The 112,749-nt window shown below is 68.5% G+C and carries 106 protein-coding genes and 2 tRNA genes (1 of these 108 running past the window's edge); 52 read left to right on the top strand and 56 right to left on the bottom strand.

From position 1 onward, the window contains the following. The first annotated feature begins 241 nt into the window (after positions 1-241). Together OG300_RS31070 and OG300_RS31065 are read left to right on the top strand one after the other, a co-directional pair. On the top strand, positions 242-1,087 hold the full coding sequence (locus OG300_RS31070; protein ID WP_405487093.1) for a DUF2786 domain-containing protein: 846 nt from the start codon (positions 242-244) through the stop codon (positions 1,085-1,087). Positions 1,088-1,097: 10 nt separating this feature from the next. Then, positions 1,098-1,610: a TIGR04338 family metallohydrolase gene (locus tag OG300_RS31065; protein ID WP_405487091.1), complete on the top strand. Its 513-nt coding sequence runs from the start codon at positions 1,098-1,100 to the stop codon at positions 1,608-1,610. Here the strand turns inward: OG300_RS31065 and OG300_RS31060 are convergent, their stop codons facing one another. From OG300_RS31060 to OG300_RS31050, 3 genes are read right to left on the bottom strand one after another with little or no spacing between them, the layout of a single operon-like run. Beyond that, positions 1,611-2,594 carry an o-succinylbenzoate synthase gene (locus tag OG300_RS31060; protein WP_405487089.1) on the bottom strand — a complete coding sequence of 328 codons (984 nt, stop codon included), beginning with the start codon at positions 2,592-2,594 and terminating at the stop codon, positions 1,611-1,613. A 14-nt stretch (positions 2,595-2,608) separates the two neighbouring features. Then, positions 2,609-3,280: a TetR/AcrR family transcriptional regulator gene (locus OG300_RS31055; RefSeq protein ID WP_405487087.1), complete on the bottom strand. Its 672-nt coding sequence runs from the start codon at positions 3,278-3,280 to the stop codon at positions 2,609-2,611. A 10-nt stretch (positions 3,281-3,290) separates the two neighbouring features. Then, the gene (locus OG300_RS31050; RefSeq protein WP_405487085.1) at positions 3,291-3,689 is read right to left on the bottom strand and encodes a hypothetical protein; all 399 of its coding nucleotides are present in this window, start codon (positions 3,687-3,689) and stop codon (positions 3,291-3,293) included. A gap of 191 nt (positions 3,690-3,880) precedes the next feature. Between OG300_RS31050 and OG300_RS31045 the strand changes: the two genes are divergently transcribed. Then, positions 3,881-4,807: a hypothetical protein gene (locus tag OG300_RS31045; protein WP_405487083.1), complete on the top strand. Its 927-nt coding sequence runs from the start codon at positions 3,881-3,883 to the stop codon at positions 4,805-4,807. A 1-nt stretch (position 4,808) separates the two neighbouring features. Here the strand turns inward: OG300_RS31045 and OG300_RS31040 are convergent, their stop codons facing one another. Then, on the bottom strand, positions 4,809-5,609 hold the full coding sequence (locus tag OG300_RS31040) for an alpha/beta fold hydrolase (RefSeq protein ID WP_405487081.1): 801 nt from the start codon (positions 5,607-5,609) through the stop codon (positions 4,809-4,811). Between the two features lie 76 nt (positions 5,610-5,685). On the opposite strand from OG300_RS31040, the gene OG300_RS31035 reads away from it, so the two are divergent. Beyond that, positions 5,686-6,270 (top strand): TetR/AcrR family transcriptional regulator, encoded by a 585-nt coding sequence (locus OG300_RS31035; protein WP_405487079.1) that lies wholly within the window; start codon positions 5,686-5,688, stop codon positions 6,268-6,270. Between the two features lie 74 nt (positions 6,271-6,344). Further along, positions 6,345-6,680 carry a hypothetical protein gene (locus OG300_RS31030; protein WP_405487077.1) on the top strand — a complete coding sequence of 112 codons (336 nt, stop codon included), beginning with the start codon at positions 6,345-6,347 and terminating at the stop codon, positions 6,678-6,680. A 20-nt stretch (positions 6,681-6,700) separates the two neighbouring features. Here OG300_RS31030 and OG300_RS31025 read toward each other — a convergent pair whose 3' ends face one another. Beyond that, complete coding sequence (locus OG300_RS31025) at positions 6,701-7,336, bottom strand: Uma2 family endonuclease (protein ID WP_405487074.1); 636 nt, start codon at positions 7,334-7,336, stop codon at positions 6,701-6,703. 123 nt (positions 7,337-7,459) lie between these two features. Next, the gene (locus OG300_RS31020) at positions 7,460-8,629 is read right to left on the bottom strand and encodes a thiolase family protein (protein WP_405487072.1); all 1,170 of its coding nucleotides are present in this window, start codon (positions 8,627-8,629) and stop codon (positions 7,460-7,462) included. A gap of 106 nt (positions 8,630-8,735) precedes the next feature. Here OG300_RS31020 and OG300_RS31015 point away from each other — a divergent pair, with 106 nt between their 5' ends. Further along, complete coding sequence (locus OG300_RS31015; RefSeq protein WP_405487070.1) at positions 8,736-9,248, top strand: winged helix-turn-helix transcriptional regulator; 513 nt, start codon at positions 8,736-8,738, stop codon at positions 9,246-9,248. Positions 9,249-9,281: 33 nt separating this feature from the next. Here OG300_RS31015 and OG300_RS31010 read toward each other — a convergent pair whose 3' ends face one another. Further along, a complete protein-coding gene (locus tag OG300_RS31010; RefSeq protein ID WP_405487068.1) occupies positions 9,282-10,352 on the bottom strand; it encodes an ABC transporter ATP-binding protein in 1,071 nt (356 codons plus the stop codon). Positions 10,353-10,501: 149 nt separating this feature from the next. Here OG300_RS31010 and OG300_RS31005 point away from each other — a divergent pair, with 149 nt between their 5' ends. From OG300_RS31005 to OG300_RS30995, 3 genes are all read left to right on the top strand, one after another. Then, positions 10,502-11,296, top strand: a complete 795-nt coding sequence (locus tag OG300_RS31005; RefSeq protein ID WP_405487066.1) for an LLM class F420-dependent oxidoreductase — start codon at positions 10,502-10,504, stop codon at positions 11,294-11,296. A gap of 171 nt (positions 11,297-11,467) precedes the next feature. Further along, the gene (locus OG300_RS31000; RefSeq protein WP_405498746.1) at positions 11,468-13,198 is read left to right on the top strand and encodes an ABC transporter substrate-binding protein/permease; all 1,731 of its coding nucleotides are present in this window, start codon (positions 11,468-11,470) and stop codon (positions 13,196-13,198) included. Then, entirely contained in the window at positions 13,195-13,920 is a 726-nt protein-coding gene (locus OG300_RS30995) for an amino acid ABC transporter ATP-binding protein (RefSeq protein WP_405487064.1), read from the top strand. The genes OG300_RS31000 and OG300_RS30995 overlap by 4 nt, the downstream gene beginning before the upstream one ends. 19 nt (positions 13,921-13,939) lie before the next feature. On the opposite strand, the gene OG300_RS30990 is transcribed toward OG300_RS30995, so the two are convergent. Both OG300_RS30990 and OG300_RS30985 read right to left on the bottom strand, forming a co-directional pair. Continuing rightward, positions 13,940-14,626 carry a glycoside hydrolase family 25 protein gene (locus OG300_RS30990; RefSeq protein WP_405487062.1) on the bottom strand — a complete coding sequence of 229 codons (687 nt, stop codon included), beginning with the start codon at positions 14,624-14,626 and terminating at the stop codon, positions 13,940-13,942. Positions 14,627-14,794: 168 nt separating this feature from the next. Further along, complete coding sequence (locus tag OG300_RS30985; protein WP_405487060.1) at positions 14,795-16,135, bottom strand: MGH1-like glycoside hydrolase domain-containing protein; 1,341 nt, start codon at positions 16,133-16,135, stop codon at positions 14,795-14,797. A 197-nt stretch (positions 16,136-16,332) separates the two neighbouring features. Here OG300_RS30985 and OG300_RS30980 point away from each other — a divergent pair, with 197 nt between their 5' ends. The 5 genes from OG300_RS30980 (at position 16,333) to OG300_RS30960 (ending at position 20,690) form a co-directional block, all read left to right on the top strand. After that, complete coding sequence (locus OG300_RS30980; protein ID WP_405487058.1) at positions 16,333-17,037, top strand: SDR family oxidoreductase; 705 nt, start codon at positions 16,333-16,335, stop codon at positions 17,035-17,037. 158 nt (positions 17,038-17,195) lie between these two features. Then, a complete protein-coding gene (locus OG300_RS30975) occupies positions 17,196-17,993 on the top strand; it encodes a polysaccharide deacetylase family protein (RefSeq protein ID WP_405487056.1) in 798 nt (265 codons plus the stop codon). A 67-nt stretch (positions 17,994-18,060) separates the two neighbouring features. Continuing rightward, complete coding sequence (locus OG300_RS30970) at positions 18,061-18,849, top strand: polysaccharide deacetylase family protein (RefSeq protein ID WP_405487054.1); 789 nt, start codon at positions 18,061-18,063, stop codon at positions 18,847-18,849. Positions 18,850-18,893: 44 nt separating this feature from the next. Then, a complete protein-coding gene (locus OG300_RS30965; protein WP_405487052.1) occupies positions 18,894-19,601 on the top strand; it encodes a hypothetical protein in 708 nt (235 codons plus the stop codon). Positions 19,602-19,721: 120 nt separating this feature from the next. Next, positions 19,722-20,690 carry a diiron oxygenase gene (locus OG300_RS30960; RefSeq protein ID WP_405487050.1) on the top strand — a complete coding sequence of 323 codons (969 nt, stop codon included), beginning with the start codon at positions 19,722-19,724 and terminating at the stop codon, positions 20,688-20,690. Positions 20,691-20,763: 73 nt separating this feature from the next. Here the strand turns inward: OG300_RS30960 and leuS are convergent, their stop codons facing one another. Continuing rightward, the gene (gene leuS, locus OG300_RS30955; RefSeq protein ID WP_405487048.1) at positions 20,764-23,637 is read right to left on the bottom strand and encodes a leucine--tRNA ligase; all 2,874 of its coding nucleotides are present in this window, start codon (positions 23,635-23,637) and stop codon (positions 20,764-20,766) included. A gap of 262 nt (positions 23,638-23,899) precedes the next feature. On the opposite strand from leuS, the gene OG300_RS30950 reads away from it, so the two are divergent. Beyond that, the gene (locus OG300_RS30950) at positions 23,900-24,304 is read left to right on the top strand and encodes an SdpI family protein (protein WP_405487046.1); all 405 of its coding nucleotides are present in this window, start codon (positions 23,900-23,902) and stop codon (positions 24,302-24,304) included. A gap of 30 nt (positions 24,305-24,334) precedes the next feature. On the opposite strand, the gene OG300_RS30945 is transcribed toward OG300_RS30950, so the two are convergent. The 4 genes from OG300_RS30945 to OG300_RS30930 are packed head-to-tail and all read right to left on the bottom strand — an operon-like array spanning position 24,335 to position 26,960. Continuing rightward, entirely contained in the window at positions 24,335-24,766 is a 432-nt protein-coding gene (locus tag OG300_RS30945) for a GNAT family N-acetyltransferase (RefSeq protein ID WP_405487044.1), read from the bottom strand. Between the two features lie 30 nt (positions 24,767-24,796). Next, a complete protein-coding gene (locus tag OG300_RS30940; RefSeq protein WP_405487042.1) occupies positions 24,797-25,126 on the bottom strand; it encodes a hypothetical protein in 330 nt (109 codons plus the stop codon). After that, positions 25,123-26,001: a DUF692 domain-containing protein gene (locus OG300_RS30935; RefSeq protein WP_405487040.1), complete on the bottom strand. Its 879-nt coding sequence runs from the start codon at positions 25,999-26,001 to the stop codon at positions 25,123-25,125. Before OG300_RS30935 ends, OG300_RS30940 begins: the two co-directional genes overlap by 4 nt. Beyond that, positions 25,998-26,960, bottom strand: a complete 963-nt coding sequence (locus tag OG300_RS30930) for a TIGR04222 domain-containing membrane protein (RefSeq protein ID WP_405487038.1) — start codon at positions 26,958-26,960, stop codon at positions 25,998-26,000. Before OG300_RS30930 ends, OG300_RS30935 begins: the two co-directional genes overlap by 4 nt. A 104-nt stretch (positions 26,961-27,064) precedes the next feature. On the opposite strand from OG300_RS30930, the gene OG300_RS30925 reads away from it, so the two are divergent. Then, complete coding sequence (locus tag OG300_RS30925; RefSeq protein WP_405487036.1) at positions 27,065-28,033, top strand: bile acid:sodium symporter family protein; 969 nt, start codon at positions 27,065-27,067, stop codon at positions 28,031-28,033. Here OG300_RS30925 and OG300_RS30920 read toward each other — a convergent pair. From OG300_RS30920 to OG300_RS30905, 4 genes are read right to left on the bottom strand one after another with little or no spacing between them, the layout of a single operon-like run. Beyond that, a complete protein-coding gene (locus tag OG300_RS30920) occupies positions 27,987-29,192 on the bottom strand; it encodes an aminotransferase class I/II-fold pyridoxal phosphate-dependent enzyme (RefSeq protein ID WP_405487034.1) in 1,206 nt (401 codons plus the stop codon). The two genes, OG300_RS30925 and OG300_RS30920, sit on opposite strands and share 47 nt — an antisense overlap. Then, positions 29,189-30,229, bottom strand: a complete 1,041-nt coding sequence (locus OG300_RS30915) for a 3-oxoacyl-ACP synthase III family protein (RefSeq protein WP_405487032.1) — start codon at positions 30,227-30,229, stop codon at positions 29,189-29,191. The genes OG300_RS30920 and OG300_RS30915 overlap by 4 nt, the downstream gene beginning before the upstream one ends. An 11-nt stretch (positions 30,230-30,240) precedes the next feature. Next, complete coding sequence (locus OG300_RS30910) at positions 30,241-30,915, bottom strand: SRPBCC family protein (RefSeq protein ID WP_405487030.1); 675 nt, start codon at positions 30,913-30,915, stop codon at positions 30,241-30,243. Further along, on the bottom strand, positions 30,912-32,612 hold the full coding sequence (locus OG300_RS30905; RefSeq protein ID WP_405487028.1) for a thiamine pyrophosphate-binding protein: 1,701 nt from the start codon (positions 32,610-32,612) through the stop codon (positions 30,912-30,914). Before OG300_RS30905 ends, OG300_RS30910 begins: the two co-directional genes overlap by 4 nt. 140 nt (positions 32,613-32,752) lie before the next feature. Here OG300_RS30905 and OG300_RS30900 point away from each other — a divergent pair, with 140 nt between their 5' ends. The 3 genes from OG300_RS30900 to OG300_RS30890 all read left to right on the top strand — a co-directional run bounded on the left by OG300_RS30900 (position 32,753) and on the right by OG300_RS30890 (position 35,124). Further along, the gene (locus tag OG300_RS30900; protein WP_405487026.1) at positions 32,753-33,268 is read left to right on the top strand and encodes an EXLDI protein; all 516 of its coding nucleotides are present in this window, start codon (positions 32,753-32,755) and stop codon (positions 33,266-33,268) included. A gap of 129 nt (positions 33,269-33,397) precedes the next feature. After that, positions 33,398-34,357, top strand: a complete 960-nt coding sequence (locus OG300_RS30895; RefSeq protein ID WP_405487025.1) for an ATP-binding cassette domain-containing protein — start codon at positions 33,398-33,400, stop codon at positions 34,355-34,357. After that, complete coding sequence (locus OG300_RS30890) at positions 34,354-35,124, top strand: ABC transporter permease (protein WP_405487023.1); 771 nt, start codon at positions 34,354-34,356, stop codon at positions 35,122-35,124. Before OG300_RS30895 ends, OG300_RS30890 begins: the two co-directional genes overlap by 4 nt. Before the next feature lie 63 nt (positions 35,125-35,187). Here the strand turns inward: OG300_RS30890 and OG300_RS30885 are convergent, their stop codons facing one another. The 3 genes from OG300_RS30885 to OG300_RS30875 are packed head-to-tail and all read right to left on the bottom strand — an operon-like array spanning position 35,188 to position 37,066. Beyond that, on the bottom strand, positions 35,188-35,904 hold the full coding sequence (locus OG300_RS30885; protein WP_405487021.1) for a zf-HC2 domain-containing protein: 717 nt from the start codon (positions 35,902-35,904) through the stop codon (positions 35,188-35,190). Continuing rightward, complete coding sequence (locus OG300_RS30880) at positions 35,901-36,407, bottom strand: sigma-70 family RNA polymerase sigma factor (protein WP_405487019.1); 507 nt, start codon at positions 36,405-36,407, stop codon at positions 35,901-35,903. Before OG300_RS30880 ends, OG300_RS30885 begins: the two co-directional genes overlap by 4 nt. A 44-nt stretch (positions 36,408-36,451) precedes the next feature. Further along, entirely contained in the window at positions 36,452-37,066 is a 615-nt protein-coding gene (locus OG300_RS30875) for a YqgE/AlgH family protein (RefSeq protein ID WP_405487017.1), read from the bottom strand. A 124-nt stretch (positions 37,067-37,190) separates the two neighbouring features. On the opposite strand from OG300_RS30875, the gene OG300_RS30870 reads away from it, so the two are divergent. Next, positions 37,191-37,952 (top strand): lysophospholipid acyltransferase family protein, encoded by a 762-nt coding sequence (locus OG300_RS30870; protein ID WP_405487015.1) that lies wholly within the window; start codon positions 37,191-37,193, stop codon positions 37,950-37,952. 25 nt (positions 37,953-37,977) lie between these two features. Here OG300_RS30870 and OG300_RS30865 read toward each other — a convergent pair whose 3' ends face one another. Then, positions 37,978-38,301, bottom strand: coding sequence for a GNAT family N-acetyltransferase (locus tag OG300_RS30865; protein WP_405487013.1), 324 nt, complete (start codon positions 38,299-38,301; stop codon positions 37,978-37,980). A 98-nt stretch (positions 38,302-38,399) separates the two neighbouring features. On the opposite strand from OG300_RS30865, the gene OG300_RS30860 reads away from it, so the two are divergent. Beyond that, the gene (locus tag OG300_RS30860) at positions 38,400-39,515 is read left to right on the top strand and encodes a glycerate kinase (protein WP_405487011.1); all 1,116 of its coding nucleotides are present in this window, start codon (positions 38,400-38,402) and stop codon (positions 39,513-39,515) included. A 38-nt stretch (positions 39,516-39,553) separates the two neighbouring features. On the opposite strand, the gene OG300_RS30855 is transcribed toward OG300_RS30860, so the two are convergent. Further along, on the bottom strand, positions 39,554-39,910 hold the full coding sequence (locus tag OG300_RS30855) for a winged helix-turn-helix transcriptional regulator (protein ID WP_405487009.1): 357 nt from the start codon (positions 39,908-39,910) through the stop codon (positions 39,554-39,556). A gap of 138 nt (positions 39,911-40,048) precedes the next feature. Between OG300_RS30855 and OG300_RS30850 the strand changes: the two genes are divergently transcribed. Then, positions 40,049-40,930 carry an NAD(P)-dependent oxidoreductase gene (locus OG300_RS30850; protein WP_405487007.1) on the top strand — a complete coding sequence of 294 codons (882 nt, stop codon included), beginning with the start codon at positions 40,049-40,051 and terminating at the stop codon, positions 40,928-40,930. A gap of 1 nt (position 40,931) precedes the next feature. Here the strand turns inward: OG300_RS30850 and aroQ are convergent, their stop codons facing one another. Both aroQ and OG300_RS30840 read right to left on the bottom strand, forming a co-directional pair. Further along, positions 40,932-41,366 carry a type II 3-dehydroquinate dehydratase gene (gene aroQ / locus OG300_RS30845; RefSeq protein WP_405487005.1) on the bottom strand — a complete coding sequence of 145 codons (435 nt, stop codon included), beginning with the start codon at positions 41,364-41,366 and terminating at the stop codon, positions 40,932-40,934. 71 nt (positions 41,367-41,437) lie between these two features. Beyond that, positions 41,438-42,046, bottom strand: coding sequence for a hypothetical protein (locus OG300_RS30840; protein ID WP_405487003.1), 609 nt, complete (start codon positions 42,044-42,046; stop codon positions 41,438-41,440). A 339-nt stretch (positions 42,047-42,385) separates the two neighbouring features. On the opposite strand from OG300_RS30840, the gene OG300_RS30835 reads away from it, so the two are divergent. After that, on the top strand, positions 42,386-44,068 hold the full coding sequence (locus OG300_RS30835; RefSeq protein ID WP_405487001.1) for an NTF2-like N-terminal transpeptidase domain-containing protein: 1,683 nt from the start codon (positions 42,386-42,388) through the stop codon (positions 44,066-44,068). A gap of 24 nt (positions 44,069-44,092) precedes the next feature. On the opposite strand, the gene OG300_RS30830 is transcribed toward OG300_RS30835, so the two are convergent. Genes OG300_RS30830 through OG300_RS30820 form a run of 3 tightly spaced genes read right to left on the bottom strand, consistent with a single transcriptional unit; the run spans position 44,093 to position 47,184 of the window. Next, the gene (locus OG300_RS30830) at positions 44,093-44,461 is read right to left on the bottom strand and encodes a DUF3054 domain-containing protein (RefSeq protein WP_405498745.1); all 369 of its coding nucleotides are present in this window, start codon (positions 44,459-44,461) and stop codon (positions 44,093-44,095) included. A gap of 54 nt (positions 44,462-44,515) precedes the next feature. Next, complete coding sequence (locus OG300_RS30825; RefSeq protein ID WP_405486999.1) at positions 44,516-45,661, bottom strand: YbhN family protein; 1,146 nt, start codon at positions 45,659-45,661, stop codon at positions 44,516-44,518. Between the two features lie 5 nt (positions 45,662-45,666). Further along, positions 45,667-47,184, bottom strand: coding sequence for an adenylate/guanylate cyclase domain-containing protein (locus tag OG300_RS30820; protein WP_405498744.1), 1,518 nt, complete (start codon positions 47,182-47,184; stop codon positions 45,667-45,669). Between the two features lie 241 nt (positions 47,185-47,425). Here OG300_RS30820 and OG300_RS30815 point away from each other — a divergent pair, with 241 nt between their 5' ends. From OG300_RS30815 to OG300_RS30795, 5 genes are all read left to right on the top strand, one after another. Next, positions 47,426-48,577: an AI-2E family transporter gene (locus OG300_RS30815; RefSeq protein WP_405498743.1), complete on the top strand. Its 1,152-nt coding sequence runs from the start codon at positions 47,426-47,428 to the stop codon at positions 48,575-48,577. After that, on the top strand, positions 48,574-49,776 hold the full coding sequence (macS, locus tag OG300_RS30810; RefSeq protein WP_405486997.1) for a MacS family sensor histidine kinase: 1,203 nt from the start codon (positions 48,574-48,576) through the stop codon (positions 49,774-49,776). The genes OG300_RS30815 and macS overlap by 4 nt, the downstream gene beginning before the upstream one ends. Before the next feature lie 25 nt (positions 49,777-49,801). Then, complete coding sequence (locus OG300_RS30805; RefSeq protein ID WP_405486995.1) at positions 49,802-50,467, top strand: response regulator; 666 nt, start codon at positions 49,802-49,804, stop codon at positions 50,465-50,467. Between the two features lie 123 nt (positions 50,468-50,590). Beyond that, positions 50,591-51,235 (top strand): DUF1707 domain-containing protein, encoded by a 645-nt coding sequence (locus OG300_RS30800; protein WP_405498742.1) that lies wholly within the window; start codon positions 50,591-50,593, stop codon positions 51,233-51,235. Between the two features lie 67 nt (positions 51,236-51,302). Continuing rightward, the gene (locus OG300_RS30795; protein WP_405486993.1) at positions 51,303-52,127 is read left to right on the top strand and encodes an alpha/beta fold hydrolase; all 825 of its coding nucleotides are present in this window, start codon (positions 51,303-51,305) and stop codon (positions 52,125-52,127) included. 81 nt (positions 52,128-52,208) lie between these two features. On the opposite strand, the gene OG300_RS30790 is transcribed toward OG300_RS30795, so the two are convergent. After that, a complete protein-coding gene (locus OG300_RS30790; protein WP_405486991.1) occupies positions 52,209-52,370 on the bottom strand; it encodes a hypothetical protein in 162 nt (53 codons plus the stop codon). 483 nt (positions 52,371-52,853) lie between these two features. Between OG300_RS30790 and OG300_RS30785 the strand changes: the two genes are divergently transcribed. Then, a complete protein-coding gene (locus OG300_RS30785) occupies positions 52,854-54,551 on the top strand; it encodes a DUF2339 domain-containing protein (protein WP_405486989.1) in 1,698 nt (565 codons plus the stop codon). A 75-nt stretch (positions 54,552-54,626) separates the two neighbouring features. Here OG300_RS30785 and OG300_RS30780 read toward each other — a convergent pair whose 3' ends face one another. The 4 genes from OG300_RS30780 to OG300_RS30765 are packed head-to-tail and all read right to left on the bottom strand — an operon-like array spanning position 54,627 to position 60,968. Further along, positions 54,627-57,926, bottom strand: a complete 3,300-nt coding sequence (locus OG300_RS30780; protein WP_405486987.1) for an MMPL family transporter — start codon at positions 57,924-57,926, stop codon at positions 54,627-54,629. Then, entirely contained in the window at positions 57,926-58,696 is a 771-nt protein-coding gene (locus OG300_RS30775) for an NYN domain-containing protein (RefSeq protein ID WP_405486985.1), read from the bottom strand. The genes OG300_RS30780 and OG300_RS30775 overlap by 1 nt, the downstream gene beginning before the upstream one ends. Continuing rightward, complete coding sequence (gene trmB, locus OG300_RS30770) at positions 58,693-59,526, bottom strand: tRNA (guanosine(46)-N7)-methyltransferase TrmB (protein ID WP_405498741.1); 834 nt, start codon at positions 59,524-59,526, stop codon at positions 58,693-58,695. The genes OG300_RS30775 and trmB overlap by 4 nt, the downstream gene beginning before the upstream one ends. A 59-nt stretch (positions 59,527-59,585) precedes the next feature. Further along, complete coding sequence (locus OG300_RS30765; RefSeq protein ID WP_405486983.1) at positions 59,586-60,968, bottom strand: lipase family protein; 1,383 nt, start codon at positions 60,966-60,968, stop codon at positions 59,586-59,588. Between the two features lie 249 nt (positions 60,969-61,217). Here OG300_RS30765 and OG300_RS30760 point away from each other — a divergent pair, with 249 nt between their 5' ends. The 3 genes from OG300_RS30760 (at position 61,218) to OG300_RS30750 (ending at position 65,806) form a co-directional block, all read left to right on the top strand. After that, complete coding sequence (locus OG300_RS30760; protein WP_405486981.1) at positions 61,218-61,886, top strand: hypothetical protein; 669 nt, start codon at positions 61,218-61,220, stop codon at positions 61,884-61,886. Positions 61,887-62,316: 430 nt separating this feature from the next. Then, positions 62,317-63,738, top strand: a complete 1,422-nt coding sequence (locus OG300_RS30755; protein WP_405486979.1) for a hypothetical protein — start codon at positions 62,317-62,319, stop codon at positions 63,736-63,738. A gap of 241 nt (positions 63,739-63,979) precedes the next feature. Beyond that, complete coding sequence (locus tag OG300_RS30750; RefSeq protein WP_405486977.1) at positions 63,980-65,806, top strand: phosphoenolpyruvate carboxykinase (GTP); 1,827 nt, start codon at positions 63,980-63,982, stop codon at positions 65,804-65,806. Positions 65,807-65,871: 65 nt separating this feature from the next. Here OG300_RS30750 and OG300_RS30745 read toward each other — a convergent pair whose 3' ends face one another. Further along, positions 65,872-67,305: an aldehyde dehydrogenase gene (locus tag OG300_RS30745; RefSeq protein WP_405486975.1), complete on the bottom strand. Its 1,434-nt coding sequence runs from the start codon at positions 67,303-67,305 to the stop codon at positions 65,872-65,874. A 321-nt stretch (positions 67,306-67,626) separates the two neighbouring features. Here OG300_RS30745 and OG300_RS30740 point away from each other — a divergent pair, with 321 nt between their 5' ends. Continuing rightward, complete coding sequence (locus OG300_RS30740) at positions 67,627-67,830, top strand: hypothetical protein (RefSeq protein ID WP_405486973.1); 204 nt, start codon at positions 67,627-67,629, stop codon at positions 67,828-67,830. A gap of 219 nt (positions 67,831-68,049) precedes the next feature. Continuing rightward, entirely contained in the window at positions 68,050-68,355 is a 306-nt protein-coding gene (locus tag OG300_RS30735; RefSeq protein ID WP_405486971.1) for a hypothetical protein, read from the top strand. Here the strand turns inward: OG300_RS30735 and OG300_RS30730 are convergent. Then, positions 68,317-69,150 carry a methyltransferase domain-containing protein gene (locus OG300_RS30730; RefSeq protein WP_405498740.1) on the bottom strand — a complete coding sequence of 278 codons (834 nt, stop codon included), beginning with the start codon at positions 69,148-69,150 and terminating at the stop codon, positions 68,317-68,319. The two genes, OG300_RS30735 and OG300_RS30730, sit on opposite strands and share 39 nt — an antisense overlap. A gap of 271 nt (positions 69,151-69,421) precedes the next feature. On the opposite strand from OG300_RS30730, the gene OG300_RS30725 reads away from it, so the two are divergent. Then, positions 69,422-70,591, top strand: coding sequence for a glycosyltransferase family 4 protein (locus tag OG300_RS30725; protein WP_405486969.1), 1,170 nt, complete (start codon positions 69,422-69,424; stop codon positions 70,589-70,591). A gap of 110 nt (positions 70,592-70,701) precedes the next feature. Here OG300_RS30725 and OG300_RS30720 read toward each other — a convergent pair whose 3' ends face one another. The 3 genes from OG300_RS30720 to OG300_RS30710 form a co-directional block, all read right to left on the bottom strand. Beyond that, the gene (locus OG300_RS30720) at positions 70,702-72,885 is read right to left on the bottom strand and encodes a hypothetical protein (RefSeq protein ID WP_405498739.1); all 2,184 of its coding nucleotides are present in this window, start codon (positions 72,883-72,885) and stop codon (positions 70,702-70,704) included. Between the two features lie 78 nt (positions 72,886-72,963). Continuing rightward, positions 72,964-74,193 (bottom strand): polysaccharide biosynthesis protein, encoded by a 1,230-nt coding sequence (locus OG300_RS30715; protein WP_405498738.1) that lies wholly within the window; start codon positions 74,191-74,193, stop codon positions 72,964-72,966. A 218-nt stretch (positions 74,194-74,411) separates the two neighbouring features. Beyond that, positions 74,412-75,578, bottom strand: coding sequence for a DUF3068 domain-containing protein (locus OG300_RS30710; protein ID WP_405486967.1), 1,167 nt, complete (start codon positions 75,576-75,578; stop codon positions 74,412-74,414). Between the two features lie 187 nt (positions 75,579-75,765). On the opposite strand from OG300_RS30710, the gene OG300_RS30705 reads away from it, so the two are divergent. Continuing rightward, positions 75,766-76,962, top strand: a complete 1,197-nt coding sequence (locus OG300_RS30705; protein WP_405486965.1) for an acyltransferase family protein — start codon at positions 75,766-75,768, stop codon at positions 76,960-76,962. A gap of 46 nt (positions 76,963-77,008) precedes the next feature. On the opposite strand, the gene OG300_RS30700 is transcribed toward OG300_RS30705, so the two are convergent. The 4 genes from OG300_RS30700 to OG300_RS30685 all read right to left on the bottom strand — a co-directional run bounded on the left by OG300_RS30700 (position 77,009) and on the right by OG300_RS30685 (position 83,198). After that, positions 77,009-81,262 (bottom strand): alpha-(1->3)-arabinofuranosyltransferase, encoded by a 4,254-nt coding sequence (locus OG300_RS30700; RefSeq protein ID WP_405486963.1) that lies wholly within the window; start codon positions 81,260-81,262, stop codon positions 77,009-77,011. Further along, entirely contained in the window at positions 81,243-81,413 is a 171-nt protein-coding gene (locus OG300_RS30695; protein ID WP_405486961.1) for a DUF2613 domain-containing protein, read from the bottom strand. The genes OG300_RS30700 and OG300_RS30695 overlap by 20 nt, the downstream gene beginning before the upstream one ends. A 115-nt stretch (positions 81,414-81,528) precedes the next feature. Further along, positions 81,529-82,620 (bottom strand): isochorismate synthase MenF, encoded by a 1,092-nt coding sequence (locus tag OG300_RS30690; RefSeq protein WP_405486959.1) that lies wholly within the window; start codon positions 82,618-82,620, stop codon positions 81,529-81,531. An 89-nt stretch (positions 82,621-82,709) separates the two neighbouring features. Then, positions 82,710-83,198, bottom strand: a complete 489-nt coding sequence (locus OG300_RS30685) for a universal stress protein (protein ID WP_405486957.1) — start codon at positions 83,196-83,198, stop codon at positions 82,710-82,712. Between the two features lie 264 nt (positions 83,199-83,462). Here OG300_RS30685 and OG300_RS30680 point away from each other — a divergent pair, with 264 nt between their 5' ends. Both OG300_RS30680 and OG300_RS30675 read left to right on the top strand, forming a co-directional pair. Further along, the gene (locus tag OG300_RS30680; RefSeq protein WP_405486955.1) at positions 83,463-83,909 is read left to right on the top strand and encodes a hypothetical protein; all 447 of its coding nucleotides are present in this window, start codon (positions 83,463-83,465) and stop codon (positions 83,907-83,909) included. Positions 83,910-83,926: 17 nt separating this feature from the next. After that, positions 83,927-85,261 carry an ADP-ribosylglycohydrolase family protein gene (locus OG300_RS30675; RefSeq protein WP_405486953.1) on the top strand — a complete coding sequence of 445 codons (1,335 nt, stop codon included), beginning with the start codon at positions 83,927-83,929 and terminating at the stop codon, positions 85,259-85,261. A gap of 37 nt (positions 85,262-85,298) precedes the next feature. On the opposite strand, the gene OG300_RS30670 is transcribed toward OG300_RS30675, so the two are convergent. Continuing rightward, positions 85,299-85,371: transfer RNA gene (locus tag OG300_RS30670), tRNA-Val, on the bottom strand. Between the two features lie 103 nt (positions 85,372-85,474). After that, the gene (locus OG300_RS30665; protein ID WP_405486951.1) at positions 85,475-86,797 is read right to left on the bottom strand and encodes an acetyl-CoA C-acetyltransferase; all 1,323 of its coding nucleotides are present in this window, start codon (positions 86,795-86,797) and stop codon (positions 85,475-85,477) included. Between the two features lie 185 nt (positions 86,798-86,982). Between OG300_RS30665 and OG300_RS30660 the strand changes: the two genes are divergently transcribed. Next, positions 86,983-88,341: a 3-oxoacyl-ACP reductase gene (locus OG300_RS30660; RefSeq protein WP_405486949.1), complete on the top strand. Its 1,359-nt coding sequence runs from the start codon at positions 86,983-86,985 to the stop codon at positions 88,339-88,341. Further along, on the top strand, positions 88,338-89,207 hold the full coding sequence (locus OG300_RS30655; RefSeq protein ID WP_405486947.1) for a MaoC family dehydratase: 870 nt from the start codon (positions 88,338-88,340) through the stop codon (positions 89,205-89,207). Before OG300_RS30660 ends, OG300_RS30655 begins: the two co-directional genes overlap by 4 nt. Positions 89,208-89,433: 226 nt before the next feature. Here the strand turns inward: OG300_RS30655 and OG300_RS30650 are convergent, their stop codons facing one another. Next, complete coding sequence (locus tag OG300_RS30650) at positions 89,434-91,050, bottom strand: FAD-dependent monooxygenase (RefSeq protein ID WP_405486945.1); 1,617 nt, start codon at positions 91,048-91,050, stop codon at positions 89,434-89,436. A 476-nt stretch (positions 91,051-91,526) separates the two neighbouring features. On the opposite strand from OG300_RS30650, the gene OG300_RS30645 reads away from it, so the two are divergent. Then, on the top strand, positions 91,527-91,784 hold the full coding sequence (locus OG300_RS30645) for a hypothetical protein (protein WP_405486943.1): 258 nt from the start codon (positions 91,527-91,529) through the stop codon (positions 91,782-91,784). A gap of 12 nt (positions 91,785-91,796) precedes the next feature. Here the strand turns inward: OG300_RS30645 and OG300_RS30640 are convergent, their stop codons facing one another. The 3 genes from OG300_RS30640 to OG300_RS30630 form a co-directional block, all read right to left on the bottom strand. Continuing rightward, on the bottom strand, positions 91,797-93,032 hold the full coding sequence (locus OG300_RS30640; protein ID WP_405486941.1) for a DUF5685 family protein: 1,236 nt from the start codon (positions 93,030-93,032) through the stop codon (positions 91,797-91,799). Between the two features lie 130 nt (positions 93,033-93,162). Continuing rightward, positions 93,163-93,771, bottom strand: coding sequence for a TetR/AcrR family transcriptional regulator (locus OG300_RS30635; protein ID WP_405486939.1), 609 nt, complete (start codon positions 93,769-93,771; stop codon positions 93,163-93,165). 109 nt (positions 93,772-93,880) lie between these two features. Further along, entirely contained in the window at positions 93,881-95,044 is a 1,164-nt protein-coding gene (locus OG300_RS30630; protein WP_405486937.1) for a glycoside hydrolase family 3 N-terminal domain-containing protein, read from the bottom strand. A 330-nt stretch (positions 95,045-95,374) separates the two neighbouring features. On the opposite strand from OG300_RS30630, the gene OG300_RS30625 reads away from it, so the two are divergent. Then, positions 95,375-96,649, top strand: coding sequence for a hypothetical protein (locus OG300_RS30625; protein ID WP_405486935.1), 1,275 nt, complete (start codon positions 95,375-95,377; stop codon positions 96,647-96,649). Next, positions 96,639-97,964: a lipase family protein gene (locus tag OG300_RS30620; protein WP_405486933.1), complete on the top strand. Its 1,326-nt coding sequence runs from the start codon at positions 96,639-96,641 to the stop codon at positions 97,962-97,964. The genes OG300_RS30625 and OG300_RS30620 overlap by 11 nt, the downstream gene beginning before the upstream one ends. Before the next feature lie 126 nt (positions 97,965-98,090). On the opposite strand, the gene gnd is transcribed toward OG300_RS30620, so the two are convergent. Beyond that, positions 98,091-99,119 carry a phosphogluconate dehydrogenase (NAD(+)-dependent, decarboxylating) gene (gnd, locus tag OG300_RS30615; protein WP_405486931.1) on the bottom strand — a complete coding sequence of 343 codons (1,029 nt, stop codon included), beginning with the start codon at positions 99,117-99,119 and terminating at the stop codon, positions 98,091-98,093. 286 nt (positions 99,120-99,405) lie between these two features. Here gnd and OG300_RS30610 point away from each other — a divergent pair, with 286 nt between their 5' ends. Beyond that, a complete protein-coding gene (locus OG300_RS30610) occupies positions 99,406-101,100 on the top strand; it encodes a VanW family protein (protein WP_405486929.1) in 1,695 nt (564 codons plus the stop codon). Here the strand turns inward: OG300_RS30610 and OG300_RS30605 are convergent. Further along, positions 101,087-101,680 (bottom strand): TetR/AcrR family transcriptional regulator, encoded by a 594-nt coding sequence (locus OG300_RS30605; RefSeq protein ID WP_405486927.1) that lies wholly within the window; start codon positions 101,678-101,680, stop codon positions 101,087-101,089. The two genes, OG300_RS30610 and OG300_RS30605, sit on opposite strands and share 14 nt — an antisense overlap. A 91-nt stretch (positions 101,681-101,771) precedes the next feature. On the opposite strand from OG300_RS30605, the gene OG300_RS30600 reads away from it, so the two are divergent. After that, a complete protein-coding gene (locus OG300_RS30600) occupies positions 101,772-102,347 on the top strand; it encodes an RBBP9/YdeN family alpha/beta hydrolase (protein ID WP_405486925.1) in 576 nt (191 codons plus the stop codon). Between the two features lie 104 nt (positions 102,348-102,451). On the opposite strand, the gene OG300_RS30595 is transcribed toward OG300_RS30600, so the two are convergent. Next, entirely contained in the window at positions 102,452-104,278 is a 1,827-nt protein-coding gene (locus OG300_RS30595) for an acyl-CoA dehydrogenase (RefSeq protein ID WP_405498737.1), read from the bottom strand. Positions 104,279-104,648: 370 nt separating this feature from the next. Here OG300_RS30595 and OG300_RS30590 point away from each other — a divergent pair, with 370 nt between their 5' ends. Then, on the top strand, positions 104,649-105,254 hold the full coding sequence (locus tag OG300_RS30590) for an alpha/beta family hydrolase (protein ID WP_405486923.1): 606 nt from the start codon (positions 104,649-104,651) through the stop codon (positions 105,252-105,254). A 4-nt stretch (positions 105,255-105,258) separates the two neighbouring features. Here OG300_RS30590 and OG300_RS30585 read toward each other — a convergent pair whose 3' ends face one another. From OG300_RS30585 to OG300_RS30570, 4 genes are all read right to left on the bottom strand, one after another. After that, a complete protein-coding gene (locus OG300_RS30585; RefSeq protein ID WP_405486921.1) occupies positions 105,259-105,981 on the bottom strand; it encodes a class I SAM-dependent methyltransferase in 723 nt (240 codons plus the stop codon). Positions 105,982-106,086: 105 nt separating this feature from the next. Further along, positions 106,087-107,193, bottom strand: a complete 1,107-nt coding sequence (locus tag OG300_RS30580; RefSeq protein ID WP_405486919.1) for a DUF4185 domain-containing protein — start codon at positions 107,191-107,193, stop codon at positions 106,087-106,089. A gap of 156 nt (positions 107,194-107,349) precedes the next feature. Next, positions 107,350-108,111 carry a crotonase/enoyl-CoA hydratase family protein gene (locus OG300_RS30575; protein ID WP_405486917.1) on the bottom strand — a complete coding sequence of 254 codons (762 nt, stop codon included), beginning with the start codon at positions 108,109-108,111 and terminating at the stop codon, positions 107,350-107,352. Positions 108,112-108,120: 9 nt separating this feature from the next. Then, positions 108,121-108,900: an alpha/beta fold hydrolase gene (locus tag OG300_RS30570; protein WP_405486915.1), complete on the bottom strand. Its 780-nt coding sequence runs from the start codon at positions 108,898-108,900 to the stop codon at positions 108,121-108,123. 99 nt (positions 108,901-108,999) lie between these two features. Between OG300_RS30570 and OG300_RS30565 the strand changes: the two genes are divergently transcribed. The 4 genes from OG300_RS30565 (at position 109,000) to OG300_RS30550 (ending at position 110,504) form a co-directional block, all read left to right on the top strand. Next, positions 109,000-109,224 (top strand): hypothetical protein, encoded by a 225-nt coding sequence (locus OG300_RS30565; protein ID WP_405486913.1) that lies wholly within the window; start codon positions 109,000-109,002, stop codon positions 109,222-109,224. Further along, positions 109,211-109,507, top strand: a complete 297-nt coding sequence (locus OG300_RS30560; protein WP_405486911.1) for a hypothetical protein — start codon at positions 109,211-109,213, stop codon at positions 109,505-109,507. Before OG300_RS30565 ends, OG300_RS30560 begins: the two co-directional genes overlap by 14 nt. Before the next feature lie 47 nt (positions 109,508-109,554). After that, complete coding sequence (locus tag OG300_RS30555) at positions 109,555-109,920, top strand: hypothetical protein (protein ID WP_405486909.1); 366 nt, start codon at positions 109,555-109,557, stop codon at positions 109,918-109,920. Between the two features lie 134 nt (positions 109,921-110,054). After that, positions 110,055-110,504: a hypothetical protein gene (locus OG300_RS30550; RefSeq protein WP_405486907.1), complete on the top strand. Its 450-nt coding sequence runs from the start codon at positions 110,055-110,057 to the stop codon at positions 110,502-110,504. Between the two features lie 57 nt (positions 110,505-110,561). Here the strand turns inward: OG300_RS30550 and OG300_RS30545 are convergent. Then, positions 110,562-110,635 (bottom strand) — tRNA-Gly (locus tag OG300_RS30545). Between the two features lie 306 nt (positions 110,636-110,941). Here OG300_RS30545 and ctaD point away from each other — a divergent pair. Both ctaD and dcd read left to right on the top strand, forming a co-directional pair. Continuing rightward, entirely contained in the window at positions 110,942-112,705 is a 1,764-nt protein-coding gene (ctaD, locus tag OG300_RS30540; RefSeq protein WP_405486905.1) for a cytochrome c oxidase subunit I, read from the top strand. A 15-nt stretch (positions 112,706-112,720) separates the two neighbouring features. Beyond that, positions 112,721-112,749 carry the beginning of a dCTP deaminase gene (gene dcd / locus OG300_RS30535; RefSeq protein ID WP_405486903.1) on the top strand. It continues 550 nt past the right edge of the window, so only the first 29 of its 579 coding nucleotides appear in the window; its start codon is at positions 112,721-112,723; the stop codon falls past the right edge of the window.

The following is a 112,749-nucleotide window of genomic DNA, read 5'->3' as shown; positions in this document are numbered from 1 at the left end:
CTTCAAAGCCATCGCGAATACTCCAGGGGTCGAGACGTGAGCGGCGGCACACCCAGCCGGTTGCACAAGGGAAGATACATGGTCGAGCTATCAGTTGCCCGCGCTGCCTAGTTGATCACTGAATGGTTCGCGGCCGTCTCGATTCTGGACTGACGGAGCGGGGGAGCGAAGCGGAGGAGCGGAGGAGGGAAGAATCGAGACCTCGGGGCCGCGAACCCGCCCGGAGCGAAGCGGAGGGCAAATGAACTCAGACAAGATGTTGACGCGTATCGGCGGGCTGCTGCGGCAGGCCGAATCCACCGACAACGAACATGAGGCCGAGGCGTTCCTGGCGGCCGCGCAGAAGCTGGCGACGCGCTCGTCGGTTGATCTGGCGGTGGCGCGGGCGCATATCGCCACGCGGGAGCGCAGGCCGACGCCGCTACAGCGGGTGGTGCCGATCGGCGAGCCCGGTAAACGCGGATTGCGCACCTACGTGCAGTTGTTCGTGGCGATCGCCGCGGCCAACGATGTGCGTTGCGATGTGGCGCGCACCTCGACGACCGTCTACGCCTACGGTTTCGACACCGATCTCGACACCTGCGAGGCGCTCTACGCCAGCCTGCTGGTGCAGATGGTGCGGGCCTCCGACCAATACATCAAGTCGGGCTCCTACAAGTCCGCGACGGTCGAGAAGATCGTGGTGGAGCGCGCCTGGGGCGGTCGGCGCGAGGTGCAGCGCCGGGTGCAGGCCCCCGTCGCGGCGGTGACCGCGCGCCTGAACTTCCAGATGGCCTTCGCCGCCCGCATCGGCCGCCGCCTGGCGGAGGTCAAGCAGGATGTGGAGACCGAGGCGGTGCGCGCCGACGCGGCCGAATCCGTGCCCACCGGAACGGCGCTGGCGCTGCGCAACAAGGAACTCGAACTCACCGACTTCTACCGTGGCACCTCCGAGGCGCGCGGCACCTGGCGTGGACCGCAGGCGTCGGCCGGATATTCGGCGGCCGCCCGCCGCGCGGGTGATCGGGCCGGGAAGGCCGCGCGCCTCGGCGGCGCACCGGAACTGGGTGCGGCCCGCGGTCAGCTGGGTTCCGGCCGCGGCGAATGACGGCCGGGGCATGACGGTCCGGGATACGCAGCGCGCCAAGGTGTATGACGCCGAGGGGCTGGTGCGCGGCATGTTCGAGCGTGCCGACGAGTTCGGCGCGCGCACGGTCGAGGTGCACGGGTCGCAGCTGACGCTGCCGGTCGAGCGGAAGTTCGCCTCGGTGGAATCGGTGCAGGCGTACGTGGATCGGGTGCTGGCGTTGAATTGGGTTCGTGCCCAATGGGATCGGGCGAGCGTGCCGGTGACGGTGCGGGCGCGGGCCGGGGCGAAGGCCGCCCACTACGAGACGGGTGTCGCGGTGCTGGCCGTGCCGCTGCACGCCCACGGAACCTCCTGGGCGCTGCGGGAATTGGTGATCCTGCACGAGCTGGCGCATCATCTGGACGCGGACGCCGCCGAGACCGCCGCGCACGGGCCGGAGTTCTGCGCGCGCTACGTCGAACTGGTCGACGGTGTCATCGGCGCGGAGGCCGCGCTGCTGCTGCGCACCACGCTGTATTCGTGTGGCGCGCGCATCGCCTGATCAGGTCAGCAGCTTTCGGACGCGGTCCGCGCGCTGCCGCCACCAGTCGGTGCGCTCCGGGTCGGGGTGGCGGAAGCGTTCGAGGAGTTCCGGATCGGGAATCGGGGCGGTGCGGGGAACCGTCAGGTAGCCGTCGACCGGGCGCAGCGGCGCGGTGACGACATCGCCGGTGAGCAGCGACAGGGTGTCGAGACCGCAGGCGAAGTCCAACTCGGGAAGTGCTGCGGCCAAGGCGATCTGGGCACTGAGCCCGACGCTGGTCTCGAGCGCGGAGGACACCAGGCAGGGCAGTCCCGCGGCCTCGGCCACCGCCAAGGCTCGCCGAACCCCGCCCAGCGGAGTGCATTTCAGCACCGCGACATCGGCCGCGCCCGCGACCGCGACCCGCAGCGGATCCTCCGCCCGTCGAATGGATTCGTCGGCGGCGATCCGCACATCCACCCGCCGTCGCACCTCGGCCAATTCCTCGACGGTCCGGCACGGCTGCTCGACATACTCCAAACCCCCTGCGGCCCTGTCGATCTGCTTGATCCGATCGACCGCGGTCTCCACATCCCACACCGCATTGGCATCGATCCGAACCGCCCCACCCGGCCCGAGCGCCTCCCGCGCGGCCGCGACCCTGACCAGATCCTCCGCCAGCGAATCCGGATGATCGGCTACCTTCACCTTGGCGGTCCGGCACCCCGACGCCACCACGATCTCCCGCGCCCGCTCCGGCCCGACCGCCGGCACAATGCAATTGACCGGTACCCGCTCTCGCACCGGCTCCGGCCATCCCACGCTGGCCTGCTCCACGGCCGTGGCCAGCCAGGCGGCCGCCTCCCGATCGTCGTACTCGGGAAACGCGCAGAACTCACCCCACCCCAACGGTCCGGGAATCAACATCCCCTCCCGCACCGTGATCCCCCGAAACCGGGTCCGCATGGGAATCGCGTAAACCACCGCGGAATCGAAGTCCAGCCCAGCACCGCTGTCACTCACCCTCCGCACCCTACTCACTTGCCGAGGTCGTCGATGAGATCCAAGGCCGGGTACAGGACAGCGCGCAGTGGACGGAGTCTCGACAGCGCCACCACGCGTTCGACGAGTGGGGCGATTCGACGGATCAGCAGCCGGGTGCGTTCCTGGTCGGGGCTGCGGTCGTGAACCCAGAACAGGACGATGCCCATGTGGGCCAGCCACAGCAGATTCGGCAGTTCGGCCAGCAGCCGCTTGTCACCCTTGATGTCGTCGCCGATGACCAGGTTGCGCATGATCGCGGTGGATGACTCTCGGGCAGGGCGGCTTTCGTCGCTGAACGGGCTCAGCGGACTGGTCGGCTCGGCGGCGCTGGCGAAGAATTTGCCGCCGAACTCGTGGTACGGGGCGGCCACGTCGACGAAGGCCAGTTCCATCGTCTGCCAGCGGGCGGCGAGCGAGTCGCCGCGGACGGTCTGCTCGACCCGCTGTTCGTGGAGGGTCTGGATCTGTTGGTAGAAGCCCTGAACCAGGTTTTCCTTGGAACCGAAGTAGTAGTAGGCGTTGCCGACGCTGACACCGGCTTCGCCCGCGATCGCGCGCATGGTGGTCTTCGTGAAGCCGTTCTGCTCGAACAGGCGCAGGGCGGCATCGATGATCTGCTGGCGAGTTTCCTCGCCGCGCGCGGTCGCGGGCTCGGGGCGGGGCATACGGCTCACGCTAGTGGGCCGCGGCGACCGGAATCTGGATGGGCGGGACGGCGTCCTGCTTCTCCCGGTGCCGGCTGCGCCGAATCTTGTTCAGGGCGATCAGGTTCGCGAAGTGCATGCCGCCGAGCACCAGCAGCACCATGCCGAGTTTCACGGCGAGTTCCTCGATGGCGGCGCGGGCATCGACGACCGGGCCGCTGATGCGCAGGGCCAGCGCCACGAAGCCGGCATTGACGAGCCAGAATCCGACGACCAGCAGATGATTCACGGTTTCGGCGAGATCGCTGTCGCCGTTCATGACATCCACCAGGAACCGGGCGCCGGTGCGGTGCAGGGTGCGCGCCACCCAGAAGGTGACCGCCAAGCTGATGGCCGCGTAGGCGGCGTAGGTGGCGACGATGAGGTTCATCTTCCCAGCTCCTTACATATTTGAACGTGTTCAACTATGAAGCTAAGGCTTTTGTTGAACATGTTCAAGTGTGAGGGCGGCGACAGCATCGGATGCGTCGCCGCACCGCCCGCGCCGGTAACGGGTGGCGGCGTCGCTCGACCGGGGCGACAATGCCGAAAGAGACGATTCACAGGGGGAGATCGAACATCATGCAGCCACCCAGCGAGCCACGCCGCACGCCGCTACCGCCCGCCGGTCCGGGGCAACCGCCTCCGCAGCGGAATCCGGGCTCGGGGCCGCGGAATCCGGTGGGGCCGGGGCAGCGGCCGCCGGTGCAGGGTCGTCCGGCGGCGGATGATCCGGCCGGGCCGACCCTGCCCGCCGGTGGGCGGCAGGCTCCGCCGCCGCCCGCGCCTCCGGCGCCGCCCGGTGGGCCGTATCGGCCGCCGCAGCGGGGAGCCGGGCCGCAGCGGGGTCCTGGGCCGGGGTCGGAAGGGCCGCCGCCCGTCGGTAATTCGGGCGGACGGCAGCGCGGGGAGGTTCAGCAGCGACCGGTTGGTACGCCTGGGCGACCGGCCGAGACCGGGGTGCCGGGGTATCAGCAGGGTCCGCAGCCTGCCTATCCGGGTGGACCGGATTCGTTGCCGCACAATGTGATTCAAGGGGAACCGCAGGCGTTCGGGGAGAACGATCTGACCTGGCCGGGGCAGCCGCCGCCCGCGTCGGCCGCGGGGGAGATCGAGAAGCAGGCCGCGGTGCAGGCTGCGGTGGTGGCGAAACCGTTGCGGCGCAATGATGTGCTGGTTTCGGTACTGCTGTATCTGGTCGGCGTCGCGGTGGCCTTCGCGTGGGCCTACGACCTGTTCTCGAAGCTGTTCGACCTGGTGCACAACCGCTGTTCGGCGAAGAAGGATTTCACGGTCGAGTGTGTGGTGATCCGGCCGCCCTCGTCGGCGCTGTGGGGCTTGTTGATCGGTGGTGGCGGCATGTTTCTGGCGCTGGTCACCGCGCTGGTGCTGGCGGCGGTGGCGGGAATGACGGGGCGGCGGGCCTGGCTCTGGCCCGCCGTCGCATTGCCGGTGATCGTGCTCGCCGGTGGCGCTGGGCATGTGCTGGTGGCGACCGCGATCAAATGATTCAGGGGGTTCGGACCGGGATCGAGTCGACGAACGGGAGCGCGAGGGCGAGGAATTCGTCAGGGGCGCTGGCGAATACGACGTGCCCGGTGGGCAGGGTGTGGAATTCGGCGTGCGGGAGCTGCTGGTGGACCCGCCGGCCGTAGGACAGCGGCGAGACGATGTCCTGTGTGCCCCAGACGATCAGGGTCGGCACCGTCAATTCGGCGGCTCGGGAGCCGAGGGCGGCGGCGGGGCGGGCGAAGCTGCGCCACAGGGAAGCGCCCACGGCGGTGCCCTCCGGGGTGCGGGCCCGGGCGGCGGTGCGGTCGGCGATGGCGCGGTCGTCGGCGTTCTTCGGTTTCATGTAGCCGTTGACCAGGCGGGGTAGTGCGCGCCGTGCCACCGCGGGGGTGCCCATGATTCGGAAGTACGTGCGCGTGAACGGGTTGAGTGGCGCGAATCCGCCGGTGTTGATCAGGATCAGTCCGGCGACGCGTTCCGGCCGGGTGATGGCGAGCCGGGCGGCCGCGAATCCGCCGACCGAATTGCCGATCAGCACAGCCGGTTCCAGGTCGAGCCCGTCGACGATGTCGTCGAGGGTGTCGGCCAGCAGCGGTGCGGTGACCTCGGCGGGAGTGTCGGAGCCGCCGTGTCCGGGCCAGTCGACGGCGATGACGCGATGCCGTTCGGCCAGCGGTCCGATGACGGTGTCGAAGTCGTGGCTATCGTGCAGGTTGGCGTGGAGCAGCAGAATCGGTCGTCCGCTTCCCGTGTCCCGGTAGGAGACACGGCCGGCGCGGGTGCTGATCGAGCGGTCCATGACGGTCCCTTCGTAATTTCGTTGACCATCCGGTCGGTCAATGAAAACGATACGCTCGATCGGTGAAGGAGTCTCGATGACAGCGCACCCCGAACCCGGCACCCGCCGCGCGGCAGCGGCCGCCAAGACCAGGGACGCGCTGATCGACGCCGGTTTCCGCCTGGCCGAGGACACCCCGCTGAAGAAACTCAGCGCCAATGTCGTGGTGGCCGCCGCCGAGGTCTCGAAGGGCACCTTCTTCCACCATTTCCCCACCCGCGCCGACTATCTCGTGGCCCTGCACGACAGCTTCCACGACCGCCTGGAAGCCGAGATCCTCGAAACCATCGGCGCGATGGAGCCGGGCGCCGACCGCCTGATCGCCGGTTCGATCACGTATCTGGATGTGTGCGTGCGGGATCGGAGCGTGCGCGCCCTGCTGGCCGAGGCCCGCGCCGAGCCGGATGTGACGGCGTCGGTGCAGCGTCGCTCCGAACGCAGCGCCGAACTCTGCGTGGTGGACTTCGAACGGCTGGCGGTCACCCATCCGGTCGAGAGCGCCCGCCTGTGGGTGCGCCTGGTCTCGGAGACCGCGCTGCTGGAAGCCGCTGCGGGCGGCCCGGTTCCGACCTTGCGCGCGGCACTCGCCGAGTTCGTCCCCCGACCGGATCGCACCGCCTGACTCACCGGCAATTCACCAGGAACCTTGTCCCTCCTGTGCTCGTCGCCGTGCGTCGCGCCCGGCATCCTGGAGACATGGCCGGGTGGAGGCGGCCGCCTGTCGCGGCATCCGATTTCGTCGTCACCGTGCTGATCTACCTCGTCGCATGTGGAACAGCCTGGGTGGCAGCGAGTTTCGTGCCGGACTACCGCCTGCTGGCCCCGGACGCCGCGGCGCTGCGCTGGATTCCGCTGGCGGAGGCGGTGGCCTGGTTGGGCATGATCGCGACGCTGCTGCTGGTTCCGCTGTGGACGCTGCGCGCGATCGCGCTGCGCGGAAAGGCCTGGCCGACCGCGCTCACCGCGTTCCCACTGCTGATCGAATCCTGGGCGGTCGGCCTGCTCGTCACCATCGTCGTCAGCTCGATCTGAAGTGTGTTCCCCTCGCGTCGCTAGTCCAGACCTTCGTCGAGCTGGTCCCAAGTCAGGCGGATCTCGAACGGCGTGAGGGTGTCGATGGCCAGGTCGTCGAGGCCCCGATTGTGATGTCCGCCGACGACATAGCTGCCCGCCGAGTTGAGGGTCAGCATCTCGATGGAGATCACGGGGCCATCGTCGTTGGCCATCCGAACGATCCAATAGTGCTGAATGCCGAACCGGGCGTACTCGGCGCGCTTGTCGATGGTGTCTGCGGTGATAGTGGTAGGCGATACGACCTCTACGACCAGGATGGTGTCGGCGACGGTCGGCTTGGTCGTCCATCGCGGCCGGGGCCGATCGATGCAGCGGTAGACGATGGCGTCGGGGCGCTTGTAGTGAAACGGCACTTCGGACACCAGCATGTCGATGTCGCGGTTGACCCGCAGGCAGGGCCGCCGATCGGGACGCTCGGCCTCACCCTGGGAAAGGGCACGCTCGATATTGCGGGAGACGGCATTGTGGTTCGGGGATGGCGATTCGCAGAAGACGATCATGCCGTCCTTGATCTCGACGGTTCGAGAGATCTCCTCGGGCATCGCCAGGTAATCGTCCAGGTCGACGGGTTGACTGTAGGTCTTGGGCGCGGACCAGTCGAACGCTTCCGACACGGTGGCCATCCTTCGTGGTGGGAGTCCCAGCCATCCTACGACGGTAAGCGCCCAGGTCACCGCCGGTGCGCAACCAGTGGTGCCCCAGCGGCGCGCGGCCACCGGGGCACCGGTTCCACGGTGTCAGAGCAGTTCGTAGAGGGTGGCGTTGGCGAGACCGCCTGCCTCGCACATGGTTTGCAGGCCCCAGTGCGCGCCGCGCTCGTGCATGGCGTGCACGAGGGTGGTGGCGATGCGCGCGCCGGACGCACCGAGCGGATGCCCCAGGGCGATGGCTCCGCCGTTGACATTCACCTTCGACAGGTCGGCGCCGGTGTCGTGGGCCCAGGCCAGCACCACCGAGGAGAACGCCTCGTTCACCTCGAACAGGTCGATGTCGGAGAGCTGGAGTCCGGAGCGCTGCAACAGTTTCCGGGTCGCGGGGATGACGGCGGTGAGCATGTAGAGCGGGTCGTCACCGGCCACGGCGAAGCTGTGCACCCGGGCCAGCGGGCGCAGGCCGAGCTGGGCGGCGCGTTCACTGGTCATGATGAGGGTGGCGGCGCTGCCGTCGTTGATCTGGCTGGCGTTGGCGGCGGTGATGTTCCAGCCGATCTGCGGGAAGCGGGCGGCCATCTCCTCGCTGTAGAACGCGGGGCGCAGTGCGCCAAGGGTTTCCACGGTGCTGCCGAGGCGGATGCCCTCGTCGGTGTCCAGGCCGTCGACCGGCGAGATCTGGGCTTCGAAGGACCCGTTCTTGGTTGCGGCGGCGGCCTTTTCATGGCTGGCCAGTGCGAACTCGTCGAGCTGGGTGCGTGAGAGCCCCCACTTGGCGGCGATGAGTTCGGCGCTGATGCCCTGCGGCACCAGGCCTTCGGGATAGCGCTCGGCGAACCCGACACCAGCGATGTCCTGCGCGCCGATCAGGTTGGCGCCCATGGGTACCCGGCTCATGGACTCGACGCCCGCGGCGACCACGATGTCGTAGGCCCCGGCGATGACGCCCTGCGCGGCGAAGTGGATGGCCTGCTGGCTGCTGCCGCACTGCCGGTCCACGGTGGTGGCGGGCACGGATTCGGGATATCCGGCGGCGAGGGCGGCGCGGCGGGTGAGGTTGGAGCCCTGTTCGCCGACCGCGGTGACCACACCGCCGATCACGTCGTCGATGAGCGCGGGATCGATCTCGCTGCGGCGCACCACTTCCCGCAGGCTGTGGGCGAGCAGGTCGGCGGGGTGCACGCCGTGCAGTGCGCCGGTGGCCTTGCCCTTGCCGATGGGAGTGCGGACCGCTTCGACGATGACTGCGTCTCTCATGGCCGTTCCTTCTTCTTGTCCGACTTCGGCGTCTGACTAGATCGCTCTATAGTCAGATTAGAAGCTGGCCATAGTGAAGGCAAGCCAGCGAGGTATGATGTACGCCATGTCCGCAGTACTGGAAGGCAGGCTCAGCGACCTGAGCTCGTGGAAACCCGAGGAATGCTCGATCGCCAAGGCGATGGACATCGTCGGGACGCGCTCGGCGATCCTCATCCTGCGGGAGTGCTACTACGGCACCACCCGCTTCGACGGCTTCGCCGCCCGCATCGGCATCACCGATGCCGCGGCGTCGAGCGCGCTGCGCAAACTCGTCGACGCCGGACTGCTCGAGAAGCGTCCCTACCAGGAGGAGGGCAAGCGCACCCGGCACGAATACGTGCTCACCGCAATGGGTTCGGATCTGCTGCCCGCGGTGATCGCGCTGTGGCAGTGGGGCGACGCGTACCTACAGGGCGGTCCCGCGCCACTGGAACGGGTGGAGGATTCCACCGGTGAGCCGGTGCACGTCGAACTGCGCAGCGCCTCGGGAAACCAAGTGCCACTGGAGAATGTGCGGGTCCGGTTGAACGACGACTGGCGGCGGGCACGCCGCGAACGTGCCCGCACCGAGGGCTAGGGAGTCCGGCGCACCACCGGACTCCCGTCCGTCTCAGTTGAGGCGGCTGCCGTCCTCCGGATGGAAGAAGTAGGTGTGCTCCGCGTCCGCGACCAGCGTGATGCGGGTGCCCTTGGTCGGCGGGTTGCGCCAATCCGCCCGCGCCACAATGGTTTCCCCGTCGCCGAGGGTGCGGCCGTAGATGTAGGCGTCGGAGCCGAGCTCCTCGACCACGTCCACCTCCATCGCGATGCCCGCGCCGTCACCCACCGACTCCAGGTGCTCGGGCCGGATGCCGATGACGACCTTGTCGCCGGTGGCGGCGGCCACCGAACGCGGCAGCGGCAGCGGGCAGCCGCCCAGCGCGACCGAGCCGGAGGTCACCGGCAGCGTGAACAGATTCATCGCGGGCGAGCCCATGAACCCGGCCACGAACAGGTTGGCCGGATCGCGGTACAGGTCGCGCGGGGCCGCGCACTGCTGCAGGAGGCCGTCCTTGAGCACGGCCACCCGGTCACCCATGGTCATGGCCTCGACCTGGTCGTGGGTGACGTAGACGGTGGTGGTGCCCAGGCGGCGCTGCAACTGCGCGATCTGGGTGCGGGTCTGCACCCGCAGTTTCGCGTCCAGGTTGGACAGCGGCTCGTCCATCAGGAATACGTGCGGCTGCCGCACGATGGCGCGACCCATGGCGACCCGCTGCCGCTGACCGCCGGAGAGCGCCTTGGGCTTGCGGTCCAGGTACGGCTCCAGGTCGAGCAGCTTCGCGGCTTCGAGGACCCGCTGTTCGCGTTCGGCCTTGGCGACCTTGGCCATCTTCAGCGCGAAGCCCATGTTCTCGGCGACGCTCATGTGCGGGTAGAGCGCGTAGTTCTGGAACACCATCGCGATATCGCGTTCCTTGGGCTCCGCGTCGGTGACGTCCTTGTCGCCGATCAGGATTCGGCCGGAACTCACCTCCTCTAGTCCCGCGAGCATGCGCAGCGAGGTGGACTTGCCGCAGCCGGACGGGCCCACCAGGACCAGGAATTCGCCGTCGGCGATCTCCAGGTCGAGGGCGTCGACGGCGGGGGTGGCCGAGCCGGGATACAGCCGGGTGGCCTTGTCGAAAGTCACCGTTCCCACGGTGCACCGATCCCTTCACCGGCAGGAACGTGCCGGACGATCCGTAGTAAGGGGTGGAACGGCACGATCGTAATCGGTGCCCGGCGGGGTGGGTCGGGTCCCGGTAGCCTCGGGACGGAATCCGCATCACGCGACGAGGAGTGCCTGTCATGAGCCGACCGGTTCGTATCGGAGTTCAGCTTCAGCCCCAGCACGCGCCGGCCTACGGGTTGATCCGTGACGCGGTGCGGCGGTCCGAGGACATCGGGGTGGACATCGTCTTCAACTGGGATCACTTCTACCCGCTCTACGGCGATCCCGACGGCGCGCACTTCGAGTGCTGGACCATGCTGGGCGCGATCGCCGAGCAGACCGAACGGGTGGAGCTGGGCGCGCTGGTGACCGGCGGCGGGTACCGCAACCCGGATCTGCTCGCCGATATGGCCCGGACGGTGGACCACATCAGCAACGGGCGCTTGGTGCTCGGCATCGGCGCGGGCTGGTTCCAGAAGGACTACGACCAGTACGGGTACGAATTCGATTCCGCGGGAAGCCGTCTCGCGCTGCTGAAGGACTCGATGGCCCGCATCACCGACCGGCTGGCCAAGCTGAACCCGCAGCCGGTGCGCGACATCCCGATCCTGATCGGCGGTGGCGGCGAGCGCAAGACGCTGCGGCTGGTCGCCCAGTACGCCGACATCTGGCACAGCTTCGCCGATCTGGAGGTGCTGAAGCGCAAATCCGGCATCCTGGCCGAGCACTGCGCGGAGGTCGGGACGGACGCGGCGGTCATCGAGAAGTCGGTGTCGTGGCCGGGCGCGGATCAGGCGGCCACCTTCGTGGCGGCCGGGGCGACGCTGTTCACGGTCGGCGTGGGCGGCCCGGACTACGACCTGAGCGTGGTCGCCGACGCGGTGCGCTGGCGCGACGAATTCAACCCGGAATCGGTGGCCGGAATCGCCTGAAGTGTGATTTCCGCCGAATCGAGCCGAGGGTAACCCCGGACTTGCAGGTCACCCCTACTAGGGTGGTTTGCCATGGTTCCCTTGCGCCCGGTCGTGGCACGACGACAAGGTCGATCGGCCCGCATCCTGGCAATCGCGGGAGTGTTGCTGGTCGGCCTGTTCGGGACGGTGATGGTCGGTGCGGGCGGTGCCGCCGCCGACGACAACGATCAGTGTTCGCCGCCGGGTGTGGCCGCGGCCAGCGCCGCGCCCACCAATCTGGCCACCGGCCAGCGGGACCCGGCGTCCGATCGGTTCACCACCGCGACCACCGTGCCGCTCGACTCGATCGACATCCACAAGCTGGGCCTGCTCACCCCGGGCAAGCTCAGCGTCGGCACCCTTTCGGACGCGCCACCGAGCATCTGCGTCAACTCCAAGGGCGTGTTCACCGGTTTCGACAACGAGTTGCTGAAGGCGGTCGGCGCGAAGCTCGGGTTGCAGGTCGAGTTCAGCGGCACCGAGTTCGCGGGCCTGCTGGCCCAGGTAGCCAACGGCCGCTTCGACATCGGCTCCTCCAGCATCACCACCACCGATGCCCGGCGGCAGCTGGTCGACTTCACCAACGGCTACGACTTCGGTTACTTCTCGCTGGTGGTGCCGAACGGCAGTGGCATCAAAGGCTTCTCGGATCTGACCGGCGGCAAGCGCATCGGCGTCGTGCAGGGCACGGTGCAGGACGAGTACGTGGTCAACGAACTGCACCTGGATCCGGTGAAGTTCCCCGACTACAACACCGCCTACGCGAACCTCAAGACCGGGCAGATCGATGCCTGGGTCGCGCCCTCGCAGCAGGCGATCGGCGCGATCAAGGCGGGCGATCCGACCTCGATCGTGCAGAACACCTTCAGCGTCAACAACTTCACGGCCTGGGCACTGCGCAAGGGCAATCAGCCACTCGCCGCCGCGCTCAACGCCGGGCTGGACGCGGTCATCGCGGACGGCACCTACGCCAAGCTCTACACCGACTGGGTGCCGCGCGAACTGCCGCCGGGCTGGAAGCCGGGCTCGAAAGCCGCTGTCACACCGCAGCTGCCGGACTTCGCGAAGATCGCCGCCGAACACGCGGGCGATCATCAGAACACCGGAGCGACCGCGCCGAAATCGACGCTCGCGCAGTTGAAGGACACGTTCTTCGATTGGTCGCTGTACCGCAAGGCATTCCCGGACCTGATCAAGACCGGTCTGCCCAATACCCTGATCCTGGCGGTGGTCTCGGGCATCCTCGGCACCCTGATCGGCATGCTGCTCGCCGTCGCCGGTATCTCGCGCACCCGCTGGTTACGCTGGCCCGCAAGGATTTACACCGACATCTTCCGCGGCCTGCCCGCCGTGGTGATCATCCTGATCATCGGCCTGGGCGTGGGTCCGGTGGTCAAGAGCGTCACCGGGAACAACCCGTACTGGCTGGGCGCGATCGCGCTGGGACTGCTGGCATCCGCGTATATCGGTGAGATCTTCCGCTCCGGCATCCAGTCGGTGGAGCCCGGGCAGTTGGAAGCGGCGCGCGCCATCGGATTCGGCTACCAGCAGGCCATGACCCTGGTGGTGATCCCGCAGGGCGTGCGCCGGGTGCTGCCGGCGCTGATGAACCAGTTCATCGCGCTCATCAAGGATTCCTCGCTGATCTACTTCCTGGGCCTGCTGGCCAGTCAGCGCGAACTGTTCGCTGTCGGACGGGATCTCAACGCGCAGACCGGAAACCTCTCGCCGCTGGTGGCGGCGGGTCTGGTGTACCTGCTGCTGACGGTGCCGCTCACCCACCTGGTCAACTACATCGACAACCGCATGCGCACCGGCCGTCCCCAGGCGGCCGCGGAGCCGGTCGAGGCGGCCGCCATCACGGAAGGGCGTGGAGCATGAGTGCCTCCCTCACCGGCACCGGCCTGCGATTGACACTGGGCCACAACGAGATTCTGCGCGGCGTGGACGTGCACGTGGACGCGGGCAAGACCACCACGGTGATCGGGCCCTCGGGATCGGGCAAGTCGACGCTGCTGCGGGTGCTCAACCGGCTGCACGAACCGGATCAGGGCGACATCCTGCTGGACGGGAAATCGGTGCTCGCGGACAAGCCGGACCGGCTGCGCCAGCGCATCGGCATGGTGTTCCAGCACTTCAACCTGTTCCCGCACATGACCGTCGCCGACAATGTGGCGCTCGGCCCGCGCAAACTGCACGGGCTGTCGAAGGAGCAGGCGCGCACCCTGGCCGTGCAGCAGCTCGAGACCGTCGGGCTGGCGGGCAAAGCCGATGTGCGCCCGGCCAATCTGTCCGGCGGGCAGCAGCAGCGGGTGGCCATCGCGCGGGCGCTGGCCATGAAGCCGGAGATCATGTTCTTCGACGAGGCCACCTCGGCGCTGGATCCCGAGCTGGTGAAGGGCGTGCTGGCGCTGATGTCGGAGCTGGCGGGCGGCGGCATGTCGATGATCGTGGTGACGCACGAAATGGGTTTCGCCCGTTCGGTATCCGACCGGGTGGTGTTCATGGATCACGGGCAGGTGGTCGAGACCGGCACTCCCGACCAGCTTTTCGAGAACGCGGAAACCCCGCGCCTGCGCCAGTTCCTCTCGCAGGTGTTGTGACGATCTCGCGGCGCGGCGACTAGCTGCTGCCGCGCGAGCTGCCCGCGAACGGGAAGTTCGCGTACTGCGCGAAGTCGCCGCGCGCGCCGCTGTAGATGTTCAGGTCGACCGCGCCGCCGATGCCGGGGATATTGCCTGAGCTGGTGGTCTGCCAGAACGTCCAATTCGGCCAGCCGCCCGGCACTTCCGGCTGATCGTTGCCGCGGTAGTCGGCGATCCACAGCGGGTAGGCGGTGAACTGGTTGGTGTCGGCCATCGCCGTCTGCCAGAAGCGCGGGTAGGTGTAGATGATCGGCTGGCGGCCGGTCAGCGCCTGCACCGTGTTGAGGTAGCGGTGGGTCCAGTCGATGAGGGCGTCCGGGGGCAGGCCGCCGGAGTCCTCCAGGTCGAGGACGGCGGGGAGGTCCAGGGGCCCGTTCTGGCCGAGGACGGTCGCCGCGTAGAGCGCGGCCTGCAGTTCGGGCGAGGCGTCGGGGCGCGCGAAATGGTATGTGCCCCGGGCGACTCCGGCCACTCGCATGGCCAGGCTGTCCTGGATGAAGAACGGGTTGACGTAGTTGAGGCCCTCGGTCGCCTTGAGCATGGCGAAGGAGTATCCCGCGCCGCGGACCGCGAACCAGTTGATGCCGCCCCCGCCGGGGTGCTGCCAGGAGGCGACATCGGGACCCTGGACGTCGGCGTGCGCCAGCCCGGCCGGGGTTGCCATGAGGATGCCAGTTGATGCGACAGTTATCACCTTCATCAGGCTTCTTCTGTTCATGCACAAAAAGGCTAGGCAGGGTGAGCGCTATACCCCGTCAGGCGCGGCTGTGATATTCGCCAACTGTTAGCTCATTGAGGTTTAAGGCGTTCTGTGCCGGTCTACCCGTGCGCCTCAACCCAGCCAGTCGAGCACCGATGCCGCCGTCCACGACTGCTGCATGCTGCCCAGTGGCGACCCGGTGAACGGCTCGTAGTACTCCGCGAAGCTGCCGTCACTGGCCTGGCGCAGACCCTCCGCGCGCAGCATGAACGAGCGTTCCGCCCAGCCGCGCCGCGCGAACACCCAGGAGAACAGCCAGCTCATCACCGGCCAGACCGGGCCGCGCCAGTACTCGCGCGAGCGGAAGTCCTTGGACACCGGCGAGGTCGAGGGTGGCAGCGCGTAGCGCAGATCCGGATGTCCGCACCAGCGCGGCCCTTCGAACAGGCGCAGCAGTCGCCGTTCCGCGTCCCGGGGCAGCCCGCCACACAGCAGTGGCGCGAACACCGCGAGGGTCTCGGTGTCGATCCAGCTGTCGGCGCGAATGTCGAAGTCCCGCGCCGCGCCGGTGCGCGCGTCGGTGGTGGCGACCACCCCGGCCCGGAAGTAGTCGGCCCACTCGTAGAGTTCGCGCACGTCCGCGAGCGGCTGCTTGTAGTCCTCGCCGATATTGGCCAGCACATCGCAGGCCAGCGCGAAGATCGCGGTGACGAAGACGTCCTCGACGGCGAAGCTCATGGTGGAGGCGAGCTGGTAGTCGTCGTAACCGGCGCGGCGCATCTGCTCGAGCAGCCACAGGTAGCGGTCGTATTCGCGATCGGAGGGCCGCTGCGTGGGGTCGCCCACCACGTGCAGGTCGGCGCGCTCGTAGGGCGGCAGGTCCGGACCGGGAATCACGTTCTCGTAGGCGCGATCCCAGCGCGGCGAGTTGTCCATCCCGGATTCCCAGCCGTGGTACAGCGTGATGCGGCCGTGCTGCTTGGGGTCGCGGGCGTAGGCCAGCCAGCGATGCCAGCGCATGAGATCGGGCCAGCGGCGGTTGAGGAAGTCCTCGGCGACCGCGCGGGTGGAGCGGCCGTGGCGGCGCGAGTGGTCCAGAATGCGTTGCACCGCAATGGCATGCACGGGCGGCTGGGTGATGCCGGAGGTGTCGGGGCCGTCCGGGGCGTCGGCGGCCAGGCGGCGGCACTCCCAGCGCGCGGGTCCCGGGAAGTAGCCGTCCACGCCGTTGGCGAAGACGATGTGCGGGATCATGCCGTTGCGCCATTGCGCGGATAACAGGGTGTCGAGTTCGAGTGCGGCGCGCTCCACACTCAGCGGTGCCAAACCGACCGCTACGAATGCCGCATCCCAACTCCACATGTGGGGATAGAGTCTGGGGGCCGCGCTCGTCATGGTTCCCAGGTCGTTGCCGCGCAGCAGATAGGCGGCGCGGGCCGCGAGCTGGGTTGGCGTGAAGCCCGGGTGAGTCATCGCCCTATTCTGCGCCGGAACCCGCAGGTATGCGCGGTGGGTGGGCTGTGACGAGGGATCGATGGACTGCGCGTTGTGCCAGGAGGCCGACTCCTGATCGCCAGATTGCACTTCGTTCGCCTTCTCGTGAATCAGCTGAGCGTTGGTGTGCCTGACCGAAGCATCGCAGGCGGGCAGCACCCGGTTACCGTGAACGCATGGCGAATTCCGCGAAGACCAGCACCGACCGTCCGACCGCGTTGATCACCGGCGGCGCGCGGGGTCTCGGCGCCGCCATCGCGCGGGAACTCGCGCCCACCCATGGGCTGCTGCTGGGGGCGCGCACGCCGCAGGCGCTGACACCGATCCTGGACGAGCTGCCCGGCGCCACCGGCTGGCCGGTGGACCTCACCGACTACGACGCGGTGGCCCGCGCGGTGGAACCGATCGAACGGTTGGAGGTACTGGTGCACAACGCCGGAATCGCCGACCTGGGAACGATAGCCGATTCCTCGGTCGCGCAGTGGCGGAACACGTTGGAAGCCAACCTGATCGCGGTGGTGGAGTTGACCCGGCTGCTGCTGCCCGCGCTGCGCGCCGCCGAAGGCCATGTGGTGCTGATCAATTCGGGCGCGGGCCTGCGCGCCAACGCGGGGTGGAGCGCCTACGCGGCCAGCAAGTTCGGGCTGCGCGCCTTCGGAGACGCACTGCGGCTGGAGGAACCGGCGCTGCGGGTGACCTCGGTGCATCCGGGACGCATCGACACCGACATGCAGCGCGAGATCATCGCGGGCGAGGGACGCGAGTACCGGCCCGAGGAGTTCCTGACCGCGCAGACCGTGGCGCGGACTGTGCGCAATGCGGTCGAGACACCGCGTGACGCACATCCCACCGAAATCGTGTTGCGGCCCATCGCGCGCTGACGATCACCGATCCGACACTGAGAGCAGCCTTAACTTTTGCGATGAATTCAGATCATTTCGCACACAATTAGTGTCGGGTTCACGGTGCGCCGATATAACTGATGGGCCTGCGGGGAGGTAAACGGCCCAAAAGATATATTTCGGAGTGATCGGTACAGATGGACAGACGAACGCTGCTCGCGGTGCTCGCCGCGGGCGCGGCGACGGCCCTGACCGGGTGCTCTCAGGACACTCCCGCCATCCCCGGCGCCCGGATCGGCTCGAAAACCACTGTGCCGCCGACCACCTCGGCCGCCCCGATCATTCCCGCGCCGACCAGTGGACCGAAATCCGCTATTCCGGCCGGGACCATTACCGCATTGCCGGGTTCGGGCAACAACTTGGCACTCACCGTCGACGACGGCGCGAGTCCGGAAGTCGTGGGCGCGTATATAAAATTCGCGCGTGACACCGGCGCGCGGTTCACCTTCTTCGTCACCGCCTATTACGACTCCTGGACCGTGCACCGCGACGAGCTGCGGCCGCTGGTCGAGTCCGGTCAGATCCAGCTGGGCAACCACACCTGGGACCACGCCGACCTCACCACGTTGTCGGGCACCGCGATCGCCTCGCAACTCTCGCGGGCGAAGACCTTCCTGCACAACACCTTCGGCGTCGACGGGACCCCCTACTTCCGGCCGCCCTACGGCCGCCACAATGCCACGGTCGACAAGGTGGCCGCCGATCTCGGCTACACCGTCCCGGTCATGTGGTACGGCTCGCTGTCGGACTCCGGTGTCATCACCGAGGACTACCTGATGCAGTGCGCGCGTCAGTATTTCAACGCCCAGGCGATCGTGATCGGGCACGCCAATCATCCGGCTGTCACGCACTGCTACGGCCAGCTCATCGACATCATCCGCGAGCGCAAGCTGTCGATGGTCACGCTGAACGACGTGCTGGTGTCGCCGACGTAGCGGAATGCGCCGGGGGAGAGAAAGTTCCGGTTCCATCGGGACCGGCAGCGAGTGAATGAGGGTCGAGATGGACAGACGACGGCTGCTGACGATGCTGGCGGCGGGCACGGCCGCCACCCTGCTGGGAAGCGGCGAAGCCCGCGCGGACTTCCCCTTCGACACCGGATCCTCCGGCGGCACCCTCCCCGGCATTCCCGGGGTCACCACACCGGATTTCGGACCCAAGACCCCGATCGGCCGGGGCGCCATCAGCGCGCTGCCCGGCGACGGAAACCGGATGGCGCTCACCATCGATGACGGCGCGAGCTCCGAAACCGTCGGCGCCTTCATCGATTTCGCCCGCAATACCGGGTCGCGCTTCACCTTCTTCGTGACCGCCTACTATCCCGGCTGGCTCGATCACCGGGATGCGTTGCGGCCCCTGGTCGATTCCGGTCAGATCCAGCTGGGCAACCACACCTGGGATCACCCGGACCTGACCCGGCTGTCGGGCGGCGCGGTCGCCGACCAGCTCAACCGGTGCAAGGACTTCCTCTGGAATCAGTTCGGCACCGACGGAACCCCTTACTACCGGCCGCCTTTCGGCTACCACAACGGGTCCGTGGACGCGATCGCCGCCGACTGCGGCTACACCGTGCCCACCATGTGGTACGGCAATCTGAACGACACCAACACCATCATCAACGAGGACATGGTGCTCACCGCGGCGCGGCAGTGGTTCCGGGCGCAGGCCATCGTGATCGGACACGCCAACCGGCCCACCGTCACCCACCTCTACGACCAGCTCACCGACATCATCCGCGAGCGCAATCTGCAATTGGTGACGCTCAACGATGTGCTGCTCGCGCCCAGCTAGGGCGGTCGCCCGGTCCGGTGGCCCGCAATGGGATGCTTGACCGCATGGTGGCGGACGGTGCGGAGGCGACGGGTGGTCGCTGGGGCGATCACAACGTGGAGCGCCGCCGCGCCATCATCGCGGCCACCATCGAGCTGATCGAGGAGGCCGAGACGGCGGGCGAGATCCCGTTGCAGCTCATCGCCGATCGGGCCGGGGTCAAGCGCTCGGTGGTCTACCGGCATTTCGGTGACCGCGGTGACCTCGACGCCAAGACCCGGGAGTTCGCGGTCGAGCAGGTGGTCGAGCTGGTGATGCCCAGCTTCGATCCGGCGGAGAGCCTGCGCGACACCGTCTTCCGCATCATCGGCACCTATGTGGGCTGGGTGTCGGTGCACGCCCGCCTGCACGCCTGGATCGAACGCGGCCCGGGCAGTGGGGATCCCGCGGGCAAGGCGGTGGTGGTGGGGACCAAGGCCGCCATCGCCGAGCAGATCGCGGCGTTGTTCACCTTCGCGGGCAGTGTGGTGGAGCTGACGCACCCGGCCGTCGATGTGGCCGCGTTCAGCGTGGTGTCCGCGGTGGACGGTGCGGTCACGCGGTGGCTGGATACGACACCGAGCGAGCTGGATGCCGACGAGCTGACCCGGCTGCTGACCGATTCGATCTGGTTCGTCTTCGACGGGCACGCGCGGGCCATGGGTTTCGTCGTGGACCCGGATGTGCCGATCGCGGAGCTGGTGGCGAATCCGCCGCCGCGTGCGCAGGCCTGATCCCCTCCTTTTTTCGTGCGTGACATCGTGTCGCGATCACCCTTGTTTCGTGCTGTCCGGAGCGGTACCGTCGAGTTACCGCGACATCATGTCGCGATCACTGGAGACAGGGAGAATGCGGTGACCGCACACCTCGGCCACGACGCCTACCGCGAATCACTGGCCACGCTCTCGGACGGATCGGTCCACCGCCGCTTCGACCCCTACCTCGACATCGATTGGGACAGCCCCGATTTCGCCGTCAGCCGCGACGACGACCGCTGGATCCTGCCGCCCACCGACCCGTTCGGCGCGCACCCCTGGTATCAGGCGCTGCCCCGGCAGCGGCAGATCCACATCGGCATGTGGCGGCAGGCGAATGTCGCCAAGGTCGGCCTGCAGTTCGAGAACCTGCTCATCCGCGGCCTCATGCAGTACGTGTTCTCGATCCCCAACGGGTCACCCGAATACCGTTACTGCACACACGAAGCCATCGAGGAGTGCAACCACACCATGATGTTCCAGGAGGTGGTCAACCGCGTCGGCATGGACGTGGCGGGCATGCGCTCCTGGGTCCGGGTGGTCGGCCCGCTGGTCCCGTTCCTGGCCTCGCTGTTCCCCGAGTGGTTCTTCGTCATGGTGCTGGCCGGTGAGGAACCCATCGACCACGCCCAGAAGACCGTGCTGCGCGGCGGCGACCGCACCCACCCCATGCTCGAACGCGTCATGACCATCCACGTGGCGGAGGAGGCGCGGCACATCAGCTTCGCCCACCAGTACCTGGAACACCATGTGCCGCAACTGGGTCCGGTGCGCAAGTTCATCCTCTCGCTGGTCTTCGCGCCGACCATGCGCATCATCTGCGACCTGATCGCCGTCCCCACCCGCAAGTTCCGCGAAGACTGCGACGTCCCGCGCTCGGTGGTCCGCGACGTCTTCTGGCGCAACCCCGAAGCCCGGAAGATGCTGCGCGACTTCTTCGCCGACGTCCGCATGCTCGCCCACGAACTCGACCTGATGAATCCCGTCGCCCGCCTGCTGTGGCGCATCTGCCGCATCGACGGCAGTGTCTCGCGCTACCGCAGCGAGCCCGCCCGCAAGGTCGCCTGACCCGAGGCGACCGCGAAAAAGCCCGCCCCGCTTCCGAATTCGGAAGCAGGGCGGGCCTTTTCGTACTACGGCGTCAGGCGACGATGTTCACCAGGCGGCCGGGGACCACGATGATCTTGCGGGGGTCCTTGCCGCCGAGCAGTTCCGCGATCTTCTCGTCGGCCAGGGCGGCGGCCTGGACCGCGGCCTGGTCGGCGTCGGCGGGGACGCTGATGCGGGAGCGGACCTTGCCGTTGACCTGGATCGGGTACTCGACCGAATCCGCCACCAGCAGGGCGGGATCCGCGGCCGGGAAGGGGCCGTGGGCCAGGGCGGTGGTGTGGCCCAGGCGTTCCCACAGTTCCTCGGCGACGTGCGGGGACATCGGGGCCAGCATCAGGACCAGGGGTTCCACCACCGAACGCGGCGCGCCCTGAGGGTAGTTCTTGGTCAGGAAGTTGGTCAGTTCGATCAGTTTCGCGCCCGCGGTGTTGTCGCGCAGGTTGGCGTAGTCGTCGTCGACGCCCGCGATCGTCTTGTGCAGCAGGCGTGCGGTTTCGGAGTTCGGCTCCTCGTCGGTGACGCGGACCTCGCCGGACTCTTCGTCGACCACCAGACGCCAGACCCGCTGCAGGAAGCGGTGCGCGCCCACGACATCCTTGGTCGCCCACGGGCGCGAGGTGTCCAGCGGGCCCATCGACATCTCGTAGAAGCGGAAGGTGTCGGCGCCGTACAGGTCGCACATCTCGTCGGGGGAGATGGCGTTCTTCAGCGACTTGCCGATCTTGCCGTACTCCTGGAACACCTCCTCCTCGACGCCGGAAGCGTTGGTCCAGAAGAACTTTCCGTCCCGCTCCACGATCTCGGCGGCGGGCACGTACGCGCCGCGGGCGTCGGTGTAGGCGAAGCCCTGGATGTAGCCCTGGTTGAACAGGCGGCGGTACGGCTCGAAACCGGAGACGTCACCCAGATCGAAGAGCACCTTCTGCCAGAAGCGCGCGTACAGCAGGTGCAGCACCGCGTGCTCCACACCGCCCACGTACAGGTCGACGCCGCCGGGATCGTTCGGACCGTGCTCGGCGGTGCGCGGGCCCAGCCAGTACTGCTCGTTCTCGGGGGCGCAGAAGGTTTCGGTGTTGGTGGGGTCCGCGTAGCGCAGCTGATACCAGGAGCTGCCCGCCCAGTTGGGCATGACATTGGTGTCGCGGCGGTACTTCTTGGGCCCGTCGCCCAGATCCAGTTCGACGTGCACCCATTCGGTGGCCTTGGCCAGCGGCGGGGACGGCTCGGAGGCGGCGTCGTCGGCGTCGAAGGTGACCGGCGCGAAGTCCTCCATCTCCGGAAGTGTCACCGGCAGCATGGATTCCGGCAGTGCGTGCGGTGCGCCGTCCTCGTCGTAGACGATCGGGAACGGCTCGCCCCAGTAGCGCTGGCGCGCGAACAGCCAGTCGCGCAGCTTGTACTGGACCTTGCCGGTGCCGTGCCCGCTGGTCTCCAGCTCGGTGATCACCCGGGCCTTGGCGGCGTCGATGTCCAGGCCGTCCAGGTAGCCGGAGTTCACCAGCGCACCGTCACCGGTGTAGGCGGCCGCCGAGACGTCGCCGCCCGCAACGACTTCCACGATCGGCAGGCCGAAGGCGGTGGCGAACTCCCAGTCGCGCGGATCGTGGCCGGGGACGGCCATGATCGCGCCGGTGCCGTAGCCGCTCAGCACGTAGTCGGCGATGAACACCGGCACGCGCGCGCCATTGACCGGGTTGGTGGCGTAGGTGCCCAGGAAGACGCCGGTCTTCTCCTTGTTCTCCTGACGCTCCAGATCCGACTTGGCGGCGATCGACTTGCGGTACGCCGCAACGGCTTCGGCCGGAGTGTCCGCGCCGCCGAAGGTCCAGCGGGCGTCGGTGCCCGACGGCCAGGACGTACCGGTCAGGGTGTCGACCAGCTCGTGCTCGGGGGCCACCACCACGTAGGTCGCGCCGAACAGGGTGTCGGGCCGGGTGGTGAACACCTCGACGATGTCGGAGCCGGCCTCGAACTTGACCTGCGCGCCACGCGAGCGGCCGATCCAGTTGCGCTGCATGGACTTCACATTGTCCGGCCAGTCCAGCTCGTCCAGGTCGTCGACCAGACGATCGGAGTAGGCGGTGATGCGCATCATCCACTGCCACAGCCGCTTACGGAACACCGGGAAGTTGCCGCGCTCCGAGCGGCCGTCCGCGGTGACCTCCTCGTTGGACAGCACGGTACCCAGACCGGGGCACCAGTTGACCATCGAATCCGTCTGGTAGACCAGACGATGGGAGTCGATCACCGAATTGCGTTCGGCGGGTGAGAGATCCGCCCAGCCACGACCCTCGACGGTGGCGCGCTTACCCTGCTCGAATTCCGCGATCAGCTCGGCGATCGGCCGGGCCTTGCCCTGGCCCTCGTCGAACCAGGCGTTGTAGATGCGCAGGAAGATCCACTGCGTCCACCTGTAGTACTCGGGATCGGTCGTCGCGAAGGAACGTCGCCGGTCGTGGCCCAGCCCCAGCCGGTCCAGCTGCCGCTGCATGGTCGCGATATTCGACTCGGTGGTCACCCGGGGGTGCGCGCCGGTCTGCACCGCGTACTGCTCGGCGGGCAGGCCGAAGGCGTCATAACCCAGGGCGTGCAGCACATTCCGGCCGCGCATGCGGTGGTAGCGGGCGAACACGTCGGTGGCGATATAGCCCAGCGGGTGCCCGACGTGCAGGCCCGCGCCCGACGGATACGGGAACATGTCCTGAATGAACAGCTTGTCGGCGGGCGTCTCGCCCTGCAGCGGCCCGACCGGATTGGGCGCGTAGAACGTGCCGCGCTCCTGCCAGTTCGCCTGCCACTTCTGCTCGACGCGCCCGGCGAGGTCGGCGTTGTAGCGGTGTGCGGGAACGTCGCCGCCCCCCGCCGCGGTCGCGGTGGGTGTTTCGGTTGCACGGGTGTCCTGCACGGCCCTGCCTTCTGTCCAGCCAATCCCCGATAAGGTCGCTCACCAGGGTAAAACGCCCATACCTCAGGCCCCAAAAGGGGTCCGCCCCCCGCACCCCCACTGTCAGCGAGATAGAGCTGGGTGGTTCGCGGCCGTCTTGATTCTGGACTGACGGAGCGGGGGAGCGAAGCGGAGGAGCGGAGGAGGGAAGAATCGAGACTTTGGGCCGCGAACCCGCCCGGAGCGAAGCGGAGGGCAAATAGGCACCGTGTACCGTGACGGGGTGTTCTTCGTGGCGCTGATCCTCTTTGTCTTCGCGGCTGTGGCCGTGGTCACGGGCGTGCTCGGGTTCACCGGCACCTTGCCCGGTAACCGGTATTTCGGGGTGCACTCCGAGGCCGCCTTGAAGACCGAGGAGGGTTTCAAGCTGGCCAACAAGGTGGCTGCGCCGACCTCCATCGTGGCAGGTCTGCTGCTGGCGGCCGCGGGCGCGGTGGCTTTGGTGGCGGGCGGCATTCCGGCCCTGGTGATCGCGGTGCTCGCCGTGCTCATCTCGCTGTTCACGCTGGGTGCGGGTGCGGCGGCGGCCGAGAAGGCTCTCACCACCGCGTTCCCCGAGGACAAGGTCGGCGGCTGCGGTAGCTCCTGCGGCTCGTGCTCGCTGCGCGACGCCTGCGAACCCGCCTGATTCCGAATCGGTTCCACTGAGCTCGCGGAGTCAGTTCACGAGTTCGCGGCGCATCCAGATGTGCGGGATGCCCGCGTCCATGCCGATCTCCCCGTACGCCTCGTACCCGAGCTTCTCGTAGAAGCCGCGCGCCTGCGTCTGCGAATGCAGTTCCACCGCGCGCAGTCCGCGCGCGCGGCTGCGCTCCTCGATCGCCCGGACCAGGGCCGCGCCGAGTCCGGTGCCGCGGGTCTGCTCCAGCACCGCCAATCGGCCGAGCACCCCGACCTCGTCGCGGACGAGCAGCCGGCCCGCGCCGACCGGTGCACCGTCGAGCCGGGCCAGGAAGTGGTCGGCGATCTCGTCCAGTTCGTCGATCTCGATCTCCGCGGGCACGCCCTGCTCGTCCACGAACACCCGCATCCGCACGGCGTACGCGTCGGCCAGCTCCTGCTCGGTGGTGACGGTGACTACCTCGATCATGTGCCCAGCATGCCCGAGCCGGGTGAACCCTCAGCGCAGCCGGGCCCGCAGTCGCGTCCAGCGCCCGGGCGCGGGCAGCGGCTCGGGGAGTCCGAGGTCGTGGGCGAACGCCGCGGCATCCGAGGCGGTGGTCGACTTCGGCCGTCGCGCCGCCCATTCCACATAGCGGGCACGGAACTCCGGTCCGGCCGCGTGCACCAGTCGCGGAAACCGGTGTGCCACCTCCTCGGCCCGCTTGTGCAGCAGGCCGTGCGCGGCGGCGGTGACGTCGGCGCGGTCGAAGCCGGGCGGCACCTCGGCGCCGGTCACCAGCGCCCGCACCAGTTCGGCCTGCTGCTCCTCGAGGGTCCGGCGCGTCATCGGTAGGCCGGGTCGGTGCGCAGGGTGATCGGGGTGCGCTGGGCCGCGGCGGCGATGGCCGCCAGTTCGGCGGCGAGTTCGCTTGCGGGCGGGTAGTTTCCGTCGCGCTCCAGCATCAGCGGCGTGCTGCGGCCGGGTGCGAATTCGGCGACCAGGGCCAGCACCTCGGCGGGGACGGCGTGGGTGTGCGAATCGATATAGCGGCCACCGGATTCGGAGCCGCCCGCGATATGGCAGTAGGCGACGCGCTCGGTGGGCAGGCGCAGCAGTTCGGTGAGCGGGTCGAGGCCGCGGTTGCGGGCATTGGCGTAGACGTTGGCGATGTCCAGCAGCAGGTAGACGCCGGTGCGTTCGACCAGCTCGGTGAGGAATTCGGCCTCGGTGTACTCGGCGTCTGGCCATTCGAACAGAGTCGCGATGTTCTCCACGGCCAGCGGCACGTCCAGGTGCACGGCGGTGTGGAAGATATTGCGCTGCAACGCGTCCAGGGCCTCGCGGGTGCGGGGGACCGGCAGCAGGTGGCCGGCCTCCAGCCCGGCCGCGCGGACGAAGGCGATGTGCTCGCTCACCAGCGGCGCGCCCAGGGCTCGCGCGCAGTCACCGAGATGCAGGGCGCGCTGCTCGTCCACCGGTTCCGCACCGCCGAGCGACAGTGAAATGCCGTGCGGCACAGCGGGTATGCCACCAGCGAGGAGTTCGGCGAGTTCCTCGGGCACCGCCACCCGCCGGCTCGCGGCGCCGCGGCGACCCTGCCGGGGCAGCGTCTCGGCGATCACCTCGCAGAACCCGATGCCGTCGAGTTCGGCGATGATGCCGCAGATCTCGCGCCGCCAGCCGATGCCGACCGCGCCCGCGGGCAGCGGTGACGTGCTCATCCGCCGCACCCACCGCCGCAACTGCTGCCACAGCTGCTCCCGCAACTGCTGCCCCCGCCGCTGTCGCTGGATCCGCAACTGGAGCTGGTGCTGCAACTCGAACCGGAGCTGCAACTGTCGCCGCCCCCACCCCCGCCGCCGATGCCGCCGGCCGCGACGCTGGCCGCGCCCGCGAGCGCCGGGTCCAGCGTCCACAGCACCATGCCGCCGAACAGGGCCGCGGCCAGGGCGGCGCTGTCGGGTCCGTAGGAGCTGTAGGAGGGCGAATTGCCCGGGCGCAGATGGCTGTTGCGGGTGGCCGCGCCGAGCAGCGCCTCCTTGCCGCGCTTGGTCAGTCGCGGGGTGCGCCGCAGCAGCAACCACAGCGGGACGGTGGCGATCAGGGCGAGGATGAGCAGCCCGACCGGATGGCGTCCGGCGATGCCCGCGAACAGCCGCACCACACCGAGCGCCATCAGCAGCAGCAACGGCAGGGTGACCAGCCGCAGCGAGTTTCGCTGCTGTTCGCCGACCATGTAGCCGCGATCGGAGAGATCCTCGCGCATCCGCGCCACCGAAGGCGCCGCTGCCGCAGTGAGATCGGCGACGTGGCGCTTGTCGGAGGACAGCAGATGCGAGTAGAGCGCACCCGAGATGGGGTCGAGCCGCTGCTGCTCGTCGGGCTGCGGGGTGCGCACGGGCCGACCGGTGGAGTCGATGATCTGGTGTCCGCGCAGCTGGGCCAGCCCGGCCAGCACCGGCCGCCGGTCGTCGACCAGCAGGGCGGTCTCGCTGGGGCGCAGCACTCCGGCGGCGGCGCGGCCGGGATCGGCGGCGCGAAAGATCCTGGAGCGCCAGACGAGTCCGGCAACGAAGGCCGCGACCACCGCGATCACATAGAGCAGGAGGAAGGCCGGACCGGAGATTCCCCAGGTCTGGGTCGCGGCCGGGGCGGCCGAGATGGTGGTCCACGGGACCATGGCGATTCCCCTCGGGAGTCGTCGAGACAGTCGATCACCATCAGTATCGCCGCTGCACGGGTGCTGTGTTAATCGGGACAATCCGGGCCGATTAGCCTGCTCTGGTGCGATTTCTCAGCAAGTTCTACATAGACGGGTTCATCCTGTCGATCCTCGCTGTCGTCGTCGTGGCCAGTATCTTCCCGGCCCGTGGCGATGCCGCCGAGATCGTGAACTGGCTGACGAAGATCGCCATCGGATTGCTGTTCTTGCTCTACGGCGCGCGCCTGGCCCCGCAGGAGGCGATCGCGGGCCTCAAGCACTGGCGACTGCACACCACCGTGCTGGCCTGCACCTTCATCCTGTTCCCGCTGATCGGCCTGGGCGCGCGGGTGCTGGTCCCGCATGTGCTCACCAGCGACCTCTACACCGGTGTGCTGTTCCTGTGCCTGGTGCCGTCCACCGTGCAGTCCTCGATCGCCTTCACCTCGATCGCCAAAGGCAATGTGGCGGGCGCGATCGTGAGCGCCACGGTGTCGAACCTGCTGGGCGTCTTCCTGACTCCCGCCCTGGTGATCCTGCTGATGAACACCACCGGCCAGGCCAAGGTCGATCCGTCCGCCGTGATCGACATCGTGCTGCAGCTACTGGTCCCGTTCTTCCTGGGTCAGCTCATCCGCCCGAAGGTGAAGGGTTTCCTGTCCCGCTACGCCGAGCCGACCAAGCTGGTGGATCGCGGTTCCATCCTGCTGGTGGTCTACAGCGCGTTCAGCGCGGGCATGGTGGAGGGCATCTGGCATGCCATGTCGCCGTGGCGGATTCTGCTGCTGGCCGTGGTGTGCGGCGTGATCCTGGCGATCGTGATCGCCGCGACCGGATTCCTGGGCGAGTCCCTGAAATTCGATCGCGCCGACCGGATCGTGGTGGTGTTCTGCGGTTCCAAGAAGAGCCTGGCCACCGGACTACCGATGGCCACCGTGCTGTTCTCGGGTCACCCGGTGGGCCTGATCGTGTTGCCGCTCATGATGTTCCACCAGATTCAGCTGATCACCTGCGCGGCCCTCGCACAACGCTTTGCTCGTAGCGCGCCGTGACCGACAGCAGGCGGCTGTCGTCGCGGCGCAGGGTGCGTTTGCCCGCCGACGGCCGGGTCGCCAGGGCGTGCAGGACGGCGCGGTCCGCGCCCGGATCGCCGACCGCGATGCGGGCGCTGCCGTCGGGATAGCGTTTGGCCACGATCCCGGCCCGGGCCAGGGTGGGGGCGATATCGCGGCCGGGCAGGAACAGGAAGTTGGCGCTGCTGCGGGGTACTCGGATGCCGCCGCGGCGGAGTTCGGTGCGCAGCAGTTCGCGTTCGGTGGTGATGCGCAGGATGCGCGCGCCCAATTCGGCCGCGGCGGCGTAGGAGGCGCGCACCGCCGCCACCGCCGTAGCGGGGACGCCGAACGGCAGTTGCAGCCGGTGTACGCGCCGTACCAGGTCGGGGGCGCCGAAGGCGTAGCCGATGCGCAGTCCGGCCAGCCCGTACGCCTTGGAGAAGGTGCGCAGCACCAGCACGTTGGGATGTCGCCGGATCAGCTCGTGGACGTCGAGAGTGTCTGCCACGCCGAGGAATTCGACATAGGCCTCGTCCAGCAGGACCGGGATGTGGGCGGGCACGGAGCAGAGGAACGCCTTGAGCTCGCTGGCCGAGACCACGGTGCCGGTCGGGTTGTGCGGGCGGCACACCGCGATCAGTCCGGTGTCCGCGTCGATGGCCCGTGCCATGCCCCAGAGGTCCTGGCGGCCACCGGTATCCAGCGGGATCGCCACCGGTCGCAGCCCGATCATCTCCGCCATGATCGGATAACCGTCGAATGTCGGTGTGGCATAGATGAATCCGTCGCCGGGTGCGGCGAGGGTCTGCATGATCTGCATGGCGACCCCGGTCGCGCCGGAGCCGACCACCACCTGCTCCGGATCCACCCCGAGGTGATCGGCGATCAGCGTGGGCAGCAGGGTCGGCAGGAATTCCGGATACCGGTTGGCCGCGCCGAGACAGTCGTCGAGCGCCGCCACGACGGACGGCAGCGGCGGGAACGGATTCTCGCTCAGGCTCAGATCGAAGCGGATGGTGTCGCGCCGCGACTGCGACAGTGCCGAATCAGCTGGTCCGGCAGGCAGTTCCGCGCCACGAAACCCGGTCGGCCAATGCACCGGGGCGGCCATTCGGGGCGCGGGGCGCTCGCGGTCTCCCGCATCGTTGCCGGTCATCGCGCCGCCCCCCAGCGCACGGCCGCCGCACCCGCGAAGTCTCCGGCGTGTGCGAAGGCGGCCATCATGACGACCGAACCGTTGCGCAGCCGCCCCGCCTGGTTCTCGGCGTCGAGAGTGACGGGAATGCCTGCGGCGAACAGGTTTCCGCAGGAGTCGAAGGTGTCGGGATGTCGTTCCGCCGGCAGTTCGAGGGCGTCGTTCCAGTTGCGCAGGAACAGCCGGTTGGGCTGATTGGTGATCAGCGTGTCGAGGTCGCGGCTCTTCACCCCGATCCGCTTGCACACCGCCTGCGCCACCTCGGGCACCAGCCGGTTGCCACGCGAGAACACCTTGGCCACCTTGGATTCCGAGAACGTCACGCAGCCCTGGCCTTCACCTGGCTCCCAGTACTTGCGTTCGCTGTTGGTGCTGAACTCCATGTCCCCGGCGAATTCGGGATAGGTCCGGCATTCGATGTCGAGGATCGGCGCGGAATTGTTCTTCACGATCAGCCCGACCCCGCAGCCGTCACCGGGCACGGGAGCCTGTGCCAGCCCGCGAATGTCGGACTGGGTGAACACCGGTCCCGCGCAGTTCTGTGAGCAGGCGATCAGCGCGGAGCGCGCGTCGGTGGTCTGCAGGATCATCCGGGCCAGCCACATCATGTGCACGAAGGCCGCGCAGCCGCCGTTGTGCACGTCGAAGACGTAGCGCGGCTTCATGTCCAGGCGTCGCGCCACCTCCGGCCCGGCGCCCAGCACCGGATTGTCGGGCAGCTGGGTGTGGGTGAGCAGCACGTCGATATTCGAGATCTCCTGGCTGCCATGGCGTTCCACGAGCGGCGCGACCGCGCGCTCGACCATGTCCACCGCCGTCTCGCCGCGGGCGACGTGATGTCGGCCCTTGGGCGCGCGGAACATGACGTTCTTGGCCATCCGATCCGAGCGGGAGAACTGGGTGAAGTACTCGGTCCCGACCGGTTCGCCGGGCAGGTACCCGGCCACGTCGACCAGGCTGACAGGCGGCGTCCGCAGGGACGGTTCGGTGAAATCCATGGCGCCACAGCTCATTTCTGATCCGACGAGGCCCGCATCCAGGCGGGGGTGAGGGGCAGGCCGTGCGACGCGCGATATTCGGCGATGACCTTGAGGTTGTCGAGCTCGAGCTGATGCCCGGCGGCGAACATCTCCCAGAAGTCGCCGACCCACACCTTGCGGCCCTCCGGCGCGACGTCCTTGTAGGGGTTCTTGTCGTAGTACGGGTGACGGCAATTCGTCCACAGCACAACGGATCCCGGCTTGTCGAAAACCACCTGGGCGTCGACGACCCGCATCAGGTAGATCATCCACAGGTGCTCGCTCTGGTCCCAGGCGCAGTGGTAGTCGACGGTCATGGCGTCCGGGTTGGCGACGGTGCGGGTGTAGATGCGGGTGCTGTCGCCGAGCCGGTCGTAGGACTCCCACAGTCCGGGCTCGCCGGTCTCGGTGAAGCCGCGCAGGCTGTAGGTCCACTCCTCGAGCGAGCGGGTGTCGGAGAGATATTCGTAGAGCTCCCGCGGCGGCGCGTCGATATAGCCCTGGACCGGGCAATAGTCACCGAAGATCTGGTCGTGCGGGTACACCGATCGGAGCATGTCCAGGATGATCGGGGTGGTCTGTTCGCGATCGGAGTTCTCGATGCGCAGCACACCCGGCACGACGCCGGGAATATCGCTGAGTGCGGGCAGGGCGCTGGTGGTCACGGTTGCCTCCTGGGGGCCGTCAGAAACGGTGTGAAGGGCGGGATTTCGTCCGGATCGCAGTCGATGGCGATCAGTGACGGTCCCGGGTCGCCGACGCAGTGCCGCAGTGCCGCGGCGAGTTCGGCCGTGCTGCACGGGGTGTGGACGCACAGTTCCGGAAACATGACCGCCATTCCGGCGCCCGGATACGCCGGCCGGAATCTGTTGAAGCTGTACCGATTTCCGTAGTACTGCTGTTCGCGGGTGACGCACATGGCGTGCGCGTTGTTGTTGAGGACGATGAAGGTGATGGGCAGCTCGTGTTCGACGGCGGTGTGTATCTCCATGCCGTGCATGAAGAAAGCGCCGTCACCCGCGATCACGAAGGTGTGGCGGGTGCTGCCGTCCGGGCGGCGGTGCCGGGCGAACGCGGAGCCGATACCGGCCCCGAACGCGTAGCCCATGCCGCCCATACCGAGGGCGACCGTGAAGCGTCCGGCGCGTGGCAACCGCAGGTGATGTACCGCGGCCGCGCCGGTGTTGCCCGCATCGGCGAAAACATCCGCGCCGTCGGGCAAGCCGTTGTTGATGGTCTCGACCACCTCCCGGTAGCGCAGCCCGGGACCGTCGGCCGGTGGCACCGGCAGCGCGGTCGGGGCGGCGCGATGGGGTCGCAGCGGGATCACCGCGGCGGTGCTCTCCCCGGTGGTGGTGTGCCATTCGCTCGACAGTTCGTCGAGGGTCCTGGCCAGGTCGTTGGTGTGCGCGTGCACGGCCGATGGGAACGGCGGCGCGTCGCCGATGCTCACCAGTGGCAGTTCGCGCAGCGCGTCGTCGAGTCCGGCGCTCGCGGTGACCGGCAATCGGGTCCCGACCAGCACGCACAGCGCCGCGCCACGCAGCGCGTCGATCAGCTCGGGGTGGCCCATGCTCCCGGATACCCCGCAGAATCCCGGATCCGCGTGGTGATACACATCTTTCGCATCGGGGGCCACCCCGACCGCCGCGTCCAGCAGGGCGGCGAAGCGGGCCAGTTCGGCCCGGGCATCATCGCGGGCCACCTGATCGCCCGCGATCAGCACCACCTTCCCGGTGGCGCGCGCCGCGCGCACCAGGTGCAGCACCCGCCACAGGTTCTCGATCTCGCGGCGGTAGGCGCGGGTGGGCGGCACGAAGTCGGAGGCGACCAGGTCGGCCTGCTGAATGTCCTTGGGCAGCAGCAGCACCGCGGGCCCGCCGCGATACGCCGCGGTGACGGCGCGGGTGAGATGGGCGGGCAGGTCGGCGGGGGCTTCGACGCGGGCGCAGTACCGCGATATCGGCGTGAACAGCGCGACCGCGTCGAAGGAGCCGGCCTGCCCGCTGGTGTCCTGGAAGGCGCCCTTGCCTTCCAGGACCGTCGGTGGCTGACCGATCAGGGCCAGCACCGGGACCCGGGAGGCGAAGGATTCGGCGAGCCCGGCGACCAGGTTCATGGCCCCGCCGCCGGAGGTGGCGCAGACGACGCCGAGCCCGGACGTGGAGCGGGCGTACCCGTCGGCCATGGTGGCCGCCGCGAACTCGTGCTTGGCGACCACCGCGGTGATCAGGTGGCGATGGTCGAAGGCCGCGTCGTAGAGGTCTTCGATATTGGCTCCGCCGACCCCGAACAGGTGTCGGACGCCCAGGGTCGAAACAGCTCTGACCAGGTGGTCAGCGACCCGTGTACCGCTGTGCATGGGCGTCTTCCTTTCGGTGGGTTCCACCGGGTGCCCGCGTGCCTTCAATCCGGGATACGAATGCGAGTCGTCAGCGGTTCAATCACCGCGCTTCGCGACAGGTCTTGTATGTATGTATACGTCTACGTATAGTTGGAAACATGCCGAACAAGACGATCTACGTATCCGATGATGACCTGAAGCTGTTCTCGCGCGCGCAGGAATTGGTGGGCGGAAATCTCTCGGGCGCGATCGTGACGGCACTGCGACGCTTCATCGAGCTCGAGGAAGGACGCAGGGAGGGCTACGAAGAGGTGGTCCTCAAGGTGGGCAAGGACGGCGTGCGGCAGGTCCGCTTCTCCGGCTCGCTGCTCGCCGACTGGCACCAGGTGACCAACGAGCGCATCGAGGACATCCGGGTGTACCGCACACGCAAGGGCGCGTATGCCGTGCACAGCCACTACTCCAACTGGTCGGAGTTCCCGACCGACACCAACATCCTCAAGGACTGGCGGCAGTGGCGGCGCTTCCTCGGTGTGGGTGAACAGAATTGGGGCGATTTCGACCTGGAAGTCGCCGAGACCCTCGCCGAGCTGAAGGGCAAGGTGCCCGACCGGCTCTACGCCCGCGTCGTCGACGCCACCGAACACCCGCAGGTCGAGGACCTCGATATCTGATTCCTTCGTAGTCCCGAAGGCCCTGTAGCACAACACAATCGCGTAACCACCCACCTTGATCGCACGCCTCGGCGGTCACGGCTCAGCTGACGCATGCATTCATGCGTATCTATTGATCAGAGGGGAACCATGACCATCGACCCACGACCGGCGGCGATATCCGTCACCGGCCTGCGCAAATCCTTCGGCGAGCACCTGGTGCTCGACGGCATCGACTTCGACGTGCCCGAGGGCAGCGTGTTCTCGCTGCTCGGGCCGAACGGCGCGGGCAAGACCACCGCGGTGCAGATCATGTCCACGCTGAAACATCCCGACAGCGGCGAGGTCGTCATCGGCGGACACGATCTCGCCACCGATCCGGACGGCGTGCGCTCGGTCATCGGGGTCACCGGCCAGTTCTCGGCCGTCGACGAACTGCTCACCGGGCGTGAGAACCTGCTGCTCATGGGCGATCTCCAGCACCTGCCGCGCGGTGAAAACCGCAGGCGCGCCGCCGATCTGCTCGAGAAGTTCGATCTGGAGGAGGCCGCCGACAAGGTGGCCTCCAGCTACTCCGGCGGCATGACCCGCCGTCTGGACCTGGCCATGACATTGGTCGGCCGACCCCGGATCATCTTCCTCGATGAACCCACCGTCGGCCTGGATCCGCGCAGCCGCCGCGGCATGTGGGACATCATCCGCGAACTGGTCGGCGGCGGCGTCACCATCTTCCTGACCACCCAGTACCTGGAGGAGGCCGACCAGCTGGCCGACCGCATCGCGGTACTGCACGGCGGGCGGCTGGTGGCCGAGGGCGCCGCCGATCAGCTCAAGCGCCTGGTGCCCGGCGGCTACATCCGCCTCGACTTCGCCGAGCGCGCCGAATTCGATTCCGCCGCAAGGGCTTTCGAGACCGCCTCGCAGGTCAACGGCGATCTCACCCTCGCCATCCCCAGTGACGGCGCGGTCCGCTCGGTGCGCGAGGTGATCGACCGCCTCGACGCCGAGCGCATCGAACCCGAGGGCCTGTCCGTGCACACCCCCAACCTCGACGACGTCTTCCTGGCCCTCACCGGCGGCCACGCTCCCGAGAAAGAGGCCATCCGATGACCACCGTGACCACCGCCCTCACCGACTCGCGCACCATGGTGCGCCGGAACCTGGTGCACGCCAAGCGATATCCGGGCATGACCGTCAGCATGATCGTGATGCCGGTGGTGCTGCTGCTGGTGTTCAACTACGTGTTCGGCGGCGCGCTGAAGTCGTCCACCGGCGGCAGCTACATCGACTACCTGACCCCCGGCATGATGCTGATCATTCCGGCCTACATGGTCGCGGGCATCGCGGTGTCGGTCGCCAGCGACATGACCAAGGGCATCATCGATCGCTTTCGCACCATGCACTTCTCGCAGCCCTCGGTGCTGACCGGGCATGTGGTCGGCACCTGGATCCAGGGCCTGCTCGGGGTGAGCGCCATGACCCTGGTGGCGCTGGCGGTCGGCTTCCGCCCGCACGCCGACGCGGTGGGCTGGATCGCGGCCCTGGGCCTGATCGCGCTGACCCTGTTCGCGCTCAACTGGCTGGGCGTCGGGTTCGGCCTGATCGCCTCGACGCCGGAGAGCGCCAGCAATATGCCGATGCCGATCCTGCTGCTGCCCTTCCTCGGCAGCGGCCTGGTGCCCACCGACACCATGCCCGCCGGGGTCAAGCAGTTCGCCGAATACCAGCCGTTCACCCCGATCACCGAGACCCTGCGCGGGCTGCTGATGGGCGGCGCGATCGGGCACAACGGCATCCTGGCCGTCGGCTGGTGCGTGGCACTGGGCGCGTTCGGCTACCTCTGGTCGACGAGCGTGTTCCGACGCCGCATCAAGTAGCCGAATTCGACTGTGGCGCAACGACGGTGGCGCATCCCGGGTCGGGATGCGCCACCGTTGTGTTCAGAGTCCCGCTGCGAGCAGGACCTTCCCGGATCCGTTGCGGATCTCGACCGTCTTCAACTGCTCCGGCGACACCGATGTGGTGCCGTCCGGGGTCAGCACCTGTCCCGGCTTCGCGGTCCACTCGGCCAGCTTGGACTGCACGCCGTCGGCCCGGGTCACCCACATCGACAGCGTCCACACGTACTCCTCGTCGGAGGGCGGGTAGTTGCACCACATGTCGACCCGGGTCTGGCCCGCGATCGAGATCACCTTGAAGGTGGCCACGATCGGAGTGTCGGTCTGCGCCTGCAACGGACCCTGCGCCACCACCTGCTGGATGGCGGGTGCGGTGTCGTGATCGGCGAGCGAGGTGGTCACCGGGACGGCGATGGCCACCGCCGCGGCGGCCGCCGCGATCACCCCGGCCGCGTTGCGCCAGCGGACACGCCGCTGCCGCTTGGCGGTCTGCGCCGCCAGCGTGGGCAGCAGCCGTTCCGGCGGCGGCGGTACCGTCGAGGGCGGATCCTCCTGTGCCGCAATCGAAAACGCGGTCTCGGTGTCCACCAGCGCCAGCAGTCCGGGCAGCCCGGCCAGCTTCGACACGGCCAGTCGGCAGGAGTCGCACCCGGTCAGATGCTCCTCGTACTCGCGGCGGTCGTCGCGGGCGAGAGCTCCGAGAACATATGCGCCGTCCCAGGTCGTGTAGCCGTCACAAAGTTCGTGGCCCTCGGTCATCTCGTCACCCCCATCTCCTGTAGCACCAAACGCAGCGCCCGCATGCCGTAGTGCATACGGGATTTGACCGTCCCCTCCGGAATCTCCAACTCCTCGGAGATCTGGTGGGTGGACAGCCCGCGGTAGTAGGCCCGCACGATGACATCGCGGTGGTCGATGCTCAGCCGGGCCAGCGCGTCCGCGACCATCCAGCCGTCCAGCGCCCGATCGGTCTTGTCGGGTACGGGCACCTCGGGCGGGTTGTCGGTGCGGAACTCGCGCCGGCTGCGTGCGCTGCGGTGCTCGTCCACTGCCAGGTTACGTGCCACCGTGAACAGCCAGGCCCGGGCCGACGACGTGGACTGGTCCAGCACATTCGGCCGCTGCCAGGCCCGCAGCAGGGTTTCCTGCACGATGTCTTCGGCCCGGCCGGGGTCGCCGACCAGACCGTAGGTGTAGCGCCACAGCGCCGCGGCGTGCTCTTCGTAGAGCGCGCGCAGCAGGGCCGCTTGATCGTCCGGCACTAGCGCCCCACCTCCCGCGGAGTACTCATACCGGATCCACGTTTCTAGTTGCGTTCCAGTTCGATCGGATGTGTCGCCAGCAGCGAGAGCGGCAACGGCTGGCGGCGCAGCACCTGCGCCCAGAGGTCGATCCGGCCCGCCACCGGGTCGGTGGGCAGCGCCGAGAGCACGATCCAATCGCCGCGATCGAGTTCGCCTTCCAATTGCCCGAAGGTCCAGCCCGCGTATCCGGCGAACACCCGCAGGCCCTCGATGAGCGGGGCGACCCGATCCGGATCGGAATCCAGATCCACCAGCGCCACCCGGCCGTCGACCCGGCGCAGACCGGGAATTCCGGCGAAGGAGGTGCCGACCTTGACGGTCGCCAAACACAGGGCGGCATCGCGTTTCACCGGACCGCCGATGAACAGCGAGCGGGGTCCGGCGGCCAGCTCGGCCCAGTTCGGTAGGACGTCCGCGACGGCGGTATCGCTGGGCCGGTTCAGCACCACGCCCAGGCTGCCCGCGTCATTGTGCTCGATGATGTACACGACGGTCCGCCGGAAGGACGGCTCGACCAGATCGGTCGCCGACACCAGCAGGGTGCCGGGCCTTACGACCTGGTCCTCGTGCCGGGATTCGCGTCGAGAACGATCACCGTGTTCCTCTGCACGTGCCACCAAGCCATCATCGCACTGAGACAAGGTAATTGCTGTGCATAATTTGCTGAGTGCGAATTTGTGCCGTCGCCCGCCCGGAAAAACTTGTCCCGCATACCTTGCGGTTGGTAGCTAGGGTGGCCGTATGGAACGTCCCGAGGTGATCCTCGAGAACAGCGACACCGTCTACGACTTCTATCGTGACGATCGGCAGAATCTCGTGAAGGCACGGGCGGCCTACTGGCTGCTCGGCCGCCGCTACCAGCCGCGCGTCTCCTACGCGCCCGGTGCGCGGGAGCGCCTGCGCGAGTTCATCTCCCAGGGGCGGCCGCTGCTCATCTCGGTCAATCACCTCTCCCAGCTGGACCCGTACACGGTGGCCGCGACCGCCTGGCGCAGCGTGCTGCGACCGGTGATCGGCCGCACCCGGGTGCTCGCCAAGGATGAACTGTTCGTCGAACCCAAGCTGCGCTCGCGCATCGACATGATGGGCGGCATCCCGGTTTTCCGCGGTAAGGACCACGGCATCCGGGCGGTCAACGCGGCGGGTCAGCGCATGATCGACATCTGCGCCGAACGCATGGCGCGCGGTGACGGGATCGCGGTGTTCCCCGAGGGCACCTGCAACGACGTCGACCCGGATCAGGTGCAGACGGTGGGAACGGGCATCGGGCACATCGCCTTCCGAGCCAAGAAGCTCGGCGCGAACCCGGTGCTGGTGAGCCTGGGACTGAGCTACGGACCGCGCCCGGACCCGAAGGTGGAGCCCACCAAGGAGCAGGTGAAATCGGCCAGCTTCTATTTCGGGGTGCCGGTGCCGGAACTGCCGACCAAGCCCGCGGAGATCACCCGGGTGGTGCGCGACGAACTTCAGGTGGCGTTGGACGGCGCGGTCGCGGCGTACTAGCGGGACGTCGGTCCGGGCGCGTCGGCTAGCTCTGCGGCAGGTTCAGCCGCTGCCGTGACCACTGCGGCACCAAAGCCAGGTACTCCGGCCGGGATTCGACGAAGTGGTGCACCATCGGGCACAGCGGCAGGATGCCGAGGTGCTCGTCACGGGTCTGATCCAGTGCGCCCTGAACGAGTTTGCGGCCGTAGCCCAGGCCCTCGAACTGGGGATAGATCTCGGTGTGCACGAACGCGCGCTCGTTGGCGGTGTCCTGATACGAGGTGACACCGGCGAGGTACTCATCGACGAACAACTCGAATCGATCCAGTGCGGCGTTCTTGCGGACCTCGATCGACTTACTCGACATGGCATCGACGCTAGTCGGCCGTCCACACCTATTTGTCCGTTTGCCGGAAGGGTGGCTCCGGGCGTGTCGCTCGCACCGGGAAAGGCCACACTGTAGCGATGACCAACGCACGGCCGCGCCGGGTGATTCTGGCCCCGGACAAGTTCAAGGGTTCGCTCACCGCCGCGCAGGTGGCCGACGCACTGGCCGCGGGCCTCACCCGCGCCGCGCCCGGCACCGAGGTGCGGCGGACACCGGTCGCCGACGGCGGGGACGGGACCGTCGACGCCTTCGTTGCCGCGGGCTGGGAGCGGGTCGAGGTGGACAGCTACGGGCCGACCCTGCAACCCGTCACCACCTCCTACGCCGTCCGCGGGAACACCGCGGTCGTCGAACTCGCCGCCGTCAGTGGGTACGTGAAACTGCCCGGCGGACAAGAGGATCCGTTGCATTCGAGTACCTACGGCGTCGGCGACCTGATCGGTGACGCGCTCGACCGCGGCCTGCGCGATATCGTGCTGGGCCTCGGCGGCAGCGCCTCCACCGACGGCGGCGCGGGCCTGCTGCAAGCGCTCGGGCTGCGCATCCTCGACGTCGACGGCCGCGAATTACCTTGCGGCGGTGCGGCACTCGCGCGTGCCATCCGGATCGACCGCAGCGATCTGCACCCCGGTCTCGCCGACGCGCGGATCACCCTCGCCAGCGATGTGGACAATCCGTTGCTCGGACCCGACGGCGCGGCCGCGATCTATGCGCCCCAGAAGGGCGCGGATCCCGAACAGGTCACGACACTCGAAGCGGCACTGAAGAATTGGGCCGCCGTGCTGGGCCCGGAATGGGCCGACAAGGCGGGCGCGGGCGCGGCGGGCGGCACCGGATTCGGAGCCCTGGCCGTGCTCGACGCCCGCATGCGCTCGGGCATCGACCTGGTGCTGGACCTGATCGGCTTCCGTGACCAACTCGCCGACGCCGACCTGGTGGTGACCGGTGAGGGCTCCCTGGATGCCCAAAGCCTTTCCGGCAAGGCCCCGATCGGCGTCTGCCAGGCCGCCCGGGCGGCCGGAGTCCCGGTCGTCGCGGTGGCGGGCCGGGTGGCGCTCACCCCGGACCAGCTGCACGCGGCCGGGTTCACCGCCGCGTACGCACTGTCCGAGCTGGAACCGGACCCGGTGCGCAGCATGGTGAACGCGGCCGCGCTGGTCGAGCGGATCGGCGAGCGGATCGCCGTCGGGTAGCGCCCACTGTCCGCACGGGGGCTGTTCGCGGAGGTCGGTCAGCTCGCGGGTGTGAGCGTCCCCGCGAGCAGTCGGACCTGGTGCCGGTCGCCCCACTGCTCCAGCGGGCGCAGCGCCGTCGCGAGCTCCTCACCCAGCGCGGTGAGTGAATACTCCACGCGCGGCGGCACTTCCGCGTAGATCTCGCGGTGCACGATGCCGCTCGCCGTCATTTGCCGCAGGTTCTCGGCGAGCACCTTCTCGCTCACCCCGGTCAGCAGGCGGCGGATCTCGCCGAAGCGCACCGGGCCCTCGCCCAGCACCCACATCAGGTGCAGCTTCCATTTGCCGCCGACCGCGTCGATGGCCACCGACATGCCGCACACCTGGTGATCCGCGTCACCGTCGTCCCGCATCGCATCCTCCTGACCAGATTCCGAACCTGTGGGTAAGCAACCCCACTCGCAGGTGCGGTCTTCCCGGGCCGCGCCGCGCGGGTCACCATCGATTTCGGCGCCGACCCATTCACGCGAGCAAATCGAAGGGCACACACCATGTCTGAGCAGCAGCGATCCGTGACCGTCGTCGGGCTGGGCCCGATGGGCCGGGCCATGGTCACGGCCTTCCTGAAAGCCGGTGTCGAGGTGACCGTCTGGAACCGCAGCCCCGAGAAGGCCGCGGCGCTGACCGAACTCGGCGCGAAGCACGCGGCCACGCTGGCCGAGGCGCTCGACGCCAACCGGGTGATCGTGCTGAGCCTCACCCACTACGCGGCCATGTACGACGTGCTCGGTCCGGTGGCGGATCGGCTGCCCGGCAAGGTGATCGCCAACCTGTCCTCGGATTCCCCCGAACACGCCCGGGCGGGCGCGGCCTGGGTGCGCGGGCACGGCGCGGAATTCCTTTCCGGCGGAGTCATGTCCGCGGGCGCGGACATCGAGCACCCGGCCTCGTACATCTTCTACAGCGGTCCGCGCCCGGTCTTCGACACGCACGCCGAACTGCTGCGGCCGCTGAGCCCGCAGGAGTACCTGGGCGTGGATGACGGTCTGGCGCAGGTCTTCTACCAGGGCCTGCTCACCATCTTCCATCCCTGGCTGCTGGCCTTCGACCAGGCCACCGCCATGATCGCCCGCTCCGGCCACGACATTGCCCGGTTCGTGCCGTTCGCGGTGCGCTCGAGTGCCGCGTTCCCGGTCTTCATGGAGCAGTTCTCGGTCGCCAACCAGCAGGGCGGCTGGGCCGACCTGGCCTCGCTGAAGATGATGGACGCGGGCGCGCAGCACATCATCGAGGCCAGTGAGGAGGTCGGCGTGGACGCCACGTTCTCGCATACCGCGCAGGCCTTCTGGCGGCGAGCGGTCACGGCCAGCGCGGCGGCGGGGTCGGCGGTGTCGACCTACGAGTTGATGAGCGCGGTCCCCGGCAACGCCTGAATCAGGCGCAGAGGAATTCGATGGCCGCGGCGTAGCCCCGGATACCCATGCCCGCCACCACCGCGGTGGCGATGGGGGAGACGAAGGAGTGGTGCCGGAACTCCTCGCGGGCATGCACATTGCTGATGTGCACCTCCACGATCGGGACCTCCGGGATCACCAGGGCGTCGCGCAGCGCGACCGAGGTGTGGGTGAGGCCGCCGGGATTGATGACGATCGCGGACTCCATGCCGCGGGCGGCGTGGATCCGGTCGATCAGCGCGCCTTCGTGATTGGACTGGAAGGCGACGATCTCGCGGTCGAAGCGGGCCGCGGTCTTGCGGCACAGCTCGACCACATCGTCGAGGGTGTCGGAGCCGTAGACCTCGGGCTGGCGGGTGCCGAGCATGTTCAGGTTCGGGCCGTTGAGCACCAGGATGGGACCGGTCGCTGCCATGCGACCACTGTATGGGGCCGGGGTGGCCCGGGTCCGTTGCCCCTCGCGGCGGGCCCGGGCGCGGCGCGAACCTAGAGTCCGCGCGGTCCTTCCGAGCGCAGGTCGTCGACTTTGCTCATGGCCGAGCGCAATTCCTCGAGCCATTCCTCGGCGTGCTTGCCCGCCAACCGGACCGTCCAGGCCAGGGCATCGGAGCGGGAGCGCGCCACGCCCGAGTCGACCAGGGTGTCGAGCACCTTGCGTTCCGGCTGCCGCAGCCGGGTCATCACCGGAACGGCCAGGTGGGTGAACATGATTCGCTCGCCGCCCACGGTGACGCCCCAGGCCACGTTGCGGCCGTAGCGCGCCTGCGCCTCCTGGGCGATCCGCATGCGGGCCGGGCGGGTGGACTCGCGGAAGCGAGCGAGCGCGCCCTCGCGGGTCGCGGTCGGAACCTCGGCGGGGGCGTCGGCGGGGGCGTCGGAGCCCGGGGCGGCGTCGGCGGGTTCGGGTGTGGGGAGGGGTAGTTCGCCGATCACGACGATCTCGTCGCGGTCGATCTCGAGGGTTGCGGGGCCGGTGAACCAGTCCGCTGGCAATCGTCCAGCGAACCAGTCGGCGGCGTCGGTGACGGCGGGGAGGTCGGCCTGCTGCCAACCGCCGGTGCGCCCGAAACCGGGTCCGCGATGTCCGTGTCTCATATTGGTCACTCTCACTTCGTGTATGGAGTTGTAATGCTGATTACAACGTTACGTCGATTCGGCCCGATCGGATTCCGCTCTGGGAGAACGGGGTTCGGGAGGTCGGCGGCGATGGCCCGGAATCGGTGTCCCGAGTGAGAACCGGCCGGTCGCTCGCGTCTCGAATACGTCAGGCTCTGTAACCGACCGGTGATCATGTAAGTGGTCACTGCTGACCGTTTTCGGCACTATGGTGGTGCTCAGAACAAGGACGCCTGGTGGGAAAGGTGGAACCGCGGGGGTTCGGCACGCGGTACCGTGGACCTGTTGCTGTTGTTGCCAGAGTGAAGAGTGGGCGATATGGATGTGTGGGGATCCCGCCGCTTCCGGGTACGGGGTGCGATCGCACTCGCGGGCGTGGCTGCCGTCGCGATTGCGATGGGGTCATGTGGTTTTCGGGAGCGCGCGACCGGTGCGGAGGCCGTGGTCGATCGATTCACGACGCTGCTCGACAAGAAGGACTACGACGGAGCCGCGGAGCTCACCTCGTACCCGAGTGGCGCCTCGGCAACGTTGAAGCAAGTTTTCGCGGGCCTCGATCCGGGCAAGCCGGACTACAAGATCACCCAGTACATCGGACTGGACAGCAATACCGGTCTGTTCTCCATGACCGGCGCCTGGAACTTCGGCGACAAACGGGACTGGAAGTACGACCTCAACGGCACCGTCCGCAAACTCAGTGTCGGCTGGCGCATCTCGTGGGATCCGGCGGTGGTGATGCCGCAGCTGGACGCCAAGCGCAGCGCCAAACTGGTGCGCACCAGCGCCCAGCCCTCACCGAAGGTCAACGACATCGTCGGGCAGCCGCTGATGACCGAGCAGACCATCAACGTCATCTCCGTGGACCCGGCCAAGGTCACCGACCCGGTCGCCTCCACCAACGCGCTCGCCGACGCCATCGCACCGGTCGCCCCGCTCATCGACGGACCCGCGCTGATGCAACAGCTTTCGGCCGCGCAGGGCAAACCCTTCGTCGCGGTCAATCTGCGCGACGGCGACTTCAACATCCTCGAACCGCGGATGGCCAACATCCCCGGTGTCGTGATGACCAAGCAGCCCAAGCTGGTCGCGGCCGACCGGCGGGTGTGGTCGCCCATGCTCGACGCCCTGTCCAAGGTCTGGGACGACAATCGGGATCAGCACTCCGGCTGGGGTGTTCAGCTCTTCGAACCCGACGGCTCCTTCGTCACCCAGCTCGCCGGTGAACAGGGCCCGCCCGGACCGGATATCGCCGCCACCATGGACCAGCGGTTGCAGCGCGCCGCCGAGGACGCCGTGGTCAGCACCGGCTCGCCGACCTCTGTGGTCGCCATCCAGCCCTCCAGCGGGGCCGTGGTCGCGGTCGCCCAGAACAGTCAGGCCAGTGCCCGCGGTTCGGTCGCCTTCACCGGTCTCTATCCGGTCGGCGGCATGATCGAACTGTTCAAGAACGTTGCCGCGGTCACCAAGAACAAAGCGCCGCAGGATGTTTCGGTCGGCGACGCGGCCGACGCGGCCGGGCTGCTCGGGGTCGGCATCGACTTCAAGATCCCCGGCCTGGACGAGACCACCGGTCGCCTGCCCACCGCCAAGAACGCCGCCGAGAACGTGGGCCGCGGCAATGCCGCCGACTCGCTGCTGGCCAGCCCGTGGGGCATGGCCATCGCCGCGGCCGCCATCGCCAACGGTCAGGTGCCCAAGCCGATGATCGCCATCGGCCAGCCCGCCACCACCGAGGCCGACCTGGCCGCGCTGCCCGGCGGCGCCACCGACCGGCTGCGCGCCATGCTGCACGACGGCGCGGGCGCGCCGGACATGGTGAGCCTCAACCGGTATCGCGACGTCCAGGCCTTCGGCGCGACCACCGGCAACAACGGCTGGCTCATCGCCACCATGGGCGACCTGGCCTTCGCCGTGCACGTCGACGATCCCGACAGCGGCGACCTCACCGCCCGGGTCGCGGCCCGCATGCTCCAGTCACTGGCCTCCCCGGACCAGGGCTGATCAACGCGGGAACCGCAGTGTTGTTCAGCGCAGGAACTGCAGTGCCGCTCGCCACCCGAGCACGAACAGACCCAGGAAACTCGCGGCCACGATCACGAAGCTGACCGCGACGCCCTGACCCGACACCACCCGCAGCAGCATGCCGCCGATCAGGATGCTCAGCCAGACGATGACGCCGGTCGGCCACACCGCCCGGCCGTCGAAACGCCTTGCCGCGCTGGCCCCCTCCCGGCCCGCCGCCACCGCGATGGCGATCACCCAACCCAGCAGCAGGCCGGTGCCGAACGGCCAGAAGGTGTGCAGCAGACCCGTGCCGATGGTCTCGTCGTGGCTGCGGCGCCCGATCGCGCAGAACACGACGACGAGCACGACATCGACGACGAACGGCACCATTTTCTTCACGGGCCACAGGCTATCGGGCGGCCGCGGGACCTTCGTGCCGGGACATCAGGTTGCGCCGCCCTCGTCCTCGGCCGCGGGATTGGGGCGACGGCGCTCGGTGACCAGCGGCGCCCCGCGCTCCTCGAATTCCTTCTCGTACTCGGCATCGTCGGCCTGCGGCGTCCGGAACAGGAACAGGAACACGATCCAGCCGACGATCGCCACCAGGATGAAGCTGATCAGCCGGTAGATGAACGCCGCCGCGACCGCCTGCGCCGCGGGCAATCCGGCCGCCACCGTGAGTGACAGGGTGAGCGTCGCGTCCACGTAGACGATGCCGCCGGGCGCCAAAGGGATGGTGCCGACGGCCTTTCCGGCCGCGAACGCCAGCATCAGCCCGGCGATCTTCGGGTCCGCGCCCACCGCGTAGCAGGCGAAACCCAGGCAGGCGACATCGGCGAGCCGATGCACCAGCGCCCACGCGATCACCCACGCGCCGTCGCGCTTGTTGAGATCCACCGACTCCAGCTGGCCCAGGATCTCGGCTACCTTGTCCATCTCGGCGTCCTCGGGCTGGTGCCGAATCCGATTGACCAGGTGCAGGATTCGCCGCAGCACCGCCTCGATGCCGCCCGGGTGCCGGGCGATGTAGTTGACCGCGAAGATCAGCAGCGCGAGGGTGCCCAGCGTCAGGGTCACCTTCAGCGGGCCCACCTTGTCGCCCGCCAGCACCGTCCCGAACAGGCCCAGCAGCGCCAGCCCGGCCGCCGCCACCACACCCGACATCACCAGCTGCCAGGACGCCACGATGGCGCTCGCGCCCCAGCGCCGGGTCTGGCGGTAGGTGAAGGCGGTCGAGAACACCTGTCCGGCAGGCAGCGTCACCGACATGGCGGTCGCGCCGTACACCACCGACACCGATTTGCGCTGGCTGACCTCCACCCCGCCCGCCCGCATCAGCTGTTTCTGGATCCGACCGAACCCGGACATGGAAAACGCCTGCATACAGATGCAGGCGGCGACCCATCCCCAATGGATTTCGGTGAGGTTCTTCCAGGATTCGTGCAGGCGCGGATATAGATAAACGCCTTCGGAAATCAGCAGACACAGCAGCGCGGCGCCGAGAACCCATTTGGCCCACCAGAACCTGCCGCGGTGTGAGTGTTCTGCGGGCGGCGCAGGTTCGCCGGCCAGCTCACCATGGGCCGTCACGGTCGTCAGCCTAACGAACGAGCTGCCGCCTCGTCTGCATCAGCCGGGTCGGGACTTTCCGCGGGCCAGGCCAAGCGGGTTTTCCGACGCCGTCCCCGCAGTTGTACCTCTTCACCGGTCTGCCAATGGCGCTGTTCGTCCTCTTCGGCGAAAAACAGTGCGCTACTGGAGGTCAGCACGCGTTCCGGGCGATCTTTCGCGAGTTCGGTCAGCCGGGACGCCTCGTTCACCGGATCACCGATCACGGTGTATTCGAAACGATTCGCGCCACCGATATTTCCCGCCACCGCCAGGCCCGCCGAAACCCCGATGCCGATATCCAGACCCGACACCTCGCGCAGGGCTTCGCGCAGCTCACGGGCGGCGGCGAGGGCGGCGGTCGGGGCGTCCGGACGGTCCAGCGGCGCACCGAAGATGGCGAGCGCGGCATCACCCATGAATTTGTTGATGAGTCCGTGATGGCGATCGATCACATCCACCACGACGCGGAAGAACTCATTGAGCAGGCTGACCACTTCGGTCGGCGGGCGTTCCGCGGCGGTCGCGGTGGAACCGACCATATCCACGAACAAGACCGCCACGAACCGGGTTTCACCACCGAGTTCGGTGCCGTACTCCAGGGCCCGCAGCGCCACATCCTCACCGACGTGCCGACCGAACAATTCCTGGAGGTCCCGGCGTTTGGCCGCCTCACCCATCATTCGGTTGAAGCCAACCTGCAGCAGACCGATTTCCGAACCGTCGAAAACTTCCACCTGCACATCCCGCGCACCCTCCTGCACGCTGTTGATGGCCTGGCTGAGCTGGCGAATCGGATCGGAAATGGAAGAACCGGTGAGCATGGAAAGCGCCAGCGCCTGCATGATCACCACACCGCACAGCAGCAGAATTGATACCGCCAGCGACTGGGCGGAAAACTGTACGCGAGAAGAAATCTGGGTGACGCACAACAGCACGATGGCGATCGTCGGCGCGAAGGTGCCCATGCCCCACGTCATCGCCATCCGGGTGCCGACACCCGGCGTCAGGGTGTGATCGAACGCGCCGACCGTCAGCGCCTCGGCCGCGACCGGCCGCAGAATCCGCTCACCCAGCATGTAGGTGAAGCCGAAAACGATGGTGGCGGCCATACATTCGGTGACGATCACCGCCGCCGCCAGCTCCGGGGTGCGCACGATGATCAGCGAGGCCAGCACGCCACCGCCGACCAGCCACAGGATCAGGTGCACGATGGCCTGCCGCAGCGGCGCGTGCAATGCCGCCATCTGCTCCTGCCGCGACGGCGGCCCGCCGCGCAACTGCCAGCGCATCACCGGCCGCAGCATCAGCGCCGAGGCGGTCATGCTCAGCAGTCCCCCGACCAGGAACACCAGTGCGGGGATCAACAGCCCGGTCTGCCGGGTCGCACTGGTATCGCCCTGGGGGACGGGCAGTCCGTACTGAATGAACGCCCACACCAGGACAGCACCGAACGCATTGGCCGCGAGCATCGATCCGAGGTACAGCGGCCAACGCGTTCCCATGGTCTGTTTGACCGCTTCCAGAGGCGCCGACACGATCACCAATCTAGCGGGAGCCCCGGGCTGGATGAACCTCCAGCGGGCGGATGGGGTGGCCACGCGGGTTCTCAGGGCAGGCGAATGTCCGTTTCCACCCAGTAGGCTCACAGGCGTGAGCGAGGCCGAGGCAACGTCCAGCAGATCCGGGAGATCCGGCGCCGGGCGCCGTGAGGACGCGGCAGCCGTGCATCCGCTGGTGCGGCAGATGGCGGAATGGTGCTGGCGGCTGCTCATCGTGTTCGCGGCGGTGCTGGCGCTGGCCTATCTGGCGCGCAAGCTGTCGACCGTCACCATCCCGATCTCGATCGCGCTGCTCGGCGCGGCGTTGATGGCGCCACTGGTGAATTGGATGCAGCGGCTGGGCGTGCCGCGCGCCATCGGAGTGTTCGTGGCGCTGATCGGCGCGCTCGGATTGCTGGCGGGGATCATGACCTTCGTCGTCGAGCAGTTCGTCACCGGTGTGCCGCAGCTGTCGGACGAGTTCAAGACCTCCGTGCATCAGATCCAGGACTGGCTGATCAACGGGCCGATGCATCTGAGCAACGAGCAGATCCGCAATGCGGGCGACACCATCGTCAAGACCATCGAATCCAACAAGGACGCGCTCACCAACGGGGCGCTGACCACCGCCACCGTCATCGGCGAATTCTTCACCGGGGCGTTCCTGACCCTGTTCATCCTGATCTTCTTCCTCTACGGCGGAGATCAGATCTGGGAGTTCATCACCCGCATCATTCCCACCGTGCACCGGGCCAAGGTGCGGGAGGCGGGGCGGTTGGGCTTCGGCACGCTCACCGGGTTCGTGCGCGCCACCGTCATGGTGGCGGCGGTCGACGCGGTCGGCATCGGGTCGGGGCTGGCGATTCTCAGTGTGCCGCTTGCGCTTCCGCTGGCTTCGCTGGTGTTCATCGGCGCGTTCATCCCGATCATCGGCTCCTTCATCGCCGGTTCGGTGGCGGTGTTCATCGCGCTGATGACCAAGGGCGTCGTCACCGCGCTCATCGTGCTGGGCATCACGATCGCGGTCATGCAGCTGGAAGGCCATGTGCTGCAACCACTGCTGATGGGTCGGGCGGTGCGCATCCACCCGCTGGCCGTGGTGCTCGCCATCGCCGCGGGCGTGGTGCTGGCCGGGCTGGCGGGCGGTCTGCTGGCGGTGCCGTTCGTCGCGGTGCTCAATACCGCGATCCGTTCCCTGCTCGCGGATTCCCCGCAGGAGCTGTATCAGGAACTGCACACCGGTGACCCGGATTCGCCCATGTTCCACGCGGATCCGGACGACCCGGACGAGAGCCGATATCGGGTCGCCGCGCCGGTCGACGGCTCCGACGACCACCAGACGGAATCCCGCGAGTGACAGCCGGCGGTACGCCGCTGGACGCCGAACCGGATCCGGTCTTCGCCGCGACCGCGCCACTGTGGCGCGCCGTGCAGGCCTTCCGGCTGGTCACCCTGCTGTACGCGGTCGGCCAGCAGGTGGCCTCGGTCCCGCACTACACCAACCAGCGGTTGAGCTGGGCGCTGATCGCGATCATGGCGGTCTGGTCCGGGGTCTCCGCACTGCTGTTGACGCAGTGGCGGATTCGGCATCTGCCGCGCGTGCGCACCGCCGTCGTGCTCGGCGATCACCTGGTGGTCATCGCGCTGATCTTCGCGACCCGCCTGGTCGCGCCCTACGACTGGTATCACGGGCATCAGACGGTGCCGACCACGCTGTGGGCGGCCAATGCCGTTGTCTCAGCGGCGATCCTGTGGGGTCCGTTCGGCGGCATCTGCTCCGGGCTGCTGGTGTCGGCGGCCGTCATCACCGCTCGCGCCCAGTGGGAGTTCGACATCTGGCGCGACGCCACCGCGCCGGTGCTCATCTCGGTGGGGCTGGCGCTGGGCCTGGCGTCCAACACCGCGCGCCGAGCCCACGATCAACTACAGCGGGCGATCCGTTTGACCGCGTCGGCCCAGGAGCGGGAACGACTCGCCCGCGAGGTGCACGACGGCGTCTTGCAAGTGCTCAGCTACATCAAGCGGCGCGGTAACGAGATCGGCGGTCCCACCGCGGAATTGGCGGATCGGGCCGGGGAGCAGGAGGTGGCGCTGCGGGTGCTGATCTCCGAACAGGGCGAGCACGCGGACACCGGCGGAGCCGAACAGGATCTGCGACCCCTGCTGACCGCCCAGGTCACGCCCACCGTCCTCGTCTCCACCCCCGGTGATCCGGTACCGCTGGGCCGCTGGGCGGCGCGCGAGGTCGCCGCGGCCGTGGCCGCCGCCCTCGCCAATGTCGCCCAGCATGCCGGATCCGGTGCGAAAGCCTATGTGCTGCTGGAGGATACCGGCGAGGAGATCATCGTCAGCGTCCGCGACGACGGCCCCGGCATCCCGCCCGGCCGCCTCGCGGAGGCCGAAGATCAAGGGCGCCTGGGTGTTTCGCGTTCCATCGTCGGCCGCATCGAGGCCCTCGGCGGTACCGCGCAGCTGCTGTTCGAAGCGCCACCGGCCGACGGCGAGGACGACGCCGGGGCCGAATGGGAATTCCGGCTGCCCCGCGGCCGACAATGAACAGCACCGAGTGAGGGAGGCGGACATGAGCGAATCGGCACCGATCACCGTGATGGTGGTCGACGATCACCCCATCTGGCGTGAGGGCGTCGCCCGCGACCTGGCCGAAGCCGGATTCGACGTGCTCGCCACCGCCGACGGCGTGCGCTCGGCCGGGGCCCGCGCCGCCGCCGTGCAACCCGCCGTCGTACTGATGGACATGCAGCTGCCGGACGGCAACGGCGCGGACGCCACCGCCGAGGTGCTGCGCGTCTCGCCGCGCACCCGGGTGCTGGTGCTGTCCGCCTCCGCCGAACGCGACGACGTGCTCGACGCCATCAAGGCCGGGGCGACCGGCTACCTGGTCAAGAGCGCCTCGGCGACCGAGCTGCTGGCCGCCGTGCACGCCACCGCCGCCGGGCAGGCCGTCTTCACCCCGGGCCTGGCCGGGCTGGTGCTCGGTGAGTTCCGGCGCATCGCCAACACCCCGCCCGACCGGGACGAACCGCATCGTCCGGCGCTCACCGACCGGGAGACCGAGGTGCTGCGCATGGTCGCGAAGGGCTTGTCCGCCAAGCAGATCGCGACCCGCCTGAGCCTGAGCCATCGCACCGTGGAGAACCACGTGCAGTCGACGCTGCGCAAACTTCAGCTCGGCAACCGCGTCGAGCTCACCCGCTACGCCATCGAACAGGGCCTCGACGAGGACTGAGGGCACGACGAGTGGGGGCGCGGATCAGGGATTGCCCTGATGCGTTCGGCCGCGTCGGCTCCTAATCTCGAAGGCATGGGAGGACCAGAAATGGTTTCGGCCCCCGAGCACGGCAAGACCGTCATCGGCGACCGGGACATGCGGGTATCGGATGTCGAACGCGAACACGTCGGCCGGCTGCTGCAGCGCGCGGTAGGGCTCGGCATGCTGTCGCTGGGTGAGTTCACCGAGCGCATGGACACCGCGCTCGCGGCCAAGACCCGGGGCGAGCTCAATTCGGTGCTGGTCGATCTGCCGGGCGTCCGGTTGGTCGGGCAGCCCGCACCTCAGCAGTTCACGCAGGCGCAACCGGCGTACGCGCCGCGCTATGCGCCCGGACATCGCCCGGTTGCCACGCCCGGCAACCTCATTCGCACCCGCATGTCCAGCGTGCGGCGGCAGGGCAGCTGGCAGGTACCGCCGGCGCTGGTGGTCGAGAGCTCGATGGGCAGTGTGCATCTCGACTTCACACAGGCTGTGATGTCCACCCAGGTGGTCGAGATCCATATCAACGCCACCTGCGGTTCCATGGAGTTGCTCGTGCCCGCCGAGGCCACCGTCGACATGAACGCGGTCGACCTGATCGGTTCCAGCGTCAACACCAAGGTCCGCACCGGTCCGCCCATGGGCCCGCTGCACATCATCGTGCACGGCACGCTGCGCTTCAGCTCCATCACCGCCAAGCACCCGTTCGGTACCAACTGGAAGCGTTTCCTCAACGGCGCCTGACGTGATGCCCCCCACCCGCGTGAATAGGGGGCAGCCGCAGGACTCTTCGGCCGGTATCGTCTCGCTCATGGCGGAAGGCATACCGGCGGAACAGATCCCGGCGGCGGTGCACCGGTCCGGGCACGGCGAACCCCTGCTCCTGCTGCACGGCGTGCTGCTGACCTGGCAGTCCTGGGGTGCGGTGCTCGACGACCTGGCCGCCGACCACACCCTGCTGGCCCCCACCCTGCCCGGCCACTTCGGCGGCCCCGAGGCCGCCCACCCCGTCACCGTCGGCTCGCTGATCGACCACTGCGAACGCCTGCTGGACGAATCCGGTTGGGAGACAGCCCACATCGCGGGCAACTCGCTGGGCGGCTGGATCGCGCTGGAACTCGCCGCCCGCGGCCGCGCCCGCTCCTGCACCGCGATCGCCCCCGCCGGATTCTGGCGCACACCCGCCGCCTCCGAAGCCCTGCTGCGCAAGTTCCGCGCCTTCGGCCCCATCCTCGGCATCGGCCCCGGTCACCGCCCCGCCGTCCCCTCCCTGGTGCGCAGCCTGCTGGTCCCACTGCTCGCCCACCGTCCCGCGGACGTCCCCAATACCCTGGCCAAGGCCATGGCGGAGGCCGTCACCCGCTGCGACATCGCCGAGGACCTCGCCGCCGACCCCGGCCTGTCCACCGGCTTCACCACCCTCGAATCCCTCAGCACCCCGACCACGGTCCTGCTCCCGGCATACGACCGAGTCCTGCCCGCCCACCTCTACTCGGAACTGACCGCCACCCCGACCGTGGAGATCCGCCACCTGCCCGACCTCGGCCACGTCCCGATGCTCGAAGCGCCGGACCTGATCACCGCCGAGATCCGCGCCACCATCGCCCGCGCGCCGGCCCCGGCCCAATCGTCCTGACCGGGCCGTTTCCCGGCGTCGAGTAGTCGCGCAGGCGGTGAGCGGGTAGGAACCGTAGGGCTGATCGAGTGTTTCTACTCATCAGCCGGACCGGTCCGGGTCGACAGGATGGCGGACATGAATCTCGCCATCGATCCTCGCCTGATCGCGCGGCTGTCGACTGAATTCACCTCGCTCAGCGAGCATCTGAACGTCCTCGGCCGCGACCTCGAAACCCTGCACGACCAGTTCGTCGCCGACCATCCGCAATCCGTGGTCCCCGTCCCGCCCGTCCCCGCACCACCGGTGACGGGCGCGGCCGTGTTCGGGGCCGCCCAGCCGGTTCCGCCGGGTGCCACAGCTGCCGTGAATCCTGTTCCCGCTTCAGCAAGTTCGACCGATGTGACGCCGGCGCACACCGGACCGGCTGCGCCCGGCTGGGCGCAGTCACCGGTCGGGGGAGTCGGTGCGCCATCGATTCCGCAGCCGGGAATGCCCGGCGGACAGCAGGTCAGGCCTCCGGAAACCACTGGCGGGCAGCATATTCCGGGTGCACCTGCCGGTGCGGGTGCCGGTCGGTCGGTGTTCGACCCCGCTGCGCCAGGTGTGGGTCCCGCTGTCGCGTCGGCTGGACCGGGTCCTCAGTCTGCGCCCGGTCCGGGGGCGCAGCCCGGGCCCGGTGCCGGGATCGCGGGTCCTCAGCCGGGGCCCGGTGTGGGGATGGGTTGGGGACAACCCGGGGTCGGCATGCCCGGAGGGCAGGTGCGGTGGGAGCAGGGGCGGTATCAGCCGATGCCGTCGCTGCCGCGGCAACAGCAGTGGCGGCCCGTGCCGGCGCGGACGCCGTGGTGGCAGCGGGAAGGGGTGATCAGCCGGGTGCTGGCGGTGGCGGGGGTGGCCGTCACGTTGATCGGGGTGGTGATGCTTTTGGTGCTGGCGGCGCAGGCGGGGTTCTTCGGGCCGGTGCCGAGAGTGGTTGCGGGGGCGGTGTTCTCGGCGGCGCTGGTGGGTGCGGGGTTGCGGGTGCACGGGAAAGCGGGCGGGCAGGTGGGAGCGGTCGCGCTGGCCGCCACGGGTATCGCGGGGGGATATCTGGATGTGGTCGCGGTGAGCGGTTTCTACCACTGGCTGCCCGCGGTGGCCGGGTATGTGGTGGCGCTGGGGATCGCGGCGGGCGGGGTGTGGCTGGCCGTGCGCTGGGGGTCGCAGACACTGGCGGTGCTGGTGGTGGCGGGGGCGGCCGTGTTGGCGCCCGCGCTGAGCACGGATATCGCGTTGATCGGATTCTTGATCGTGCTGCAGATCGCGGCACTGCCGGTGCATCTGGTGCGGGATTGGCCGGTGCTGCATGTGGTTCGGACGCTGCCCGCGGTGCTCGCGACCTTCGCGGTGGCGGCGCTGACCACCGTCGGTCGCCAGTTCGATTCGAGTGGTGACGGGCCGTGGGTTCGAGTTTTGCTGGCCGCCATCGTCATTGCGGCGGTGGGTCTGGTCGGTGCGCTGCTCGCCACCCGGAGACGCAGCGGGGATGTCACCGCGAGCCTGACCTTCGCGGCGGCGACGCTGCCGCTGCTGGTCGCGCCCGGCATGTTCGATCGACGTGGCGCGGTAGTTGTCGCGGGGTCGTTCGCGGCGGTACTGCTGGCGGTGGCAGCGGTCGCGCTGATTCCGAAACTCGCTGAGCGGGTGCGTATTCCGGGCCATCTGACCGTGGTGTCGGCGGTCGCCGGGGCGTTCGCGCTGCTGGAAGCCTGCCTCGGGGTGACGCGGGTGCAGACGCTGCCGATCGCGCTGCTGCTGGTGGCGCTGGGCTTCCTGGCGGTGGGCGGGCAGCTGCGGTCGCGGCTCGCGGCCGTCATCGGTGTGGCGTACGGCGGGCTGGGCATGCTGGTCTACCTGGTGCGGGTGCATCCGACGGTGCTGGCCGAGCAGTCGGAAGCCGAAGCGCGGCTGGGCATCTCGACCGCGCTGGGGGCGGTCGCGGTGCTGGCCGCGGTGGCGGTGGGACTGTGGTGCGCGCGGCGACTGGGGATGATGGCCCGTGAACACGACGCCACCACCCTCGCGGTTGCCGGTGGGATCGCGGCGCTGTACGCGGTGACGGCACTGAGTGTTTCGCTGGGCGTGGCGACCGGTTCCAAGGACGGGTTCCTGGCCGGGCACGGCATCGCCACCGTGGTGTGGATGGTCGCGGCCACCGCGGGCATGCTGTACGGGCTGCGGAATCTGGCCCGGACGCCGCAGCGCGCGAAAGCGGCTCTCGGCGTGGGACTGCCGCTCACCGCGGCGGCGCTGGCCAAGCTGTTCCTGTTCGACCTGGCCACCCTCGACGGGCTGGTGCGGGCGGGCGCGTTCCTGGTGGTTGGCGTGCTGCTGCTCCTGGTCGGCACCCGGTACGCGCGGGCCTTCGCCGAGGCCGCCGACCGCGGCGCACCGACGACATAGCGGAAATGCCCACGGGCACAGCGGGAAGAAGAACGCCCGGCCGGATCATCCGGCCGGGCGTTCGCGTTGTCCTGATCAGTCCCGATTCTGCCTGCGCAACAACTCGTTCACGCTGACCTGACGACCGTCGCCGCCACGATGCTTGGCGTCCTCGTCGTCCTCGGGCTTCGGCTTGCGGCGGTTGGACCGTAGGTCCGACATCCACTGCTCGATATTGCTGCGCCCGCCGGGCTGCTGCTCCTCGGCGGCGTGATGCGTCGGATGCGGTTCGGCGGCACCGGAATCCGCGGCCTGCTCGGGCTGCTCGACCGGCTGCGCCGGGTGCGGCTGATACAGCTGCGCCCGGGTGGCCGGATGCGGCGGCACCTTCATCGACGGCGGCGGCAACACCCTATCCGCACCCACCGGCACGGCGGGAGCGTCCGAATCCTCGGGTGCGGCAGGCGATTCCGGCTGTGACACCGATGGCACCGGCGGTGCGACCGAGGGGATCGGCGCGGGATTCGCCGGAGTCCGGGTCGGCGAACCGAAGTCACCGATCGGCCTCGGGGCCTGCGCGTCACGCTCCGAGACGTCGGAATCGGTGCCGCGGCTCGGCGGGATCGTTCCGAAATCCGTGGTCGGGGCATCGGCGGCGGCCGCGGCCGATCCGGCGCCCAGATTGGTGAAACCGCGTGCGCCGGAGCCGATATCGCCGCGTCCGGGGCCGGCCGGACCGTTCGGAACGCCATTGCTCAGGAGACCGGCGACCGGGTTGCCGCGATCCACGGCATCGTCGTCACCGAGATCTACCAGGTCGGGGGCCTCGGACGAGGTGCTGTCCGATCCACCGAGCAGCGAACCGGAATTGCCCAGCAGCGAACCGGATCCACCGAGCAGCGAACTCGATCCACCGAGCAGCGAACTGCTGGACGGGCCCGGCTCCGGGCTGGTCTTGGTGAAGGGCGGCGGAGTGGTGGTGGACGGGGTCACACCGGAACCGGGACGCGAAGTGCCGGTGGGTATTTCGGGTGCGGGCGGGGTGGCCTCCGGCGTCGCGGGGGTGTCGATGCGCTGCGTGGGGGCCTCGCTGTCGACATCCACGGTGCGCACCGGCCGCGGCTTGCGCCGGTGCGCCGGTGCGGCGCCCTCCGGCAGGATCGGGATCTGCATGGTGACCGGGTCGGTGATGGGGGTGGTCTTCACCAGGTCGACCACTTCACCGCCGCCGGGCCGCTCATCGTCGAGGATGGGCTCGCCCAGCCCGATCCGCTGCTGAATCTTCTTCATCCACTTGGGCGCCCACCAGCAGTCGTCGCCGAGCAGCTTCATGGTGGCCGGGACCAGCAGCATGCGCAGCACGGTCGCGTCGATGAACAGCGCCGCCACCATGCCGTAGGCGATGTACTGCATCATCACCAGGTCGGAGAACGCGAACGCGCCCGTGACCACCAGCAGGATGAGCGCGGCCGCGGTGATGATGCGGCCGGTCTGCGCGGTGCCCGCGCGCACCGCCTCGGTGGTGGACGCACCCTGGGTGCGCGACTCCACCATGCGAGACAGCAGGAACACCTCGTAGTCGATGGACAGGCCGTAGACCACCGAGATGATCAGCACCAGCACCGGACTCATGATCGGCTGTGGGGTGAAGTTCAGCAGTCCGGAGCCGTGACCGTCGATGAAGATCCAGGTCAGGATGCCCAGCGTCGACCCGAGGCCGAGCGCGGACATCAATGCCGCCTTGATCGGCAGCACCAGCGAACCGAAGGTGAGGAACATCAGGATGGTGGTCACCAGCACCACCAGCGCGATCATCAGCGGCATGCGGTCCAGCAGCGAATCGATGCTGTCCTGCATCATCACCGGCTGACCGGTCACGAAAACCTGTGCGCCGTCGGGCACGTCGATGGAGCGCAGATAGCTCGCGGTGTCGTTGACGTCCGCACCCGTCTCCATCGGCCGCGAGGTCTGCCAGACATTGGAGCCGTTGGGCGGTGTCGACGGAATCGAGAACGTGGTCTTGGGTTGCAGACCCGGCGCCTGATTGGCCTCGTTGAGAACGGTGCCGATATCGCGCGAATTGTCGGTGACGATCACCAGCTGCACCGGATCGGCCTTGCGCAGCGGGAAGATCTCGTCGAAGTGCTGCTGCGCCAACCGGGTCGGATTGTCCGGCGGCAGATAGGTTTCGCTGATCCCGCCGAACTGCAGGTTCTTGACCGGGATGATGAGCAGCAGCAGGCCGATGGTGAGCGGGATCGCCACCTTCAGCGGATGCTTCATCACCCACGCGGTCATCCGGCCCCAGAAGCCGTTCTCGATCTCCTCGCTGGTCTTGGACTTGCGGAACCACTTGAGCCCCAGCGCGTCCACGCGCTTGCCGAGAATGCTGAGCATGGCGGGCAGGATGGTCAGCGCCGAGAGCGCCGCCAGCATGACCGTCGCGATGGTGCCGTAGGCGACCGACTTCAGGAAGCCCTGCGGGAACAGCAGCATGCCCGCGCTGGCGGCCACGATCATGGTCGCCGAGAACACCACGGTGCGTCCGGCCGTCTGCACCGAGCGCCGGACGGCCGCACGGGTGTCGTACCCGTCGGCCACCTCTTCGCGGAATCGGCTGACTATGAACAGGCCGTAGTCGATGGCCAGACCCAGGCCGATCATCGAAACCACCGGCGAGACGAACGAATTCACCTCGGTGAACTTGGTGATGCCCATGACGATGCCGTTGGCGCCGAGCACGGTGAGACCACCGATGATCAGCGGCAGCGCCGCGGCGACCACACCGCCGAAGATGAAGAACAGCAGCACGGCGACGACCGGGATGGCGATCATCTCCATCCGCTTCTGGTCCTGCGCCATGGTGTCGTTCAGGGTGCCCGCGATGGGTTGCAGACCACCGACCTCGACCGTGACGCCGGGGACGCCGAAGACGCCCTTCACCGCGCGATAGTTGTTCACCATCTCGGTGTCGTTGTCGCCCTTGATCGCAACGGTCGCGAACGCGTGCTTACGATCCGGGCTGGCCGCCTGCGCGAGCTGCTGCCCGGTGTTCGTCTTCCACGGGGAGACGTTCACCTTCGCGATCTGCGGGTACTTCTCCGGCAGGGCGTTGAGGCTGGCGACGACCTTCTGTTGGAAGTCCGGATCATCGATGGTCTTGCCATCGGGCGGGGTGTACAGCAGCACCACGTCACTGTTGTGGTCGCGGCCGTACACCGAATCCTGAAGCACCGCAGCCTGAGACGACTGCGCGTTCGGATCGAACCATCCGCTGGAGCTGAGATGGTTCTCCAGCCCCAACCCGAATCCTCCGAGTCCGAGCATGGCGGCGACGACCACACCCAGGACGGTGTAGCGCAGCTTGTAGACCAGGTCGCCCCAGCGGGTGAACACTAAGCGACTCCTTGAGCGGGGCGGGAGGTGAGCAGGGCCGACAGCGGCCGGAACGGCTGCAGCCATGCGCCCTCGTCGGGCAGCGAGTCGAGGCTGACCCGGGGCAGCGGTTCACGGAACACGCCCGGGATGTCCTCGAGGTCGATGAATTCGAGAATATCCGACGTGACGGCCCAACTCGCGTGCTCGCGAAAACCCAGCACCTGAACCGGGATACCGGAGGCGGCGATTTCCTCGAGCGGTGCGCGAAATGCCTGTCCGTCGGCAGAGGCGACCATGATTCCGGCCAAACCCGCACCGCGACGGCGTAGCTCGATATGTCCGAGCATGTCGCTGTCGACATCGGAGTCTTCGTCGATCTTGGGTTTGGCGAAAACGGCGTAGCCGACATTGCGCAGCGCCTCGACCCACGGTCGCACGACGTCCGCGGTACCCGGCGCGATATTGGTGAATACGGTGGCCTCGGGTTCGACCCGGGTCACGCTGCCGACCGAGAGTTCGGCGGTGCGGGCCAGCAGCCAGCGGCCGAGCGCGTCGAAACGCGGACGGTAGGCGGCGGTCGGGCGTCCGCCGAGAATGGCGCCGAGTCCCATATCCAGGTTCGGCGCGTCCCAGACCAGCAGGACGCGACGCACGTCGGCGGTGGTGCCACCCAGGCCGACAGTTGCGGTGCCGCCCAGGCCAGCCGAGCCCGTTAGTTCGGTCGAGGCGCTGCCGTGCACAATTCCGGCAACTTCCGCGACCTCGGGGGACATCTCACTGACGCTCATGATTCGATCTTCCCCCAGATGAACTCGGTGATGGCGCTACCCGCGCGGAGTCCTTTGTTTTCGAATTTGGTAACCGGACGTTCGAAACCGATCGGTGCCTTGTTCCGGTAGGTGTCGGGATCGCCGCCAGTCGGCTCGTTCATGCCGATGAGCTGCGGTTCCGCATTGCCGTACCGGCCGATCCACTCCGCGTAATCCGCGTGATCGGTCGCAACGTGCAAAACGCCGCCCGGAATCAGGCGACTTGCGATGAGTGTGAAGGTCTCCGGCTGCAACAGTCGCCGCTTGTGATGGCGCGCCTTGGGCCACGGGTCCGGAAAGAACACGCGAACACCTGTCAGCGACTCCGGAGCAACCATATTTTCCAGCACATCCACCGCATCGCCGCGCAGCACTCGCAAATTGTCGATGCCGTCGCGTTCGATGCGCTGCACCAATTGCGCCAGGCCCGGCTTGTAGACCTCGATGCCGACCAGATTGAACTGCGGCTCGGCCAGCGCCATCGCCGCCGTGGCCGTGCCGGTGCCACAGCCGATCTCGACGATCACCGGTGCGCTGCGGCCGAACCACGCGTCGGCGTCCAGCTTTTCGTCGGCGACGTCGCGTCCGATGACCGGCCACATGCGGTCCCAGGAGTCCTGACGTGACGGACTCACCGCGCCCCGGCGGGCGCGGAAACTGGTGACCCGGGGATAGAGGCGGTGGCCTCCGTTGCGATCCAGTACGGCGTCGGTGCTTTCGAGGTGATCGGCGTCACCGGCGTGGTCGTCGGACCGCGGCCCGGGAACTGGCTCGGCAGTGTGGTTCGCGGCGTCGTTCACGGCGTCCATTGTCCAGTATTGGATCTTCGGCGCAGCATTCGACCACGGGTTGCGCCGCCGCGTCGCACTCAGGCTGCCAGGCCCGACACCTCGTCGGACGGCCGCACGGTGACCGGCCGCAATGGCAGTCCGAACGTGACACGCATTGCGGTAGTTGCCATTTCCACCAGGCCGCGCCACTGCGTCGGCGGCAGCGCAACCGACCAGACAGTCTTGGTTGTGGGTTCGGTAAGAGTTCTTCCGGCCAATCGATCGGCGAGCCAATCCAGACTCAGCGGGGTCGCCAGCGGCAGCAGCGAGAAATGCTCACTGAGCCGATCACGCAGATACCAGACCGCGGCGCCGCGCTCCCGGTACCGCGCCACCTGACCATCCACACCCGCCACATCGATCACCTGATCGTGCACCGGCTGCACCACCAGCACCGGACAGGCCGGGGCGCGATTGCCCAGCCGGATCTCGTCGAACATGGGCTCGAGGTCCGGCAGGATCTCCGCCAGCGGACGCTTCAGGTAGTCGTCCATATCGCGGCCCATCAGCATCGGCAGCACCGCGAGCGGGCCCAGGCTCCGAGCGCGCTCGAGCACCCGCAGGCCGTCGGCGGTGAGATCGCGGGCCATCACCTCCGCGAGCACCGGATACACCTGCTGCAGTGCCGCGATCACGATGGCCGGGAAGCCCGCGAACGCGCCGCCGTTCAAACTTAGGAACACATGCCGCGGATCACCCACCGGCGCACCGAGGGCCGCGCCGACGATATTCAGCTCCGGCGCGTACTCGGGGGCCATCTCGATCAGCCAGGACGCGGCCATGCCGCCACCGGAGTAGCCCCACACCGCGACCCGGGTGCCCGCGTGCAGCGCCAGCGGCGCGAAACGCAGTGCGGCCCGGACGCCGTCGAGGCCGCGGTAGCCGGGCTCGCGGGCGACACCGAAACCGCCCTGCGGCCCTTCGTGATCCGCGATGCTCACCGCCCAGCCGCGCCGCAGCGCGCCCGCGACCAGCAGCCACTCCAGCTGGGTGATCGAACCGGGCGAGAGCGAACCGCGGCGCAGCGCGTACGACGGCGCGCAGCGATCGGTCACCGCGTCCATGGCGGTCTGGAAGGCGAGCAGCGGGCGTTCGGCATCCGGCTCCGCGCCCTCGGGCAGCAGCACCGTGGTGATCGCCACCTCGGGGACGCCGTGCAGATCCTGACTGCGATACAGCAACTGCCAGGCCGTGACCCGCTGCGGGATCACGCCGAACAGCGCGATCTCCACCGAACGGGTGCGCAGGATGGTGCCCGGTGCCTGGCGGGCGAAACCGCGCGGGGGATGGAAGAACGGATCCTGGCTGGGCGGCAGCGGGCGTTCGCGACCGGTGTCGGGGAGCGCGTCGGCCGTGATCGCCACCGGCGGTAGCGGATGCGCGGTATCGGAATTTCGGATGACGTCGGCATTGACGGTCATCGCCCACCTCCTGGTCGAGTCCGGCTTCGGACCGACGGAGATCGCCGCAGCCGCGCATCGGCCTTGGCGCCGACTGAAAGGCCAGCGTATGGGAATTCCGGGTATCTGTGAAGAGTAGTTGCAGCGAATTGTGCTGGCGCACAGAAGGTCTCGAGTCCGTTTTGGGATACTTCCTGTTCACCACGGCATTCCCGGCACGGTGAGGTGAATCGTCCACGGCCGCTGCGACCTTGCGATTATTCTGCCCTGGTGTCGGCAGGGCGACCACCGCGCATCCAGGTCACGGGCCGCGCCCGGTCGGGTAAAACCACCGTGCGAAATGCCTTGTCGCTCATCTCCGCCGAAGAAACCCGACCGGTCGATCAGCCCCGGCAAACCGATCCCACCCTGGACGCCGACCTTGTCCTCTATATCCTCCCCGCCCGCGCGGACCCCGCCGACCGCCGCCTGCTCGCCACCCTCCCACCCGAATCCACCCTTGTAATCCTGAACAAAGCCGACACCCTCGCGCCGCGCTGGTCCGACGCCGCCACCGCCGCCGATACCCTCACCACCGAACTCGGCCTGCTCACCCTCCCTTTCATCGCCGATCTCGCCGTCCACACCCGTACCGGCGCCCTCACCGATCCCGACCTGCGCACGCTGCGCCGACTGCTCGCCCACCCGGACCCGCGTCGTCTGCTCTCCCACGACCTCTTCGCCGACCCCGCCGGACCCGACGCCGAGCACCGCCGCGCCCTGCTCGACCGCTGGGACCTGCACGGCATCTCCTGCGCGCTGACCGCCCTGCACCACGACCCCACCCTCACTCCGCCCGCCCTGTTGCAGATCCTGCACTGCGCCAGCGGAATAGAGCCCCTCCACCGGGAACTCCAGCATCGGTACGAAGCGACCGCCGCCCGACTTCGCCATCGTTGAGCACCCAGCCGAACCCCACATCGGGAACGAATCAGCGATGTTGATGCCCGAACCCCGCCCCACCGACTCCGTCGTCCCCCCGGCGCAGCCTCCCACGTCCGCACTGCGAGCGGTTGTGGCGGGATTGCCTGTGGATGACGGGCTGACCCTGGATCTGCCGCCGATCGAGCGCTCGCGGGCCGAAGTCGTGAGCACGCCGGTCGAGGTGCGGTCGAGTGCGGACGATGTGCTGCCGGGTCTGAACCTGCCGCCGGTCGGGCCTCCGGAACGCGGAGAATCGGCAGAGCCCCCGGACCCGGAAGAGGCTGTGGCGCAGGCGGTACCAGCGGACCGGTCGGATTCTCCTGGCACAGCACCTCCACCCGATGCTGAATCGAAGGGGGTGCGAACCACTGCGAGTGGGGTGTCCGCGGCGGCGGAAAATGTTGTGATGCGGTGGAATCCGCATGGGCTGGCGCTGTTGCGGGCGGTGGTGGGAGCCGTGGGGGAGGGGGAGCCGTCGGTGCTGTTGATGGCTGGGGATGAATCGGGGGCGGCGGTTTTGCGGGTCGAATTAGCTCGGATGCGGCCGCGGGTGGAGATGACGATGGGGTCGGAGGCGGGTGAGGTGCGGGGGCCCGCCGCGGTGGCGCTGGTGGTGTTGGACGCGGGGGCGGTCATCGGGGCGGAGGGGTTGGGGGTGGTGCGGGGGTTACGGGCGGCGGGGACTCGGATCGTGTTCGCGTTGGACGGGATTCAGGCGCATCGGGAGTGGCGGGAGGTGTGGCGGGCGGATTCGGAACTGCTGGAGGGGGAGGGCGGGGGCGGGGTGGAGATCGTGCCGGTGTCGGGGCGGTTGGCGGCGGTGGGGCGCGCGGAAGGGGATGGGGCGCTGCTGGATCGGTCGGGGGTGGGGTTGTTGCATGCGCGGCTGGTGGCGGCGGTGGGGGCGGGGGCGGTGGGGGATCAGGGGGCGATCGTGCGGGAGCGGGTGCTGGCCGATACCCGGCGGCGGATCGAGGGCGAGTTGGGGAGGCTGCTCGGGGGTGGGGATGTGGCGGCGCTGCGGGAGGAGCGGGCGCGGCTGTTGGCGGTGGGGGACGGCGGGCGCGGGACGGCGATGGCCGTGGTGCGCAATCGGGTGCAATTGGCGCGGGTTGAGCTGTTGCACGAGGTAGGAGCGCGGATTCGGGCCGCGCACACCGGTCTTCGGGCCGATATAGAACGGCTGGCGCGGGGCGCACACGCCGAATTTCCGCGCCACGCGCACGCCGCTGTGGAAAAACTCACACTCGAGATGGATCGCACGATTCGTTCCCGGATGGCCGAATTGTGCCGTCAAGTCGAGGAATCCGTCGCGGCGGAATGGCATATATCTTTTCCGACACCGCCGGAACGCGCAGCACGGGCGATGGCCGTGCCGGGCCCGCGCTGCCGCGGCGCGGAGGACCATCTGGTGGTCGCGCTGGGGGCCTCGGCGGGGTTCGGACTGGGCCGTCTGCTGGTGACGCCGCTGGCCCTGCTGCAGGCCTTCGACTACGCGATCATGCCGGTCAGTCTGCTGCTCGGTGCCGCCGCCGCGGGCTGGGTGGTGCGCGCCCGGCGTCACCTCGCCGAGGGCGTTCACCTGCAGCAATGGGTCGCCGACACGCTGGTCGACGCCAAGGCGCAGCTGGAACAGCGGGTCGCCACGGCCCTCGTCGAGGCCGAGGAACGGCTCACCGACGAGGTGCTCGGCAGCGCCACCGCACGCCTGGTCGGCACCGATCTGCGGGTCGGTGAACTGGAGGCGCGATTACGCCAGGCGGCCCAGCGCCGCCCCGCTCTGCAGGCGGCATGCGAACGTGACCTGGCCGCACTCGAATTCAGATAGCGGCTGGTCGGAGGTTTCGACCCGATACCGAGTGGACAACCCGATTCCGTACACCCCGATATATGGCGTTAACCTCTATGGCAGGAACTAGGGCATCCGCGTCGCAGTTGTACGCCCGTCCAACCCGGGACGGTCCGTCGCAGCCTCGTCACGGAAGCCTCGCCGCAATTGGTGGCACTCGGTGTCGCGAGCCGCACTCGGGCTCATGGTTACCGTGCCCGCCCGTCTCAGGAGAGTTTTCATGACCTCAGCGACCATTCCTGGTCTTCACGATGGCACCGCGCCCACCGAGCACAAGGAACTGCTTGCCTGGGTACAGGAGGTCGCAGAACTCACCCAGCCCGACCGCGTGGTCTGGTCGGACGGTTCCGAGGAGGAAGCGGCTCGCCTCTCCGAGCAGCTGGTCGCCGCCGGCACCTTCAAGAAGCTGAACGAGTCGAAGAAGCCCAACTCCTACCTGGCGCTCTCCGACCCGTCCGACGTCGCCCGCGTCGAATCCCGCACCTACATCTGTTCCAAGACCGAGGCCGACGCCGGTCCGACCAACAACTGGGTCGACCCCGCCGAGATGCGCGCCACCATGACCGAGCTGTACCGCGGCTCGATGAAGGGCCGCACCATGTACGTGGTGCCGTTCTGCATGGGCCCGCTCGGCGCCGAGGACCCCAAGCTGGGCGTCGAACTCACCGACTCCGAGTACGTCGTGGTCTCCATGCGCGTGATGACCCGCGCCGGCAAGGACGCGCTCGAGAAGCTCGGCACCGACCGCCCGTTCGTGAAGGCGCTGCACTCGCTGGGCGCCCCGCTGGCCGAGGGCCAGGCCGACGTGCCGTGGCCGTGCAACGACACCAAGTACATCACCCACTTCCCCGAGGACCGCGAGATCTGGTCCTACGGTTCGGGTTACGGCGGCAACGCGCTGCTGGGCAAGAAGTGCTACTCGCTGCGCATCGCCTCCGCGATGGCGCACGACGAGGGCTGGCTGGCCGAGCACATGCTGATCCTCAAGCTCATCTCGCCGGAGAACAAGTCGTACTACATCGCCGCGGCGTTCCCGTCGGCCTGCGGTAAGACCAACCTCGCCATGATCCAGCCGACCATCCCGGGCTGGCGCGCCGAAACCCTCGGCGACGACATCGCGTGGATGCGCTTCGGTGCGGACGGGCGACTATATGCCGTCAACCCGGAGTTCGGCTTCTTCGGCGTCGCGCCCGGCACCAACCACTCCTCCAACCCCAACGCGATGGCCACCATCGACGCGGGCAACACCGTCTACACCAACGTCGCGCTGACCGACGACGGCGACGTGTGGTGGGAGGGCCTGGAGGGCCACCCCGATCACCTGATCGACTGGAAGGGCAACGACTGGTTCGAGCGTGAGTCGGAAACCCTGGCCGCGCACCCGAACTCGCGCTACTGCACCCCGATGTCGCAGTGCCCCACCCTGGCTCCGGAATGGGACGACCCGCAGGGCGTGCCGATCTCGGCCATCCTGTTCGGCGGTCGCCGCAAGACCACCATCCCGCTGGTGACCGAGTCCTTCGACTGGCAGCACGGCGTGTTCATGGGCGCCACCGTCGGCTCCGAGCAGACCGCCGCCGCCGAGGGCAAGGTCGGCACCGTGCGCCGCGACCCGATGGCCATGCTGCCGTTCATGGGCTACCACGTGGGCGACTACATCAACCACTGGATCACCCTGGGCAAGAACGCCGATGCCCAGAAGCTCCCGAAGATCTTCTACGTCAACTGGTTCCGTCGTGGCGACGACGGCCGCTTCCTGTGGCCCGGATTCGGTGAGAACTCCCGCGTGCTGGAGTGGGTCGTCAACCGCATCGAGGGCACCGCGGACGCCGTGGCCACCCCGATCGGCAATGTTCCGCACGCGGCCAACCTCGACCTCGAGGGCCTGAACGTGAACGCCGCAGACGTCGACGAGGCCCTCGCGGTCAACGTCGAGGAGTGGAAGCGCGAGATCCCCTCCATCGAGGAGTGGTTCGACTTCATCGGCGACAAGCTGCCCTCGGGCCTGCGCGACGAGTTCGAAGCGCTCAAGGAGCGTCTGGGTTAAAAGACCTGCCGAAAAGGCCCTGCCATACCGATTCCGGTGTGGCAGGGCCTTTTTCGTATCTCAGATCAGGAACCGAAGGGCATCAGCAGGGACTTCTGCTCGCAGTAGGCGTCCAGGCCCTCGGGGCCGTTCTCGCGGCCGATGCCGGAGGTCTTGTAGCCGCCGAACGGGGCGCACGGGTCGAAGGCATACCAGTTGATGGCGTAGGTGCCGGTGCGGACCTTCGAGGCGACGGCCGCGCCGTGCTCGATGTCGGTGGTCCAGACCGAGCCCGCGAGGCCGTAGTCGCTGTCGTTGGCGATGGCGACGGCCTCCTCCTCGGTGTCGTAGGGCAGCACCGACAGGACGGGTCCGAAGATTTCCTCGCGGGCGATGGTCATGGTGTTGGTGACATCGGCGAAGACGGTGGGCTGCACGTACCAGCCGGGCAACCCCTCCGGGCGGGTGCCGCCGGTGAGCAGGCGCGCGCCCTCGTCCTTGCCCTTGCCGATGTAGCCCTCGACGCGCTCGCGCTGCGCCTGTGAGATCAGCGGCCCGAGTTGGGCGGCCGGATCGTCGGGCAGGCCGACCGGGAAGGCGGCGATGGACGCGGTCAGCGATTCCAGGATCTCGTCGTAGCGGCTGCGCGGGGCCAGGATGCGGGTTTGGGCCACGCAGGCCTGCCCGCTGTTCATCAGACCCGCGAACGCCAGCTTCGGCATGTCGGCAATGTCCATGTCGGGCAACAGGATCGCGGCCGACTTGCCGCCGAGCTCCAGCGAACAGCGCTTGAGCTGGCTGCCCGCGATGGCGGCGATCTTGCGGCCGACCGCGGTGCTGCCGGTGAAGGTCACCTTGTCGACGCCGGGGTGGGAGACCAGGTATTCGGAGGCTTCCGGCCCGGCGGGCAGCACCGACAGCACACCCTCGGGCAATCCGGCCTCGGCGAAGAGGTCGGCCAGCAGGTTCGCGGCCAGCGGGGTCAGCGGCGCGGGCTTCAACACGACGCTGCAACCGGCGAGCAATGCGGGCGCGAGTTTGTTCACGGCCAGGAACAGCGGGACATTCCAGGCGATTACCGCGGCGACCACGCCGACGGGTTCGCGGGAAACCCGGGTGGTGCCGAATACGCCGGTGCGGGTTTCGGTCCAGGGGAACGACTTTCCGAGTCCGGCGTAGAAGTCGAGGGTGGCCCGCGCCGGAATGTAGTTCAGGGTGCTGGCGGCCATGGTGGGCGCGCCCATCTCGGCGGACAGCGCGGCGGTCAGGTCACCGGCCTTCTGATCGAGCAGCGCGACGACGCGGGTCAGCAGGGCGGCGCGTTCCTCGGGCGGGGTGGTCGGCCAGGGGCCGCTGTCGAAGGCGCGCCGGGCGGCCGCGACCGCGGCGTCGACGTCGGCATTGGTGACCACGGGGACGCTGCCGACGGTTTCCAGGGTGGCGGGTGAGACGACGGGCAGGGTGTCGGTGCCGGCCGGTGTGGTCCACTGGCCGCCGATGAACAGACTCTGGTACTCCATGAGAACACGTTACAATTTCGGGTCGATCCTTGTCTGGATCCAAGCCCGGACTGGTGTCCACTCAGCGGGACTGTGCGCCAATTGAGCCGCATGTGAAAGACGGTTCTCGATTCCGGTTGCCTGCCGGTGGCTTATAGTCGGTTCGAATTTCTTTCCGACGCCGATCTGGTCGTTTGCTACCCATTAACTCGGGGTATCTTCATTAGCGCGACCGCTTGCGAATCGCGTTCTCGGTGTTCGGCCGCTCGTCCGTTACCTCTGATGCTTCACCTCTGCTGTGTTTGTGTGCGCTGTGTTCGTATGCGAAAGGTAGGCGATGGCATGACCGATCTGGACATCGACGATTTCGTTCTCCCGGAGTTAGCGGAGCTCGACGCGATGCCTATCAGCACTCCGATGCAGCGGGCTGCGAGCCAGTTGCGGAAGGTGCTGCCGCCGGGGTGGGAGGTCGAGGTCGCCGAGGCCACCTACCCGACCGCGCGGACCGGTCGACCCGCACTGCGGTTGATGCTTCCGGAGGACTGATCGTCCGACCTGGTGTGCGGACGCGAAAGTGATGTGCCGCAATCGTTTCCGCATACTTCAGGCAAACGGCCAGCACTCCGCAAAATCGAATTCCAACCTGTCGGTTCGCTTTTCGTCAAACGCACTATTGCATTCGGAACCCGTAGCGAGCATGCTTTATAGCTACCGTGGATAGCTCGTTAGTACAGGGATCCGTTCGCGCACAGGGGAGTCCGAGTCATGGCGGTCCAAGTAGTCGGTAGATCGCTGATGACCAGTGATCTCACCCCGCATCAGGCGAAAAGCGTTGGCATCGGCGGCTGGGTGGTGTCGTTCCTGCCGGGCCGCACCCTCACCACCGAGCAGGCCACCGCTGCGCTACAGGCTGCGGAAGCGGTAGCTGCCGTGAATGCTCTCGCTTGCCAAGTCGGCCTCACGGTAATGGAGACCGTCGGGTTGGCTACCCAGGAGTCACCGTGGGGCGAACCCGATCGCGGTGGCAATGGGCTACGCCGAATCTGGCGTCGCGGCCACCTCGAACGCTGATTCCGGCGCGGTAGCTCCGGGTCGCTTGGTCGCCACCACCACCAGGTTGCTGACCAGCAGCTCCCGCAGCACCGGCACCCGCACCATCCACCACGCCCAGTGCGGGTGGTAGCGCGGGAACACCGCCAGGATCTCGACGTCGGCCGGAGTCTCGTGCGCCCAGCGCACGCCTTCGGCCGCACTCACCGCGAACAGTGACCGCCCGAATCGGTTCTTCGGCTCCCGGCCGTGCTTGCGCCGGTACCGTCGCGCCGCGAATTCTCCGCCCAGGTAGTGCCAGCGCCCGGTCTCGTGGCCGCCGAACGGCCCCAGCCACACCGTGTACGAAAACACCATCAGCCCACCGGGTTTGGTGACGCGCAGCATCTCCTCGGCCATCACCCACGGGTGTGGCACGTGCTCGGCCACATTCGAGGACACGCAGATCTCGACCGCGTCGTCGCGGAACGGCAGCGCCATGCCGGATCCGCGCACCGCGCCCGCCACCCGCAGTCCGGCCGCGTGCATTTCCGACGGATCCGGTTCGACCGGCAGGTAACGCGCCCCGGCCCGGCCGAACTCGTCGGCGAAATAGCCGGGCCCGCCGCCCACGTCCAGGACGATGGTGTCGCGCAGGGAACCGCCGGTGAGGTCGCGGTAGAAGTCGCTCACCAGATCCGCGGTGTCGGCGGCGACGCCGCCGTAGAACACGGCCGGATTGGTCTGTTCGAAGCGGAAGCTGCCGAGCAGTCGCAGCGACCGGCGCAGCGTGGCCCGGCGGGCGAATCGCGGACGCTCGCTCGCCCGGCGCGCGATGCCCTTTCGGAGGGCGGCGGTCCGCTCAGCTCGAAGCACGGCGGCCAGTCTCGCACAGGTTCCACCCCGCTCGGCGGCCTGCCCGCAACCTCGCACCCCCCGATGCGCGCCCGGCTCGCCGCCGCGCCGCCGACACGCCCGCCCGATGACCGGCCGGATCCGATCGGAGCAGGTCGGATGACCACTGACGGTCCGGATCCGGCCCTCGCGCTATATGGTGGATCCCATTGTTCGTCCCCCTTTCGCATAGTCGACCCCTGGAGATCTCCCCGTGCGTGAAGTGCTGCTGCTGTGCTGGCGCGACACCGGGCATCCGCAGGGCGGCGGCAGCGAGCGGTATCTGGAGCAGGTCGGCGCCCAGTTGGCCGCGCGCGGCGTGCGGGTGACACTGCGGACGGCCGCCTATCCGGGCGCCGCCAGGCGGGAGCGGGTCGACGGGATCGAGATCAGTCGCGGTGGCGGGCGGTTCACCGTGTATCCGCGGGCGCTGGCCGCCATCGCGCTGGGCCGGATCGGGTTCGGGCCGCTGCGGGGTCTGCGACCCGACGCGGTGATCGACACCCAGAACGGAATCCCCTTCTTCGCGCGGGCCGCCACCGCCGCGCCGACGGTGGTGCTGGTGCATCACGGGCATCGGGAGCAGTGGCCGGTAGCGGGTCGGCTGGTCGGGCGGATCGGCTGGTGGATCGAATCCCGGCTGTCGCCGCGCGTGCATCGGGACAATCAGTATCTGACGGTGTCGCTGCCGTCGGCCGAGGAACTCGCGGGGCTCGGGGTGAGCGGACCGCGAATCGCGGTGGTGCGCAACGGAGCCGAGCCGGTGCCGGATCGAGTGGCCGCCGGGGACGACAGCACCCGGACCGCGCATCCGAGCATCGTGGTGCTGTCGCGGCTGGTGCCGCACAAGCAGATCGAGGACGCCATGGCCGCGGTCGCGGGACTGCGCGCCGATCTCCCCGGACTGCGCCTGGACGTGATCGGCGGCGGCTGGTGGGACGCCAACCTGCGCGCGCACGCCGATGAACTCGGCATCTCGGACGCGGTCACCTTCCACGGGCACGTGGACGAGGACCGCAAACACCGGTTGCTGGCGCGGGCCTGGGTGCATGTGCTGCCCTCGCGCAAAGAGGGCTGGGGATTGGCCGTCATCGAGGCCGCGCAGCACGGGGTGCCGACGGTCGGCTACCGGAGTTCGCGCGGGCTCACCGATTCCATCGTCGACGGTGTCACCGGACAGCTGGTGGACGACGTGCAGCAGCTCACCGCAGCCGTCGGGGAACTGCTGCGGGATCCCGAGGCGCGCACCGTACTCGGGGAGAAGGCGCGGGCTCGGGCGCGGGAATTCTCGTGGGAGCAGACCGGCAACGGGGTGTACGAAGTGCTGTCGGCGGTGACGCGCGGTGAGCGGATCGCCGGGCTGATCGCCCCGGTCCGTTCGTGATTCGCGGCCGCGACGGTTTCTGCGGGGCGGCTGTGCAGTTCCCCGAACCGCCTCGGCCGGACCCGGGCCGTTCCTAGCCTGGATGAATGTGGATCATTCTCGTCATCGCGCTAGTCAGTGTTCTCGTGATCGGGGCGGGCTTCGCCACCGGCTTCCCCCGGGACTGAGCGCGGCCGCCGCGACCCGGAAACCCCTGCGGCGGTAGCGAATCCGCCGACCAGCAGCACGGCCCACACCAGATGCGCCGTGCCGGACACGCGGCGGCTCGCGGCCGTCGCGTCGTGGGCGACGATCGTCCCCGGCACCCGGTACAACTGCAGATCCCCGTCGCTGTAGACGGAATCCAGCTGGGCCAGCGTCGTTTTCGACTCACCCAGCGGTCCGGGCGTGCGCCCCTCGACCAGCACCCATCCCACCCCCGACCGTGCCAATGCCGCGGCCGAACCCCCGTGCAGCAGCAGCTGTTCCACCTCCCGCGCCCGCGCGCCCTCGCCCGACACCACACCGCCGCGCACCGGCAGCTCCCCGGTCTGCAACACATCTCGCTTCAGCGTCCGCGGCGCCGGGTCCAGCACCGGCGCACTCCCCGAATATCGGAACTTCCGGAACATCCCACCCGGCAGCACCGCCACATCCCCGGGCGCATCCACCATCTCGGCCACTCGCTCCCATCCGGCCGGATACCGCACCGCCCGCATCTCCCCACCGACACCCCACGCCAGATCCGGCAGCGCCACCACGGTCAACACCATGAAAACCGCTGCCACCCAAGCAATTCGGACCTGCCCCGCCGAGCCGCTCGCACTCTCCGATCGCTTCGCGACCCACCGCGTCACCGCAACGCACCCGGCCGCCGCACACAGCGCGTACGCCGGAACCGCCAGCGCCACGAACTTCTGTGTATCCCGCACCAGCCCGAACCCGGGCACTCGAGTCATCAAGAACTCACCGACCGACAGTCCCCACCCGGTCGCCCCGAGCGCGGGCACCACCACCGCGACCACCGCCAGCCCCAGCAGCCGTCGACGCGCGGTCCACCGCACCTGCTCGAACAGAGCTGTCCGCGCGGTTGATTCGACCGCGCCGTCTCCGCTGCCGGAGCCGTCGGCCTGCGCCGCTGTGCCACCGAGGTTCTCGGAGCTGGAAGTCCTCAGGGGGTGGGCTTTGCCATCGCGGCCGCCGAGAACGCCTCGAACTCCGGTCGCTACGACGCTGAGCAGGAGCAGGGTGCCTATGGCGGCGAAAAACGTGGTGCGCGAATCGGGTACGGCGGTGCTGTTCCACAACCCACCCAGCCCGGCCAGACTGCCGAGCGTCCCCAGCCATGGTTCCGCCCGCGCCGCGAATGCCGCCACCCCCGCCGGGTCCGAAGGCTCACTCCCAGCTCCGGACAGGGCAGTCGCGATCAGCCACGGCGCTGCGGACAGCACCCAGAGTCCCGCCGCACCAAGCAGATTCCGCCTGCCCACCAGCACCGCCGCCACACATCCGGCCAGCAATGACCCGGTCGGCGTCAATCCGGCCGCCGCGAAGCATCCGGCCAGTGCGGCCCAGCTTCCCACCGCACGCCAGTGCGTTCCCCGGCGATCGGCCGAGGCCGGCGGGTGTGCGCGACCCACAGTGCCCGAGTTATCCACAACCGGTTCATCCACACCCGGTGGAATTTCGACGTCCGCGCGACTGCCGGTGCCCTCGGCTGGCGCTGTCGCGGCAGCAGGGTCGACTCGGTCCGTGGTATTCGCAGTCGGTGAGTTCGATTCGTGCAGCGGAGTTTCGGTGTCGCGCTGACTGTTTGCGCCTTGGGCTGGCGTGATCGCGGCTCGTTCGGCCGATCGCGCGCGTAAGCGGGTGGCGAGCAGGGCGGTCCAGGGGAGGGCGGCGTAGCCGGTGAGGAGGCTCCAGTGGCCCTGGAGCAGGCGTTCGGCGACGTAGGGGTTCCAGATGGTGACCGTGGCGGCCACCAGTCGGGGGCCGAGCCCGACGTGCAGGAGGTGTCGGGTGAGGGTGGCCGCGCCCCAGCCCGCTAGCCAGATGGCCAGCAGGAGAATCGTTTTGACGAGGATGCCGCCGTCGATGACGGTGGAGAGGGCGGCGATCAGGGCGTCCTGGGGGACGGCGCGGGGTGCGGCGTCGCCGAGGCCGAGGGCGGAATCGGTCAGATAGGACCTGGGGGTGCTGACGGCGTCACGCAGCAGGAGATAGCCGGGGCCGAGCAGGGGGCCGGTGACGAGCAGGGCCAGCGCGAGGCTGTACCCGGCGGGTATCAGTGCGGTCCAGCGCCGTTGCGTGATCATCGTGCGCACCACGAAACCGTAGCGTGGCTGTCGGGGACGCCGCCGCAGGGCTGTGGAAGGTTGTGGATGAATCCGAGATCAGCCCTGCTGGGTGCCGCTGGCTTCGAATCCCGGGACGGTGGAATCGGGTTCGGTGGTGCGGGCGGTCCGCAGGGCGAGCGCGGTGATGACCAGGGTGGTGACGGCTGCGGTGACCGTCGCGGTGACGATCAGCGCGAGGACCGAGTGGGCGAGGGTGAGCATGGCCGCGACGCCCGCGGCCAGTCCGATCCAGGTGATCGCGGCGGGTGCCGTGCGGTCGGTCGCGATCGCGGACAGCAATGCGCCCTGGAGTACCGACAGCAGTGCGCCTTCGAGAGCGAACAGCCACAGCAGACCCTCGATCGGCGCGTAGTCGTGGCCCGCGAAGAGTGGGGCCAGGGGCGCGGCGATCGCGGCTCCGGCGACGGCGATCGCGCCGATCCCCATCAGCACCGCGAGCGCCGAGCGCATGGCGCGCGCCGAATGCTGCGGCTGCGCCATGCGCGGATACAGCACCACGCCGACCGCCTGCGGCAGCCAGAACGCGATCTTGGTGGCGATGGCGCCGAGTGCGTAGCGCCCGGCATCGTTCTCGTCCAGCACGATTCGCGAAACGATCAGGTCCGCCGACGACAACGCCATCAGTGCGGCCTGCACCTGGACGGCTCGGAACACCGGGACGACCCCGAGCCCCGGCCAGCTCCGATCCGAATGTGACTGTGCGCCCGGCCGGTTCGGGTCCGCCGCGGGTTCCCGGCTGTGTCCGGCCCACGCCGTGTCGTCGAGCCAGCGGACGATCAGCACGGCCGCCGTGGCACCCGCCGCGCCTGTCCACAGTGCCGTCGCGGATCCGCCGCCACCGGCGAGCACCAGCAGCGCGGGGGTCACCCGGGCGATCATGCCGCCTGCGAGGACCAGGGCCAGGTCCCGGAATCGGCTGCGGCCCTGCAGGATTCCCTGTTCACCGGCGAGGAGCACCAGGACCGGTGCGGCGGACAGCGCCCCGGCCGCGCCCGCGATCCCCACCTTCAGCACCGCGCTCACCAGCGGTGCGAGTACCACGGCGGCCACCGCGACCAGTCCCGCGCAGCGGTAGGCCAGCCGGCGCGCGGCCGCGGTGCTCGCGCCGCGCACCACTTCCCGCGCGACCACGTTCTGCAATGCGAGCGCCGGAACCGCGCACAGGGTCTGGACGGCCAGCAGGCTCGCGAAGGAGCTGTAGCCCGCCACCCCGAGCCAGCGGCTGGCCAGCAATTGCAGCAGGTATCCGGCGACGTTCGCCGTCATCGCGCCCGCTGTCACCAGCGTGAGGTCCGCGACCACGGGCAGACGGCGTACAACGGACACCTCCGCAATGCTGCCACCCGGCGGCTGTCCCGTTGCGCGTACCCCTCGCGACTTCGGACCCGGGCCCGCCGCCATCGGCTGGCCACCGCGGCGGGGAGGTCCGGAAACGACAGTGGCCCCGCACCTTCGGGTGCGGGGCCACTGTCAGGATTCGGAACTCAGGGGTTCTTGTTCAGATCCGTCTTGCTGATGTCGATCTGCTGGGTCGGGGCGTCCGCGAACGGGTCCGGTCGGCTGGGGGCGGGGCCACCGGCCGGGGTCGGGGTGACGCGGCGGACCGGGGTGGGACCGTTGCCGGACTTGCCGAGGAAGCCGATGACCAGGCCCGCGATCAGGGCGATGAGGCCCACGATGCCGAGGATGATCGGGAGGGTGCGGCCGTAGAGCGAGATCTTGTCCATGTTGTCCTTGGCCACCGAGATCTGCGATTCGATGGTCGGCTCGTCGAAGACGAGGGTGGACTTGAGGGCGGTCACCTCGGGCTGGTCGCCGCTGCGGGCGTAGTAGAGGTGAATCTGCTCCTGGCCCTTGATGACCGTGCCGGTCTCCGGCTCGATCCACAGATCGCGGGTGTTGGTGTACCAGCGGGCCATGGTGACATCACCGTCGCCGTCCACGCCCCACTTGGCGGCGGGGAAGGTCAGCTTATTGGTCGGCGAGTTCGCGACCGTGGAGAGATCGGTGGCCGGAATGGTCTGCTGGAAGTGGTAGACCTTCAGGCTGTTGATCTCGCTCTCGTCGACATAGTTGATGTCGGAGGTCTTGCGCGCGTTGAGATCGAAGTACGGGTAGGACTTCTTCTCGGTGCCGATGGGGAAGCGGTACTGCAGACCGGTGTGCTGCACCGGGTCCAGCACGCTGTCGCCCTTCTTGTCGACGGTGACGGCGATGGAACCGTTGGGCCCACCGTCCACCGAGTCGACCGGCATACCGTTCTTACGGTCGATGGTGACCCGGTCGACGGTCGCGGTGAGCAGGCCGGTGTCGCCCTGCTTGTCGGTGCGACGCAGGGTCTGACCGGCCTGGATGGTCATTTCCGAGGCGTTCGACGGGTCTTCGACGGTGACGAAGCGCTGCGAGACGAGCGGAACGTTCTGGTCCACGTGGGCCGCGCCGGTCGGGGCGCTGAGCGACTTGGAGTCGAGCACCTCGCTGGGGGCGTTCTGCGGATTGCTCGCGACGGTGGTGATCTCCAGGTCGAGCGGCGTTTTCGCGAGCCTGCTCACCGTATAGGTGGGGATCAAGATCGCGGCGACGAGCAGCATCGCACCGAGCCCCACGAGCAGGCAGGCTACCGTCCGTCTGGTACCGGCACTGAGTGCCATGCAGGTTCTCCTCGTCGTCGAACACGTGTTTCGTCGAGCGCGGCGGTCGACGCACGGCGCTCGTGAGCCCCGACACTAACAGTCCGAACGGTTCCAGAGTGATGCCGAGGCAGGAAAACTCCGCGAAATACCCCCAAGTCAAACGGCGGGTGCTCACATGCAGTGCCGCAGGGCAGACTGATACCCGATGACCACCACCGCGCACCCAGCCGCCGAGCCGGTCCCACCGGTCGGTCCGAGTGCCGACCCCGCCGACGATCTTCGCGACTCCGGCACCGGTCCTACCGTGCTGCTCGGTCGGTTCGTTCCGGCACTCGAAGGCATGCGCGCGCTTGCCGCCCTCGGCGTCATGCTCACCCACGTCGCCTTCCAGACCGGCGCGAGCGGGCACCCGATCTTCGGCCGGGTGTGGGAGCGCTTCGATATGGCGGTCGCGGTGTTCTTCGCGCTGTCGGGCTTCCTGCTCTGGCGTCCGCACGCGGCTGCCGCCTGGGGACTGGGGAAGGCGCCGCAGGCCGGACGCTATCTGCTGCACCGCGCGGCCCGCATCCTGCCCGCGTACTGGGTGGTGGTGTGCGCGGTCCTGATCCTGCTGCCCAGCGCCGCGCATACCGCCGGGCTGCGGGTGTGGGTGTCGAATCTGGCGCTGCTGCAGGTGTTCGTGCCCTACACCCTCACCGACGGCCTCACCCAGATGTGGAGCCTGTCGGTCGAGGTGGCCTTCTATCTGTTGTTGCCGGTGTTGGCGCTGGCCCTGATGTGGTTGCGCGGCAAGCGAGCCCGGCTGCGGGTCCCGGCGGTGCTGGGTTTCGCGATGGTCTTGCTGACCTGGAATCTGCTGCCCGTCCCCACCCCGGAGGGCATTCACGCCGACAACTGGGTGCCCGCGTACCTGCCGTGGTTCGCGGTGGGCATGCTGCTGGCCGAACTCGGCGATCGGCCCGCGCCCCGCTTGCGGCGGGTGGCCGGTGACCTGCGGCTGATGTGGCCGCTGGCGCTGGCCGCCTTCCTGCTGTCGACCACGGACCTGGCCGGGCTGCGCGGGCTGACCCACGGGCAGCCCTGGCAGTACGCGTTGAAGATGGTGCTGGGCATGGTGATCGGCTTCGGCCTGCTGGCCCCGCTGGTGCTGCGGCCGGAGGTCCGGCACCGCTGGCTGGAGAGCCCGGTCGCCGCGACGCTGGGCCGCTGGTCCTTCGGCATCTTCATCTGGCATCTGGCGGTGCTGTCGATCGTGTTCCCGGTGTTCGGCATCATCCCGTTCTGCGGGCATTTCGTACTGGTGTATCTGCTGACGCTGGCCTTCACACTGCCGTTGGCGGCCGCGAGTTTCGCGTTGATCGAGGAACCGATCCGGCAGTGGACGCGTCGCCGTTTCGGTTGAGCGGCCCCGAGAATTCGGCGCGAAATGACAACCGGGTGAGGGTGTTTCAGGGCTGATCGGGCCGCTGCGGCAATGCGGCGAGGCCGACCGCGATCACCGCGACCAATGCCGGGAACTGCACCCAGAGCGAACCGCCCACATAACCGTCCAGCGATCGCCACGGCCCGGTGGACAATGCCGCCGCGCACAGTGCGGTGCCACCTCCGGCCAGCCACACCAGCGTCTGCGGCCACCAGGGTGGACGCAGGTACGCACCCATCAGCCCGAGTGCGGTGAGTACCAGGGCGACCGGACCTGCGATGACTCCCGCCGCCGCGGCGAGCCCGAGGCACGCGGCGGTCCGGCTGTGCCAGGTACGTGGCGCGGGCCCGTCCTCGGGCCACTTGGAGCGGGCGCCCCGGAAAGCCAGCCAGGCCAAGGGAATCAGCAACAGCAGCCCGCCGAAGATGGCGAGTCGATACCAGCGGTCGGTCGGGAACGACACGGTGACCGGCCCCTTGGTGCCGGGCGGCAACAGCCACGCCTGCTGCCAGCCGTCGATCACCACGGGTTTCAGTGCCACCCCGTCGGCGGTCTTCGCCTCCCACCCCACATTCGTGCTCAGCGGCAGCACCAGCACCTGTGTCCCGGCTGCCGTGTCCGTGGTGAGCGGCGTGGTCCGGTCGAGTCGCAGGGTGTCGACGCTGAACAGGTCGGTGGGGGCGACGGCCACGTCCACCTTGCCGGTGGGGAGGTCGAAGTCCGTAGCGGTGTCGTCCGTCGCAGCCGAGTCGTCTGCCGGGCACACGGTGGCGGGAATCGGTGCGCCGGAGCGCAATTCGTCGGCGGTCGCGGTGAGCATGGTGTGCAGAGTGCGGCCCGCGGCGGCGATGGTGGGGCCGTGGGCGCAGTCGATGGTGATGGGGCGGTCCGGGGCGGCGGGGGCCGGGTAGTCGGGGCCGAGGACGTTCACCTCGGCGAGGCCGGGTGGCTGCTCCTGCGCGAAACCCAGTGCGGTGCGGTCGAGTACGGGATCCCAGGTCTGGATGCTGAGCACGATGTGGTCGGTGACGTACGGCTCGAGCTCGATGCGGGTCGGCGTCCCGGACGTGGGGTCGACGTCGCGGACCTGCGGACCGTTGCCGAGGTTCACCGACACCGAGGTCGGGTGAGCGGGCAGGTCGCCGCGCGAGGGCGTCACCTCGAGACCGGTGACCAGGGTCGGTGCGGGCAGTTCGATGTCGAGGGTGGGTTTGCCGCCGGCCGGTGTGCGGATCACGGATTCCGGTGCGGTCCAGCTGGTTCGCGGGTCGCCGTCGGTGGCGGCGAGGGCGGAGCCGCGTGGGTCGCCGACGTCGGCCCGGCCGCGGGCGATGGGCCGCTCGGCATCGGTGAGCAGGGCTTCGAGGGCGGGTCCGGGCCGGGTGCGGACGGTCAGCCCCGGGGTGACGGTGACCGGTTGCGGCACCCGCAGGGTGCGTTCGAACAGTCCGGGTTCCTCGGCGGCCAGGGCCAGGCCCTTGCTGCACCGCACCCGGTCGGGCGAGTCGAAACAGGCGCTGCGGCCGGGGAATTCCTGTCCCAGGTTCCAGCCGCGCACCTGGGCTCCGGCGGGCGCGGGCGGCAGCACGGTGCGGTGGCGGATGTCGACGGTGACCGGGTTGTCGCGGTCGGCGTAGTCGTCTAGGCCGATCTCGGCGATCGCGAATTGCCCACCGGCGCTGCCGTCTTCGGTGTGCATGGCGGTGACCTTGATCCAGTCGGTCTTGCCCGGCGGCAGCGAGATCGACACCGGCTTACCGGGTTCGGTGATCCGCGCGGACACCGTGCCCCGCGCGGATTCCACCTCCACCCATTTCACCGGGCTGCCGATGGCGGCGGCGCTGGTAGTCAGCCGCAGCACCGCGGAGCTCACCGGATGATCGAGGTCGAGCCGAAGCCATTGCCCCACCGCGTGTTCGGTGCCGTTGCTGATCCAGGCGGTCGCCGGGTCGCCGTCCACCACGGCGGCGGTGGAGCTGCCGGGCGCGGCCCCGCCGAGTTGGGTGGCGTCGGCCGCCGAGCTGGAGGCGGTGACCGTCGCGCCCGACCATTCGCCCTCGACCAGCGCCGCGCCGGGCACCGGATAGTCGGGCACCAGGTTGTGGGTGCGGCGGGGGTCGCCGGGTGCGCGCAGCGCCGAGTTGTGGTTGTCGACGCGCCCGAAGTCGGTTTCACGGTCCATGGGGGTGTCGGTGACGGTGACGGAGTTGACCGGTAGCCCTGCGCGTTTCGCGTCGACATCCAGCAGTGAGGGGCCCGACGTAGCATCCGGATCCCGGTGCAGCCGTTCGAGAACCTCGGGTCCGCCCTGCACGACCGGCAGGCTTTCCAGGGGCACCGTGTACGCGCCGGGGAACGATCCGGGCGCGCCGACGCCGCTGTGCACCTGCGTCGCGGTCCCGGGCGTGGTCGCCTGCACCCGGTAGATCTCGATGGCCGGATACGCGGGCCGCAGGTCTTCGTCGGCGACGAGCCCTTCCACCTGCCCGGGTTCGACGGCGTCCCCGAATTCGGCGACCTTGGTCAGTCCCGGCGAGCCTTCGATGGCGCGGTGCGCGAGCATGGGCCGGGTCGAGCGGGAGGTCTCGGGGTCGAGGTCGTTGCGCAGCACCAGGATTCCGATGCCCTGCCCGATCAGCGTGCTCGCGAGTCCGGTGGAGGGGCGTCCGTCGGCGATCAGTCGCTGCACCGAGTCCATGGCGCGAATGGCTCCGGGCGGGTTGAGCGGCACCGAGTCGCGGACCGCCCAGGGTGTGCTCGCCAGTGCTTGCAGGGGTTCGTCGCGGGTCAGTCCCCAGATCTGGCTGCCGAAGGGTGCGCCGGGCACCACCAGCGCGCGGGTGTCGGAGGCGTTGTGCGCCAGCCAGTCCGCGGTCTGCTGCCAGTACCCGGGCACGTGGTCGTAGTCGCCGCTGGGTGCGAGTTTCCCGGTCCACGCCAGTGAGGTGGACAGTGCCAGCGCGGTCAGGATGAGCGCGCCGACGGCCACCATCCGATTGCGTTCCGGATGCGCGAAGGCGCTGCGCCACACCGGCATCGGCACCGAGGCGGGCAGCGGCACCTTGCTGAGCAGGTGCGCGAGGCCGAGTACGAGCGGCAGCCGGATCAGCGGTTCCAGCTTGTGCACGTTGCGCAGTGGCGCGCCGCCGGAGTCGAGGAACAGCCGCACGTGTTCGGCGAACGGCCCGCCGAGTTCACCGGCGTAGCCCGCGCAGATGCCGACCAGCCCGACCAGCAGGATCAGCGCCAGCCGTCCGCGATACGGCATGGATTTCAGTGCGATTCCGGCCATTCCGGCGGCTGCCAGCATGCCGGTGGCCAGTACGGCGGCGGGCTGGGTCACCAGCACCGCGCCCGCGATGCGTTCCGGTGAGACGAACGGGGTCCAGGAGTCGGTGCCGCGCAGCACTTCTCCGAGCGAGGCCCACTGGGTGGTGACCCCGGCGGATTCGATGTAGTCCAGGAACGGCGGGCTCACCTTGCCGAGCAGCAGCAGCGGCACCACCCACCAGAAGGTGCCCAGCGCCAGCAGCGGGATCCAGGCCCGGGTGAAGCGCCACCAGGCCCGGTTGGGGCGCAACGAGATCCACCACAGTGCGGCGGGCAGGAAGGCCGCGGCGGTGGCGACGGCGTTCACCGAACCCATCAGTGCCAGCGCCAGGGCGCTCCCGGCGGGCGTGGCCGCGCCCCGCCACACCGAACGTGTGGAAGTGTCGGCCGCCCCGGCCTTTTCGTCCGCGGCGGCACGGTTCATCGCCATCCCGAGCGCGGCGGGGGCCAGCAGCACCCACGGCGCGAGCATCATCGGCAGCGTCTCCGAGGAGATCGAGCCGAGGGTGGTGAGCACGCGGGGTGAGAGCGCGAACGCGACGGCCGCGATCACCCGGGAGCCGCGGCTACCGAGCCCGAGGGTTTCGCAGAGCCGGATGATGCCCCAGAACCCGGCCAGCAGCAGCAGCGCCCACCAGACGCGCTGGGTGATCCAGGCGGGCAGCCCGAGCAGGTGCCCGAGGGAGAAGAACGCGCCGTGCGGGAAGAAGTATCCGTACGCCTGGTTCTGCACCTGCCCCATCGGGGCCTGACTGCTCCACAGGTGGGCGGCGCGGGAGAGGAATCCGAGCGGATTCTGTGCCAGGTCGTATTTGGTGTCGGCGGTGGTGCGGCCGGGTGCCTGCAGGAAGGTCAGCAGGAATGCGGCGAGCACGCTGCCGAGCAGCCAGCGGCGGCCAAGCGGTGTGGTGTTCGGCGAGGCCTGCCGGTCAGCGAGAGCCGTACTCAACGTTGTTGAGTAGCGAGGAACCCGCGTCGCCGCTGCGATCGATGTCGGGCCGCTTGTCCTGCGACGCCGCGATCGTGATGACCAGGACCGCCGCCAGCCCGATGAGGGCTCCACCGACAGCACTCGCTGCACCAGGTACGGCAAACTTCATCGCGGGTACTCCCTACATCGGACGCATGCGTAACTCGAGCCAACCTAGCAGGTTTTCTCGCGGGCACGGCTGTCCCGGCGGGCGGGCTTGCCGGTGACCGCGTGATCTCCTGCGACTACCCGGAGATCTCGCAGTGCAGCCCGCCCAGGAAGGTGCGCAGCTTGACGGTGGTCTCGGCCAGTTCGGTCTGCGGATCCGACGCCGCGACGATGCCGCCGCCGCCGAAGGCGCGCAGCCCGCGGCCGTCGGCGGCGAGTTCGGCGCAGCGGATGGCCACGAACCAGTCGCCGTCGCCGCTCGCGTCGCACCAGCCGACCGCGCCGCCGTAGAAGCCGCGGTCGCCCTCGAGGTCGGCGATGGCGTCCAGCGCCAGGTCGGTCGGGGTGCCGCAGACGGCCGGGGTCGGGTGTAGCGCGACGGCCAGGTCCAGGGCGGTGGTGGCGGGGTCGGCGAGGACGCCGGTGATGGGGGTGGCCAGATGCCAGACCTCGGGCGTGCTCAGCAGTTCCGGTCCGTCGGGGATGGCGAGCTCCACGCACAGCGGGGTGAGGATGTCGCGGATCCAGTCGATGACGTAGGCGTGCTCTTCGCGATTCTTGGTGCTGGCCAGCAGTTCCCGGGCCTGGACGGCGTCGGTGTCCGGGTCGGCCGAGCGCGCGAGCGTGCCCGCCAGCGGGCGCAGCGTGACGGTGCGGCCGCGCCGCGACACCAGCACCTCGGGGGTGGCGCCGAGCAGGGTTTCGCCGGGGCGTCCGGCGGCGGTCAGGTCGACGGCGTAGACGGCGGCGCGCGGATGCCGGGTGACCAGGTGCGCGGCCACCACCTCGGGTTCGAGCGGGGCGTCGGCCTCGGCCAGCAGCGAACGGGCGGCGACCACCTTGCGCAGCGGCTGCCCCGGATCGGCGAGCTGTTCGACGAGTTTCGTCACCCGTGCCACATGCTCTGCGGCACTGGGCATTTCAGACACTACGCGCACTCGGGGCAGGTCCGGCAGCGCGGCCGGGCGCCACGGTCCGGCGGTGTGCGTGGACTGTTCGGGCGCGACCAGCGCGGTGCGGCGGCGCGGATCGAAGGGCAGTGCGCCGACGATCAGTTCGGCCGTCCCGGAACGCAGCGCCGACCCGGCGGCACCCGCGGAATCGAAGGCCGCGCGGGTGCCCGTGGCGCGGACGACACCGTCCGGCATAGCGAGCAGAAAACCGTCCATGATGATCCCGACGATAGTCCGCGCCCGCGGGCCGGACGGTATTCGAGCGACGCATCTCTCATCGCGTCGCGGGTCCGATCAGGCTCCGGTCAGGGCTTTTTCGATGCGGGCCGATCGCAGGGCGGCACCACCAGCACCGGGCGGTGGCAGTGCTTGAGCACGGCGTCGGCGACGCTGGAGTGCAGCAGGGCGCGCAGTCCGGTGGCGCCGCGGGTGCCCGCCACGATGATGTCCACATCCAGTTCGTCGGCGACCTCGACGATGGCGTTCCAGATGGTGCTGCCGGATTCGACGGTCCGGGCCTCGGCGTTGAGTCCGGCGATCTTCGCCAGGCGCACGCCCTCGGCATTGATGTTCTTGGCGTCGGCGAAGGCGATGTCCTCGATGTCGTCGTCGCTCATCCACTCCGGCTGCATGACTCCGGACAGCCCGGACAGGCGAGCGGCCTGGCGCACCATGGGTTCCCACGCGGTGACGACCACGGCTCGGTCGGCGGCCAGGAACCTGCCCGCGTATTCGACGGCGCGGCGCGCGTTCTCGGACCCGTCGTATGCGATCAGCATCAAATCGCAGGGCATGACGAACCTCCTGGTAGGTGCGTCTGTCACGTACTCGGAGGCTACCCCGGAATTGCCTCGCGACACCGGAAGCCGACCGGTTCGTTGTGAATTCGTGCAGCGCTGCGGTTCGCGGCTTGGCTACCCTGGTATTCGACAGTTCGCTCACGATTCACCCAAACCAGTGGTGCTATGGGCGGTACGGGTTTTCACTGAAAAGCGTCGGCGTTTTTGCCGGCGGTCGACATCGCCGTCGTGGGAGCAGGCCCGAACGAGGGGTGGATTGTGCGGTTGGACGAGCTGACGACTCCACAGGAATGGGCCCGGGTCTACCGGTCCCTACTTGGTCTGCCCCACGTGCACGTGACCACCCCGGGGTTCGTGGTACTGCCCCTGGTCGACACGATCGCGGCGTTGAACACTCCGGAAGCGTTGGGGTCCTTGGTACTTGACGAACTGATCACGCGCGGCGTCCCGGGCCCGGTCCTGGTCCGCGACAAGCCGCCGCGCCGCACCTTCCTCGCGGTGTTCGACGGCTACCCGTCGGACGAATGCCTCGAGTTGCTGGAGCGCAACAGTGTCGACATCGGGCCGCATCGCAGTAATGTCATCCTGCCCACAGGTTTCGGCCGTCACACCCATGAGGGCCGGTGGTGGGCGCGCGTTCCGCAGCGCGAGGAATCCCTGCCACTGCTCTCGGAGGTCGTCGCGGCCACCCAGGCGGTGCTGTGACCACCGAGAGTGCCACAGTGACAATCGAACCGGCCTTCTTCGGCCACCATGAAGCCGACCCCCGCGCCCTGCTGTTCTTCGAATGGTGTCAGCGCACCGAATCCGGTTACCAGGTAGCCGAATTCGAGGAGGAGGTGCGGGAGCTGACGCATACCGGGCATCCGGTGCCCAAGGCCTGCTGGCGGCTGCTGGACCGGGTGGAGGCCGCGCCCAGGTCCACACCCCGGCGATTCACGGAATGGGTGGACGCTCCCGACTTCGTGAATGAGCTTGACCTGGAAGGTGATTCGGACCTCGGGCTGGATACCGCCGCACTGCCCGACCGGATCCTGGGCGGCTGGCTGGGCCGCTGCGTGGGCAGCACCCTGGGCAAGCCGCTGGAGAACGGCTTCCGCTGGACGCCGCACCGGATCCGCGAGTACCTGGAGTCCTTCGGGGCCTACCCGCTGCGCGACTACGTGCCGGTGCCGGATCCGCTGCCGCCCGCGGCATACGGCCGCCGCGCCTGGCACAACGCCACCCTGGGCCGCATCGACGGCGTCCCGCGCGCCGACGACCTCGACTACACCGTGCTGGGTCTGCACCTGCTCGAACAGCACGGCCCGAACTTCACCCCGGATCAGGTCGCGGCGCTGTGGATGGAGCGCCTGCCGTTCCTGCAGACCTACACCGCCGAGCGCGTCGCCTACCGCAATCTGATCGACGGGTTCGCACCCCCGGACACCGCCACCTTCCGAAACCCCTACCGGGAGTGGGTCGGTGGCCTGATCCGCGCCGACATCCACGGCTACACCAATCCCGGCCGTCCGGCCCGGGCCGCCGAATCCGCCGCCCGCGATGTCTCGATCTCGCACGTGGGCAATGGATCCTGGGCCGCCATGTGGGCCGCCGCCCTGGTGTCCGCCGCGTTCACCGCCCCGGATCCCGCTGCCGCACTGACCATCGCGCAGCAGGTGACCCCGCCGAACTCACGACTGGCGCTGGCCCTCGCCGACGTCCTCGACGACCACGCCAACGGCCGCACCTGGGAGGCCGCGACCGCCGCCGTCCACACCCGCCACGCGCACTACAACTGGGTGCACTCGATCGGCAACGCCTGCCTGACGGCGGCCGGATTGCTCTGGGGCGAAGGCGATTTCACCCGCACCCTGGCCCTGGCCGTCCAGGGCGGCTGGGACACCGACACCAACGGCGCGACCGCCGGTTCGGTGGCGGGCATCCTCACCGGAGCCGCCGCCATCCCCGCCCACTGGACCGACCCGCTGCACGACACCCTGCACAGCGCGGTCGGCGGCTATACCCCCAGCAGCATCGAAGACCTTGCCCGCCGCACCGTCGCCCTGGTGCGCTGAGGCGACGAATTTCGGTGTGCCGCCGCGAATAATGTAGTCGTGGAGGCGGGATTCGAACCCGCGCCCTCCGCCGTGTCGAGACGGTGATCTACCCGCTGATCTACTCCACGACCGCGACAAAGCTAGCGCCGCAGGTTATTTCGGGCCAGTGAATATCCCGGAAAGCGAAAAGGGCGGTGTCCGTTGTACGGACACCGCCTTTTCGGTCGGTTGCTAGCGCTCGACGATCGCGACGACGCCCTGGCCGCCCGCGGCACAGATGGAGACGAGGGCGCGGCCGCCGCCCTTCTCGGCCAGCTGCTTGGCGGTCTGGGCGATGATGCGGCCGCCGGTGGCGGCGAACGGGTGGCCCGCGGCGAGCGAGGAGCCGTTCACGTTCAGCTTGGAGCGGTCGATGGAGCCCAGGGCGCCGTCGAGGCCCAGGCGCTCCTTGCAGTACTGGTCGGACTCCCAGCCCTGCAGGGTGGCGAGCACCACCGAGGCGAAGGCCTCGTGGATCTCGTAGTAGTCGAAGTCCTGCAGCGTCAGGCCGTTTCGGGCCAGCAGGCGCGGCACCGCGTAGGTGGGGGCCATCAGCAGGCCGTCGGGGCCGTGGATGTAGTCCACCGCGGCGACCTCGGAGTCGACCAGGTAGGCCAGCGGGGAGAGGTTGCGCGAGGCCGCCCACTCCTCGGAGCCCAGCAGCACCGCGGACGCGCCGTCGGTGAGCGGGGTGGAGTTGCCCGCGGTCATGGTGGCGTCGCCCAGCTTGACGCCGAAGACCGGCTTCAGGGTGGACAGCTTCTCGATGGTCGAGCCCGGACGCAGGTTGTCGTCGCGGGTCAGGCCCAGGAACGGGGTGATCAGGTCGTCGAAGAAGCCACGGTCGTAGGCGGCCGCCATGTTGCGGTGCGACAGGTAGGCCAGCTCGTCCTGCGCCTCGCGGGCGATGGCGAATTCCTTGGCGGTGACGGCGGCGTGCTCGCCCATCGACAGCCCGGTGCGCGGCTCGGCGTTGCGCGGGATCTCGATGCCGACCATCGAGGGACGCAGGCGGCCAACGAGTTTCACGTAGTCGGAGTTCTTCTTGGCGCGGTTGGCGTCGAGCATCCACTCGCGCATGCCCTCGCTGACGCCGATCGGCGCGTCGGAGGTGGTGTCGGTGCCGCCGCCGATACCGTTCTCCAGGCGGCCCAGCGCGATGCCGTCGGCGACGGTGACGATGGACTGCAGGCCGGTGCCGCAGGCGAGCTGCAGGTCGTGGGCCGGGGTGTAGGGCGAGAGGGTGGAGCCGAGCACGCTCTCGCGGATCATGCCGTGCTCGCCGACGCGCTTGAGGACCGCGCCGCCGACGACCATGCCCAGGCGCTCGCCCTGCAGGCCGAAGCGGGCGACCAGACCGTTCAACGCGGCGGTGAACATGTCCTGGTTGGAGGCGTGCGCGTACTTGCCGTCCGAGCGGGCGAACGGGATGCGGTTACCGCCGAGGATGGCAACCGGGCGGGCCTGCTTGGTGGTCTTGGCCGCGGCCTTCGCCGAACGGGCTTTGGTGGTCACTCGAGTCTCCAGTGTCTCGTCGGTGGAATTTCCGGCACTTACGGTCCGGCGGGACCGGCGTCAGTCGGTTTACATTAAACTTACTCTGGAGTAAGTTGTTTTGTCGACACCGTACCCCGCACGTGTGCGCAACACCGCTCTTGCGACATACCTGTCGCGGGCCGAGACAAGAGAAGGTAGGAAACGTGGCAGCCAGCAAGAGCAAGGGCGCTCCCAACCTGTACGGATCGTTCATCCACTCCGCCCCGGGCTCGTTCCTGGCCGGCAAGCTCGGCCTGCCGCAGCCGGAGACCCTGCGCCGCTACCGGGCCGGCGAAGCCGCGCTCCCCGGCGCGATCCTGGTGGGCGGCAAGGGCCGCGTCGCCGACGCCGTGCGAAACCTGCTGGGCGACTACAGCTTCGCCGACGCCGTCACCCCGGGCACCAAGCTCGGCGCGCTGGTGTTCGACGCCACCGGCATCAAGTCCATCGAAGAGCTGGCGCAGCTGTTCGAGTTCTTCCAGCCCGCCATGCGCAGCATCGCCGCCTCCGGCCGCGTGCTGGTCGTCGGCACCACCCCGGAACTGTCGGCCTCGGTCGACGAGCAGATCGCGCAGCGCGCGCTCGAGGGCTTCACCCGTTCGGTCGGCAAGGAGCTGCTGCGCGGCGCCACCGCCAACCTGGTGTACCTGCACCCCGAAGCCGCCACCGCCGCAACGGGTCTGGCCTCCACCCTGCGCTTCATCCTGTCCGGCAAGTCGGCCTTCGTCGACGGCCAGGTCTTCCGCGTCGGCAAGGACGACTCCGACGCCCCGGCCTCCTGGGACAAGCCGCTCGCCGGCAAGGTCGCCGTCGTGACCGGTGCCGCGCGTGGCATCGGCGCCACCATCGCCGAGGTCTTCGCCCGTGACGGGGCGACCGTCATCGTCGCCGACATCCCGGCCGCCGGTGAGGCCCTGTCCGACACCGCCAACAAGGTCGGCGCGACCGCGCTGGCGCTGGACGTCACCGCCGCCGACGCCGCCGAGAAGCTGGCCGCGTTCGCCACCGAGCGCTTCGGCGGCATCGACATCGTCGTGCACAACGCCGGCATCACCCGCGACAAGCTGCTCGCCAACATGGACGACGGCCGCTGGAACTCGGTCATCAACGTGAACCTGGCCGCGCCGCACCGCATCACCGAGGGCCTGGTCGCCTCCGGTGCGCTGAAGTCCGGTGGCCGCGTCATCGACGTGTCCTCCATCGCCGGTATCGCGGGCAACCGCGGCCAGACCAACTACGGCGCGTCCAAGGCCGGTGTCATCGGCATGGTGAACGCCGAGTCGCCGAAGCTGGCCGAGAAGGGCATCACCATCAACGCGGTGGCCCCCGGCTTCATCGAGACCGCCATGACCGCCGCCATCCCGCTCACCACCCGTGAGGCCGGGCGGCTGCTGTCCTCGCTGCTGCAGGGCGGGCAGACCGTGGACGTCGCCGAGACCATCGCCTACTTCGCCTCCCCGGCGTCGAACGCGGTGTCCGGCAACATCGTTCGCGTCTGCGGCCAGGCCCTGATCGGAGCATGATGTCGCAGACCATCAACCTCACCGAGGTGCCCAAGAACAGCGGACTGTTCGTCAAGGCCGCTCTCGGCGCGCTGCCGGTGCCGGGGCTGTCGGCCCGCAAGTCCACCGTGCCGGACCGTCGCGTCCGCCTCGAGGGCTTCAAGGTCGACCCGGACCACCTCTCGGCGTACTGCCGGGCCACCGGGCTGCGCTTCAGCGACGCGCTGCCGCTGACCTACCCGTTCGTGCTCAGCTTCCCGCTGGCGATGCAGTTGGTCGTCGCCCGCGACTTCCCGTTCGTGGCGGTCGGCGCGGTGCACGCGGAGAACGTCATCGAGCGCACCCGTGAGATCTCGGTGGCCGAGCCGCTGGACTTCGACACCCATGTCGAGAACCTGCGCGAGCACCCGAAGGGCCTGCTGGTCGACGCCATCACCGAGGTGAGCGTGGGCCGCGAGCTGGTGTGGCGTCAGGTCACCACCTTCCTGCACCAGCAGCGCACCTCGCTGTCGGGTGGTCCGCGTCCGGAGCCCAAGCCGGACGAGGTGCCGCCGCCGCCGCTGCGCGCGCTGCGGGTCGATCAGCAGACGATCAGCCGCTACGCCAACGCCTCCGGCGACCACAACCCGATCCACACTTCGGCGTTGGGGGCCAAGGCTTTCGGCTTCCCGAAGCCGATCGCGCACGGCATGTGGTCGGCTGCGACCGTGCTCGGCGCGCTGGAGGGCCGGATCCCGGACAAGGTCACCTACGCGGTGAAGTTCGGCAAGCCGATCTTCCTGCCGTCCACCGTCAACCTGTACGCCGATCAGGTGTCCGGTGGATGGGACGTATCCTTGAAGAACCCGAAGAAGGGGTTCCCGCACCTGACGGCTACGCTTCGCTGAGTAACTGCCCAGCACTTCGCTGAGTGACCGCACAGCGCAGAACAAGCAGTCGCCCATGAACTCGGGACGGATCACCGCGGTGTGATCCGGCCCGAAGGGGGTGAAGAGCCGCACACGTTCCGCCTCGGATGTCGCCACGCAGGGGTTTCTACATCCGACCGGAACGATGTGCGGCTTTTTCTGTTCGAGTCGCAGCCTGTTTCGAGTCACCGCCTGTTTTGGATCATCACCGACTGGTAATGGGGGACCGTTCGAGATCCAGCAGCAGGCACAGGGTTTCGGTGAGCCAGGCGGGTGTCAGGCTCGCGTCCGCGCCCGCCGCGAGGTGTTGATCCGGGCGGACCAGCACCGCGCCGCCCTCCGAAAGGCCCAGGTGCGCGGCGCAATCGGCGGTGGGTAGCGCGTGCACGGTGAGTTCGACGCCGGTGGCGCGTTGCGCCCGCGCGGCGGCCTCACGCCAGGATTCGGCGGGCCCCGACACCAGCAGCGTCAGCTCGGGACCACACAGGTCGAGGGTCGAGACGGTCTGCGCGGCGTCGATCCACCAGTGCGGCAGGCGGGTTCCGCTCTGTCCGGTCAGCGCTCCGACGTGCTCCGGCGTGCCCTCGGGGTTCGGGGAGTCGTCGCCCCGGGTGTCGAGCACGGCCGCCGAGGTGTAGCGGAAGCGGGTCATCACCTGTCCGGCGTCGAGCCGATGCTCCTGGCCCGCCGAGTTCTCCGGGGTGAGGATGCCGTAGCGCGCCAGGAAGTCGGTGCCCAGCCGGGCCTGCTCGACGGCCACCACCGCGCGCGGACGCCGTTCGGCCGCATACGAATCCAGCAGTCCGGGCCCGGCCTCGCCGTCGAGGACCGCCGCCAGCTTCCACACCAGATTGTGCGCGTCCGCGACCCCGGTGTTGCCGCCGAATCCGCCCCACGGCGCGTGCCGGTGCGCGGCGTCGCCGACCAGGAAGATCCGGCCGCGCCGGTACTCGTCGGCCACGAAAGTGCCGGTGTCCCAGGCGCTGTGGCCCAGCACCTCGATCGGCAGGTCGTCGGCGCCGACCATGGTCGCGATGGCGTCGGCGCAGCGCCGCGGCGGATAGTCCGCGGGCGTCTCGGCGGCCGGATCGTATTCGAGGTGGAAGGACCATTCGTCGGTGTTGTTCTTGGACAACACGAGTCCGCGCACCGCTCCGGTGATGTCGCACTGGCTGAAACTGCCGCCGTGCAGCAGGCCGGTGAGATCGGTGCGCGCGAACACGTTGATGTAGTGGTTGGTCGGCGGCAGTTCCCAGCCGGTGATGCCGAGTGCGGTGCGGATCGGGCTGCCCGCGCCGTCGGCGGCGATCAGGTAGTCGGCGCGCAGCTGCGAGAGCTGCCCGGACTCGTCGCGCAGGGTCGCGGTGACGCCGCTGTCGTCGGCCGTGAATTCGGTGAGCTCGGTACCGAATCGGAGATCGCCGCCGCGCTCGCGGGCGGCCGCGGCGAGCACCGGCTCCAGCTGCACCTGCGGCAGGAACACGAACCTGGCGGGGCCGTCCGGGTTCGCGCCGAGCGCGCCCGCCATCCCGGAGAGGTCCAATGGCTCTGCGGTGCGCAGGGTTTCGCCCTGCCAGGCCCCGCCGAACTTGCCCGCCTTCAACGCGGATCGGGCGGCCTGCTCGATCGGCTCGGTGAGGCCGAGCTGCCGGAAGATCTCACCGGTGCGGGTGTGCAGCCCGCGCGACCGAGGCAGCGGCGAGGCGGTCGCCCGCCGCTCCACCAGAACGTAAGGGACGCCGTGGTATTCGAGCAGCAGGGCGGTCGAGAGGCCGACCAGGCCGCCACCGACCACCAGGACGGGAGCATGTGCCGTTGTCATGACCTCAGCGTGGGCCGGGGGTCTTGCGCCCGCCTTGCACCCCGCTCACGCCTCACATGCGCTCGCGGCGGCGGTGGTTCGGGCAGGCGGATCACGACGGATCTGCGGGTTGATCCGCCTGCCTTCGAACACTGTTCCGCGGGTTACCGGTTCGAATCCGGTAGGTGCGGGCACCTTACAACCGCCAGGGCAGGGCGGCCGGATGGTCCGGACGTCGGATGCGGGTCGATAGCGGTTGCAAGCGATACCAACCAGTCCGCTGCCGTCCATCCGTATCGAACATTAGCGAAACCCTTGACATGAGCGGGATGGATCCTGTCAGTACGGCACGAATTGATCCCCGGCTGGCGCAGCCTGTCGCAGGTTTCGGAAAAGTAGCTACCTGACGGGCGCGGTCGTGCACAATGCGAAGCGAACGATCATGTCGCCCCGGCGGATCGACAGCAGTGCCGCGCCGGGGGGTTGAGGAGACACCTATGCTCACCAGCTCGACCGCTCACCAACTGCTCGCCGAGATCCTGAACCGCTACGGGACCATCGACGCCTTCTGCGCCCATCTGCGCACACCTGCCGACCCACCCGCCGCCAAGGCCCCACCGAATTTCTCGGCTCCGCCGAACTTCATCGACCCACCCACCATCCCGCTCCCGGTCTGGGCCCCACCACTTCCCGGCCGCCACCGCATGTCGGATCCGGCCGCGGCGGCCACCACCCCGGTCCGCCGCGTCGCCTGACCGCTGCGGCGATCAGCAGCCGCAGTCACACCCGCAGTCGCAGCAATCGCAACCGCCACAGTCACATCCGTCGCAATCGCACCCGTCGCAGCAGTCGCAGCAATCGCAATCCAGCAGGGGATCCTTGCGCTTGCCGCTACACGGATTGGTGTGTTCGGCGCAGCACGCGTACCCGGTGCAGTACTGGGTGCAGATGATGCCGAGCCCGTTGAGCAGGTTCGGGCGCAGTGACGATGACTGCTGCGATTCGCCGTATCCGGGTACCTGCTGTCCCCAGCCGGGCTGTTCGCTGTTGCGCGGGGACAGGGAGACGAATTGCTTTGTGGGTGAGAGGGACTCGACGGTGGCGTGTTCGGTGCGGGTGGAGCAGGCGCGGCCGGTGCAGGTGTGGACGACACCGGCGACGCGGCCGAGCTTGCCGACCACGCCGGTCAGCGGGTCGAGCAGGATCCAGCGGATGGTGGCGACGCGATCCATGGCGACGCGGGTCAGTGCGGCGCGCAGCAGCGAATTCGATTCGCGCAGCAGCGCGTGCGCCTCGGCGGGGGTGGTGCCGGTGGCGAGCAGCGGGTTGAACCGGCCCTGCGCGCGGTCGTCGTCGAGGTCCTCGAGGGCGTCGGCGAGGTGGGCGATGCGCCCGAAATGCCAGCCCGCCGCGCGCAGGTCGTCGGCGTTCTCGGGACGGTCGGCCAGAATCGCGGTGTGCGCGAACAACTCCGCCGCGCACAGCTGGGTCGGGCCGGTGAGTTCGGCCAGCGACGTGCCCGGAGCGGATTCCAGGGCCAGCTGCGAATCGATTGCGGCGATGAGGGGTTCGACGTCGAGGCCGAGCGGCGCGGCGGCCGCGCGAGCCCGGGTGTCCCAGCGGGCCGAGACGCGGGTCAGCGGGCGGCGGGCCAGTCGATGGGCGTCGCCGTCCTCGACGTGGTCGCGAATCTTGGCCGCGCCCAGCAGCAGTGACGCGGTGGCGGCCAGCCGGACGCCGGGTGAATCGGCCGCTAGCACCGAGGCGCGCCGCATGCCGCGCGCCGGACAGGGCCCGGCGGTGCTGCGCTGCGACGGCTCCGGCTGCTGCGCCTCGGTGAGCGCCGCCAGCACCAGGGCGTCGGTATTGGTGGCGGTGCGGGCCAGCTGCCCGTGCCCGTCGCGCAGTCCCAGGCACAGTCCGCACAGGTGGGTCTGCCATGCCGAAGGGTCGATTCCGTGCCGTGCGGCGCTGTGCGCGCACGGTGTGAGCAAACCGAACAAAGCCGTGATCCCCGTTCCCGAGCCGGGAGGTGAACCCGGCTGTCCTACAACACGATCGCAGCGACTGTGGCAGCCCGGCGGCCGGGTGGCAACCCGGAGGAACGGTGGGCAGCCCGCCCTGGGACTCGGATCAGACCGCTTCGGTCTTCTTCTTGTTGCCGGACAGACCGCGCCAGGCCAGATCGTCGAGCAGGTCGACGGCCACGCCCATATCGACCGTGCCGGCGGCGATCCGGTCGGCGATGGCCTCGCCGGCACCGATCACCGCCACCGACACCACCTCGAAATTGGTGCCCGGCTCGGCGTATTTGGCGCTGGATTCCAGCAGCTTGGCGGTGAGTTCGATGACCCGGTCGCGGCTGTTGGCGATCTCGGAGGCGAAGGGCTGCTGGCCGAGCGCCTGCCGGTAGAGCACCTGCCAGGACAGCCGGTTCTGGTCGACGTAGGACAGGAAGGCCTCGAGCCCGGCCCGCAACTGCTCGTGCGGGGTCAGCTTGGGGTTGCCCGCGACCGCGACGGCCTCGATGAACCGCATGCTCTCCCGGTGGATGCAGGCCCGGAACAGCTCGTCCTTGGAGCCGTAGTACAGGTACAGCATCGGTTTGGAGATCTTCGCCTCGGCGGCGATCGAATCCATGGAGGTGTCGTGGTAGCCCTTGCGTGAGAAGACCTCCACGGCGGCGTCGAGCATCTGTTGCTCGCGCACCGCGCGCGGAAGCCGTTTCGTTCCGCCTGCCATTCACACTCCTAGACGCACTATCGCCGCCGTCGGCGGGTGTCGAAGCTCCTATCTTACTCCAAGGTAAGTTCCGTCAGTGCGAATTGCCGGTGATTCGCCGAAGCGGCCGTCAGCAGTGCGGAGCGGAGCCCTTGAACTTTGCCATGCGCAGCACCGAAGCATCCACCCGGCTTCCCGGCAGGCGGCCGCTGTTGACCGCGTCCACGAGCTGATCGAGCACCTTCGGCACCGCGTCCGTGGTGATCCACAGGGCGTTGTCCGCGCCCGCGACCAGCGCGGCTTCCACCGCCTGCTCGATGGTGAGGCGCTTGGTGATGGCCGCCATGCCGCCCAGGTCATCGGTGAAGATCACGCCGTCGAACGGTGCTGCGCCGTAGCCGGTGCCCTGCCGCAGCAGTGCCATCGCCTCGGGGCTGATGCTGGCCGGAACATCGGCGGTGGTCAGGCCCGGCACGTCCAGGTGCCCGACCATGACCGCGGCGCCGGAATCGATGAGCTTGCGGAACGGCACCAGGTCCTTGTTCTGCAGCTGATCCAGTGGCGGCGTCTGCACCGCGCCGGTGTGCGAATCACCGTTGCCGGAGCCGTGACCCGGGAAATGCTTCATCACGGTGCCGACCCCGGCGTCGGTGTAGGCGCGGATGAACGCGCTCGCGTACTGGGTCACCACCTCGGGATCATCGGAGAAGGACCGGTCGCCGATCACCGCGTCGTCGGGCTCGCTGCTGACATCGGTGTCGGGTGCGAAGTCGACGGTGATGCCCAGCGCCTTGAGCTTCTGTGCCCGGTCGAGGCTGAACTTGTAGAAGTCGTCGACCGACATGGTCTGCGCGATCACCCGCTGTGACGGCGAGACGCCGATCAGATCCTTGGCGCGCGAGACCCGCCCGCCCTCCTCGTCGATGGTGACCATCAGCGGGGTGCGCGAGGCCGTCTTCACCGCGTCCACCTGATGCTGGGCCAGCATCGCCTTGTCGGTCCAGCTGCCGATGAAGATGCCGCCGACCTGTTCGGTCTTCACCACGTTCTCGGCGTCGGCCTCGCCGGTGACGCCGACGGTGAGCAGCTGCGCCAGCTTCTGTCGCATCGTGAACTGGGCGAGATAGCCTGCGGCGCAATCCTGTTGGGCCGGTGTGGTGGTCGGTGCGGTGGTGGTGGTCGTGGCGGATCCCGTAGTGCTGGAGGCTGATTCGTTCGAACCGCTTCCATTGTTCGAGCAGGCGGCCAGCACGACAGCGGTCATTGCGAGCACGATCCCGGGAAGTGTGCGCATGGCACCCGACGGTAGTCGCCCGGCGGCCCGGCACCCAGCGCGGCACCGGTTCGCCGCCGATGTGACATGTCTCATTGAAACCTGCGCGTGTGAATGTTTTCGCACCGGACGATGTGGAACGAATTACCGCAATCAGCAGGCAATTTCCATTCGAAATGAATTCTCGCGGTCATATCAAGCGCGCTCAACTCGCTATCTCGAGGGTTGACTTCGACACGGTCGCAGAATGTAGCGTGCTGACCCATTACCTGACGTAACAGCAACTCTTCAGCGATTTCGATTTTCGAGGCCGTGCCCGGTGGCGCGGTGGGAGGAAGGCTTTACGGAGTCATGCGATTGGGCACCCTTTTACGCAGTACGGGACTGGTTCTCGCGGCCGTGGTCGGAGTAGGACTCGCCACTCCGAAAACCGCTGTCGCGGCGGCGGATATCGACCGCTACCTGGATCTGCCGCTGAGCAACCGGGACGCCGAACAGGGGCCCGGCGGGGTGAATCCCGAATTGCCTTACGGCCGCGCCGAACTCGGCAGGCTGCTCGACGAGGCACGCGCCGAACGAGTGCCGCCGACCCGCTACGCCGCCCTGCTCTACCAGTACTGGCTGGTCGACGTGACCGAGCGCGCCGGAATCGACCTGCGTTCCTGGGATCCGCGCGCCGGGGTCGCCGCCAACCGCGACAACCTGGTCAAGTCCTACCGCTACTACGAGAACCTGCAACTCGATCATCGCGAATTGCAGTGGGCGGGCATGGGCGGTCAGGTCGGGGCCGACTTCGGCGGCGGCCTGATCGATTTCGAGCTGATGAGCACCGCGTACTCGCTGCCCGGCATCGCGGAATCCGCCCGCGCCGTGGTGGATTCGGTCACCCGGACCGCCGGTCCCGACGCGGTGGCGCAGCTGCCCGACGGCCTGGCCGCCCTCGCGCGGGCGGGTTCGCGGATCACCCCCGGCGACCTGAGCTACATCCTCGGGATGATCCTGGTGATGCAGAAGAACATCTTCTCCGACCTGATGCCCATGCACGACGCGTACGTGGTCGGCGGGCTGCCCGCGCTCGCGGAATTCCAGGCGGCGGGACTGTTCGGCGACGACATCATGGGCGCCTGGCGCGATGTCGCCTCCGGTGACGGCGAGCGCGTCGCGGCGGGCAACCGGACGCTGCTGCGCCGCGAACAGCAGTGGGTGGTCGGACGACAGTGGGATGACCTGCGCGCCTATCGCGGCGACGTCGGCACGGCCATCACCTACCTGACCGGCGCGGCCGGCTCACCCTCGGTGGCCGGGGTGCGGCCGATGCGCGAATTCCGGCCGGTACGAGTGCCTTTCACCGCCGCCGACGGCCGCCCCATGACGCTGACCCTGCCGCTGCCGGACTGGAACTGGTCGGACTTCGAGAGCCGCTGGGACTACATCAACTCCGAACTGCTGCCCAAATACCGCAACCAGCTCGAAAACGATTGGCCCGCACTCGAAGCCGCGCTGCGCACGCCCTATGACATCCAGATGGAGTCCAAGCGGCCGCTGCTGAACATCCCACAGCTGCTGCGCTCCGCGGCGGCCGAACTCAGCGTCGCCCCGGCGCAGGAGGCCGGAAATGCGTCGTAGTCTCACCGTCGGCCTGGTGGCCGCCGCCCTGTCCTGGAGCGCCGCAACGGCTGCGGCCGAACCGGTTCCGCCGCGGACACCGAGCCCGGACCAGGTGCTCAACGGGTTCGTGATCGGCGCGCTCGACGGCGCGACCGCCGCGTCACCGCAGGAGAACTTCCAGGCGCTGATGGCCGACGACCCCTTCTATCAGGAGCCGCCGCTCACCGGTGCCGAGCGGCCCGGCACCATCCTGAAGTCGAAGCAGGTCGATGTGATGTTCCTGGGCGTGAAGCCCGCGAACCTCGAGGCCTACAAGCTGATGTACGTGACCACCGGCAATGCCGGTCAGTCCCCGGTGATCAGCACCGGCATCCTGATGATCCCGCAGGACGGCCGGTCGAACTCCGACCGCAAGCTGATCGCGTACCAGGAGGCCAACGACAGCGTCGGCTGGTCGTGCCATCCGAGCACCCAGTGGACCGGCGGCGCGCCCCTCGACGGCTCGTCCTGGTCGGCGCTGGGCCCGCTGGCGATGATGTTCGACAAGGGCTACGCGGTGATGATCTCCGACGTCGGCAATGACGGCGATCGCCGCCCGCACGGCGTGTTCGCCGGGAAGTTCGGCGGGCACGCGCTGCTCGACGGCGTGCGCGCCGCGCTCGGACTGCCGGAGGCCGGACTGGATCCGCGCGCTCAGGTCGCCGCGTTCGGGGTCGCGGGCGGCGGCGTGGGGGCGGCCTTCGCGGCCGAACTACAGCCGACCTACGCGCCGGAGATCGATCTGACCTCGACCATGCTCGAGGGCATGGTGGTGGATCAGCGCAACTTCCTGCGTTCGGCCAGCGGTTCGGTCGGGTCCGGATTCGTCTTCGCCACCCTGCTCGGGCTCGAACCGTGGTACCCGGAGATGCGCTTGGACGACAAGCTCAACCCGGCCGGGCAGGCCATCGCGAACGCCTTCCGGACGCAGTGCCAGGTGCCCGCCTACTTCGGGTTGCCCTTCGTGCCGATGAACGCCCTGTTCGACTCGGGCCGGAACCCGGTGGACGAACCGGACTTCCAGCACGTGTTCGACGACAATCTGCTCGGTGTCTCCGGGACGCCGCGCTCGAAGGTGTTGATCGCCTCCTGTGTGGCCGACGATTCGCCGATGTCGCTGGTGCCCGCGCAGGATGCCCGTGATCTCGCGCAGCGCTACCGCGCGGGCGGGACCGACGTCACCTACCAGCCGACGGATTGCAGCATGCCGCGCTTCATCACCGACCCCTACGGCTGGGGCACAGACCTTTTCGGCATGCAGACCATCGACTGGATCGACGCCAACTTCCACTGAGAGGACATTTCGACATGGGAATCCTGAACTCGGCCCTCACCGGCGTGGGCTATCTGCTGACCTTCGGCGGCCTGGCCGTCTGGAAGCTGGTCGGCCAGGCCCTGCACCTGCTGTAGCGAATTCGCGCTACTGCCCGGGCAATTCGTGGTGGCCGCCGAAGGCGCGGCGCATGGCCGAGAGGGCCTTGTCCGCGTACAGCGCCTCCCCGCGTGAGGAGAAGCGTCCGAACAGTGCGGCGGCCAGCACCGGCGCGGGCACGCCCTCGTCGACGGCGGCGTCGAGGGTCCAGCGGCCCTCGCCCGAATCGGACACCCGGCCGCTGAACGAATCCAGGTTCGGGTCGGCGTAGAGCTCGGCGGCGGTCAGATCCAGCAGCCAGGAGGCGACCACCGACCCGCGCCGCCACACCTCGGTGACCTCCGGGATGTCGATGTCGTAGCGGTAGTACTCGGGGTTGTCGAGCGGGGTGACCTCGGCGGAATGCTCGGTGTCGGACTGGTTGCCCACATTCGCCCTGTGCAGGATGTTCATGCCCTCGGCGTAGGCGGCCATCGCGCCGTACTCGATGCCGTTGTGCACCATCTTCACGAAGTGGCCCGCACCCGCCGGTCCGCAGTGCAGGTAGCCCTGTTCGGCGGCGGACGGCTCCCCGGTGCGGCCGGGCGTGCGTTCGGCCGCACCCACGCCGGGCGCGATGGATTTCAGCAGCGGATCCAGGTAGGCCACCGGCTCGTCCTCGCCGCCGATCATCAGGCAGAAGCCGCGCTCCAGACCGAAGACGCCGCCCGAGGTGCCGATGTCGACGTAGTGAATGCCCTTGGGCGTCAGCTGTTTCGACCGCGCGATGTCCTCGTGGTAGCGGCTGTTTCCGCCGTCGATGACGATGTCGCCCGGCTCCAGCGCCTCGGCCAGCTGGTCGATGACCGCGCCGGTCGCGCCCGCCGGGATCATCACCCACACCACCCGCGGGGTGTCGAGCATGGCGAGGAACTTCGGCAGTTCGGTGCTGCCCTGGAAACTTTCGCCGAGTTCCCCGGCGAGCTGGTCGATATTCTCGACATGCCGTTCGAAGCCCACCGCGGTGTGCCCGTCGCGGACGATCCGGCGCACGATATTCGCGCCCATCCGTCCGAGACCGATCATTCCGAGCTGCATATGCTGTGCCGCCTCTCTGCCCGTATTCCACGAGATCAGATGTCGCGTTCCGCTTACGACCCTAGCCTGCCCGAAAAAGTTTTCGGCTGTGTGGAACGGGTGTGTAACGCCCTGGAACAGGTGTCGATAGAAGGGGTGGCTCCGTGCTGTTGCCAGACCCCCGACCCGGCAACCGCACGGGGCCACCTTTATGTCCGGTCCCGGACTCCCGTGCGTGGTGGAGCGCATTCGTTCGCTGATAGCTGTCAATTTGCCGGTTCCCCTGTGGCATGGTGAGAATGGGTGGGTGACCAGCGACGGAAACCGGTTTCTGAACTCGGCGGCGGTGCGGCGCGCCGGAATTGCGGCGGGCGTGGTGTTGGCCCTCGGCGGACTCGCCTACGCGGTCGACCGTGCGATGTCCTCGGGGGAGGTGCCGCGCGGGGTGCGGGTCGCGGGAGTCGACATCGGCGGACTGGATCAACCGATCGCGCGCAATCGGTTGGAGGCGGCGCTGAATCAGCGTGTGGCGCAACCGCTCACCGTGCGCGTCGGCGATGTGCGCACCAACCTGGTGCCGCGCGATATCGGCCTGCGGGTGGACTGGGACGGCACCTGGGCGCGGATCGGGGAGCAGCCGAACAATCCGTTCACCCGGCTGTGGTCGCTGTTCGGCACCCGGACGGTGGAACCCGCGGTCTTCGTCGACGACGCCGCGCTGACCCGGGAAGTCGGGACGCTGCGCGCGCACGACCGCCAGCCGGTCGAGGGCGGCATCAGCTTCGAAGGGGCGCAACCGGTTCCGGTGCGACCGGTGCCCGGCCGCACCCTCGACGTGGCGGCCGCCCGGACCGCGCTGACCGAGCACTGGGCGGACGGATCCGAGCTCGAACTGCCGGTCACCGATTGGCCCGCGCGGGTCCGGCCAGACGGGGTCGACCGGGCGCTGCGCGAGATCGCGCAACCCGCGGTGTCGGGACCGGTCACCTTCACCGGCAAGGGCGGTGACGGCGTGATCGACGCCGAACAGCTGGCCGGTGCGCTCTCGTTCCATCCCGATGGCCAAGGTGGACTAACACTTTCGTACAAGGACGAGGTGCTGATGGCGGTGCTGGCCCCGCAGTTGGTGCCCACCGAGGTGCAGCCGCGGGACGCCAACTTCGACTTCGCCGGTGGCCGGGCGAGTATCGTCCCCGCCGTCGTCGGCAACACGGTGGACTGGGACAAGACCCTGGAAGACCTTGCGCCGGTGCTGAAGTCGACCGCGAAGCGTTCGAAGCCGGTGGCCTATCACCAGACCCAGCCCGCCCTCACCACCGAGGCCGCCGAGAAGCTGGGCATCACCGAGGTGGTCGGCACCTTCACCACCGGCGGCTTCAGTGGGCCGTCCGGCACCAATATCCACACCGTCGCCCGCAAGGTGGACGGTGCGCTGATCAAACCGGGAGAAACCTTCTCGCTCAACGACTTCACCGGCACCCGCGGCACCGCCCAGGGCTATGTCGAGTCCGGCATCATCAACAACGGCCGCCCCGCCGTGGCCGTCGGCGGCGGCATCTCCCAGTTCGCCACCACCCTCTACAACGCCGCCTATTTCGCGGGCATGGAGGACGGCGGCCACACCGAGCACAGCTATTACATCTCCCGCTACCCGGAGGCCCGCGAGGCCACGGTCTTCGACGGCGCGATCGACCTGAAGTTCCGCAACACCTCCCCCTACGGCGCGGTCATCGAAACCCTCACCGACAGCTCCTCCATCACCGTCCGCCTGTGGGGCACCAAAACCGTTGACGTGGAATCGATCACCGGCGCCCGCACCAAGCCCACCGACCCCAAGACCGTCACCCTTCCCGCGGGCAAGGACTGCATCGCCTCCGCCGGAGCCCCCGGCTTCACCACCTCGAACACCCGCGTCATCACCGACCACAAGTCCGGCAAGGAGATCTCCCGCCACACCCGCACCGTGAAATACGACCCCATCCCGGTCGTCACCTGCGAGTGAGTCCGGCCAGCAGGCGATCGACCTGCCCGGTCGCCTGCTCGGGTGTCAGTGGCCGATCGGTGAGCAGGCGGTACCAGAACACACCGAAGAGCTGATCGGCGATCTCCTCGCTATCCGGTCCGGGTGCGAGTTCGCCTCGCGCCACGCCTCTTTCGAGCAATTCCGCCACGACGCCGCGTCGACTGTCGGTCCACTCCCGGAACGCCACGGCGAACCCGGGATCCAGTTGGGCTTCGGCCATCAGCCCGCGAAGTGCCTTGGCCCGCACCGGATATGCGTCGATCCGATACAGCCCGCGGGTGAATTCCAGCAGGTCCGCACGCAGGTCGCCGGTATCGGGGGCGGGTACCCGCTGCTCGACCAGCTGCCCGAAGGCCTCCATCACCAACTCGGGCTTGGACTTCCACCAGCGGTAGACGGTGGACTTGGCGACGCCGGACCGCTGTGCCACACCCTCCATGGTGATTCGCCGATACCCGATCTCTTCGAGGAGTTCGGCGGCGGCGCGCAGTACCGCGTCGTGAGCGTCCTGGCTGCGCACCCGGCCGCCGGTGCGGGCGGGATGGTCGCTGGTCGGCATGGGGTCACGGTACCGGGCGCTTGACTGCAATTCAAACGCGACGTAGCGTTTCGATTTGTCAGCCGAACGGCACCACCTGATGGAGACAGATATGAGCACGATCGTGGTATCCCACGGCTACGGCATGGCCAACGACGACCACTGGTACCCCTACCTGCGGGATCGGCTGGCCGCCACCGGCGAGGAGGTGCGCATCCCGCAGTTCCCCGAACCCGCGAACCCCGATGCCGCCGACTGGCTTTCGGTCCTACAGAAGCAGGTCGTCGATGTCCGGCCGAGCGACACCGTCCTGGTCGGCCACAGTCTCGGCGGAGTCAACGTGCTGCGCCTGCTGCAACGCCACGATGTCGCCACCCACGGGCGCTTCGCCGGTGTCGTCCTGGTCGCGTCCATGGCCGGTGAGGTCGGTTACGACGCCCTCGCCCCGTTCTTCGACGGCTTCGACTGGCCTCGAATTCGCGCCGCGGCGGAGTCCTTCCGCATCCTGCACGCCGCCGACGACCCGGTGACCGCCGCCGCGACCCCCGACCACATCATGCGCTTCGTCACCGAATTGGGCGCCACCGCAACGGTTACCGCGACCGGTGGCCACTTCCCCAGCACCGGCGCCCACGCGCTGGAACTGCCCGAGGCGCACCGCCTGGTCCGGGATGTCATGGGGCACTGAGCCACAGCGTCACGTCGTCACAGCGGACAGCAGGGAGGCCCGGGAAAATCCCGGGCCTCCTTGGTTGTTCAGCTGTCAGGGGATGAAACCCGTGTGCCTCAGCCTCAGAACGCGGCTTCGTCCAGCTCCATGATGTCGTTGTCGAGCGCCGACAGGACGGTGCGGGTCGCGGTCAGCTCGGGGAGCACGTTGCGGGCGAAGAACTGCGCGGTCGCGACCTTGCCCTGGTAGAAGGCCTCGGTGGAGCCGCTGTCGAGGGCGTTGATGGCGATCTCGGCCTGCTCGAGCAGCAGCCAGCCGATGACCAGGTCGCCGACCGACATCAGGAAGCGGACCGAGCCCAGGCCGACCTTGTAGAGCTCCTTGGCGTCTTCCTTGGCGGCGAACAGGTGGCCGGTCAGGGTGGCGGCCATGCCCTGCACGTCCTCGAGCGCGGTCGCGAGCAGCTTGCGCTCGTTCTTGAGGCGGCCGTTGCCACCCTCGCGGTCCAGGAACTTCTGGATCTGGCCGGCCACGTGGGCCAGGGCCACACCGCGATCGCGGGCGATCTTGCGGAAGAAGAAGTCCTGCGCCTGGATGGCGGTGGTGCCCTCGTAGAGCGAGTCGATCTTGGCGTCGCGGATGTACTGCTCGATCGGGTAGTCCTGCAGGAAGCCGGAGCCACCGAAGGTCTGCAGCGAATCGGTCAGGTACTGGTAGGCGCGCTCGGAGCCGACACCCTTGACGATCGGCAGCAGCAGGTCGTTGACGCGGAACGCGGTGTCCTTGTCGGCGCCCGAAACCAGCTCGGCCACATCGGCGTTCTGGTGCGCGGCGGTGTACAGGTACACGGCGCGCAGGCCCTCGGCGTACGCCTTCTGCATCGCCAGCGAGCGACGCACGTCCGGGTGGTGGGTGATGGTGACGCGCGGGGCGGCCTTGTCGGTCATCTGGGTCAGGTCGGCACCCTGCACGCGGATCTTGGCGTACTCCAGCGCGTTCAGGTAACCGGTCGACAGGGTGGCGATGGCCTTGGTGCCCACCATCATTCGAGCGTTCTCGATGACGTCGAACATCTGCGCGATGCCGTTGTGGACCTCGCCGACCAGCCAGCCCTTGGCGGGCACGCCGTGGCCGCCGAAGGTGACCTCACAGGTGGCCGAGACCTTGATGCCCATCTTGTGCTCGACATTGGTGACGAACACGCCGTTGCGCTCACCCAGGGTCTGGGTCTCGAAGTCGAAGTGGGTCTTCGGTACGTAGAACAGCGACAGGCCCTTGGTGCCCGGTCCGGCGCCCTCGGGGCGAGCCAGCACCAGGTGCATGATGTTCTCGAACAGGTCGTCGGAGTCACCCGAGGTGATGAAGCGCTTCACACCCTCGATGTGCCAGGTGCCGTCTTCCTGCTGGATCGCCTTGGTGCGGCCCGCGCCGACGTCGGAACCGGCGTCCGGCTCGGTCAGCACCATGGTGGCGCCCCAGTTGCGGTCGGCGATGATCTGAGCCCACTTCTTCTGCTCATCGGTGCCGTTGTTGTAGAAGACCTGCGCGAAACCCGCACCGGCGGCGTACATCTGGGCCGGCGGGTTGGCGCCGAGGATCATCTCGCCCAGGGCCCAGCCGACGACGGAGGGGGCGCCGAGGCCACCGAGCTCCTCGCGCACGGGCACCTTGGACCAGCCGCCGTCCTCGAGGGCGCGGTAGGACTTCTTGAAGGAGGCGGGGAGGGTGACCGTGTGGGTCTCCGGGTCGAAGGTCGGCGGGTTGCGGTCGCCGTCGACGAACGAGTCCGCGAGGGGGCCTTCGGCCAGGCGGCGGACCTCGTTCAGCATCTCCTTGACGGTGTCGGCGTCGAGGTCGCCGTAGGCGCCCGCGTCGAGCAGCTTCTGGATGCCCAGGAACTCGAAGAGGTTGAACTCGAGGTCGCGGACGTTGCTCTTGTAGTGACCCATGGTCGTACTCACTCTCCATTGAGATGGGTGCGGTTCGGTGTGCTCCCGTTCCCGCCCGTTAGGTCTCCACCGGGTAGACACCGTAAAGCGGCACTACTGGCGGGTAACTTACGCCCCATGTTACCGACCGGTAGGAGGGTCGCCAAGGTCAGTCGGGCCGAATGTGACCGATCGCACGCCGGTTGCCGGGACCGGCGGTTCCGTTGAGCCCGTGCGGATCCCGTCGTCGCAGCTGGGAACGCTGCGGGGTGATCGGGAGCGATGGGACATGAGTCCCTCGACAGACCCGGCCGACCGGGCGTAGGCAACCTCACCGCACTACCCCGGACCTGGTGATTTTCCCGATCGGGCGGCTGGCTACCGTTCCCTCATGCGCATCGAGACGAGTGCCGGACCGGCGGAAGTGGAGATCGATCGCCCCGGACGGAACAAGCCGAAGTTCCTGCTGGTGCTCACCCACGGCTCCGGCGGCGGTGTCGATGCGAAAGACCTGCTGGCGGTGCGGGATTCGGCGGTCGAACTGGGTGGCGCGGTGGCGCTGGTGACCCAGCCCTACCGGGTGGCCGGGCGTCGGGCCCCCGGCAAGGCCGACGTGCAGGATGCCGCCTGGCTGGAAATCGTTGCGGCACTGCGCAAGAAGGTGCGCGGTGTCCCGCTGGTCCAGGGCGGCCGCAGCAACGGGGCCCGGGTCGCCTGCCGTACCGCGCGTGAGGCCGAGGTTCGGGGCGTGCTCGCGCTGTCGTTCCCGCTGCACCCACCGGGCAAGCCGGAGAAGTCCCGCCGCGACGAACTCCTCGCCCCGGGCGATATCGAGGTCGTCGTGGTGAACGGCGCGCGTGATCCGTTCGGCATCCCGGAGGCCGCCGATGCGACCGAGGTGAACATCATTGCGGGCCAGGCGCATTCGTATCGCGCGGGTTTCGACCGGATCGTCGAGGTCGTCACCCCGTGGCTGCGGCGCTGGGGCGGCGTCTGACGCGTCAGAGCAGGGCGGGCGGCTGCGGAATCTCGAGGGCGAGCGGGTCCACCGGCTGCTCCGGGCCCGGCCGGACGGCGATCACCAGGGCGTCGATGGCGTCGGCGGCCTCGGTGGGGCGGTGCACGCGGTCGGCCAGCCGGATACGGAGGTCCGGCCCGGCGGGGCCGAGGTCGGCCATGATGTCGGCCGGGGTGAAGGTGCGGGCCGGATCCTGTTCTCCGCCATACCCTTCCGTGATATTCAGGGTATCGTTCCCGATCACCAGGAGGGTGCCCTCGGGGGAGAGCATGGTGGCGGCGCGCAGCAGCAGCGCTCGGCGGTCGGTGGGGGACAGATGCAGGAACGCCAGCAGGATCAATTCGTAGGGACCGGTGATGCCGGCCGCGTTCAGGTCGGTCACGTCCGCGTGCTGCCAGCGGATGCGGGTGCGGACCGAACGCGACAGTCGCGACGCCACGGTGCGGCCCTTGTCGATGCCGGTCTGGGAGAAGTCGACCGCGTCCACCTGCCAGCCGTGGGTGGCCAGCCACAGGGCATTGCGGCCGTCACCGCAACCGAGGTCCAGCACGCGGGGCAGTTCCGGGCGGGGCTCGCCGATTCCGAAGCCGCCGATCGGTACTCGTCGTTCCAGCCCGAACACCTGCTCGACCACCGTGTCGTTCGGCGGCGCGCCCCACACCAGTTCGGTGGCGGCGTAGTGCTCGTCCCATTCGGCGGCGTTCATGGGTTCGAGTCTAGGAGCCCGGACCGCGACGCAGATCGGCCGCGAACCCGAGTCGAGTTCGCGGCCGATCCGAAGTGCTTCGCGGCGAAGCGGATTACCGAAGGCTCAGAGCGTGGTGTGCATGAGCAGCACGTTGTACTGGCTGTGCACGGTGGTGAGGAAGTACAGGTCGCGCCCGGTCTGATACGGGAAGAGGTAGGGCGCGTAGGCCGTCGGCAGTTCCCGGGTGTCGATGAGCACCTGCGGCGGACTCCACGGTCCCTCGGGATTCGGCGAGGTGTACATCACCACCGAGTTCCACGGATCCGTGGTGACCATGACGTACTGGCCGAGATAGTCGTTCCACTGCACCGACATCTCCGCGATGCCGCCGCCGATGACCGGCTGCGCCGCGTTGACGTCCTTCTGCCACTTGCCGCCGTCCCAGTACTCGTACGCGCCGAGGTCGGTGACGGCCGGTTCGGGGACCCGGGCCAGGAAGGCCGGATGGTTGCGGCCGGACTCGGTGCCGTACTCGTAGAGGAAGCCGTCGCGTTTGACGAAGGCGTTCATCTGGAAGTTGGCGTTGCCGCCGTCGTCGCCGCGGCGAGTGGCGGGTAGTTCGACCCAGTTCTCACCGTTGTCGCCGGAGACCGCGAGGCTGGAGTAGTTGGTGGTCCACTGGCCCACGTCGTCCCAGCTCTTGACCGACATCATCGACAGGAACTGGGTGTTGCCCACCGCGATCCCCGCGGTCGGGATGCGGCTGATCTCGATGAACGGAATCTTCGGACTGGGGATCAGATCCCGAGCCTGGCCGAAGATGTCGCGCACCACGCTGTCGAAGAAGATGCCGTTCTCGGGGTGCTGGGAGTGCGAGCGGACCAGAATGTTGGAGCGCCAGGCCCAGGTGCTGCCGACCAGCAGGTTGGGGAGTCCGAGTCCGGCGGTGTCACCGAACGCGGTGAGCATCTCGCCATTTCCGTTGTCCCACATGATGCCCAGGTCGGTGCCCAGGACGTTGTACGACTGTGTGTTGTTGGGGCTCTGCATACCGGTGACCTGGAACACCGCTTTGGTGCGGCCGGGCAGCTGCGGCAAACCATTGGTGCCGTTGAGCACCGGAATCGGGTTGATGGCGTTGGGGTTGGCTGCGGCCGGTTGGGTCACGGTAAGGAGCAAGGCCGTGGCGCCTGCTATAGCGGACAGCAGCAGGGGAGCGGCTTTGGTCAATGCGGTGCTTCCTCCGGGTCTCGCCGAATAATGCGCGCCCCATACCGTATGTGACGGGCCGCACAATGCGTTCGACTCGTTGGCAAAGTGTGAAAATGCTAACAGCGCTACCCGTGCAAATGCGGCTTCAAACCGGATTGTTTGCCATGAATTGGCTTATTTCTCAGTATTGGTACCACGGCCGAGTGCCTGCCGCACGATCAACGGCAGCTGGGTGGCGCGTTCCACAGCCAGCGTGCGGCGCACCGACGCCTGCCAGGTCCGGTCGAACAGCTGCTTCGCGCTCGCGATGGTTCGCGCAGGTCGGGCCGCGATTCGGTCGGCCAGCTTCTCGGCTGCCGCCAGGGGGTCCGCGGTCACCTCGGTGACCAGTCCGATGCGTTCGGCGTAGGCGGCGTCCACCGGATCGGCGGTCATGGTCAGCAGCAGCGCCTTGTCGAGACCGATGAGTTGCGACAGCGTGGCCGCGCCCGTCATGTCCGGAATCAGGCCGTGCTTGGCCTCCATCACCGCGAATTCGGCATCGGGCGTGACGAATCGGAAGTCCGCGGCCAGCGCGAGTTGCAGCCCGCCGCCGTAGCAGCGGCCGTGCACCACCGCGATCACCGGCTGCGGCAGTCGCTTCCACGCCCAGCAGGCCTCCTGGAAGGCATTGGTGCCGCGCCACGGCAGCGGCACGAAGGCGCGCACCACGTCGAGGGGATTGCCCATGGCCTTGGCGATGTCGAGGCCGGAGCAGAAGCTGGGTCCGTTGCCGGACAGGATGACCGCGCGCACCTCGTCGCGCTTGCCGATGTCGCCCGCGACCTTCGCCAGTTCGCGCAGCATCTCGATGGTGAGGCCGTTGTGCTTGTCGGGCCGATCCAGGGCGACGTGGGCGCGGTCGCCGTCGAAGGTCACAGAGACGTTGTTGCTCACGGTCATTCCTTATCCGAGCTGGTCGAGCAGCAGGCGGGCGCAGGCGTCCGGGTCGTCGTAGAACGGGGTGTGGCCGCTGCCGGGCAGGGTCACGTGCCGCGCCCCGGGCAGGACCTCGCGGGCCCGACGGGACTGGGTGGCGTACGTGAGCAGAATGTCACGATTGCCCCAGGCGATGGTGATCGGGATGTCATCCAGGGTGCTGCGGTCGGGGAGTCGGAACTCGGTGAAGGAGGCCAGGGCGGCATCGAATCCGCTTGCGCCGAGCAGTCCTTCGACGGTGTCGACGGCGACCTGAGCGTCGAGGGCCCACGGTTTTCCGAAGACCAGGCCCAGGAAGGTGGATCGCCCGGCGGCGTTGCCGAGCAGGGTGGGGACGGCCGGACGCAGTACTCGGGTGAGCTGCTTGGCGCGTCCGAGCGACTGCTGGCACCAGATCCGGCCGGGGGTGTCCCAGAACGCGATGGGGGAGTAGGCGGTGACCGAGCGGGCCAGACCGCGGGCGGCGAGGTCGAGCACGATGCCGCCACCCATGGAATTGCCTGCCAGATGCGGGTTTTCGATGCCCTCGTCGGCAAGGAAGCCGACCAGTGCGTCGGCGAGGGTCGAGACGGTGGTGGTGGTCAGCGGCTCGCTGCCGCCGAAGCCGGGCAGGTCGACCGCGATCACGTCGAACGATTCGGCCAGTGCGGGAATGATCGGCTCCCAGACCTGCCAGCGGCTGCCGACGCCGTGCACCAGCACGAGCGGTTCGCCGCTGCCGGTGCGGTGATGGTTCAACTTCGTCATGGCGACTCCCCTGCCCGATGTGGTTCCGCCTCACCTTACCGTTGTTGACGTGTCGCCAACAGCGACGGGAAGGCCTGGTCCGGCGGTACGATAAAAGGTATGGCAACCCGGAAAGTGACACTGTCGCTGGACGAGGCGGCCTGGTCGTACGCACAGGATGCCGCCGCTCGCGCGGGCATGTCGCCGTCGGCGTGGATCTCCCGCGCCGCACGTCGCGAAGCCGTCCGCCTCGGTGTCGGACCGGTGCCGGACCCGGTCGAACTCGCCGCGGCCGACGAGGCGGAAATCGTGGCCGCCGAGAAGGAGCTGCGTGCGCAGGGGTGAACTCTGGGTCTACCACCCGCACGGCACCACCCGAACCCGCAATATCGTCCTCATCTCCAGCGACGGCATCAACGAGTCGCCGCGACCCTGGCTGATCGCCGCCGAGGTCGAGGCCGAGGACCCCGGTGACATTCTCGCCGTGCCCATTCCCGGCCACGGCTGGGTGCACGCCGGGAATCTGGGCCGCATCTATCGGGGCTGGTTGGCGCAGCGCATCGACGCCGTGGACACCGAGACGGCGGAGCGAATCGACACAGCGCTGCGCGCCGCCATGGATCTGTGAGATCGTGCCTGCGGCAGTTTTCGCCTTACCTGAGAATCGAGGTTTCCGTGCGCAATCCCTTGAAGGGCACAGTTGTTGGTGGCGTCACTCTGGCCGCCGCCGCGCTGGTCGCGCTCCCCGTCCTGACCGGGTGCGGCAGCAGCGGCGGTGACAAGCAGGCCGACGTCAGCCAGGGCGATGTCTCCAAGGCGTTGCAGGACGGTGGCCTCAAGGACGTCAAGCTGGCCGACTGCGCCGCGAAGATCTATGTGGACCAGGGGATTTCGCAGTCCGGCCTGCGCCTGATGATCAAGAACGACGCCAAGACGGCCACCGCCACCGATCCGGAGTCGATGGGCATGTCCAAGGACGACGCGGACAAGGCCCGCGCCGCCACCAGCAAGATCGTCACCGACTGCCTCAAGCAGGAGTGATCGGCGCGGAGCCGTTGGGGGCCCGCGATTTCCGATCTCCCCTTGTTAACTCCCGGGTGCCGGTGTGCAATCTCTGCATTGAGCACCGGCACCGGCAGTAGCGCCGGCGCGCGATCCGGCTCCGGGAGGGAACCATGAAGAAATCCATCGCCGTCGTGGCATTCGCGGCATTGCCGCTGCTGGCGGCCTGCAGCAACAGCCAGCAGGCGGCCTCGCCCACATCGAGCACCGCGCCCGCCGCGGTGACCTCGGCCACCACCGTCTCGGGCACGCCCACCGCCACACCGGGCGCGACACCCAGCTCCGGCGCGTCGGTCGGCCCCGGTGCGAGCACCACCGCCACCTCGGGCGGCCTCAGCGTCGATCAGGTGTCGAAGGCCTTACAGGACAAGGGAAAGCTCAGCCAGCAGAATGCGGACTGCGTGGCAGGCATCTATGTCCAGGAAGGTCTCTCGCAGAGCGGGATTCAGAAGATCATCGACAGCGCCAACGGCGCCGATCCGGGCAAACTCAGCCTCAGCACCGAAGACCTGATCAAAGCGGGCAAGGCCACCAAACGCATCGCCACCGAATGCGTGAAGTAGTGCGCTGATTCGTTCGGAAACGGACAAGGCCCCCGCTGGGTGGCGGGGGCCTTGTCGTGGAGCCGATGACGGGAATCGAACCCGCGCTACCTGCTTGGGAAGCAGGAGTTCTGCCATTGAACTACATCGGCATGGCTGACTTTCTCGCGTTCGCGACTCTATCAGACAGGGTCTCGGGCGACCCAACTTCGCCTCATCCACGCAGGTCCGGACCCGGTCGGGTGATCGAGGGCGGGTGGGATGGGTGATCTCCGGGCGCGTCGGGGGCGGCGCGCCGAAGATCGGCGAGATGTTTCGCCGAAGCACGGAGTTTCGATTACGGGCGGTCGTAGACTGTGCCGCAGGGTCGAAAACCCGTCCACCACAGGTAGTTTGGATGCGCTGAACTGTTGCTGGCGTTGGTTCCGCGTGTCCTGCTCGGCGGTCGAGGAGGACGTATGACCGCAGTGCCCGCCCGCGAGATCCCGCAACTCGAGCCCGTCCGGCCATATCCACGTCGGATGGGACCCAAGGGGTCCTATCTGTGGAAGGCCATCACCACCACCGATCCCAAGGTGCTCGGGAACATGTATTTGTTCACGGCCGTGGTGTTCTTCCTGATCGCGGGCCTGATGGCGCTGCTGATGCGGGTCGAGCTGGCCCGGCCGGGGCTGCAGTTCCTCTCACCCGAGCAGTTCAATCAGCTGTTCACCATGCACGGCACCATCATGCTGCTGTTCTACGCGACACCCATCGTGTTCGGGTTCGCGAACGCGGTGCTGCCGTTGCAGATCGGCGCGCCCGATGTGGCGTTCCCGCGCCTGAACGCACTCAGCTACTGGCTGTACCTGTTCGGGGCGACCATGGCGACCGCGGGTTTCATCACCCCGGGCGGTGCGGCCGACTTCGGCTGGACCGCGTACACGCCGCTGAGCCTGGCGGAGCATTCCCCGGGGGTGGGTGCGGACCTGTGGATCATGGGGGTCGCGGTCTCCGGTGTCGGCACCATCCTCGGCGGCGTCAACATGGTCACCACGGTGATCTGCCTGCGCTGCCCGGGCATGACCATGTGGCGGATGCCCATTTTCACCTGGAACATCCTGGTCACCAGTGTGCTTGTGCTGATTGCCTTTCCGATCCTCACCGCCGCGCTGATGGGCCTCGAGGTGGACCGACATCTGGGCGGGCACGTCTTCGACCCGTCCACCGGCGGGGCCATCCTCTATCAACATCTGTTCTGGTACTTCGGGCATCCGGAGGTCTACATCATCGCCTTGCCCTTCTTCGGCATCGTGACGGAGATCTTCCCGGTGTTCAGCCGCAAGCCGCTGTTCGGCTACACCACGCTGGTGTACGCGACGCTGGCGATCGGCGCGCTGTCCATCGCGGTGTGGGCGCATCACATGTACGCGACGGGATCGGTTCTGCTGCCGTTCTTCTCGTTCATGACGTTCCTGATCGCGGTGCCCACGGGCGTGAAGTTCTTCAACTGGATCGGCACCATGTGGCGCGGGCAACTGACCTTCGAGACACCCATGCTGTTCTCGGTCGGGTTCCTGGTGACGTTCCTGTTCGGCGGGCTGTCGGGTGTCATCCTGGCGTCGCCGCCGCTGGACTTCCACGTGTCCGACTCGTATTTCGTTGTCGCGCATTTCCATTACGTCTTGTTCGGCACCATCGTGTTCGCGACCTTCGCGGGCATCTACTTCTGGTTCCCGAAGATGACCGGCCGGATGCTCGACGAACGGCTCGGCAAAATACATTTCTGGACCACGTTCCTGGGCTTCCACACCACGTTCCTGGTGCAGCACTGGCTGGGCAACAAGGGCATGCCGCGCCGCTACGCCGACTACCTGCCGAGCGACGGATTCACCACGCTCAACACCATTTCCACCATCGGCTCGTTCATTCTCGGGTTCTCGATGATCACGTTCGCCTGGAACGTCTTCAAGAGCTACCGCTACGGCGAACTGGCCGTCGTCGACGACCCGTGGGGTTACGGCAACTCGCTGGAATGGGCCACCACCTGCCCGCCACCGCGGCACAACTTCTACGAACTGCCCCGCATCCGTTCCGAACGCCCGGCCTTCGAACTGCACTATCCACACATGGTCGAACGGATGCGCGCCGAAGCGCACGCGGGCTGGAGTATCCGAAAACCCAAACAGGTCATCGAGGCCACCGGGACCGACGGCCCAGTCGATTCACCGACCGAACATTGACATACCCTCTTTCCCGTGCTGCTTTCCGATCGGGATATTCGTAA

It is taken from the genome of Nocardia sp. NBC_00511, from assembly GCF_045161165.1.
Classification (GTDB): domain Bacteria; phylum Actinomycetota; class Actinomycetes; order Mycobacteriales; family Mycobacteriaceae; genus Nocardia.
This window is presented reverse-complemented; position numbering and strand designations above follow the sequence as displayed.

Excerpts from the sequence above, each read along its gene's own strand:
- OG300_RS31070 (WP_405487093.1), top strand. The coding sequence starts at position 242 with ATGAACTCAGACAAGATGTTGACGCGTATCGGCGGGCTGCTGCGGCAG.
- OG300_RS31065 (WP_405487091.1), top strand. The coding sequence starts at position 1,098 with ATGACGGTCCGGGATACGCAGCGCGCCAAGGTGTATGACGCCGAGGGG.
- OG300_RS31055 (WP_405487087.1), bottom strand. The coding sequence starts at position 3,280 with ATGCCCCGCCCCGAGCCCGCGACCGCGCGCGGCGAGGAAACTCGCCAG.
- OG300_RS31050 (WP_405487085.1), bottom strand. The coding sequence starts at position 3,689 with ATGAACCTCATCGTCGCCACCTACGCCGCCTACGCGGCCATCAGCTTG.
- OG300_RS31045 (WP_405487083.1), top strand. The coding sequence starts at position 3,881 with ATGCAGCCACCCAGCGAGCCACGCCGCACGCCGCTACCGCCCGCCGGT.
- OG300_RS31040 (WP_405487081.1), bottom strand. The coding sequence starts at position 5,609 with ATGGACCGCTCGATCAGCACCCGCGCCGGCCGTGTCTCCTACCGGGAC.
- OG300_RS31035 (WP_405487079.1), top strand. The coding sequence starts at position 5,686 with ATGACAGCGCACCCCGAACCCGGCACCCGCCGCGCGGCAGCGGCCGCC.
- OG300_RS31030 (WP_405487077.1), top strand. The coding sequence starts at position 6,345 with ATGGCCGGGTGGAGGCGGCCGCCTGTCGCGGCATCCGATTTCGTCGTC.
- OG300_RS31020 (WP_405487072.1), bottom strand. The coding sequence starts at position 8,629 with ATGAGAGACGCAGTCATCGTCGAAGCGGTCCGCACTCCCATCGGCAAG.
- OG300_RS31015 (WP_405487070.1), top strand. The coding sequence starts at position 8,736 with ATGTCCGCAGTACTGGAAGGCAGGCTCAGCGACCTGAGCTCGTGGAAA.
- OG300_RS31005 (WP_405487066.1), top strand. The coding sequence starts at position 10,502 with ATGAGCCGACCGGTTCGTATCGGAGTTCAGCTTCAGCCCCAGCACGCG.
- OG300_RS31000 (WP_405498746.1), top strand. The coding sequence starts at position 11,468 with ATGGTCGGTGCGGGCGGTGCCGCCGCCGACGACAACGATCAGTGTTCG.
- OG300_RS30995 (WP_405487064.1), top strand. The coding sequence starts at position 13,195 with ATGAGTGCCTCCCTCACCGGCACCGGCCTGCGATTGACACTGGGCCAC.
- OG300_RS30990 (WP_405487062.1), bottom strand. The coding sequence starts at position 14,626 with ATGGCAACCCCGGCCGGGCTGGCGCACGCCGACGTCCAGGGTCCCGAT.
- OG300_RS30985 (WP_405487060.1), bottom strand. The coding sequence starts at position 16,135 with ATGACTCACCCGGGCTTCACGCCAACCCAGCTCGCGGCCCGCGCCGCC.
- OG300_RS30980 (WP_405487058.1), top strand. The coding sequence starts at position 16,333 with ATGGCGAATTCCGCGAAGACCAGCACCGACCGTCCGACCGCGTTGATC.
- OG300_RS30975 (WP_405487056.1), top strand. The coding sequence starts at position 17,196 with ATGGACAGACGAACGCTGCTCGCGGTGCTCGCCGCGGGCGCGGCGACG.
- OG300_RS30970 (WP_405487054.1), top strand. The coding sequence starts at position 18,061 with ATGGACAGACGACGGCTGCTGACGATGCTGGCGGCGGGCACGGCCGCC.
- OG300_RS30965 (WP_405487052.1), top strand. The coding sequence starts at position 18,894 with ATGGTGGCGGACGGTGCGGAGGCGACGGGTGGTCGCTGGGGCGATCAC.
- OG300_RS30945 (WP_405487044.1), bottom strand. The coding sequence starts at position 24,766 with ATGATCGAGGTAGTCACCGTCACCACCGAGCAGGAGCTGGCCGACGCG.
- OG300_RS30940 (WP_405487042.1), bottom strand. The coding sequence starts at position 25,126 with ATGACGCGCCGGACCCTCGAGGAGCAGCAGGCCGAACTGGTGCGGGCG.
- OG300_RS30935 (WP_405487040.1), bottom strand. The coding sequence starts at position 26,001 with ATGAGCACGTCACCGCTGCCCGCGGGCGCGGTCGGCATCGGCTGGCGG.
- OG300_RS30930 (WP_405487038.1), bottom strand. The coding sequence starts at position 26,960 with ATGGTCCCGTGGACCACCATCTCGGCCGCCCCGGCCGCGACCCAGACC.
- OG300_RS30920 (WP_405487034.1), bottom strand. The coding sequence starts at position 29,192 with ATGACCGGCAACGATGCGGGAGACCGCGAGCGCCCCGCGCCCCGAATG.
- OG300_RS30915 (WP_405487032.1), bottom strand. The coding sequence starts at position 30,229 with ATGGATTTCACCGAACCGTCCCTGCGGACGCCGCCTGTCAGCCTGGTC.
- OG300_RS30905 (WP_405487028.1), bottom strand. The coding sequence starts at position 32,612 with ATGCACAGCGGTACACGGGTCGCTGACCACCTGGTCAGAGCTGTTTCG.
- OG300_RS30900 (WP_405487026.1), top strand. The coding sequence starts at position 32,753 with ATGCCGAACAAGACGATCTACGTATCCGATGATGACCTGAAGCTGTTC.
- OG300_RS30895 (WP_405487025.1), top strand. The coding sequence starts at position 33,398 with ATGACCATCGACCCACGACCGGCGGCGATATCCGTCACCGGCCTGCGC.
- OG300_RS30890 (WP_405487023.1), top strand. The coding sequence starts at position 34,354 with ATGACCACCGTGACCACCGCCCTCACCGACTCGCGCACCATGGTGCGC.
- OG300_RS30885 (WP_405487021.1), bottom strand. The coding sequence starts at position 35,904 with ATGACCGAGGGCCACGAACTTTGTGACGGCTACACGACCTGGGACGGC.
- OG300_RS30870 (WP_405487015.1), top strand. The coding sequence starts at position 37,191 with ATGGAACGTCCCGAGGTGATCCTCGAGAACAGCGACACCGTCTACGAC.
- OG300_RS30865 (WP_405487013.1), bottom strand. The coding sequence starts at position 38,301 with ATGTCGAGTAAGTCGATCGAGGTCCGCAAGAACGCCGCACTGGATCGA.
- OG300_RS30860 (WP_405487011.1), top strand. The coding sequence starts at position 38,400 with ATGACCAACGCACGGCCGCGCCGGGTGATTCTGGCCCCGGACAAGTTC.
- OG300_RS30855 (WP_405487009.1), bottom strand. The coding sequence starts at position 39,910 with ATGCGGGACGACGGTGACGCGGATCACCAGGTGTGCGGCATGTCGGTG.
- OG300_RS30850 (WP_405487007.1), top strand. The coding sequence starts at position 40,049 with ATGTCTGAGCAGCAGCGATCCGTGACCGTCGTCGGGCTGGGCCCGATG.
- aroQ (WP_405487005.1), bottom strand. The coding sequence starts at position 41,366 with ATGGCAGCGACCGGTCCCATCCTGGTGCTCAACGGCCCGAACCTGAAC.
- OG300_RS30840 (WP_405487003.1), bottom strand. The coding sequence starts at position 42,046 with ATGAGACACGGACATCGCGGACCCGGTTTCGGGCGCACCGGCGGTTGG.
- OG300_RS30835 (WP_405487001.1), top strand. The coding sequence starts at position 42,386 with ATGGATGTGTGGGGATCCCGCCGCTTCCGGGTACGGGGTGCGATCGCA.
- OG300_RS30830 (WP_405498745.1), bottom strand. The coding sequence starts at position 44,461 with ATGGTGCCGTTCGTCGTCGATGTCGTGCTCGTCGTCGTGTTCTGCGCG.
- OG300_RS30820 (WP_405498744.1), bottom strand. The coding sequence starts at position 47,184 with ATGGGAACGCGTTGGCCGCTGTACCTCGGATCGATGCTCGCGGCCAAT.
- OG300_RS30815 (WP_405498743.1), top strand. The coding sequence starts at position 47,426 with ATGGCGGAATGGTGCTGGCGGCTGCTCATCGTGTTCGCGGCGGTGCTG.
- OG300_RS30805 (WP_405486995.1), top strand. The coding sequence starts at position 49,802 with ATGAGCGAATCGGCACCGATCACCGTGATGGTGGTCGACGATCACCCC.
- OG300_RS30795 (WP_405486993.1), top strand. The coding sequence starts at position 51,303 with ATGGCGGAAGGCATACCGGCGGAACAGATCCCGGCGGCGGTGCACCGG.
- OG300_RS30790 (WP_405486991.1), bottom strand. The coding sequence starts at position 52,370 with ATGGTCGGCGACGAACTGGTCGTGCAGGGTTTCGAGGTCGCGGCCGAG.
- OG300_RS30785 (WP_405486989.1), top strand. The coding sequence starts at position 52,854 with ATGCCCGGAGGGCAGGTGCGGTGGGAGCAGGGGCGGTATCAGCCGATG.
- OG300_RS30775 (WP_405486985.1), bottom strand. The coding sequence starts at position 58,696 with ATGAGCGTCAGTGAGATGTCCCCCGAGGTCGCGGAAGTTGCCGGAATT.
- trmB (WP_405498741.1), bottom strand. The coding sequence starts at position 59,526 with ATGGACGCCGTGAACGACGCCGCGAACCACACTGCCGAGCCAGTTCCC.
- OG300_RS30765 (WP_405486983.1), bottom strand. The coding sequence starts at position 60,968 with ATGACCGTCAATGCCGACGTCATCCGAAATTCCGATACCGCGCATCCG.
- OG300_RS30755 (WP_405486979.1), top strand. The coding sequence starts at position 62,317 with ATGCGGTGGAATCCGCATGGGCTGGCGCTGTTGCGGGCGGTGGTGGGA.
- OG300_RS30750 (WP_405486977.1), top strand. The coding sequence starts at position 63,980 with ATGACCTCAGCGACCATTCCTGGTCTTCACGATGGCACCGCGCCCACC.
- OG300_RS30745 (WP_405486975.1), bottom strand. The coding sequence starts at position 67,305 with ATGGAGTACCAGAGTCTGTTCATCGGCGGCCAGTGGACCACACCGGCC.
- OG300_RS30740 (WP_405486973.1), top strand. The coding sequence starts at position 67,627 with ATGACCGATCTGGACATCGACGATTTCGTTCTCCCGGAGTTAGCGGAG.
- OG300_RS30735 (WP_405486971.1), top strand. The coding sequence starts at position 68,050 with ATGGCGGTCCAAGTAGTCGGTAGATCGCTGATGACCAGTGATCTCACC.
- OG300_RS30720 (WP_405498739.1), bottom strand. The coding sequence starts at position 72,885 with ATGATCACGCAACGGCGCTGGACCGCACTGATACCCGCCGGGTACAGC.
- OG300_RS30715 (WP_405498738.1), bottom strand. The coding sequence starts at position 74,193 with ATGACGGCGAACGTCGCCGGATACCTGCTGCAATTGCTGGCCAGCCGC.
- OG300_RS30710 (WP_405486967.1), bottom strand. The coding sequence starts at position 75,578 with ATGGCACTCAGTGCCGGTACCAGACGGACGGTAGCCTGCCTGCTCGTG.
- OG300_RS30705 (WP_405486965.1), top strand. The coding sequence starts at position 75,766 with ATGACCACCACCGCGCACCCAGCCGCCGAGCCGGTCCCACCGGTCGGT.
- OG300_RS30695 (WP_405486961.1), bottom strand. The coding sequence starts at position 81,413 with ATGAAGTTTGCCGTACCTGGTGCAGCGAGTGCTGTCGGTGGAGCCCTC.
- OG300_RS30690 (WP_405486959.1), bottom strand. The coding sequence starts at position 82,620 with ATGGACGGTTTTCTGCTCGCTATGCCGGACGGTGTCGTCCGCGCCACG.
- OG300_RS30685 (WP_405486957.1), bottom strand. The coding sequence starts at position 83,198 with ATGCCCTGCGATTTGATGCTGATCGCATACGACGGGTCCGAGAACGCG.
- OG300_RS30655 (WP_405486947.1), top strand. The coding sequence starts at position 88,338 with ATGATGTCGCAGACCATCAACCTCACCGAGGTGCCCAAGAACAGCGGA.
- OG300_RS30650 (WP_405486945.1), bottom strand. The coding sequence starts at position 91,050 with ATGACAACGGCACATGCTCCCGTCCTGGTGGTCGGTGGCGGCCTGGTC.
- OG300_RS30645 (WP_405486943.1), top strand. The coding sequence starts at position 91,527 with ATGCTCACCAGCTCGACCGCTCACCAACTGCTCGCCGAGATCCTGAAC.
- OG300_RS30635 (WP_405486939.1), bottom strand. The coding sequence starts at position 93,771 with ATGGCAGGCGGAACGAAACGGCTTCCGCGCGCGGTGCGCGAGCAACAG.
- OG300_RS30630 (WP_405486937.1), bottom strand. The coding sequence starts at position 95,044 with ATGCGCACACTTCCCGGGATCGTGCTCGCAATGACCGCTGTCGTGCTG.
- OG300_RS30625 (WP_405486935.1), top strand. The coding sequence starts at position 95,375 with ATGCGATTGGGCACCCTTTTACGCAGTACGGGACTGGTTCTCGCGGCC.
- OG300_RS30620 (WP_405486933.1), top strand. The coding sequence starts at position 96,639 with ATGCGTCGTAGTCTCACCGTCGGCCTGGTGGCCGCCGCCCTGTCCTGG.
- gnd (WP_405486931.1), bottom strand. The coding sequence starts at position 99,119 with ATGCAGCTCGGAATGATCGGTCTCGGACGGATGGGCGCGAATATCGTG.
- OG300_RS30605 (WP_405486927.1), bottom strand. The coding sequence starts at position 101,680 with ATGCCGACCAGCGACCATCCCGCCCGCACCGGCGGCCGGGTGCGCAGC.
- OG300_RS30600 (WP_405486925.1), top strand. The coding sequence starts at position 101,772 with ATGAGCACGATCGTGGTATCCCACGGCTACGGCATGGCCAACGACGAC.
- OG300_RS30595 (WP_405498737.1), bottom strand. The coding sequence starts at position 104,278 with ATGGGTCACTACAAGAGCAACGTCCGCGACCTCGAGTTCAACCTCTTC.
- OG300_RS30590 (WP_405486923.1), top strand. The coding sequence starts at position 104,649 with ATGCGCATCGAGACGAGTGCCGGACCGGCGGAAGTGGAGATCGATCGC.
- OG300_RS30585 (WP_405486921.1), bottom strand. The coding sequence starts at position 105,981 with ATGAACGCCGCCGAATGGGACGAGCACTACGCCGCCACCGAACTGGTG.
- OG300_RS30570 (WP_405486915.1), bottom strand. The coding sequence starts at position 108,900 with ATGACGAAGTTGAACCATCACCGCACCGGCAGCGGCGAACCGCTCGTG.
- OG300_RS30565 (WP_405486913.1), top strand. The coding sequence starts at position 109,000 with ATGGCAACCCGGAAAGTGACACTGTCGCTGGACGAGGCGGCCTGGTCG.
- OG300_RS30550 (WP_405486907.1), top strand. The coding sequence starts at position 110,055 with ATGAAGAAATCCATCGCCGTCGTGGCATTCGCGGCATTGCCGCTGCTG.
- ctaD (WP_405486905.1), top strand. The coding sequence starts at position 110,942 with ATGACCGCAGTGCCCGCCCGCGAGATCCCGCAACTCGAGCCCGTCCGG.